Source organism: Bacillus sp. YC2 (genome assembly GCF_019891195.1).
Lineage (GTDB): Bacteria > Bacillota > Bacilli > Bacillales > Bacillaceae > Bacillus.
Map to the genome: position 1 here is coordinate 57,672 of NZ_JAHXDO010000004.1, position 115,343 is coordinate 173,014.

Genomic DNA, 115,343 nt, shown 5'->3' on the forward strand with positions numbered 1-115,343 from the left:
GACAAAAGCAGAATTTGAGAGCGTCATCGATCATATTAAGACATACAGCGGATGACTTTTGTGTAAGACATGTTCCCCATGTCTTTTTTTTCTGACGTGAGAAGGGAGGCAAAGCGAACATACGTTAACTTTTCTTAAGACTTTGGCTGTTTTTATGGTACAATGAAAAGCAGTCAAAGAGGTGAATAGGTGTGATTGAATTCGTGAAGGGGACGATTGATTACGTATCTCCCCAGTACATTGTGATTGAAAACGGCGGAATCGGCTATCAGATCTTCACACCGAATCCGTTTATCTATAAGGTAAGCAATCAAGAAACCATTTTTACGTACCATCATATTAAAGAAGACGCCTTTTCCCTGTACGGTTTTTCAACGCGTGAAGAAAAAGCGCTTTTCACAAAGCTGTTAAACGTCACCGGCATCGGGCCGAAAGGGGCGCTTGCGATACTCGGTTCGGGTGATCCGGGGGCGGTCATTGAAGCGATTGAACAGGAAGATGAAGCCTTTTTGGTGAAGTTTCCCGGCGTCGGCAAAAAAACGGCCCGGCAGATCATTCTGGATTTAAAAGGGAAGCTTGCCGATGTAGTGCCTGAAATGATCGACAACTTGTTCAATCATGAAGAACGCATTGAAAAACAAGAGGCTGAGACGGCGCTCGACGAGGCGCTTGAAGCGCTCAGGGTTCTCGGTTATGCCGAGAAAGAGATTAAGAAAGTGCTTCCTCACTTAAAAGAGGAAACGGCGCTTTCCACAGATCAATATGTGAAAAAAGCATTGCAAAAACTATTAAAGTAAGGTGATGTTCATGGATGAACGGCTCGTTTCAAGTGAAGCAGACAGCCATGAATCAATAATAGAGCAAAGCCTCAGGCCGCAAAGGCTCGCGCAATACATCGGCCAGCAGAAGGTAAAAGAAAATTTGCGCGTGTTTATCGATGCGGCAAAAATGAGGCAGGAAACGCTTGATCATGTTCTTTTATACGGGCCGCCCGGGCTCGGGAAAACAACGCTTGCATCCATTGTGGCCAATGAGATGGGCGTAGAGATGCGGACCACGTCAGGGCCTGCGATTGAAAGACCCGGCGATTTAGCTGCGATTTTGACGGCGCTTGAGCCGGGTGATGTACTGTTTATAGATGAAATTCACAGACTGAACCGCTCAATCGAAGAAGTGCTGTATCCTGCGATGGAGGATTTCTGCCTCGATATCGTTATTGGAAAAGGCCCTTCCGCCAGATCCGTCCGTCTCGATCTTCCGCCTTTTACGCTGGTAGGCGCAACGACGAGGGTCGGTCTTTTAACGGCGCCGCTCAGAGATCGGTTCGGGGTGCTGTCGCGTCTTGAATATTATACGCAGGAAGAGCTGACAGATATCGTTTCGAGAACGGCAGAGGTATTTGAAGTGGATATAGAAAAAGCGCCTGCTTTAGAAATTGCCAGGCGCTCAAGGGGAACGCCGCGGGTCGCAAACCGGCTCCTCAGAAGGGTCAGAGATTTTGCCCAAGTGTTAGGCGACAGCCGCATTACAGAAGAAATTGCTCACGATGCGCTTGAGCGTCTTCAAGTTGACGCGCTCGGCCTTGACCATATTGACCACAAGCTTTTAATGGGTATGATTGAAAAATTCAACGGAGGTCCTGTAGGGCTTGACACGATTTCCGCGACAATCGGCGAAGAACCGCATACAATAGAGGACGTATACGAACCGTACCTTCTGCAAATCGGATTTCTTCAAAGAACGCCGAGAGGGCGGATCGTGACGCGGGCTGTGTATGAGCATTTTCGGTTGGAGGCGCCCCGCTATGACTGAATTTCCTAAAATTCTCATGGTTCTTGGTGCTGTTTTGCTTATTGCCGGAGCAGTCTGGCATTTTGTCGGAAGGATGCCCGGAGATATTTTCGTCAAAAAAGGAAACGTAACATTTTTCTTTCCCGTTGTTACTTGTATTATAATCAGTGTGATATTATCAATCTTACTCAATCTTTTCAGCAGAATGAAATAACAAAAGACAGAATAAAGGTGAAATGATGAAAGTCGATTTATTTGATTTTGAACTGCCTGATCACTTAATTGCCCAAGTGCCGCTGAAACAGCGTGACGCTTCACGGCTGATGGTGCTTGATAAACATACGGGAGGGCTTACGGACAGTTCATTTAAAGAGATTGTCAGCTTTTTTAAAAAAGGGGATTGTCTCGTATTGAACAATACCCGTGTTCTGCCTGCCAGATTATTCGGCACAAAAGAAGATACGGGGGCGAAAGTGGAGCTCCTTTTGTTAAAACAGGAAGAAAACGACAGATGGGAAACGCTTGTAAAGCCGGCGAAACGTGTGAAAAAAGGCACGGTTCTGACGTTTGGCGACGGCCGGCTGAAAGCGATTTGCACAGAAGAGCTTGATCACGGCGGCAGAAAAGTGGAGTTCCGTTACGACGGAATTTTCTATGAAGTGCTTGAATCGCTCGGTGAAATGCCGCTGCCGCCATATATAAAAGAGCAGCTTGACGACAAAGAACGTTACCAAACCGTTTTCTCAAAGGAAATCGGTTCTGCCGCCGCGCCGACAGCCGGGCTTCATTTTACGGAAGAAATCCTGGACGAGCTGAAGCAAAAAGGCGTACGGATAGAATTTATCACTCTTCACGTCGGGCTGGGGACATTCCGTCCGGTCAGCGCGGATGAAGTGGAAGAACACAATATGCATGCGGAATTTTATGAGATGACGGAAGAAACCGCCGCCTCTTTAAATGAGGTCAGAAAAGCGGGCGGCCGCATTGTGTCAGTCGGAACGACATCTACGCGTACGCTTGAAACCATTGCCGGCGACAATGACGGCATGTTTACCGCTTCAAGCGGCTGGACTTCCATTTTCATTTATCCCGGCTACGAGTTTAAAGCGATAGACGGCATGATCACAAATTTTCACCTGCCGAAATCGTCGCTGATTATGCTTGTTTCTGCGCTTGCCGGCAGAGATCATGTTCTTCATGCATACCGCCACGCGGTAGAAGAGGAATATCGTTTCTTCAGCTTTGGCGACGCCATGCTGATTATCTAATTTGAATGACAGGAGGCCTCATATCAAGTGGCTGAACAACCTATACGTTATGAATTTATAAAGGAATGCAAACAGACGGGAGCGCGTCTGGGCAGAGTGCATACGCCCCATGGCTCCTTTGAGACACCGGTATTTATGCCTGTAGGAACGCTTGCAACGGTGAAGACAATGTCTCCTGACGAGCTGAAATCAATGGATGCGGGTATTATTTTAAGCAACACCTACCATTTATGGCTCCGTCCCGGACATGAGATCGTCAAAGAAGCGGGCGGACTTCATCAGTTCATGAACTGGGACCGCGCTATTTTAACGGATTCCGGCGGTTTTCAGGTTTTTTCATTAAGTAAGTTCCGCAACATCGAAGAAGAAGGCGTTCATTTCCGCAATCACTTAAACGGAGATAAGCTGTTTTTATCTCCGGAGAAAGCGATGGAAATTCAAAATGCGCTCGGCTCTGATATTATGATGGCGTTTGACGAATGCCCGCCGTATCCCGCAGAGTATGATTATATGAAACGGTCTGTGGAGCGGACAAGCCGCTGGGCGGAACGCTGTCTGAAGGCTCACGGACGCTCAGATGAGCAGGGCCTCTTCGGTATCGTCCAAGGCGGAGAGTATGAAGATTTACGGACACAAAGCGCGAAAGACTTGATTTCCCTTGATTTTCCGGGCTATGCTATAGGCGGATTGTCTGTCGGCGAACCGAAGCATGTCATGAACCGGGTTCTTGAGTTTACGACGCCGCTTTTGCCGAAGGACAAGCCGAGATACCTAATGGGCGTCGGTTCGCCGGATGCCTTAATTGACGGGGCGATCCGCGGAGTCGATATGTTTGACTGCGTGCTGCCGACACGTATTGCCCGAAACGGCACGGTGTTTACTAATGAAGGCCGGCTGAATATGAAAAATGCTAAATATGAGCGGGATTTCCGTCCGATTGATGAAGAGTGCAGCTGCCATACATGCAAAAATTACTCACGCGCTTACATCAGACATTTGATCCGCTGCAATGAAACGTTTGGAATTCGATTAACAACTTACCATAACCTTCATTTTCTGTTACACTTAATGGAGCAGGTAAGACAGGCTATTCATGAGGATCGTCTGGGTGATTTCCGAGAAGAGTTCTTTGAGCGTTACGGCTATAACAAGCCAAATGCGAAAAGCTTCTAAATAAAACATACTTTTCGAAAGGAGGGACACATATGGGTACATTAGGTACAATCGTTCCTATTATCTTAATGTTTGCGGTTCTTTATTTCTTACTGATCCGTCCGCAGCAAAAGCAGCAAAAGGCTGTGCGCCAGATGCAGGAAGAGCTGAAAAAAGGAGATTCAGTGGTGACAATCGGAGGATTGCACGGCACTGTTGAATCAATTGATGAAAGCAAGGTCGTCATCAAAACAGGTGAAAACACTCGTTTAACGTTTGACCGCCGCGCGATCAGAGAAGCTTCTGCTGAGTAACAGCGAAGCTTATACATAATAAAAAAGAGCGGGGCTTCCGCTCTTTTTTTATGCTGATCTGCTTCCTTTTAAATTCACCCCGAAAATTCCGCCCAGCATACTGACTCCTAAAAATCCGAGATGAAACAGCAGCTGTCCTGAAGTAAACGTTTTTCCGAATCCTAAATACTGAAACAGCAAAATGATTAAGGAAAAACAAACCGCGGTTATCGCCCCGATCATCCAGCCTTTCTCTTTTGCTTTTCCGCCTGAAATAAATCCGCCTGCAAATAAAGAAAGAAATGAAAGGGAGGTGATCAGCCAGCTGAAAGAAGACTCTTCCAGTGATGTGACGGTCAGTAAAAGCGAAATGGCCAAACTCGTAAGAAGCATGGCTGCAAAAATAGCGACTAAGCCGTGTAAAATGCCTTTTCCCACTTGTTTTGTTTCTTCCATCCTTATCTCCTCTCCGCCCAGCGGACTGATGTTTGAAAAGCGCCATCAGCCAGGCCCGGGCTCGTCTTTTTCTAAATGTATTCTCTGAATGTTCGAATTAGACGTAAAAGCATCACGTTCGGCGCATTTCTTACATAAATCAGAGAGGTTGGCACAAGCTATGACCGTTGGAGGTGCGATATGGAAGATATTTTCATTATTACGATTCGTACGGTTGTGCTGTATTTTATCATTCTCGTGATTTTCAGGCTGATGGGTAAGCGGGAAATCGGAGAGCTGAGCATTTTGGATCTTGTCGTTTCCATTATGATTGCCGAAATTGCCGTTTTGGCGATTGAAGATGTAAAGGATCACCTCTTGCATACAATTGTGCCGATTGTCATTTTAATGATTATTCAAGTAAGTCTTGCTTATATTTCGCTCAAAAGCCAAAAAATACGGCAGCTTCTTGACGGCAAGCCGACGATTATCATTAAGCAGGGAAAAATTGACGAACGGGCGATGAGATCGCAGCGCTACAACTTTGACGATTTACTCATGCAGCTGAGAGAAAATAATATCGAAAGAATATCCGACGTGTCATACGCCGTTTTGGAATCGTCAGGAAAACTTTCTATCGTCAAAAAGAAAAACAATAAGCATAAACAGCTCGAAACACCGCTTATTGTCGACGGGATTATTCAAAACGAGCATTTAGACAGAATCGGAAAAGATAAACAATGGCTCGAAAAAAATTTGGCGAAAAGAGGATGCAGCGATCCTTCTGAGATTGCATTCTGCACGTTTACAGACGGTGTTTTTTTTATTGACATAAAGGACGAAAAAGGGGAGTCTTAAACCGGGTTCAGCGCGTCACAAGCCGGCCGATGACAGGAATCCGGCCCAGCTCCTCCCTTTTAATCAGACGGAATAAAAGCAGCAGCACGATATATAAAAGAACGGTCATGGCGATCCAGCCTGCTAGATTAACCGCTTCAGACCCTGAAAAGCGGACAGCTTGCTTTAAGAAACTGCTCACATACCCGCATATAAAAATCACGGCAAAGCACAGCGCATATTCTTTAATTTTAATGCTGATCGGCAGCACTTTGCTCACGGTGGCAGCATGCAAAAGGGTGACAAGCACCATCCCTGTTACAATCGCTAGCGCCGCGCCCATAATGCCGAGCGAAGGCCTGGTAGCCAGGACAAAAATAAGTGCGGTTTTGACAACGGCGCCGATAAAACTGTTCATCATGGCGGCTCCTGCTAAATTGAGCGCCTGCAGCACAGCTTGAAGGGGCCCCTGAAAATAATAAAGCAGAAAAAACGGCGCCATGACTTTAATAAACACCGCCGCACCTGTTGATCCATACATGACGGACATCAGCTCATCGGCAAAGGAGAACAAAATGACTACTGAAATTCCCCCGCTTAAAAGACAGAGCCGCATCGCCTGTTCCAGCCGATATTCGACAACCTGCAACTTTTTTTGCTCCATCCCTTCACTGATCGCAGGAACTAACGCAGTTGACAGAGAATAGGTAATAAAGCTGGGCAAGGTTAAAAGTGTCATGGCAAATCCGGTCAGCTCCCCATACTGACTGGTTGCCGCAGCGGTGGCCACCCCTGCAATCGCCAAGCTCTGCGCAACGACAATCGGTTCGAAAAACCATGACAAGTTTCCGATAAAACGGCTTCCGGTCGTCGGCAGCGATACGCTCATAAGCTGCATAAAGGTTTCTTTTCCGTTTGCAATGGACTGGAAAAAATGTTTCCTGATTTTGATTGTCTTTTTATACTTGAAACAAATGAATAGATATATAAGAGAGGCAAGCTCTCCGATGACAGAAGAAATCATGGCTCCGGCTGCGGCATATTCAATTCCGTACGGCAGGAAAATGGCGGTGCAGACTGCAACGAGAGAAATGCGCACGACTTGCTCAAGCACTTGAGAAAGCGCCAGCGGATTCATGTTCTGCCTTCCTTGAAAATAACCCCGCAGCACACTGGAGATGGCGATAATCGGCACGACCGGTGTAATCGCCAGCAGCGGGTATACCGTCCGTTTATCTGTCAGCATCGTTTCTGCCATAACGGGTGCAAAACATAAAAACAGCGGCGTGAAAATGAGGCTCAATATCCCGGTGATGGTAAGAGACATGACTAAAATATTTTTGGTTTTCTGCTGGTCTCCCCGGGCGCTGGCTTCAGCGACAAGTTTGCTGATGGCGACCGGGAGGCCGAATTGGGTCAAAGTGGTGGCCAAGAAAAAGGTGGGAGCAGCCATCATGTACAGGCCGACCCCTTCTTCACCGATAAACCGGGCGATAACCACCCGGTTGACAAAGCCGAGCATTCTTGTAATCATCCCAGCTGCGATGAGAATAAGAGTGCCCCTTAAAAAAGTCTGTTTTGCCATTTTCAAACCCCTGCCTTCTCAAACTACCTGGAATCATATACAATAAAGATATGCGCCAATGTCGTCCAAGCATGACAAGTCTTCATGAAAAATGAAAAAAGGAGCGTGCGTTCAGTGGATAAACATCCCGCCGAAATGTATAAAGATCATTTACGGCCTTTTTTGTACAGTAAGCTTGAAGAGTTCAAAATCCTCGGCTACGATGATGTTGAGCACGAAAGTTTATGGTCATACTTAATACATAAAAAATGGAAAAAGAATGCTGAGCTGCCGCTGTATGAATTGGCCGGCGGTATTTTATCAGTGAAAATTGGCGATTTTATGAACTATGCAACCGTAGAAGCATTTAAGACGTCTAATTGGCTGGAAAGCGAAGAGGGCCAGGAAGCTTTGGACGAATTACTGAGATAGTGATTTGATGGCATAGGTTTAAGGAGGAAATACATAATGAAAAAAGGACGCTTGATTGCGTTTTTCCTGATTGTATTAGTAATCGGCACGGGATTGGGGTATTTTACAAAACCGGCTGCAAACAATATTACATTAGGATTGGATTTGCGCGGCGGGTTTGAAGTTCTGTACGATGTGCAGCCCGTCAAAAAAGGCGATAAAATAACAAAAGATGTGCTCGTCAGCACGGTGGAGGCATTAAACCGCCGGGCCAACGTTCTCGGCGTCAGTGAGCCGAACATTCAAATCGAAGGGAATAACCGCATACGCGTTCAGCTTGCGGGTGTGACCAACCAGAACAGGGCGCGCGAAATCCTGTCAACGGAAGCGCAGCTCTCTTTCAGGGATACAAACGATAAGGAGCTTCTGAACGGTTCAGACCTTGTGGAAAACGGCGCGAAACAAACATTCAATCCTACGACGAACGAGCCGATCGTCAGCGTTAAGCTGAAGGATGCGGACAAGTTCGGAGAAGTGACGAAAAAAGTCATGAAAATGGCGCCTAATAACCAACTTGTCATCTGGCTGGATTACAATAAAGGCGATTCATTTAAAAAAGAAGTCGGCAAAAAGCATCCGAAATATGTATCCGCTCCGAATGTGAGCCAGGAATTAAATACAAAGGATGTTACGATTGAAGGCCAATTCACCGTTCAAAAAGCAAAGGACTTGGCGAATATTTTAAATGCCGGCGCGCTGCCGGTTAAACTGACTGAAAAATATTCAACGTCAGTAGGTGCGCAATTCGGACAGCAGGCATTACATGACACAGTAGAAGCAGGAATCATCGGAATTGCACTCGTTTTCTTATTTATGCTGTTTTTCTACCGGCTGCCCGGACTCATTGCGGTCATTACCCTTTCTGTATATGTGTATATCACGCTCCAAGTCTTTGACTGGATGCAGGCTGTGCTGACGCTGCCTGGTATCGCGGCGCTTATTTTAGGTGTCGGGATGGCGGTTGACGCCAACATCATTACTTATGAACGGATTAAAGAAGAGCTGAAACTCGGCAAATCCGTCCGATCGGCTTTCCGTTCCGGGAACAGACGGTCATTTGCCACGATTTTTGATGCGAATATCACAACAATCATCGCAGCGGTCGTGCTCTTCATATTCGGGACAAGCTCTGTAAAAGGGTTTGCCACGATGCTGATCCTGTCGATTTTGACAAGCTTCATTACGGCTGTCTTCCTTTCAAGATTTCTGCTGTCCCTTCTCGTGGAAAGCAGATGGCTCGACCGGAAAAAAGGCTGGTTCGGCGTTAATAAAAAACACATTATGGACATTCAAAAAACGGACGAAAACACAGAACCGCATACGGCGTTCCAAAAATGGGACTTCACGAGCAAACGAAAATACTTCTTTATTTTCTCAAGTGCCGTTACTGTTGCGGGAATAATCGTCTTACTGATCTTTAAGCTCAATCTGGGAATCGATTTTGCAAGCGGCGCACGGATTGATGTACAAAGCAATCATTCCTTAACGGCGCAGCAGGTTGAACATGATTTTGACTCCCTTGGCATGAAACCGGAAAACGTAGTGCTGTCGGGGAAAGAGAATCATGTCGCCGCGGCCCGGTTTGTCGGTGAGCCTTCAAAAGAAAAAATTGCTGAAATCAAAACGTACTTCAAAGATAAATACGGGTCGGAACCGAATGTCAGCACGGTATCGCCGACGGTAGGAAAAGAATTGGCCCGCAACGCCTTATACGCGGTGGCAATTGCATCTATCGGCATCATTATTTACGTGTCGTTCCGATTTGAGTACAGAATGGCTATCGCGGCAATCGTATCACTGCTGTATGACGCTTTCTTTATTGTTGCGTTTTTCAGCGTCACAAGGCTTGAAGTTGATGTTACCTTTATTGCCGCGGTTCTCACCATTATCGGTTACTCGATAAATGATACGATTGTTACATTTGACAGGGTTCGCGAGCATATGAAAAAGCGCAAGCCGAAATCATTTGCCGAATTGAAACACATCGTGAATTTGAGCTTGCAGCAAACCTTTACCCGTTCGATCAATACGGTCTTGACCGTTGTGATTGTTGTCGTGGTACTGCTCATTTTAGGCTCATCGTCCATTACAAACTTCTCTATCGCATTATTAATCGGTTTGTTAACGGGCGTTTACTCCTCTCTTTACATTGCCGCACAGCTTTGGCTTGTATGGAAAGGAAAAGAGTTTGCGAAGAAAAAATCAATCGAAGAATAACGGCAAGCAGGCTGTCTTTAGAAGGCAGCCTGTTTTTACGTTCATTGAACTTGAAACCGGCATTTGCTATAATGACATACGCTTACATAGTCAATCACTATTGTAAAAACATGTAGGAGGGTTCTTATGAAGGTTCGTGAGTCGGAGCTTCCGGGCATCGGTCAGAAGGTCGAAATCATTACGAAAAATCAAGATAAAATCAGTATTATACTTCATAATGACGGCAGAAGAGAGCTCTATTACTTCGATGAGAACGATCATGAGGAATGTACGGCCTCTATTGAATTTAATGACGAAGAGGCAAGGCAGATTTCTGCGATATTAGGCGGAATGACGTATAAACCGAAAGCGCTGGAATCTGTGGAAGTTGCGCTCGATGATCTGATTATTGAATGGTTTAAAACGGAGCCTCAAGCGCCGGCTGTCCGCCGCACCATCGGAGAATTGGATATAAAGAAGCATTACAATGTCCAAATCATTGCCATCGTGAAGAAAAATCAGCAAAAGCAGCTGAGCCCCGGCTTTGATACATTGATTGAAGAGGGAGATACTTTGGTGATATCCGGTGAAAGAAGCGGATTGAAAAAGCTGATTCGCGAACAGTTTACTGCTCAGGAAAACTGACGTCTTATTGCAGGTTTACCAGCAGGAAGATAAGGGAACAACATGTAGAAATCAACAGTCTGGAGGCTGACGTATGAATAAACAATGGACAATTATATTTGCTCTGATATTTACCTTAATCGTCGCCATTTTTGCCGTCATTAACGTAAGGGCGGTAGAGGTTGATTATCTGTTCGGAACTTCTGAATGGCCGCTTATTTTAGTCATTTTAGGCTCCGTTTTAATGGGGGCGCTCATCGTCTTTTCCGTCGGGATTTTTCAAATTATGAAACTGAAACGTGAAATTAAAATGCTGCGGAAAGAAAACCAATCCGCTCCGGAATTGACGGCTGAAACAAACGAAAAAAAACCTGCGGCGCAGCCGGAAGAAATGCTGAAAGAGAAAAAAGGATTAGAATAACATTTGAAACCCCTCAGTCCGCTCTAGTATAATAGGGTGGTTGAGGGGTGAATTTATGTTAGCGTCAAAAATGCGCTGGGAGATCCAGCAGCCAGATCAGGATAAGGTCAAATCACTCACAGAACAATTGGACATAACACCTCTTGTGGCGTCTCTGCTTGTGAAGAGAGGTTTTGACACTGCAGAAAGCGCAAGGCTGTTTTTACATACAAAGGATGCAGACTTTTATGATCCGTTTGAATTGAAAGGAATGCAGGAAGCGGTTGATCGGATTAAGCTGGCGGTTTCACGCGGTGAGCCGATTATGATTTATGGAGATTACGATGCCGATGGGGTCACAAGCACATCAGTGATGCTGAAAACGCTCCGTCAGCTTTCGGCCAATGTTGATTTCTATATTCCGGATCGTTTTACAGAAGGTTACGGGCCGAATGAACATGCCTTCCGCTCCATAAAAGAGCGGGGATTTTCGCTTATTATCACGGTTGATACGGGCATTGCCGCCGTTCACGAAGCGGAGGTCGCGAAAGAGCTGGGCTTAGACGTCATTATCACCGACCACCATGAGCCGGGCCCGGCGCTTCCTGACGTTTATGCGATTGTCCACCCGAAGCAGCCCGGATGCAGCTACCCGTTTAAAGAATTGGCGGGCGTCGGTGTGGCGTTTAAGCTTGCCCATGCACTCACGGGCTCTTTGCCGGAAGCTCTCCTTGATTTAGCAGCTATCGGCACGATCGCAGATCTGGTGCCGCTTCATGATGAAAACAGATTAATCGCTTCGCTCGGAATAGAAAGGCTTCGGACAACAAACCGTCCGGGCTTGCAGGCTTTAATTAAGCTGTCCGGCGGAGATATCGGACAAGCAGATGAGGAAACGATCGGTTTTCAGGTCGCGCCGAGGCTTAATGCCGTCGGAAGACTTGAACAGGCAGATCCCGCCGTTCATCTGCTGATGACTGAAGACCCTTTTGAGGCGGAGGAACTGGCGGCAAATATCGACCAGCTGAATAAAGAGCGGCAGAAGATGGTGAAAACCATGACGGAAGAGGCCGTTGAAATGGTTCAGCAGCAAAGCGGGAGCCTGTCGGCGATTGTTGTGGCAAAAGCCGGCTGGAATCCGGGGGTTGTCGGTATCGTCGCTTCCAAGCTTGCAGAGCGTTTTTACAGGCCTGCGGTTGTTCTGGGCATTGATGAAGAACAAGGGATTGCAAAAGGCTCTGCGCGGAGCATCAGGGGCTTTAATCTTTTTTCAAGCCTTTCAAACTGCAGAGATATTCTTCCCCATTTCGGCGGACATCCGATGGCTGCAGGGATGACGCTGAAGGCCGAAGATGTGCCTGATTTAAGGGACAGGCTTAATCAAATGGCTGAAGAAACGCTTACGGAAGAGGATTTTATCCCCGTTCAAGATGTTGATCTTGTTTGCGGTGTTGAAGACATTACCGTCGAGAGCATAACCGAAATGAATATGCTGTCGCCGTTTGGAATGCTAAACCCGAAACCGCATGTGATGGTGGAAAATGCGGTGCTGGAAGATGTCCGTCTGATCGGAGCGAATAAAAACCACGTAAAAATGACGGTAAAAAATGATTCCGCCATGCTTGATTGCGTCGGCTTTAACAAAGGCGAGCTTGAAGCGGGGCTTGTGCCCGGATCAAATATTTCCATCGTCGGTGAAATGTCCATTAATGAATGGAACAACAGAAAGAAACCACAGCTTATGATTAAAGATGCTGCGGTTTTGGAATGGCAGCTTTTTGATGTTAGAGGCAAGCGGACATGGGAAGAAACGGTCACTGCGCTTCCGAAGGAAAAAAGAGTGCTGATCAGTTTTAACGGGAAAACGAATCAGCAGCTCCGGACAGAAGAGCTGCGCGGTGAGCTGTATGAAATCAAATCGGAGGCTGAGGCAAAAGCGCTTCAGCTTGACGGAAAATATGCCGTTTTTCTGGATGTGCCGCCATCAGCGGACTGGCTGAAAAGCTTGCTTAACGGAAAGAAACCGGAACGGATTTATTTTATTTTTATCAATCATGAAGAACATTTCCTGTCTTCATTTCCGTCGCGAAATGATTTCAAGTGGTTTTATGCGTTTCTCTTGAAAAGAGGCACTTTTGACTTGCAGAAGCATGTTTCAGATCTTGCAAGACACAGAGGTTGGTCAATTGACACAATCAATTTCATGACAAAGGTGTTTTTTGATCTAGGTTTTGTTAAAATAGAAGATGGTGTGCTGTCTGTAGTGAGCGGCGCGAAAAAACGCGATCTGGAAGACTCGCAAACCTACCAGGTAAAACAGCAGCTGATGGAATTAGACCAGAAGCTGAATTATTCCGCGGCCAAAGAGCTGAAGGAATGGCTGAATAAGCTGATGAATCAAGATTCAGAGGCTTATGAAAGTACGAGGAGGACATAGAACAGATGGATCTTAAAAAATACGTAACAATTGTGCCCGATTATCCGAAAGAGGGCGTGCAATTTAAAGATATTACGACATTGATGGACAAAGGCGACGTCTATCGATATGCGACTGACCAAATTGTTGAATATGCAAAAGAAAAAGAAATTGATATAGTTGTCGGACCGGAAGCACGGGGCTTTATTATCGGCTGTCCTGTCGCATATGCGCTCGGAGTCGGCTTTGCGCCTGTCCGTAAAGAAGGAAAACTTCCGCGTGAAGTCATTAAAGTCGATTACGGCTTGGAGTACGGAAAAGACGTGCTGACCATTCATAAAGACGCCATTTTGCCCGGCCAGCGCGTGCTGATTACCGATGACTTATTAGCAACAGGCGGCACAATCGAGGCGACGATTAAGCTTGTTGAAGAGCTTGGCGGCGTCGTTGCGGGAATCGCGTTTTTAATTGAGCTTTCTTATCTTGACGGCAGAGACAAGCTTGACGATTACGATATTTTAACGTTAATGAAATATTAACCGCATAATGGAAAAAAGCACTCATGACCGGGTGCTTTTTTCCTATTATTTCATCATCCTGACAGAATCTTTAGGTGTTTTGAACTTCTGCCCTTTACATCTCTCGTTTTTTTCTTGATAATAAACTAATACAGTTTACATTTAAAAAAGGTGATTCCATGGCGAACGAACAAGTATTGACTGCCGAGCAAGTAATAGATAAAGCGCGCACCTATCTGCCGGAGGAGCAGATTGCGTTTGTTGAGAAAGCTTACCTGTATGCACAAGACGCGCATCGCGAACAGTATCGCAAATCAGGTGAGCCGTACATCATCCATCCGATTCAAGTGGCGGGTATTCTCGTTGATCTTGAAATGGACCCATCCACAATTGCGGGCGGATTTTTGCATGATGTGGTGGAGGATACGGATGTCACTCTCGATGACCTGAAGGAAGCATTCTCAGAAGAAGTGGCGATGCTTGTGGACGGTGTAACGAAGCTCGGTAAAATTAAGTATAAATCTCAAGAAGAACAGCAGGCGGAAAATCACCGCAAAATGTTTGTCGCTATGGCTCAGGATATAAGAGTCATATTGATCAAGCTGGCGGATCGCCTTCATAATATGCGGACGTTAAAGCATCTTCCGCAGGAAAAACAGCGGAGAATTTCAAATGAAACACTTGAAATCTTTGCTCCTTTGGCACACCGCCTCGGGATTTCTAAAATCAAATGGGAGCTTGAGGATACCGCTCTCCGTTATTTGAATCCTCAGCAATATTACAGAATCGTAAACCTCATGAAGAAAAAGCGCGCGGAACGCGAACTTTATGTGGATGAGGTTGTCAATGAAGTAAAAAAACGTGTTGAAGAAGTCAATATCAAAGCTGACTTCTCAGGCCGCCCGAAGCATATTTACAGTATTTATCGCAAGATGGCGCTGCAAAACAAACAATTCAATGAAATATATGATCTGCTCGCCGTCCGTATTCTTGTCGGAAGCATTAAAGACTGCTACGCGGTGCTCGGCATAATTCACACTTGCTGGAAGCCGATGCCGGGCAGATTTAAAGATTATATTGCGATGCCTAAGCCAAACATGTATCAATCCCTTCACACGACTGTGATAGGTCCTAAAGGCGACCCGCTGGAAGTCCAGATCAGAACATTTGAGATGCATGAAATCGCTGAATACGGGGTTGCGGCTCACTGGGCATATAAAGAAGGCAAGGCGGCAAACGAAGAAGCGACTTTTGAGAAAAAGCTTTCCTGGTTCCGTGAAATATTGGAATTCCAAAACGAATCAACCGATGCGGAAGAATTTATGGAATCATTAAAAATTGATTTGTTTTCTGACATGGTATACGTGTTTACGCCAAAAGGCGATGTCATAGAGCTTCCGTCAGGCTCTGTTCCGATCGACTTTTCCTACAGAATTCACTCGGAAATCGGCAATAAAACGATCGGAGCGAAAGTCAACGGGAAAATGGTGACGCTTGATCATAAGCTGAGAACGGGAGACATTGTCGAGATTTTGACTTCCAAGCATTCGTACGGGCCGAGCCAAGACTGGGTCAAACTCGCCCAGACATCGCAGGCGAAACATAAAATCCGCCAGTTCTTTAAAAAACAGCGCCGTGAAGAAAACGTCGAAAAGGGCCGTGAGCTGGTCGAAAAAGAAATCAAAAACCTTGATTTTGAAGTGAAGGATGTTTTAACGCTCGAAAATCTTCAAAAGGTTGCCGATAAGTTCAATTTCTCAAATGAAGAGGATATGTATGCCGCGGTCGGTTATAACGGCATCACTGCTTTGCAGGTGGCCAACAGGCTCACCGAAAAAGAACGGAAACTGCGTGACCAGGAAGAGCAGGAAAAAATCGTTCAAGAGGTTACTGCCGAGCCTAAACAGTATCCGCAAGGGAGAAAGCGGGAAGCGGGTGTCCGCGTAAAAGGCATCGACAACCTTCTCGTCCGTTTGTCAAAATGCTGCAACCCGGTGCCTGGAGACCATATTGTCGGCTTTATTACAAAAGGCCGCGGTGTATCCGTTCACCGTGACGACTGTCCGAACGTGAAAACCAATGAAGCGCAGGAGCGTCTGATTCCGGTCGAATGGGAGCATGAATCACAGGTTCAAAAGCGCAAGGAATATAATGTTGAAATCGAGATTTTAGGCTATGACCGCCGCGGGCTGTTAAACGAGGTGCTTCAAGCCGTAAATGAAACGAAAACAAATATATCATCTGTTTCCGGCAAATCCGACCGCAATAAAGTGGCAACGATTCATATGGCGATTTTTATTCAAAACATCAATCATCTGCACAAAGTGGTCGAGCGGATCAAGCAGATCAGAGACATTTATTCAGTACGCCGGGTAATGAATTAAAAGGAGCTTACAATGAGATTAGTTGTTCAGCGCGTAACAGAAGCAAGCGTGACAGTTGACGGTGCCGAAGTCGGCCGGATCGGTCCCGGCATTATGGCGCTTGTCGGTGTCACTCATGAAGATACAGCGGAAGATGCCGCTTATTTAGCCGAAAAAATTGTTAATCTGCGGATTTTTGACGATGAAAGCGGGAAGATGAATTTATCGCTTTTAGACATAGGCGGAGAGCTTTTATCAGTCTCACAGTTTACGCTTTACGGTGAAACGAAAAAAGGGCGCCGCCCGAATTTTATGGATGCGGCCAAACCGGATCAGGCGCTGCACCTTTATGAGAAATGGAACGACTTTCTTCGTGAAAAAGGGATCAAAGTCGAAACCGGAACATTCGGAGCCATGATGGATGTTCAGCTGACAAACTCAGGACCGGTCACATTGATTATGGATTCTAAACAATAAAAAAGCTGCCAAACGGCAGCTTTTTTTGTTACTGAAAATAATGTTCCAATCCGCTTTCGATTCCGTCGGTCACCTTTTCCTGATATGAGCCGCTATGTAAAATCGTTTCCTCTTGCGGATGGCTGAGATAGCCGAGCTCATACAGCATGGCAGGCCGCTTGTTTTCTCTCAGCACGTAATAGTCTCCGAATAATACGCCGCGGTCAGGAATAGACGAGCGCTTAACCACTTCGGAGTGAACGTCTGAGGCAAGCTCACGATCCTTTGACGGACTGTAATAATAAGCAGTGCTGCCCCGGGTTGACGTATCAGCATAGCTGTCATAGTGAATGCTGATGAAGGCATCTGCATTCCGGTAATGAGAAGTTGAAACACGTGACTGCAGGCTGATAAACGTATCGTCCTGCCTTGTGACATACACATTTGCACCGGCAGCCCTCAATTTGCCTGCTAAAAGCTTAGCGGTTTTAATCGTTAAGTTTTTTTCGAATTGTCCCGAGTAGCCGATCGTTCCGCTGTCTTTTCCGCCGTGTCCGGGGTCAACGACAATCGTTTTGTTTTTGAGTGATCCGTTTCCGCCTGAGGTTTTAGGAGCCGGTGCTTCGCCGGATTCCTCCCCGGTTTTTGACGTTTGGACGACCCAGTTGGCCACATAAGCCGATTGGCCGTTTTCAAGCCGGACTTCATACCATTTGCCGCTTGAGCCGATAATAGGGTAGGATGCGCCCTTATTGGCCCGTTCCACGATGGAAGCAGAGGTCGAAGCCGCGCTTCTTAAATTCGTCCCGCCGTAAACGATATACGCTTTTTTCGCGGAGCTTGAGCTGTCAGAGCCGCCCGAGCCGGAAGCGCTGTCTGATGAATCAGACTCCCTTAGGATGTAGTGGCTCGCCGCCCAGCCCTTTTGCCCGTTTGCTTCAATATTCACCCAGCCGTGGTCTTCGCTCAAAATCGCTACCTTTGTTCCGCGGGATAATTTTGTGATAATTGCTGAACCATGTGACGCTGCGCTTCTGACATTCAACGAGGAAACGCCGACCGTCCCGCTCTTTGAGCCGCGCTGGGATGAATTCTCTTTCGTCTCCCGTCCGCCGCTTTCCGCTGTGACGTAATCGGAAGAAACCCATCCTGCCGTACCTTGATAAGAAATTTTCACCCATCCGGTGTCTTTATCAAGCACGGACGCATGTGCGCCTTGCGGAAGCTTGCCGATGACTTCATACGAAGTCCCGGGCCCTTTTCTGATACGGAGGTCAGGGTCAGTGGAAGTGACTGTTCCGCTTTGTGCGGACGCACTGCTTGTCCCCCCGGTTGTTTTTGATATCAGCCAGGAGACGACCCATCCGGTTTTACCGGAGCTCAGCTGAACCTGCACCCAGTCACCCTCTTCTTTGAGGATCGGATATCTTTCTCCTTTTTTCACTTCAGCTATAATTCCATAGCTCAGGCCGGGACCGCCTCTGACATTGATCTTGTCTGTTGCGATGACGGCTTCTCCTTCTGCGGCAATAACGGTATGAAATGACGGGAGAAGTGCTGTGATGATGACGCTGCATAAAATAAGAGCAAGAGCTTTCTTATTCATGGCTGTCCTCCTTTCTGAACTAACTAAAATATATTCTTGTATAATATCGTAATTTCCTTGTTGAATGTTAAATAAAAATAAAATGATTTGTTTATACTAGTCGTAAATACAGCGAAAAGGTGTGCAAATCATGAAATATCAACCAAAAATGGGTCGCGCGCTACATGATACAGAAGCAAATCTGCACTTCAGTGAACAGGCCGAGGCGGGACAGACCGGCTATCTTGAAGAGACGTCTTCAGAGTTCGGGCTCTTATCGAAAGAAGCCGTCTCAAGGAGAAACAGACGGAATAAAACTTGACAGAGAAGTGCAATCCCATTATTATAATAGAAATTGATGTACATATGAAATTATAACGATTTGAACCGATAATGGAGAAGAGTAGGTCAGAATGCATGGAGAAGAGAGGAACCGTCCCGGGCTGAAAGCGGATCCGCACTGCATCTTTCTCGAAACAACACTCCGGAGGTTTCCTGCTGAACGCTTTTGCATGATGATGCATCGGTCATTAGGCAGCGGACGTGAACCTGCGTTAAGGGCCAGAGCGGGGATGCTGAGGCATTCCAACTAGGGTGGCACCACGGGTATAACTCTCGTCCCTACTATACATGTATAGTAGGGGCGGGAGTTTTTTGATTTCCTGTTTTTAAGAAAGACAATGAAGGAGGCCTGTAAAATGGCATATCACATTCCAAGAGGCACACAGGATATACTGCCGGGTGAATCAGACAGATGGCAGTTCGTTGAACAAATTATGAGAGACACGTGCCGTACTTATCAATATAAAGAAATCCGCACGCCGATTTTTGAGCATACGGAACTGTTCGCCAGAGGCGTCGGTGAATCTACAGACATCGTGCAAAAAGAAATGTATACCTTTGAAGACCGAAAAGGCAGAAGCTTGACGCTTCGCCCTGAAGGCACGGCTGCTGCGGTGCGCGCGTTTAACGAAAATAAATTATTCGCGAATCCGGTTCAGCCGACGAAACTTTACTATGTCGGGCCGATGTTCCGTTATGAACGCCCGCAGACGGGACGCTTCCGTCAATTCTATCAATTCGGGATTGAAGCCATCGGTTCTAAAGATCCGGCCGTAGACGCAGAAGTAATCGCGCTTGCGATGAGCATTTACCGAAAAGCCGGCTTGAAAAATGTCAAGCTCGTGCTGAACAGCCTCGGTGATCAAAACAGCCGTCAGGCCTACCGTGAAGCGCTCGTCAAACATTTTGAACCGCGCATCGGTGAATTTTGTTCAGACTGCCAGTCACGACTGCACACGAATCCGCTCAGAATTCTCGATTGCAAAAAAGACAGAGATCATGAGCTTATGAAAACGGCACCGTCTATTCTTGATTATTTAAATGATGAATCGGCAGCTTATTTTCAAAAGGTGCAGCAATATATAACAGCGCTCGGCATTCCGTTTGAGATCGATCCGAACCTTGTCAGAGGGCTTGATTACTACAATCACACTGCGTTTGAAATCATGAGCAATGCAGAAGGGTTTGGGGCCATTACAACACTTGCCGGCGGCGGCCGCTATGACGGGCTTGTTGAGCAGATCGGCGGACCGGAAGCGCCGGGTATCGGTTTTGCGATGAGCATTGAGCGCCTTCTGGCAGCGATTGACGCCGAGAAAACGGAGCTTCCTGTCAATCAGGGAATTGACTGCTACATCGTCACACTTGGAGAAAAAGCGAAGGATCATTCCGTTTCTCTCGTGTACAAACTGAGAGAAGCCGGCATTTCAAGCGAAATTGATTATGAAAACAAAAAAATGAAGGGCCAATTCAAAACAGCTGACCGCCTGGGCGCGCGTTTTATAGCGATTTTAGGGGAAGACGAACTTGCCCAAAACAAAATCAATCTGAAAAATGCGGATACCGGAGAACAGCGTGAAGTGGTTTTAGATGAGCTGATACAAGTGTTAAAGGCAGATCAAAAGTAGTGAAGGAGAGGAACGCTATGTTTGGAAGAACATTTTATTGTGGCGATATCACTGAAAAATCGATTGGCGAATCCGTCAAACTGAAAGGATGGGTGCAGAAACGGCGTGATCTCGGCGGTTTGATCTTTATTGATTTGCGTGACCGTTCGGGCATTGTGCAAGTGGTATTTAATCCTGACGTATCAGCGGAAGCCCTTGCCGTTGCGGAAGGTATCAGAAATGAATACGTGCTTGATATCGAAGGAACGGTTGTTGCCCGTGAAGAAGGCACAGTGAATCAAAACTTGAAAACAGGCAAAATCGAAATTAAGGCTGAATCGGTAACGGTGCTGAGCGCGGCAAAAACACCGCCGTTTGCGATCAGTGATCAGGCGGATGGCGTTTCAGAGGACGTCCGTTTGAAATACCGCTATTTGGATTTGCGCCGTCCGGCCATGTTCCAGACACTGCAAATGCGCCATCAGGTAACAAAGGCGATCCGCCATTTCTTGGATGAAAACGGATTTCTTGATATTGAAACACCGATTTTAACGAAAAGCTCACCGGAAGGCGCCCGTGATTACTTAGTGCCGAGCCGGGTGCATGAAGGAGAGTTTTACGCCCTTCCGCAATCACCGCAAATTTTTAAGCAGCTGCTGATGGTTTCAGGTTTTGAGCGTTATTATCAAGTGGCCCGCTGCTTCCGTGACGAAGACCTGCGTGCCGACCGTCAGCCTGAATTTACGCAAATCGATATCGAAATGTCCTTCATGAGCCAAGAAGACATCATGGCTCTCGCGGAAGAAATGATGGCGAAGGTCATGCTTGAAACGAAGGGCGTCGAGGTGTCACTTCCGCTTCCGCGTATGACGTACGATAAAGCCATGAACAGTTACGGTTCCGATAAACCGGATACACGCTTCGGCATGCTGCTGACGGATGTATCCGACATTGTGAAGGATACCGAATTTAAAGTGTTCTCATCAGCCGTTGCAAACGGCGGCGTTGTCAAAGCCATCAATGTCAAAGGCGCAGCCGGCGACTATTCCAGAAAAGATATCGATGCGCTCGGCGTATTTGCCGGAAACTACGGCGCCAAAGGCCTTGCATGGGTAAAAGTTGAAGCTGAAGGCGTTAAAGGCCCAATTGCGAAATTCTTTGATGAAGAGAAGCAGGCGAAGCTGATTGAAGCGCTTGACGCTTCTGAAGGCGATTTGCTGCTGTTTGGCGCTGACAAGTTTGAGATTGTCGCCCAATCGCTTGGCGCACTTCGATTGAAGCTCGGAAAAGAGCGCGGCTTGATCGACGAAAGCCTCTTCAACTTCTTATGGGTTGTTGATTGGCCGCTATTAGAGCATGACGCGGAAGAAGGCCGTTTTTATGCGGCGCACCATCCGTTTACAATGCCTGTGCGTGAAGATCTTGAACTGATTGAAACAGCGCCTGAGGACATGAAAGCGCAAGCCTATGACCTTGTCTTAAACGGCTACGAACTCGGCGGCGGCTCGATCCGTATTTTCGAAAAGGATATTCAAGAAAAAATGTTTGCGCTCCTCGGCTTCACAAAAGAACAAGCGGTTGAGGAATTCGGGTATCTTCTCGAAGCATTTGAATACGGCGCTCCTCCGCACGGCGGAATTGCCCTTGGCTTGGACCGTTTGGTTATGCTTCTTGCGGGCCGCACGAATTTAAGAGATACAATCGCCTTCCCGAAAACGGCAAGCGCGAGCTGCCTGCTGACAGAAGCGCCGGGAGAAGTGAGCGACGCCCAGCTTGATGAACTTCACCTTTCTGTCAAAAGTAAAGTGAAAAATTAAGATGAGCAGTTTGTTTCTTGAAAATCAAAATCTGCTGTGATATGATTTTGACAAGTTAAATAAAGTCCTGATGTGTTAGTTGTATACCTAGTTTTGACCGAACATTTTTTTGATTTGGGAGCCCGCATTTTTAAATGGCGTACATGCCTCTTTTCATTCGGTAAAGAGGACTTACAAGATTTAAAAAAGGGCACCCACCTGCTGAGAGCGGGTTCAAAACGAAGGAAAGCTGCAACGGCACAATTGGGACTTTATTTTTTATGTCCTGAAACAGCGGCTTCTTTAAGCCGTGATTCTATAAAACCAGAATGTGGAGTGAGGTTCTTGTTACACCAGTTTTCCCGTAATGAGTTAGCGATTGGAAAAGAAGGGCTGGATACGTTAAAAAACAGCACAGTGGCCGTTCTCGGCGTCGGCGGAGTCGGTTCATTTGCAGCCGAAGCTTTGGCGAGATCAGGGGTGGGGCGCATCTTGCTTGTCGATAAAGATGACGTTGACATTACAAACGTAAACCGTCAAATACACGCGCTCTTGTCAACGGTGGGTCAGCCGAAGACGGATTTAATGAAAGCGCGGATTGCCGATATAAACCCCGATTGTGATGTCATTGCTTTAAAAATGTTTTATACGGAAGAGACGTATGAGCAATTTTTTGACTATCCTCTCGATTATGTCATTGATGCGTCAGATACCATTCATTATAAAATCCATTTAATGAAAGAATGCCTCAAGCGGGACATTCCGTTAATCTCCAGCATGGGAGCGGCAAACAAGACAGACCCGACACGCTTTCAAATCGCTGATATTTCCAAAACGCATACTGATCCGATTGCCAAAGTCGTCCGGACAAGGCTTCGCAAAGAAGGAATTAAAAAAGGCGTACAGGTCATTTTTTCTGATGAAAGTCCGATCGTCATTCGGGAAGAGGTCAGAAAAGAAGTGGGGAATGATGAAGCGAAAATCCGCAAAGCGCAAATGCCGCCGTCTTCCAACGCTTTCGTTCCATCGGTGGCCGGCCTGATTATGGGCGGGCATGTCGTGATGGAACTCTTAAAGGATATTGAAATCAAACGAGTAAAAGATAAATAAAAAGAAAAACAGCCTTAGTCCTTAGTGAGTAAGGCTGTTTTTTATCTAAATAAATCCGCCGTTCACCCGAATCGTCTGGCCTGTCACCCATTCGGATTACAACGGCTTCCGCTTGCTCAGAATGGTTTGCGTAGTTTACTGCGACTTTTATGCCTAACCTGGCGAGCTGTTCGGCTATGACTTTTCCAATGCCTCTTGAAGCACCCGTGATAATGGCCGTATGTTCTTTTCCTCCCTTTTTTAAGAAACCTTCACTGATCAGCTTCAATACTTGCTCAAAATCTTCCCGTCATAAGCATGGGCGGGATGATGAAAACGCGCCGTCGCAAAAAAAAAGAGCAGGCAAGGTCATCAGCGATAGACTGGAACGTATCATTTTCCATTCCTTTTTGGATTATGCCTCTGATTTGCCGATGATCGTTTTGACGTGCCGGCTGATGAGACCGGAAGAGCGGGCTGTCACCTCGGCATACATGTCAAACATTTCCGAATCTTGTTTTGCGTACGTTTGTTTCAGTGAAATGAGCTTAAGCACGTACACAGCATATCAGGTGATTCATTTTCTGAATCTGTTCACAGACTTTGAAGAGGGGCTGAAACCTGTTCTTTAAGCCAGCGCTCCGTTACGGCTTCTTTTAATGCCGTTTTGCTGGGGTAGTACCTGTAGATTGTTCCGTGGCTTACGTTCAGCGGCGTTTAATATTTCTCTTTTGTTTACCTTTTCATTCATGAAAATACCGCCTCCTGATAGGACAACAAATGACAGATTTTAATTTTGTTATTTGATTTTTGTATAAAAAAGACAAGAACACATCGTTGTGTCCTTGCCTGATTATTTTTTCTGTTTCATTAATTTTTCATATACCTGCTTTATAGCGGCTTCGAATTTTCCCGTTTGTTTCGGCTTATAATATTGTTTGTTTTTTAGCGGGTCGGGCAAGTATTGCTGCTCTACCCAGCCGTTCTCAAAGTTGTGCGGATATTCATAGCCGATTCCGCGTCCGAGCTCTTCCGCCCCTTTATAGTGCGCATCCTTTAAATGCTTCGGCACGTCTCCGATTTTTCCCGACCGGATATCCTTGATCGCTTCATCAACTGCTAAAATGGCGGAGTTGGATTTTGGAGAAAGGCACAGCTCAATGACCGCGTTAGCCAGCGGTATTCTCGCTTCAGGAAAGCCGATCCGCTCTGCGGTCTGAATGGCGCTCAGCACCCTCGCCCCAGCCTGCGGGCTTGCAAGTCCGACATCTTCATAGGCGATGACAAGAAGCCGCCGTGATATGCTTTCGAGGTCTCCCGCTTCAATAAGACGGGCCAAATAGTGAAGGGCCGCGTTTGCGTCAGAGCCGCGAATCGATTTCTGGAACGCGGATAAGACGTCATAATGCGCATCTCCGTCTTTATCATGGGAAAAGCTTTTTTTCTGAAGGCATTCTTCCGCGGTTTCAAGCGTTATGCGGATGGTGCCGCCTTCGGACTTTTTCGTTGATAACACGGCGAGCTCAAGCGCGTTTAAGGCTGAACGGACGTCTCCGCCGCAGCCGCCGGCGAAATGATCCATCGCTTCGTCATCGACGGCAACGCGGTAAGAACCGAGTCCCCGGTGTTCATCTGTCAGCGCTCTTGTCAGCGCCTGTTTGATTAAATCAGGCGTTAAAGGTTCAAGCTCAAATATTTGCGTCCGGCTTCTGATGGCCGGGTTAATGGCATGGTAGGGATTGGCTGTCGTTGCGCCGATTAAGATAATCATGCCGTTTTCTAAATAAGGCAGCAGAAAATCCTGTTTTCCCTTATCAAGCCTGTGAACTTCATCAAGTATTAAGATGACCTGCCCGGACATTTTCGCTTCCTGAACGACAATCTCCATGTCTTTTTTATTATGAATTACGGCATTCAGTGTCCGGAATGCAATGCTTGTCGAGCCTGCGATGGCCGTGGCTATCGAAGTCTTGCCGATTCCCGGAGGGCCGTACAGGATCATGGATGATAAATGCTTGGCACGCACCATTCTGCCGATGATTTTATCTTCTTTGACCAAATGCTCTTGGCCGATAATATCTTCAATTTTGGTAGGACGCATTCGATACGCCAATGGCTTCATGATCATCTCTCCTTACATATACAGGGTAACGGAAAAATAACGATTAGAAAAGGGGGTTATCTCAGTCCGCGTGAGCCAATGAAAATTAGGATAAGTTATGTTATAATAACAGTTGGTCTATAAGATACTAAACAGATTATTCATATCCATTTACTCGTATAAATTAACAATTGAATTGACTGGGGTGTTCATAATGAAAATATCGACAAAGGGAAGATACGGGCTCACCATTATGATTGAATTGGCGAAAAAACACGGAGACGGTCCGACTTCGCTCAAAACCATTGCCCAAACAAACAGCCTTTCGGAGCATTACTTAGAACAGCTTGTATCGCCGCTCAGAAACGCCGGACTCGTAAAAAGCATCAGGGGCGCTTACGGCGGTTACGTTCTCGGCGGCCAGCCTGAAGAGATAACGGCCGGAGACATTATCAGAGTGCTGGAAGGACCGATCAGTCCGGTGGAAGTGCTTGAGGATGAAGAGCCTGCCAAACGGGAATTGTGGATCCGCATCCGAGACGCAGTAAAAGAAGTGCTGGACAGCACGACGTTAGAAGACCTTGCGAGCTACACAGACGGCGAGCAGGAAGCTTACATGTTCTATATTTAAATCAGAGGTGTAAAAACAATGGAACGGATTTATTTAGATCATGCCGCGACATCTCCAATGGATGAGCGTGTGCTGGAAAAAATGAAACCGCACTTCTTCGGCAGTTTCGGCAATCCGTCAAGCATTCATTCCTTCGGGAGAGAATCACGCAAATGGGTAGACGAAGCGAGAGCGGATATCGCACGGGAAATCGGCGCGAAAGAACAGGAAATCATTTTTACAAGCGGCGGCACGGAAGCTGATAATTTAGCCATCCTCGGAACCGCGGCGGCACGGAAAGACAAAGGAAAGCATATCATTACGACGGCTATTGAGCATCATGCCGTTTTGCATGCTTGCGAAAAGCTGGAAGAAGACGGGTTTGAGGTGACATACCTGATCCCGGGCCCTTCAGGACGGATCTGTGCTAATCAGGTGAAAGAAGCGCTTCGTGATGATACAATCCTTGTTACCGTCATGTATGGCAATAACGAAGTCGGAACGGTTCAGCCGATTGACGAAATCGGAGAGCTGTTAAGCGGGCATCAAGCCTATTTTCACACAGATGCCGTTCAGGCGTTCGGTTATCTGCCGATTGACGTGAATAAAAGCCGAATTGACTTGCTGTCTGTTTCCGGTCATAAGCTAAACGGACCAAAAGGGACAGGCTTTTTATATGTAAATCAAGAGGTGAAGCTGTCACCGATGCTTCTTGGCGGGGAGCAGGAAAGAAAGCGGCGCGCGGGTACGGAGAATGTACCGGGCATCGCCGGGTTAAAGGAAGCGGTCGTTCTTTCAAACCGTGAGCGGGAAGAAAAAACCGAGCTGTTTAAGGATTTTAAGAACATCATTATCAGCACGCTGGAAAAAGCCGGCGTCAAGGCGGAGGTGAACGGAGATGCCGAGAACAGCCTGCCTCACATTTTAAATCTTTATTTTCCGGGTGTGCCGGTGGAAGCGCTGCTGGTCAATCTTGACATGGAAGGCGTTGCCGTATCAAGCGGGTCTGCGTGTACCGCGGGATCCGTTCTTCCGTCCCACGTGCTTACGGGCATGTTCGGAAGCGAGAGCGACAGGCTGACCTCGTCAATCCGCCTCAGCTTCGGCCTCGGCAATACGGCGGAACAAATCGAAACAGCCGCCGAAAAGCTTGCCGCCGTTGTCAAACGGCTTGCTTAAAAGAGCGGACTTACGTTTTTAATGGAGTGAATGCAAATGGAAAAACGGCCGGAGGATACTAGAGTCGTTGTCGGAATGTCAGGCGGCGTCGACTCTTCCGTGGCAGCCCTTTTGTTAAAAGAGCAGGGCTACGATGTAATCGGGATATTTATGAAAAACTGGGACGATACGGATGAGAACGGATTTTGCACGGCGACGGAAGATTACGAAGATGTCATCCGTGTCTGCAACCAAATCGGGATTCCGTATTATGCCGTCAATTTTGAAAAACAATATTGGGAAAAGGTGTTTCAATATTTCCTGGATGAATATAAAGCCGGAAGAACCCCAAATCCGGATGTCATGTGCAACAAAGAAATTAAGTTTAAGGCTTTCTTAGAGCATGCTTTATCACTCGGCGCGGATTATCTCGCCACAGGCCATTATGCGCGGGTTGACAGAAGCGGGGATTCAGTACGCATGCTCCGCGGGCTTGATGAGAATAAAGATCAAACCTACTTTTTAAATCAGCTCAGCCAAGAGCAGCTCAGTAAAGTGATGTTCCCGATCGGTGATCTGCAAAAGAGCCGCGTCCGGGAAATCGCCAAAGAAGCAGAGCTTGCGACGGCAGCGAAAAAAGACAGCACGGGCATCTGCTTTATCGGTGAACGCAACTTCAAAACGTTTCTCAGCCAATATCTCCCTGCTCAGCCGGGCGATATGATGACGATGGACGGAGAAGTGAAGGGGCGCCATGACGGCCTGATGTATTATACGATCGGCCAGCGGCACGGCCTCGGAATCGGCGGAAGCGGCGAGCCGTGGTTTGCGGTCGGAAAAGATCTTGAAAAAAATATTCTATACGTTGATCAAGGGTTCCATAATCCGCTTTTGTATTCTGATAAGATTACAGCGACAAATGTCAGCTGGACGCGTCCCGGCATAATGGACGGAAGTGAAATAAGCTGCACGGCGAAATTCCGCTACCGTCAGGAAGATCACAAAGTTACCGTGAAAATGACGGGCGCAGATGAAGCGGAAATCGTGTTTGACGGGCAGGTTCGCGCCGTGACGCCGGGACAAGCCGTCGTCTTTTATGACGGTGAAGAGTGCCTTGGCGGCGGAACGATTGACGATGTCTATAAAGACGGAACGAAACTTTGGTACGTATAACACATGTCAAAAACCTCAACTCGCATGTTGGGGTTTTTTAGCGAAAGGAAGATGAGGAATGGATTATAATAAAATCGGGATTGACGCCATGCAGGAAGGCGATTACGAAAAAGCGGCCCAAGCCTTTACAAAGGCTATCGAAGAAAATGCCCAAGATGCGGTGCCGTACATTAACTTTGCGAACTTGCTTTCCTCTGTAAATGAATTGGAACGGGCGCTTAAATTTTATGACAAAGCGCTTGAACTGGACAGCTCAGCGGCAGCGGCATATTATGGATCGGGAAATGTATATGTTATGAAAGAATCTTATCCGGAAGCGAAGGATATGTTTGAAAAAGCACTTCGTTCAGGTATGGAAAACGGCGACTTGTTTTATATGCTCGGCACCGTTCTCGTTAAATTAGAGCAGCCGAAGCTTGCGCTGCCTTATTTGCAGCGTGCCGTTGAACTGAATGAAAATGACACGGAGGCCCGTTTCCAATTTGGAATGTGTCTGGCAAATGAAGAAATGCTTGATGAAGCGCTGGCGCAATTCAATGCAGTAATTGAGCAGGACCCAGATCACGCAGATGCGTTTTATAATGCGGGTGTCGCCTATGCGTATAAAGAAAATCGTGAAAAGGCGCTTCAGATGCTTGAACGCACGCTTGAAATACAGCCGGATCATATGCTTGCGCTTCATGCGAAACAGCTTATCGCCCAATCATAATCGAGAAGGAGGGAAGGCTCGTGGATCAGCTGAAAATGGAAGAAGAGCCGTTTGTAAAAGGCACCATTCATACTGTCATTTATCATAATGACACCAACCTGTACACGGTGCTGAAAGTAAAAGTCGCCGAAACGTCTGAAGCGATTGAAGACAAGGTCGTCTCCGTAACGGGCTACTTCCCTCTGCTGCAAGAAGAAGAGACTTACACGTTTTACGGAAAAACGGCGACGCATCCTAAGTTCGGCCTGCAATTTCAGGCAGAGCATTTTAAAAAAGAAATTCCGACCACAAAAGAAGGCATCATCCACTATTTATCAAGTGATCTGTTTGAGGGCATCGGTAAAAAAACGGCAGAAGAAATCGTTAAAAAGCTGGGAGACGGCGCACTGAATAAAATTCTGGCCGATGCTTCCGTTCTTTATGATGTCCCGAAAATGTCAAAAAAGAAAGCGGATAAGCTTGCAGGCGAGCTTCAGCGCCATCAGGGCTTGGAGCAGATTATGATTTCTCTGAACCAATACGGCTTCGGGCCGCAGCTGTCCATGAAAATTTATCAGGCTTACGAAACAGAGACGCTTGAAAAAATTCAGGAAAATCCCTATCAGCTTGTGAAGGATGTGGAAGGCATCGGCTTTGTAAAAGCGGATGAGCTGGGCGGGAAAATGGGGCTGTCCGGAAACCACCCTGAGCGGATTAAAGCGGCTATTTTATACACCATTGAATCGACGTGCCTTTCAGAGGGGCATACGTACATAGAAACAAAACAGCTTATCATCAACACACAAACGCTTTTAAATCAATCTTCCGACGGCGGGCGCGTGTCGGAAATGGACGCGGCCGACGGTATTATCGCTCTGGGGGAGCATAAAGATATCGTGATAGAAGATGAACGCTGTTATTTTCCGTCCTTGTTTTACGCGGAGCAGAACGTAGCGAAGCGCGTGCTTGATATTGCGGGCCAAACTGAGTACGCTGATCAATTTCCCGAATCAGAATTTTTGCTGGCACTCGGTGAATTGGAAGAGCGCATGAAAGTTCAATACGCCCCAAGCCAAAAGGATGCGATTCAAAAGGCGCTCTCATCACCGATGCTGCTGCTGACCGGAGGACCCGGCACCGGAAAAACAACCGTAATCAGAGGAATTGTCGAATTATACAGCGAACTGCACGGTGTGTCGCTCGATCCGGCAGATTATAAAAAAGACGAAGCATTTCCGGTGCTGCTTGCCGCCCCGACAGGAAGAGCCGCAAAACGGATGAGCGAATCTACGGGTCTGCCGGCTGTCACGATTCACAGGCTGCTCGGCTGGAACGGGGCTGAAGGCTTTACCTATAATGAAGATCAGCCGATTGAGGGAAAACTGCTTATTATAGATGAAGCGAGTATGCTCGATATTTGGCTGGCGAACCATCTGTTTAAGGCGCTCCCCAAGCACATTCAGCTGATTATCGTCGGTGATGAAGACCAGCTTCCGTCTGTAGGGCCGGGCCAAGTGTTAAGAGATCTGTTGGCCTCTGAGGTGCTGCCGACGGTCCGCCTGACCGACATTTACCGACAGGCTGAAGGATCATCCATCGTTGAGCTCGCCCATGATATGAAAAAAGGAATGCTGCCTAAGGGACTGACGGCGCCGACAAAGGATCGCTCGTTTATCCGCTGCAATTCCTCGCAAATTAAAGAGGTTGTTGATAAGGTCGTCTCAAACGCGTTAAAGAAGGGATATACATCAAAGGATATCCAAGTGCTTGCGCCGATGTACAGGGGAAAAGCCGGAATTAACGAGCTCAACATACTTCTTCAAGACATTATGAATCCGCCGAAAGAAAAAAGGCGTGAACTGAAATTCGGAGATGTTGTCTACAGGACGGGAGATAAAATATTGCAGCTTGTCAATCAGCCGGAAAACAATGTGTTTAACGGTGACATCGGCGAAATCGTGTCCATCTTTTATGCCAAAGAAAATACGGAAAAAGAAGACATGGCGGTCGTGTCGTTTGACGGCAATGAAATCACTTTTACGAAAAAAGATTTCAGCCAATTTACCCACGCCTATTGCTGTTCAATTCATAAGTCTCAAGGAAGCGAATTTCCGATTGTTGTCCTTCCGGTAGTCAAAGGCTATTACCGGATGCTCAGGAGAAATCTGCTATATACAGCCATTACAAGGGCGAAAAAATTTCTGATTCTTTGCGGAGAGGAAGAAGCGCTTGAGTGGGGCGTCAAAAATAATGATGCAACCGTCAGGCAAACGTCGCTCAAAAACAGGCTGGCTCAGCAGACGGAAGAGATGGATGAAGAGCTGGCGGCATTGCAAAAAGAGCTGCCGTTCAGTGTATATGATGCAAATATCGGAATGGAAGGCATTACGCCGTTTGATTTTATGAAAGAAGAAGCGTGAACAAACCCGGCATGAATATGTGCCGGGTTTTTATTGTGGAAGTCATTTCAAAGTATGGCGCCCGGCTTCTTGGCAAAACCTATACGTGTTCAACAAAAGGTGGTTGATCACACTTTGAGAACATGCCATGCAGCTGAAGGACGCACTGTATATGCCGAACGCACTAGCCGTAATCTCGGGATGATTTCGGATGTGTGTTTCTCTCTTGACGGAAAGTTTCTCGGTTTTGTTCTTGAACAGAAACGCCTGTTTCATCACCGCCATCTGTTTTTGCAGGCCTCTGATATAAGTGATATGAACCAGCAAGCCGTTTCTGCCGTTACAGACCGCCTGCTGCCTTTGCCGAAGAGCTGTTTCACCTTTGAACAGATTAAGATGCAGCCGGTGAAATCGCCTGAGGGTGAAATGATGGGGCTTATGGAAGATGTATACTTTTGTATGGACAAGGGCATAATCGTAGCATATGAACTCTCGGACGGCTTCTTTTCAGATCTGGCAGGCAAACGCCAAGTGCGGCGTGCAGCTGATACGCTTATCGAAATAGGGAAAGACGGCATCGTCCTGAACGGATAAGAGGTGTAGTCTGTGCTTATATGTCCAAACTGCAAAAGTAAAGATATCGGCAAAATCGGCGTAAATCAATATTATTGCTGGGGCTGTTTCATTGAACTGACGGTGGCAAAGGGCAAAATTGCGACACATCAAGTAGAGGAAGACGGCACGTTAAGCAGTCTTGATGATTTGTTTTCTGAAGATGAACGCAGTATCAATTTTTAGTTTTGAAAGGAGATACGCGCGATGGGTAAAACAATGACCTCTTTATTGGCTTTAGGAGCGGGAGCCATTATGTACCGCATGGCCTCTCAGTCAGATATGATGAACAAAAAAGGCATGAAACGGATGAGACGACGTGTCATGAAAATGTTTTAATGTGAAAAAGGATACTTCTTTCAGGAGTATCCTTTTTACATCTGTCTGGCTTCAAGCCGTCTGGCTGCAAGTGAAAGGCTGTAATTGACCGCAAAGTACATAAAGGCCGCCAGCAGAAATATCGGGAAGAAATAACCGCCGTCTGCGCTTTGTCCGTTTAATATCTGTGCATTATGAACCAATTCGGGAAGAGCGATGACGACCGCGAGAGACGTATCCTTTAACAAAGAGATAAATTGGCTTACAATCGGCGGGACCATGCGGCGGAGCGCCTGCGGCATCACGACGAGAAAGAGCGTTTGCGTATAGGTGAGGCCTGAAGAGCGAGCCGCTTCAATCTGTCCTTTATCAACGGATTGTAAACCGCTTCTGATAATTTCTGACAGCATGGCCGATTCGAATATGGTCAGAGCGGTGATGGCAGCCGCTGTAATCTCCAGTTTCATCCCGATTTCCGGCAGGGCAAAAAACGTGAAGAAAATGATTAATAACAGCGGCAGATTTCGGATTGTTTCAACGGCTGCCGCAATAACGCGGGAGACAATCGGAATTTTCGCATAGCGCAAAGTGCCGGCGACAAGCCCGAAAATAAAACTGAGTATAATTGAAATAAAAGCAACATAAAGCGTAATCAAAAATCCGTTCCATAAAAACAGCAGATGGTCCGGCGTATAGGCGCCGATGAAGTCCACGGCTCTCACTCTCCTTCGTTAATAACTTTTTCCGAGGCGTTTTTCTAAATAATGAACACCGAGGCTGAGCGGTATCGTTAAAATTAAATAAAAGAGCGCTGCAAAGATGTACACATCAAATACAACGAGCGTGCTGGAGGAAACGAGATCCGCCTGATACATTAAATCCAATCCCGCCACCACCCCGAGTATAGAGGAGTTCTTTACAAGATTTAAAAACTGATTTCCGAGCGGCGGAATAACGATTTTAATCGCCTGAGGAAGGATGATGTATCTCATCGCCTGGCCGTATGTAAAGCCTGAGGATCTGGCCGCTTCCATTTGTCCTTTGGCGACGGTCTGAATCCCGGCCCTGATTGCTTCTGCGATAAAAGCGGACGTATATATGGTCAGCGCGATCGTTCCCGCCTGGAAGCCGTCAAGCCGCAGCCCGGCGTTCGGCAGGCCGAAATAGAAAACAAACGTAATTAAGAGGAGGGGAATATTTCGGATGAATTCCACATACGCTGTTCCGATCCATTGAAATGGCTTAAAAGCCGTCATTCTCATAACGGCAATCAAAACGCCCAGCAAAAAACTGCCGGCGAGTGCGATCAGGCTTGCGAGCAGCGTGTGGAAAAAACCGTCCAGATACATATCGAAGTTATCGGCTAAAATAGAAATGTTCACGCTTTTTCACTCCTTATAAAATGGGATGAGCACATCTGCTCATCCCGCGGATGGTTCTATTTTGCTGGGTCTTCTTTTATCCATTTTTTATAGATGTCGTCATATCTTCCGTCAGACTTCATTTTTTTCAAAGAGGCGTTGATCTCCTTTACGAGGCCGGATTGGCCTTTTTTTACGGCGATTCCGTACGGCTCATCGGTAAAAGTGCCGCCTGTCAGCTGGTAGTTTTTATTTTCATCAGCCATGCCGTATAAAATGGCGTTATCGGTTGTAAGGGCGTCTCCCTGTCCAGATTTAAGCGCAGTGAAAGCTTCCGCGTAATTTTCAAATTCAAGCACTGTCGCATCAGGCGCTTTTTCCCTGATATTTTGTGAGGAAGTTGAGCCTTTTACCGCCAAAACCTTAGAGCCTTTACTGAGGTCAGCGGTGCTTTTCATCTTGCTTCCTTTTTTGACGAGCAGGGATTGGCCGGCTTTAAAATAGACATCTGAGAAATCAACTTCTTTTTTGCGTTCATCCGTTATCGTCATTGTTGCAGCAATGGCATCGATATCGCCGTTTTGCAGCATCGGTATCCTCGTTTTGGATGTGACTTCTTTAAACTCTGCTTTCTTCTCATCACCTAAAATATCCTTGGCGATTTGTTTGGCGATATCAATGTCGAAACCTTCAATATCTCCGGAGCTTGGGTTTTTCAGGCCGAATAATCTGGTGTCGGTTTTGACGCCGAAGACGATTTTGTCATTGTCTTTAATAGCGGCCAATGTATCTTTTTTGCTCCCCTTTGAATCTCCGCCCGTTTCCTTGCCTCCGCAAGCGGCTAACATGAAGACGGCCAAAAGTGAGATCAAGCCGAAAGATAACCATTTTTTTGCACGTGACATTAAAGTTCCCCCGTTTCTTTATCAGTGATTTAATATACGGCTTAAGAATAAACGCGCTCTCTCCTCGCGAGGGCTGGCGTAAAACTCAGCGGGTGCAGCTTCTTCTAAGATTGACCCGCCGTCGATAAATACGATCCGGTCGGCGACTTCTTTGGCAAATCCCATTTCATGAGTGACGACAACCATTGTCATGCCTTCTTTTGCGAGAGTTTTCATCACATCCAGCACCTCTCCGATCATTTCGGGATCGAGGGCGGACGTCGGTTCATCAAACAGCATGACTTCAGGCTTCATCGCAAGTCCTCTGGCGATGGCCACGCGCTGCTGCTGCCCGCCTGAAAGCTGTGATGGATAAGCGTCCGCTTTGTCCGGAATGCCGACTTTCTTCAAATAATATAAGGCAGTTTCTTTTGCTTCCTCTATTGATTGGTTCAGCACTTTCATCGGTGCAAGCATAATATTTTGCAATACGGTTTTATGCGGATACAAATGAAAATGCTGAAACACCATGCCGATATTGCGGCGGACTTTATTAATATCCGTTTTTTTGTCGTGGATGGCTGTGCCGTTTACCGTCAAGGTGCCTTCGTCAATCGTTTCCAGCTGGTTAATGCAGCGGAGAAGCGTGCTTTTTCCTGAGCCGGAAGGGCCGATGACAACCACTACTTCTCCCTTTTGGATGTGTAAATGAATGTTCTTCAGTACATGAAAATCTCCGTAGTGCTTATTTACATCCTGAAATGAGATCATCGCAATCCTCCTAAACAAAAATTTCAGACAAGTTGTGTCATATTTACTATCTTTATATGTTGATAATATTAACGTTACAGTGTATTATTCAGATTTTTTTTGATTTACGGCATATTTTTTGTAATTTCTGATAATTCATTCGATCAAGAGGTCTGCGTCATTAGGCTGACATTTACGAAGCGGGAATAATTCCTGCTTTCTGTCAAAAGATAAAGCAAGAGGTGAAACACAATGCTTCAAAAACCGCTGCAGCTCTTAATGTGGGTGGCAATATGTCTGCTCGTATTGTTAACAGTGTATGTCTTTTGTATGCTCGATATGTTATGGTCGCCCTTATGGCTTGTTATAAAATCTCTCTTTATTCCTATATTCATTGCAGTATTTATCGCTTATCTGCTGCTTCCGATTACTGAATGGCTTCACAAAAAAGGAATGCCTAGAACTTTAAGCCTGCTTTTGATTTATTGTCTGTTTTTCGGCGGGATCGGCTGGAGCGTTTATAAAGGGGTGCCCGTATTAATTGAACAGCTGACGGATTTGTCCGCGAGCATCCCGGACCTTGCTGAAAACTACAACAGCATGCTGCGGCATTTGCATAATCATACGGATCATTGGCCGGACGGCATGCATCACCGGATGGACAAAATGATTCAGCAGACGGAAGATTTTCTCGCCGGGACGATTGAAAGCACCGTCAGAAGCATTCGTTTTGTGCTTGATTATATTCTGATTGCGGCGACGATTCCTTTTCTCGTTTTTTATATGGTCAAAGACATTAACTTAATGAAAAAGACAGTCTGGTATTTGACCCCGAAGTCGTGGAGAAAAAGGGGCAGTGAGTTTTTGCGGGATGTCGATGATTCTCTCGGCGACTATATCCGCGGCCAGCTGCTCGTTTGTTTTTTGCTCGGACTTTTGGCCGGCGGTTCTTTTTGGCTGTTCGGTCTTCCTTATCCGCTCATTTTAGGCCTCATTATCGGAATTACTAACGTGATTCCGTATTTCGGCCCGTTTATCGGTGCGGTTCCAGCGCTGCTCCTTTCGCTGGCGCTGTCGGTTAAGGCTGTGATCGTCGTCATTGTCACCATCTTTATTCTGCAGTTTATAGAAGGCAATATCTTAAGCCCGCTCATTGTCGGCCGAAGCCTCAAAATGCATCCCGTCGTTATTATGCTTGCGCTTTTGGCAGGGGGAGAACTTGCGGGCATTCCCGGCATGATTCTCGCCGTCCCGGCAACAGCTGTGTTAAAGGTGATGGCCATTCACTTTTTGCGGATAAGGACGGAACATTGACATTCGGGCCTTGCTTGTCTATAATTTCGAGTAGAATACATACGAATCTCGAGTGACGGATACGAGTACGCCGAAGCCCTGTTTAAGAGAGAAGCTCCAATATGCTGAAAGGAGCTTTAACAGAAGAGCGGCAGAAGCTAATCCTGAGTGCAGTTAAAGGCTGCCGCAGTCCTGCGTTACGGGATGAAAGGTGACGGGCCGGCTGAGCCTGTAATCAGGGTGGTACCGCGAGACAGCTCTCGTCCCTGTGTGAACGCATAGTTTGCATAGGGAGAGGGCTTTTTTGCTGTCGCAAAAGAGAATTTCGGGTAGTGATAAGGAGGAATTTCGATGAAACACTTAACATCTGCTGAAGTGCGTCAAATGTTTTTAGATTTCTTTAAAGAAAAAGGCCATGCCGTAGAGCCGAGCGCCTCATTGGTGCCGCATGAAGATCCGTCTTTATTGTGGATCAACAGCGGCGTTGCGACGCTGAAAAAATACTTTGACGGCCGTGTCGTGCCGGAAAATCCAAGAATCGTAAACGCGCAAAAATCAATCCGCACAAATGACATTGAAAATGTGGGGAAAACAGCGCGCCACCATACATTTTTTGAAATGCTCGGAAACTTTTCCATCGGGGATTACTTTAAAGAAGAAGCCATTACTTGGGCGTGGGAGTTTTTAACGAGCGAGAAATGGATCGGTTTTGACCAAGAGCTTTTATCCGTTACGGTGCACCCGGAGGATGAAGAAGCATATGACCTGTGGGCCAAAAAAATCGGCGTTCCCGAAGAAAGAATCATCCGTTTGGAAGGGAATTTCTGGGATATCGGCGAGGGCCCGAGCGGACCGAATACAGAGATTTTCTATGACCGCGGCGAAAAATACGGCAATGATCCATCTGATCCCGAGTTGTATCCGGGCGGGGAAAATGACCGTTATCTTGAAGTGTGGAACTTAGTGTTCTCTGAGTTTAACCACAATCCGGACGGCACGTATACGCCGCTTCCGAAGAAAAATATTGATACGGGCATGGGGCTTGAACGGATGGTTTCTGTCATCCAAGACGTTCCGACCAACTTTGACACCGATTTGTTTATGCCGATTATAAAAGCAACAGAACGTATCTCTGAAGAAACATACGGCAAGGACGATGTGAAGGACACGGCTTTTAAAGTCATTGCCGACCATATCAGAACAGTAGCCTTTGCGGTAAGCGACGGGGCGCTTCCTTCAAATGAAGGGCGCGGCTATGTACTGAGACGACTTTTGCGCCGCGCTGTGCGATACGCGAAAACAATCGGCATCAACCGTCCGTTTATGTATGAGCTTGTTCCGACTGTGGCAGACATTATGGCGGTCTTCTATCCGGAAGTAAAAGAAAAACAAGACTTTATCGCAAAAGTCATTAAAACGGAGGAAGAACGCTTCCATGAAACGCTGAATGAAGGGCTTGCCATTTTATCCGACGTCATGAAAAAAGAAAAAGAAAGCGGCAGCGGGATCATCTCAGGAAAAGATGTGTTCAAACTGTACGATACGTACGGCTTCCCGGTCGAATTGACGGAGGAATACGCAGAAGACGAACAAATGAAGGTTGACCACAAAGGCTTTGAAGAAGAAATGAACAAACAGCGCGAGCGCGCCAGAAACGCTCGTCAAGATGTCGGCAGCATGCAGGTGCAGGGCGGCGCATTGCGTGATATTACCGCAGAAAGCACATTTGTCGGATACGATCGTACAAAGGCTGAGGCCAAAGTAATTGAGCTTCTTCAGGACGGACAATTAATCGAAGAGGCGCATGAAGGGGATACGGTTCAGATTCTTCTTGATGAAACTCCTTTTTATGCCGAAAGCGGCGGACAAATAGGCGATAAGGGCGTGCTGAGAAGCGGGCAGGCCGTCGTGAAAATTAAAGACGTCAAAAAAGCGCCGAACGGCCAGCACGTGCACGAAGGCAAAGTGGAAAGCGGAACTGTTCAAAAAGGCATCAGCGTTACGGCGGATGTTGAGGATCAAATGAGAAGCGGTGTTGTAAAAAACCATACGGCAACCCACCTGCTTCATCAGGCGCTCAAAGACGTCCTCGGCACACACGTCAACCAAGCGGGTTCACTCGTAACGGAAAACCGGCTTCGCTTTGACTTCTCCCACTTCGGCCAAGTGACAAAAGAAGAACTTGAACGCATTGAAGTGATTGTGAACGAAAAAATCTGGGCAAGCATTCCTGTAGCGATTGATCTTAAACCGATCAGTGAAGCAAAGGAAATGGGCGCAATGGCTCTGTTCGGCGAGAAATATGGTGATATCGTACGCGTCGTTCAAGTCGGGGATTACAGCCTCGAACTTTGCGGCGGCTGCCATGTTAATAATACGGCTGAAATCGGCTTGTTTAAAATCGTATCTGAATCAGGAATCGGCGCCGGCACACGAAGAATCGAAGCCGTAACCGGAAAAGGCGCTTATCAGGAAATGAACAGCCAGCTTGACCTGCTTCATCAGGCAGCAGATGAATTAAAGGCAAACGTAAAAGACGTGCCGAAACGCATTCAATCTCTTCAAGCAGAGCTGAAAGAAGCGCAAAGAGAAAATGAATCACTCTTAAGCAAGCTCGGCAATGTGGAAGCGGGCGCCATTTTGTCTAAAGTAAAAGACATCGGCGGTGTGAAAGTGCTTGCTGAAAAAGTAAACGCCAAAGATATGAACCACCTGCGTACAATGGTGGATGAATTGAAGGCAAAACTCGGTTCTGCGGTTATTATCCTGGGAGCGGTGCAAAATGATAAGGTCAATCTTTCAGCAGGGGTAACAAAAGATCTGATCGAAAAAGGGCTTCATGCCGGCAAGATGGTCAAACAAGCAGCAGAAGTTTGCGGCGGAGGCGGCGGAGGCCGTCCGGACATGGCGCAGGCCGGCGGAAAGCAGCCTGAGAAATTGGAAGAGGCCCTCACTTCTGCAGAAGATTGGATAAAATCCGTTTTATAATCCTTTCAACTAGTGTAGAATGATGATAAGATGAGGACCTCAGGCTGAACTTTGCCTGCGAATTTGGGAAAGAGGTGCAAAGCGGTGAGCTCGTTTGATAAAACGATGAAATTTAATTTCTCCGATGATTCTGCTGAAACAAACGTCCAAGAAGTGCTGATTACGGTATATGACGCGCTTCAGGAAAAGGGGTACAATCCTATCAACCAGATTGTCGGATACTTGCTGTCAGGAGATCCTGCATACATTCCTAGGCATCGCGACGCCCGGAACTTAATTCGTAAATTGGAACGCGACGAATTAATTGAGGAATTGGTAAAATCCTATCTAGAACAGCATAAAGAGGCGTAAACAAACTCATGAGAATACTGGGACTTGATTTGGGAACAAAAACACTCGGCGTTGCTTTGAGCGATGAGATGGGCTGGACGGCCCAGGGCATCGAGACGATAAAAATAAACGAAGCGGAAGGAGAATACGGGCTTGCCCGTTTATCCGAGCTGATAAAGGACTATACTGTAGATAAAATCGTGCTCGGCTTTCCGAAAAACATGAACGGAACGATCGGCCCGAGAGGCGAAGCCAGCCAAACATTTGCGAAACTGCTTGAAACAACGTACAATGTTCCTGTTGTGCTGTGGGACGAGCGTCTGACGACGATGGCGGCTGAAAAAATGCTGATCGCGGCTGACGTCAGCAGGCAAAAACGAAAAAAAGTCATTGATAAAATGGCGGCTGTCATGATTCTTCAAGGATATTTGGACAGCCTAAACTAAAGCCAGAGGTGAAAAACAATGGAACACGGCGAAAAACACATTACGATTGTCGATGATCAAGGAAACGAACAGCTTTGTGAAGTGCTGTTTACATTTGAAAACGACGAATTTAACAAATCTTACGTACTTTACTATCCGATTGATGCTCAGGATGATGAAGAGATCGAAATTCACGCTTCAAGCTTCGAGCCGAATGAAAACGGAGAAGACGGCGAACTGATGCCGATCGAAACTGATGAAGAGTGGGAAATGATCGAAGAAACGCTGAATACGTTTTTAGCGGATGAAGACGAAGAATAAGCCGAAAGTAAAAGCCGGAGCCGATAAGTGCTCCGGCTTTTTTTGTTTGTAATAAATTGCCGAATGCACCCGAATCATGTAGTATAGGAGCTGTTGGGAGGAAAAAACTTGTATGAATATCAATCAGCCTAAAAATTCAGTTCTGCAAAAAAACAAAAAAATGACTATAATACTGTCCTCCGTGATTGCTGTTCTCATCATCATCGGCGGTGCTTTTTTCTATGGAAAATCATTGCTTGCGCCAGTTGAAAAAGGCAGTAAAACGACAGTAAATATTAACATTCCGAGCGGATCTTCGGTATCAGCTATAGCGGCTGTCCTTGAGGATCAGCATGTTATCAAAAGCAAGATGGCGTTTCAGCTTTATGTAAAATATAAAGGGGCTTCCGGATTTCAGGCCGGTTACTACCACCTGAACAAAGGCATGGACGCGGATGCAATTATCAAAAAACTGACCGCAGGCTCAACGGGCTATGCGTTCCAAATCACCGTTCCGGAGGGAAAACAGCTCACCCAAATAGCCGACGCGATCGCAAAGGAAACGTCATTTTCAAAACAACAGATCATGGCTAAGCTTGATGACGAAACCTTCATAGCCAAATTGAAAAAACAATTTCCCGATACGATAACGGACGCACTTTCCAATAAGAAGCTGAAGCACCCGCTCGAAGGCTATCTGTATCCGGCTACATACCCGTTTAACGATCCGGATACATCCCTTGACGCGATTCTGACGGCTATGGTTCAGGAGACAAATACCCGCGTCGAAACGTACAAATCGGTGCTTGCGAAAAAGAAACTTTCCGTGCATAACGCACTTACGATGGCATCGCTCATTGAAGAAGAAGCAACGGCGAAAGCCGACCGCCATAAAATCGCAAGCGTATTTTACAACAGGCTTAAAGAAAAGATGCCGCTTCAAACCGACCCGACTGTTTTATATGCGGCGGGCAAACATAAAAGCCGTGTCTATTATAAAGATCTGAAAATCGATTCTCCGTACAACACGTACAAACATAAGGGCCTGCCGCCGGGGCCGATTGCCAATGCCGGCGATTCTTCATGGGAAGCAGCGCTTAACCCGGACAAAACCGACTTCCTCTATTTCTTGGCAAAATCAAACGGTGAAGTTGTTTTTACGAAAACTTTAAAAGAACATAATAAGGCGAAGGAAAAGTATATTTCCAAAAAAGACAGCGAATAAAGGAGAGCAAAAGCTCTCCTTTTATTCCATTCTAAAAGGTTTTATGATAAAATATATCGGGTTGTTTACTTATAGAAAGAAGTGTCTTAGAGAGTGTCCCCGCGGATTCGATTGGGGCGCTCCTTTTTAGAACGGAGGCTGTTTGCCGTGAATGATCGGTATGAACAAATAAATGAGTATATAAACGCATTGCTGAAGCCTCGGCCTGATAAAGTGAAAAAGCTTGAAGCCTATGCAAAAGAACATCATGTTCCGATTATGGAAGAAGCGGGCATCGAGGTGCTGCTTCAAATGCTGTCTATTCAACAGGCGAAAAATATTTTAGAAATCGGTACGGCAATCGGATATTCCGCGATTCGTATGGCATCAGAGCTGCCGGAAGCGGACATTTACACGATTGAACGTGATGAAAAACGTTATGAAGAAGCTGTGAACAATATAAAAGACTTTGAACTGGATGCTCGGATTCACGTACTATACGGGGATGCGCTGGAGCTTTCGGAGTCTGTACGTGTCACGGCTCCTTATGATGCGATTTTTATCGACGCGGCCAAAGGCCAATATACGAACTTTTTTGAGCTCTATGAACCGATGCTTGCGCCGGACGGGGTTATTTTTACAGATAACGTGCTGTTTAAAGGGCTGGTGGCGGAGGACCATTCACAAATTGAGCCGAAAAGAAGACGGAAGCTCGTCGAAAAAATCGATCGATATAACCATTGGCTGATGAACCGTCCTGACTATCAAACGGTCATACTGCCGATCGGAGACGGTATTGCCATTAGTAAAAAGAAGAGGTGACGATCATGAAAAAACCTGAGCTTTTGGTAACGCCGACAGCGGTGCAGGATATCCTGCCGCTTATAAAAGCAGGCGCAACGGCGCTGTTAGTCGGGGAACAAAGATACGGCCTGAGACTGGCCGGGGAATTTTCAAGAGAAGATATTAAAGAAGCTGCAGCCATTGCCCATAAAGAGGGCGTGAAAGTGTATGCGGCTGTGAACGCCATTTTTCATAATGAAAAAGTGGACGGGCTTAACGGCTACCTTGCCTTTCTGCAAGAAGCCGGCGTCGATGCGGCAGTATTCGGAGATCCGGCCGTTTTAATGGCGGCGCGGGAAGCAGCTCCTGACCTCAAGCTCCACTGGAGCACCGAAACAACGGGAACAAACTATTACTCCTGCAACTATTGGGGGCGCAAAGGCGCAGCCCGCGCGGTGCTGGCAAAGGAATTAAATATGGACAGCATCGTTGAGATTAAAGAAAATGCCGAAGTGGAAATTGAAGTTCAAGTCCACGGCATGACCTGCATGTTTCAGTCAAAACGTTCATTAGTCGGCCATTATTTCGAATACCAAGGCAAGATCATGGACATTGAACAGAAGAAAAAAGAAGCGGGCATGTTTCTGCATGACAAAGAACGGGGCAATAAATATCCGATTTTTGAGGATGAAAACGGCACGCATATCATGAGCCCGAACGATGTGTGCATCATAGACGAATTAGAGGATCTGATTGACGCAGGCGTAGATTCATTTAAAATCGACGGCGTCCTGAAGTCTCCGGAATACTTAGTTGAAGTGACCCGCATGTACAGGGAAGCGATTGATTTATGCGCTGACAGCCGGGAAGCATACGAAGATCAAAAAGAGAGCTGGATAGAGCGGATTGAAAGCATTCAGCCTGTGAACAGAAAGATAGACACAGGATTTTTCTTTAAAGAAACGGTCTATTAAAAAGGAGGGTGTAACGGATGACTGCACAAAATCAAACCATTTCCAAAGTCGTAAACGGAAAACGCGTCATTACGAAAAAACCTGAACTCCTTGCTCCGGCAGGAAACCTGGAAAAATTAAAAATCGCCGTCCACTACGGGGCGGATGCGGTTTTTATCGGAGGACAGGAATATGGACTGCGTTCCAATGCTGATAACTTCTCTATAGAAGAAATTGCAGAGGGCGTAGAATTTGCCAAAAAATACGGGGCGAAAATATACGTGACAACAAACATTTTTGCCCATAATGAAAATATGGACGGTCTTGAGGAATACTTAAAAGCGTTAGGAGACGCGAAGGTGGCCGGGATCATCGTCGCTGATCCGCTGATCATTGAAACATGCCGGAGAGTGGCGCCGGACGTAGAAATCCATCTCAGCACGCAGCAGTCTCTTTCAAACTGGAAAGCGGTCCAGTTCTGGAAAGAAGAAGGCCTTGACCGCGTGGTGCTGGCCCGTGAAACGAGCGGACTGGAAATCAAAGAGATGAAAGAGAAAGTGGATATAGAAATCGAAACCTTTATCCACGGTGCAATGTGTATCGCCTATTCAGGCCGCTGTGTACTGAGCAATCACATGACGGCGCGTGATTCCAACCGCGGCGGCTGCTGCCAGTCGTGCCGCTGGGACTATGATCTGTATCAGACAGACGGAGCAAACGCGATCGCACTGTACGACGACGGAGACGCGCCGTTTGCAATGAGCCCGAAAGATTTAAAATTGATTGAATCCATTCCGCAAATGATCGAGATGGGCATCGACAGCCTGAAGATTGAAGGCCGGATGAAATCTATCCATTATGTCGCAACGGTTGTCAGCGTCTATCGCAAAGTCATTGACGCATACTGCGCCGATCCTGAGAACTTTACCATCCAAAAAGAATGGCTTGAAGAACTGGATAAGTGCGCAAACAGAGATACAGCGCCCGCTTTCTTTGAAGGCACACCGGGCTTTGAGGAGCAGATGTTTGGAGAGCACGGTAAGAAAACAACATTTGATTTTGCCGGCCTTGTGCTCGCATATAACGAAGAAACTCAAATGGTGACGCTCCAGCAGCGCAATTTCTTTAAACAAGGTGACGAAGTGGAATTTTTCGGACCGGAAATCGAGAATTTCACATACACCATCGGCACTATTTGGGACGAAGACGGAAACGAGCTTGATGCTGCCCGCCATCCCCTGCAAATCGTTACTTTTAAAGTAGACAAAAAGATTTATCCGAGCAACATGATGAGAAAGGGGAAGTAATTACTAATGGGTAAGAGTCCTGTAGTTATAGGCATCGCGGGAGGTTCCGGATCAGGAAAAACAAGCGTCACCCGTTCCATTTACGAACAGTTTAAAGGGCACTCGATTTTAATGATCCAGCAAGACCTTTATTATAAAGACCAAAGCCATCTTCCTTTTGAAGAAAGGCTGAACACAAACTACGATCACCCGCTCGCATTTGATAATGACTATTTAATCGAGCATATTCAGGAGCTTTTGAATTACCGGCCGATTGAAAAACCGATCTACGACTATAAAATTCATACGCGCTCTGAGGAAACCGTTCCGGTTGAGCCGAAGGATGTCATTATTTTAGAAGGCATTCTCGTTTTAGAAGATAAGAGACTTCGCGACTTAATGGATATTAAGCTGTATGTCGATACTGACGCCGATCTTCGTATCATCAGACGGATTATGAGAGATATTAACGAAAGAGGCCGCTCAATTGATTCAGTCATCGAACAATATGTGTCCGTCGTCAGACCGATGCACAATCAGTTCGTAGAGCCGACAAAACGCTATGCGGATATCATTATTCCGGAGGGCGGCCAAAATCACGTCGCGATCGATCTGATGGTCACGAAGATTCAAACGATCCTTGAACAAAATGCAATTTTGTAATACCATAGCATAGACATAAATAACTCAGACCATATTATGTATAGGCTGGAAGGGAATGCGACAGTTCCCTTCTTTCCCTGTTTATAAACCGAAATATTTGCAGAAAACGCACCATTCAGTTTAAGATAAACAGTACCTATATGGGAGAGAAGAACGAGGACTGCCCTGTGTTCTCATTCTTGATTTTTTCGTTTATGCTCTCATACATAATCAAACGTTATTGTTGAGGGACAACCACCAAGGAGTGAAGGAACATGGCACAAGAAAAAGTTTTTCCGATGACTGAAGAAGGAAAACAAAAACTTGAACAAGAATTAGAGCAATTGAAAACGGTTAAACGTAAAGAAGTAGTGGAACGCATTAAAATCGCAAGAAGCTTCGGAGATCTTTCCGAGAACTCTGAGTACGATTCTGCAAAAGAAGAACAGGCATTTGTGGAAGGGCGTATCACAACGCTGGAAAACATGATCCGCAATGCGAAGATCATTGAAGACGACGGCGGTTCAAATGTAGTCGGCTTAGGAAAAACAGTCTCATTCATTGAATTGCCTGACGGTGAAGAAGAATCTTACACCATCGTCGGAAGCGCTGAAGCTGACCCGTTTGAAGGAAAAATTTCAAACGACTCGCCAATCGCGAAAAGCCTGCTCGGCAAAAAAGTGGACGATGAAGTCACAGTACAGACGCCGGGCGGAGAAATGCTCGTGAAAATTGTGAAAATTTCATAAGATCCGTTTAACAATGAAACACCTCGTCCAAAATGTGGATGAGGTGTTTTTATGATCGTATCGAAAAGGCTGAAGACAGCCGTCATTTGTTTTCTGCTGGTGTTTTTCTTTCTGCTCGCCAGGCTTGCTGAAATCCAGCTGTTCTTTACTGAATCTTTTTCAAAATCAAATATTAATCTGCTTCAAGAGAGCGTCAAGCAGCGGACTGAAGAGGTGTTGATTTCTGACGGCAGAGGGTCTTTTCTTGACCGGACCGGTACAGAGCTGACCGGAAAAAAACAGCCGGCCGTCGTCTTGTTTCCGTTTCTCGTCACACAGGATTGGCCGATTAAACGGGTCTCGGCCATTCTCGGAATGAAGCAGGAAGATCTTAAGCAAATGCTCACTGAAGCGAAAAAACCGGTGATCTTAAACGGCAAAAAAATAAAGCATCTGTCAAAACAATCTGTCTCAAATATCAATTCTTTGAAATATCCCGGCATTTACGGCGTATATATGAAAGACAGCAAAGAAACCAACATAGCCGCACACCTTTTAGGCACGACAAATCAGGACCCGGAGCTTCTCAAAAAGAAATATCCCGGACGAAAAGAACTGCCGATAACGGCGAAAATCGGGACAAGCGGGATGGAACGGACATTTGATGAATTTTTACTGGCGGATCATGACACAAAGCTTTTGTATCATGTGGACGGAAGGGGAAACCCTTTGTTCGGAATGGACGTCAAATATACGGCTGAAGCAAACGCATTTTATCCGCTGCAAGTAAAAACCACCATTGACCGGAACATTCAAAAAGCAATGGAAGATGTATTAAAAGACCGCGGTTTAAAAAAGGGGGGAGCAGTCCTCTTAGATATTGAAAAAAGCAGTGTTCTCGGAATGGTATCAAAGCCTGACGCCGATGTATCAAAGCAGCAGACATTGCAAAATTACATGCTGACGCCGATTTATCCGGGTTCTGTATTTAAAACGGTTATCGCGGCAGCGGCAATCGAACGAAATGCGGTGAAGCCGAGCAGCACCTTTAATTGCAGCCTCAATCTGTACGGAGAGCCCGGGGACGATAAAGGCACACTCAATTTTGGCGAAAGTTTTGCCCAAAGCTGCAATTATACGTTCACAAGCCTTGCGGAAGAAATGATCAAAAAGGACAAGTCTGTGATTGAGAACATGGCGGAAAAGCTCGGTCTCACACAGCGGGCGGGCTGGGAAGGCAAGCTGTATCGCGAAGACGATTTCCGGCAATTATACAATGAAAAAAGCGGCGTCATTTGGGGAGACCAAAAGGATAAAACCGTGAAAAAAGCCGTTGCACAGACAGCCATCGGGCAAAAAAACGTGAAAGTAACACCCCTTGAGATCGCCAATATGATGGCGACGATCGCACGGGGCGGCGAGAAAAAACAAGTCAAGATCGCAGACAAGATTGAATACAAAAACGGCACGACGATGGCTGCATTCAAAGAACAGACGTTAAAGGGCAAGAACATTGACAAGTACACGGCGCAGCAGCTCCAAAAGGCGCTCAGGGAAGTCGTCGCATCACCAAAAGGAACGGGCAGAAGATTTCAGGATCTGCCTTACGCTGTAGCGGGGAAATCGGGCACGGCCCAGACGGGTATGTTCACGGAGGATAAAAAAACGCTTTACCACAAGTGGTTTGCCGGATATTTTCCTGCCGACAAGCCGAAATACGCTCTCGTCGTCCTGCACATGGACACGCCGGGGGATAAGGCTCTGACAAATACAGTGTTTTATGATATTGTTAAAAAGGTACATCAAAATGAAATAAATCAGACATAGAACAACGGCTCAGCCCGTGGTAAAATATATGCTGAGCAAGAGGGATAAAGGAGTGCAGAATGATTGAGCAATAAACAATCTCGTTTTGAAAACCGTGATAAGCGCAGGAAGGCAAACTTGGTGCTTAACATTTTAATCGCTATCGTATCTATTCTTATTGTCGTTGTTGCAGTCAGCCTCTTCATCAACAGCCCGTCAAGCGACGTGAGCGAAAAAGCGGACACAAGCCAAAAGCAGGAATCTCCGGCTTCAGGCAAAACGCAGCAAAAATCGGATGAAGACATAAAAGACAGTAAAAAAGATACCTCATCAGACGATGACAAAAAAGATAAAGCGGATAAATCTGACTCAGCTTCAGATTCCGACAGCAAAAAAGACGATTCATCTAAAAGTGATGCTGACAAAAGCAAAAAGGACTCAGAATCAAGCGATCCGTTTAAAGGAGCTACTGTAACAGAAGGCGGTTCATCAAGCAATGTTGAAAAAACCATTGTCAATTCCAAATGGAAACCCGTCGGTACAAAACAGACCGGCGAACATGCGGCGACGTACGATTCAAGCTCTGAAGACTGGTCAGAAATGCTTGATGCCATGGGTTACGCAACTGGTGTGTCAAAGGATAACATGACCGTGCTGTGGCTTGGAAACAACGGAAGCCCGCAGGATGCGAAGGGCAGAATTTTGGACAAAACGAACGGAAAAAAATACCAGGTTACCATTACTTGGGAAGACAAAAAAGGCTGGAAGCCGACAAAAGTAGAAACATTAAAATAACACAAAAAAGCAGCTGATCCGATTCAGCTGCTTTTTGATTTGACTGTCACACATCAGCGGAAAAATGCACCGCCGCGCTGTATATGATTCTGCCGTCAACAGCCGTCATCTGATGGGAAACAGAACGGACACGAAGCATAATCGCCTGGTTGTTTTCAATTTGGACGTTAATCTTCTTTTCCAGCTCCTGTAAAGAAGAAGCTTCAAAAAATTCTACTTTATCTTTTATTAAATCTAATTGAAAATTCATCGCAAAAAGACCCTCCCGATTTCTTAACGATCATATGAAAGTATAAGCCTTTTTGCCGTATTTGCGCAATCATCCCAAAGTATTTTAGTACCCTTCTTTTCCTTTTTGTGATAGGATAGGAACTGTTCCATCATTAAACCATAGTATACTCATAGGAATTATAAAATATGGAGTGTGAAAATATATGGGCCGTGAATTTATTCCTTTATTTGAAGATTGGGCAGCGACTTATGATGCAACTGTGCAAGGGGCTGACAAACAATATGCGGAGGTGTTCAGAGGGTATGAAAATATCCTTGATACCATCGTCAGCCTTTCCGGATCAAATGTCTTAGAATTCGGACCGGGCACGGGCAATTTAACAGCAAAATTAGTCAATGCGAACAAAAAAGTGTTTGGTGTAGAACCGTCTTCGTCCATGAGGAAATTGGCAGCTGACAAGCTTTCTGATAAAGCTGTGTTCAGTGACGGAGATTTTCTCGAGTTTCCCGATCCGCCTTTTCAAATAGATACCATCGTCAGCTCGTATGCATTTCATCATTTAACTGATGAAGAAAAGCAAACGGCTGTAAAGCAGTATGGCACAATCCTTCAGAAGCATGATAAAATAGTGTTTGCCGATACCGTCTTTGAGGATGCTGAAGCATATGTTCAAGCAATAGCAAAAGCCAGCCGAAACGGCTATCATCAATTGGCGAACGATTTAAAGACGGAACATTATCCGACACTCGGGACGATGAAAACCATCTTTTCAGCCGAGGGATTTACTGCGCGATTTACGCAGCAAAATGACTTTGTCTGGATAATGGAGGCGATAAAACGGTAAATTGAAGGGATTGTGTATAAATGAAGTTGGCAGTCATCGGAGCAATGGAAGAGGAAGTTACCATTTTAAGAAGCAAATTGAAAGACGCGAAACAGGAAACGATCGCTCACTGCGAATTTACGACGGGCACCTATGAAGGCGTTGAAGTGATCCTTTTAAAATCAGGCATCGGAAAAGTAAACGCGGCGATCAGCACGGCGCTGCTGCTTGACCGTTTCAAACCTGATTATGTGATTAACACAGGCTCAGCGGGCGGTTTCCATCATACCTTAAATGTAGGAGACGTTGTCATCTCTACAGATGTCCGCCATCATGATGTGGATGTGACGGCGTTTGACTATGAATACGGACAGGTGCCGGGTCTTCCTGCCGCGTATAAAGCTGATGAAAAGCTGATCAGCATCACCGAGGAAGCGGTTTCTGAACTGAACGGAATTCAAGTGGCAAAAGGCACGATCGCTACAGGTGATTCCTTTATGAACGATCCGAAACGGGTTGAAGATGTACGCGCCAAGTTTACGGATTTGTATGCGGTGGAAATGGAAGCGGCCGCTGTCGCCCAAGTGTGCCACCAATTCAAAACTCCTTTTGTTGTCATTAGAGCTTTATCTGACATTGCCGGAAAAGAATCTGATGTTTCATTTGATAAATTTTTAGAACAGGCAGCCGTTCATTCAACAGAGCTTGTCCTGAATGTAATCAAACGTATTCACTAAGCGGGGGACTCGAGTTCTCCTCCGCTTTTTAGGAGGAGGACATATATTGAACGTGATAACAGATGTCACAGAGCTCATCGGAAATACGCCGCTGCTCCGGCTGAATCATTTTGATGTTCCTGAGGGAACAGCGGTATATGCTAAGCTTGAGATGATGAATCCGGGCGGAAGCATTAAAGACAGACTGGGTGAGATGCTGATTGAAGATGCCCTCCAATCAGGCAAATTAAAATCAGGCGGCGTCATTATTGAAGCGACTGCCGGCAACACCGGGATCGGACTCGCTCTCAGCGCCAGAAAGCATCAGCTTCGCGCTATCTTTTGTGTTCCGGAGCATTTCAGCAGAGAAAAACAGCAAATCATGGAAGCGCTCGGAGCGGAGATTGTGCATACGCCCCGGGAAGACGGGATGCAGGGAGCAATCAAAAAAGCACTGCAGCTGGAGAAGGAGATCAATAATTCTTATGCCGTTTTGCAATTTAAAAACCGAGTAAATCCATTGACTTACTATAAGACGTTAGGGCCTGAAATATGGGAGGCGCTCAGCGGCAATATTCATGCCTTTGTCGCCGGCGCGGGTTCCGGCGGCACCTTTGCCGGCACTGCGGCCTATTTAAAAGAAAAAAACCCCGGCATTAAAACGGTTATCGTTGAACCTGAAGGCTCCATCCTCAACGGCGGAGAGCCTTATGCCCATAAAACAGAAGGCATCGGGATGGAGTTTATTCCTGATTATATGGATCGAAGCCATTTTGATGCCATTTATACGGTAGAGGATGAGAAGGCGTTTTCACTAGTGAGAGAAGCGGCCGAAAAAGAAGGTCTTCTAATCGGAAGCTCATCAGGCGCCGCCCTCTATGCAGCCTTGCAGGAAGCGAAAAGAGCGCCCCGCGGGGCAAATATCGTCACGGTTTTTCCTGACGGCAGTGATCGTTATATAAGCAAAAACATTTTCCAAGGAGGTCAGTAAGATGAAGAAAAGAACATTGATGGTACACGGAGGAATTACGGGAGATGAAAAAACAGGCGCGGTTTCCGTACCGATTTATCAGGTAAGCACGTACCAGCAGCCGAAAGCGGGCGAGCATACAGGCTATGAATATTCCCGAACAGCCAATCCGACGAGAACTGCTCTTGAAAGCTTAATCACAGAACTTGAAGGCGGCGAGGCAGGATATGCGTTCAGCTCAGGCATGGCAGCGATTACAGCTGTTATGATGCTCTTTGACAGCGGCGACCATGTCATATTGACCGATGATGTATACGGCGGCACATACCGTGTTATGACAGGTGTACTGAACCGTTTCGGCATTGAAGCGGACTTTGTTGATACAAGCAGCAAAGAGGAAGTTAAAAAAGCCATTCGCCCGAATACGAAAGCGATTTATATTGAAACACCGACAAATCCGCTTTTGAAAGTGACCGACCTCAAGCTGATGTCTGATATCGCAAAAGAAGCGGGTGTGCTTCTCGTTGTCGATAATACGTTTTATACGCCGTACTTCCAGCAGCCGCTCAGTTTCGGCGCTGATATCGTGCTGCACAGCGCGACAAAATATCTCGGCGGCCACAGCGATGTCGTCGGCGGCTTAGTTGTAACAGCTGATAAAGAGCTTGGCGAAAAGCTTCATTATGTTCAAAACTCAACAGGCGGCGTTTTAGGGCCGCAGGATTCTTGGCTCCTTATGAGAGGCATCAAAACGCTGGGACTCAGAATGGACGCCATCAATCACAGCGCCGGAAAAATTGCCGAGCTGCTTGAACAGCATGATGCCGTTCAGACGTTATACTACCCGGGTTCACCCAATCACCGCGGGTATGAGCTGACAAAGGCGCAAAGCACCGGCTTTGGCGGTATGATTTCCTTTGATATCGGCAGCAGCGAGCGGGTAGATGCATTTCTGGAAAAGCTGAACCTGTTTACGATTGCAGAAAGTCTAGGAGCGGTCGAAAGTTTAATCTCTGTGCCGTCCAGAATGACGCACGCTTCAATTCCGCGTGACCGCCGTCTTGCACTTGGCATCACTGACGGACTTGTCCGAATTTCCGTCGGTATTGAAGATACGGAGGATTTAGCAGCGGATGTGAAGCAGGCGCTTGATTCGCTCGCATAATGATTGGATAGATTTACATTCTCTGTCGGCTGCCAGCTTATATTATAATGTTTTTATACTATGAAACTGGCAGGTGACGTTATATGGAGAAGAAAAGACTGAAATCGTTAAAAGAAGATTTTAAGCATTACGCGTTTATTCTGCTTGCGGTCAGCACCTTCATTTATATCGGCGCGGTTCTTCCCGGACAAGGGCTGACGGTGAGCCAGAAAATGCTGATGTTTTTAACTGATTGTGTATTTTTAGCGGGCGCTTATTTTTGCGTTGACCGTTCACTTATATATAAAAAGAGGCTGGAAAAAGCCGATGAATAAAAAATAAGCCATTGTCCTTTGACAATGGCTTATTTTGATTCTTACTCGGATGATTTTTCGCGTAATTCTTTTCCCATCCCTTTTAAAAATTGAAGACCGAAGCCGAGTGCGCGGTTAATATCGGGATCACCGACCGCTTTCATCAGCTCAAACATGCTGACTTTACGGTCCTCCTTCAAAAAGCTTTGCGCCTGATCCGTACCGGCCATCACGCTTTCTAAAAGTTTGCCCATAAATTCGGGATCTGCTTTTGATAAAGCGCCTCCTGCGGCCATCATGGTATTCAGGAGATTTGTGACAGGTTCACGGGAAATCTGCCCGAGCGCGATTTTGGCAATTTCCTCTTTCGCCTGCAGCATATGGTTTGCGGCATCGAAAATGCCCAAGCCATTCAGCTCTCCCATAATCGCCATCGTTTTGGTGACGGCTTCTTCGTTTTCTGCGAGAAGAGCTTTCAGCTCTTCCAGTTTTTCAGCTTTCAGCTGTTCTTCCGTTTTTGTTTCCTTTTGTATCGTAGTAATAGGACTCGCCATAACTTGTTTCCTCCTTTCCTTAATCGGTTAAATGAACATACCCCGGACGATTCCATTTTCGCTCCGCTTCAACGCCGTTTTGCGGATGGCGTTTTTTGTTCCTCGGATTTGTTTTCGGCAGCGGCGGAGTGTCGCAGGAGCCGAGCACTTCCATGCGGACCTTTGTCTGCTTGTAGGCAGGCGTATGCGTGCGTGAATCATATGCAGGCCCTGTCAGGAAGTTAATCGCCGAATCTTTATCCGTTGAGTTCATCGGCAGGTACAACTCATTTGCACGGACACGGTCTGTCACAAGCGCATTTAATTTAACCGCGCCAAAAGGAGAGACGAGTCGGATCAGCGTTCCGTCGCAAATCCCGCGTTCAGCCGCCAGCTCCGGTGACACTTCAACGAATACGTCCGGCACTTTAGACTGGATGCCTTTTGATTTGTTCGTCATGTTTCCTTCGTGGAAATGCTCAAGCATCCGGCCGTTGTTAATATGAAGGTCATATTCCTCAGGGAATACGGCAGGCTCCACCCAGTCGTTCAGCGCAAAACGGGCTTTTTTGTCAGGGAAGTTAAAGCCGTTTTCATAAAGAAGCGGAGTGCTTTCTCCGGTAAAGCTTCCCCATAAGAAACTGTTCCAGCCTTCAAGAACGTCATAGCTTGCTTTTCCAAACAGCGGAGAAAGGCTTGCCATTTCTGAGAAAATGTCGCTTGGATGAGTGTAATTCCAGTCAGCCCCCAAACGATTGGCGACCTCTTGAATAATCCACCAATCTGGTTTTGCGTCTCCGAGCGTCGGAAGCGCCTGATACAATCTTTGTACACGGCGTTCTGTATTGGTAAATGTTCCGTCTTTTTCAAGAGAAGGAACGGCAGGTAAGATTACATCCGCGTATTGCGCAGTTCTGGAAAGGAAAATATCCTGCACGACAAAGAAATCAAGGCTTGATAAGATATCATGGACATGGTTGGCGTTTGAATCCACCAGCGCCATGTCTTCACCGACAAGGTACATGGCTTTCATTTTGCCTTCTTCAATGGCATGAAGCATTTCGATATTATCGAGACCCGGTTTGCCGTCAATGTCAACACCGTAGGCCTCTTCGAATTTCGCGCGTGCTTCATCATCGGTAATATGCTGATATCCCGGAAGCCAGCCCGGCAATGTTCCCATATCGCAAGCACCTTGAACGTTGTTATGGCCCCGAAGCGGATACGCGCCCGCACCCGGACGGCGGTAGTTTCCGGTCGCAAGCAGCAGGTTGGAAATCGCCGCAGATGTGTCGGAACCGCCTGTATTTTGGGTAACGCCCATACCCCACAGGACACATGTGCCGTCAGCATCACGAATCATCTCGGCAATGCTGATAATGGTTTCTTTAGAAAGCCCTGTGATGCTTTCCGCATAGTCTAATGTATATTTTTTCAGCGTTTCTTTATAATCTTCAAAGTAGTTGACGTTTTCATCAATAAACGCTTGGTCATGCCAGCCCTGATCGATCATATATTTCGTTACCGCCATAAGCCAGACCTGGTCAGTCCCTTGTTTCGGACTGATAAAGATATCAGACCGTTCTGCCATTTCATTTCTGCGCAGATCGGCAACAATTAATTTTTGGCCGTGCAGTTTATGGGCGCGTTTTACGCGCGTGGCAAGAACCGGATGTCCTTCAGCCGGATTGGCGCCGACAATGATTACAAGCCCGGCTTTTGCAATATCTTTGATCGTGCCTGCGTCTCCGCCCATACCGACGGTGCGGAATAAACCGTCCGTTGCCGGAGACTGGCAGTAGCGGGAGCAGTTATCCACGTTGTTTGTTTCAAATACCTGACGCGCCAACTTTTGAATCACGTAGTTATCTTCATTCGTTATTTTAGAGGAAGAAATGAAACCGACAGAACCTTTGCCGTGCTCCGTTTTGATAGCTCCCAGTTTTTCAGCGACAAGGTCAAGCGCTTCTGCCCATGAAGACTCAACAAATGTTCCGTTTTTCCGGATAAGCGGTTTTGTAATCCGTTCTTCTGAATTCACGAAGTCCCAGCCGAATTTCCCTTTTACACAAGTTGAAATGGCATTAACCGGCGCGTCGGAAACGGGCTGGATTTTAAGAATGTCGCGGCCTTTCGTCCATACTTCAAATGAACATCCGACTCCGCAGAACGTGCAGACCGTTTTTGTTTTTTTCGTCCGTGTATCGCGCATAGCGGCTTCCACTTCTGAAACGGCGAAGATGCTCGTGTAGTCAGGCTCCACATTTTTAACTAAATCAATCATCGGCTCCATGACATCTTGTTTTATGCCTGTCATAAATCCGGCTTGCCCAAGCATTGATTTTTCCATCAGCGCATTACAAGGGCAGACGGTGACACACTGGCCGCAGCTGACGCAGGACGATTCATTAATCGCGACGCCTTCATCCCAAATGACACGCGGACGGTCGCGCTCCCAATCAATTGAAAGGGTTTCGTTCACCTGCAAGTTTTGGCATACTTCAACACATTGGCCGCAGGCGATACATTGGTTCGGATCATAGCGGTAAAACGGGTGAGACATATCCACTGCACACTTCGAATCATCCTTCGGCGTATACGGGTATTTTTGATGTTCAATGCCCATCATTTCCGCCGTATTATGCAGCGTGCAGTTTCCGTTGTTGTTATCGCAGACCGTACAGTAAAGCAAGTGGTTTTCAAGCAGGCGGTCCATTGCTTCTGTCTGCGCCTCTTTCACTCTGCCTGCCGTGAGCGAAATAGACATTCCGTTTTCGGCAATTGTAGAACAGGAGCGCTGTAATTTTCCATTCACTTCAACAATACAGGTATCACATGTTTGAATCGGATCTACTTCCGGTACATGGCATATTTGCGGAATGTCAATGCCGTTTTGATTCAAAATATCTAAAATTTTAGACCCCTCTGGTGCTTTGTACTCAGTGCCATCAATATTGACACGGATAGACTGAACGTCTGTCACTTCCAATTCCCCTCCATTTTTAAACTCGAAAAAAGCCATGCACATATACACCGGCCTCTTGTCCAGAGGTCAGTATAAACACGCATGGCGGAATAGTTCACTAGCAAGCCTTACTAACAGACCAATCCAATTTGTATAAAACGATAGATTCATAACACGTTTCCTATTACAAATCCATCAACACTGCTTTTATTATAAGATGATATTTATTATAATACAATACGAAAGGAAAACTTTAACCAGGTGAAATGTCACAAGGGGAACCGGGAATGTCTTTCATAGGCTTGAATCGGAGGGGGACAATATGTCTAAAAAAATTCATGAGTTTAACGATATCATCCGCAAATTGCGCAAAGAATTATTCGGAAAAGGTCCGGAACGCATTCATACCGTTTTTGTGGAGAACATGGCGGTGTCAACGCTTTACGGCAATCTAAGCGCAAGTGAGCAGTTTATCGCCCGCACGCCAGAGGGGAGAGAAATGGTTCATGCAGCGCGGACGAGTCTAATTCAGGAGCTGTATTCACAAAAAACGCCAGAGGGCTTGGAAGAGCTCATCGGCGCAAAGCTCGTTCATCTGTTTTCAGACATCAAGATCGAAGAGAATATTGCGGTGTCTGTATTTGTATTTGACCGAACAATTGAAGAGCACAGAGAAGAAATCAAAAGCTGAAAAAATTCAATTGACACGAAATTGTCACATTTGATATGATATGACTGCTAGCAGTGGTACAAGGACGAATTCATGGAATGTGTGCATGGTCTGTATATATTCTATATCGCATATTTTAATTCTGCTTGATATTGTTGTATGGGTATGCATACAAGTTAGGCAGCATTCAAACCCCGTTTCTGACGGGCTATTTGAATGCTGTCTTTTTTATTGAGTTCCTTTTGAAAACTGCCGGATGAATTGATAATGGAGGGGTTTAATGATGGCTTTTCGTAAACCGAACGAAATAGCGGAGCTTGCGGTCGAAGCAGGGGCGAAAAAAGTAAATTCGCCGCTTTCTTCGCTGCTTGTATTAGGATTTTTAGGAGGGGCATTTATCGCCTTCGGTTATTTGCTTGATATTCGCGTAATCGCTGACCTTCCGAAAGAATGGGGCAGTCTGTCAAGCTTAATCGGCGCGGCCGTATTCCCGGTCGGATTGGTGCTCGTCATTCTTGCCGGAGCCGAATTGATTACGGGAAATATGATGTTGGTGGCCATGGCGCTGTTTTCTAAAAGAATTTCAGCCGGAGCGCTCGTCAAAAACTGGATCATCATTACGTTAATGAATCTCGTCGGGGCGCTGTTTGTCGCTTACTTTTTCGGCCATGTCGTCGGATTAACAGAAACAGGTCCTTATTTGGAGAAAACGATTGCGGTCGCACAAGGAAAACTGGATATGCCGTTTGGAAAAGTGCTTGTTTCGGCTGTCGGCTGTAACTGGCTTGTCTGCCTTGCCGTATGGCTTTCTTTCGGCGCGGAAGACGGAGCGGGGAAAATCGCGGGCATTTGGTTCCCGATCATGGCGTTTGTTGCGATTGGTTTCCAGCACGTTGTCGCCAACATGTTTATCATTCCCGCCGCCATTTTTGCAGGCTCTTTTACATGGGGCGGGCTAATCGGCAATCTGATCCCGGCTTTTATCGGAAACGTCATCGGCGGCGCGGTGTTTGTAGGCCTTATTTATTTTATAGCTTATTCGAAAAAAGACCGCGAAAAACAAGGGATCAAAAAAGCTTCCTGACATAAGAAAGCTGACGGATATCAAGGACAATTGAAGTGGAAATCCAGCACATTTTCAGTCCAAATCTTGAAAAAAATGTTTACAAAATGGTATTTGGTGGATATACTTACAAAGGAAGAAAAAAGCAAAGGGAGGTTGGATCAAATGTCTTCGTTAAACAGCAAGCCGAACCTAAATTCGAATCGATTCAGCCTGTGGAAGAGTTCGTGTCCTTCCTTAACCTCTGCCCATTCTGCACGTTAATTTGGAGTATCAGGACATTCGCAGCTCCCCGCAGGTTAAAGAAGCGACAGTCTTCTTTTGTCTGCGGATTCAGTCTGCCCGCAGCACATGTTGACTTTGCTGCGGGTTATTTTCGCTTGTGCGGACAATGAAAGGGGGTGAGCGATGATGACCATTAACCTTTTCTTTTTAACACTAACCATTTCAAAACGTTTTAAAAGCGCTGAAGAGTATGAACGAGAACAGCAAGTCGAGGAGTTCTATAATGAAGCGAAAGAACGCCAGCTGAAACACTTTTATATGAACTAAACAGGCCGCAAGAGACAAAACGGAGGAGAAGGAGGAGATGACAATGTTCAGAATTGAGCTGTTGATTCATTATACAATGGAGAAGGACCAGGTTTAGCTTGAATTCTGATGTCACTGAGCAGCCGGCCTGCATACGATGGTAAAGTAAGAAAAATAGGTAAGCAGGTGATGGCATGCAGGACGACCAGAACAGACTTCCATCCATCGGACACGGGTATGCGTCAATGCCCCACTCTTTTAAACATGGCTATGGCAACCCGTATCGCCGGCAAAGAATGGCGGCGATTTCCTGGAAAAGAGGATATATATCACCTTATTATTGGTACTAGAGCAGACGGAAAACCTACGTTTTCCGTCTTTTTTTTATGAAAACTAATGTAAATTTCAAATAAATCGAAACGTTTATCAAAAGAAACGCGTCTAATTAGTACCTCATACTAATACGAGGTGATTATTATCTTTAAATACTAAAATGACAGGAAAAGAAAAGCGGGTGTTATACAATGTTGCAACACACATCTTCAGCATTAAAAAGAATGCGCGCGAAATACTTGGCAAAATCAGAACCAGCACAAACAGTCATTCAGCAAATTATGATGGATATACAGGAACATGACCGCATTCTGGAAATTGGAACCGGAAACGGAAAAGTGTTTAAAAAAATAATCGGACAGCTTGAAAAAGGCAGTTTAAAAAGCATAGAATCTTCGAAAAGAAAACTGCGAAAAACGGCACGCTCAAACCGTTCCGCCATAAAGGCCGGAACGGGAGATATTCAGCCGGGGCGCCCTGAAAGCATCCCATTTGATGACCGCAGTTTTCATAAAGTATTTTCTTTACATACTGCTGAAACGGTCAGTGATTACCAGCTTGCATTAAAAGAAGTGTACCGTGTGCTCCAAATCGACGGTTGCTTGTACATTGTCCTTCAGCCATCTGAAATAAGTGAAAAAGACGTAATTCAGCTGCTGCGCGATCAATATTTCAGAGAGATTTCAGTTGTCAGCAGAGATTCATTCCATTTTATTACTGCCATTAAATAGAATCATTTCTCGGGAAATAAAAAGAGCTGCATAAGTCATTGCAGCTCTTTTTCATAAATTGGGCATATTTTCTTATTTTCGATTTTTTCAGATATATTTTATATTAAAAAAGGTTTTTTTCTTATACAATGATTATCAGATGACCTTATGTTATATATTTTTGAACAAACGGAATGAATATTCATTCCTGTTTGAAAGGAGGGTTGTAATGACATCTTCAAACAAGGTTGATCTCATTATGAAAGCATCACTCACTCTGTTCACTGAAAGAGGCTTTGACGCGACGACGATTCCGATGATTGCCGCTCAGGCCGATGTCGGAACTGGAACGATCTACCGTTACTTCGACAGTAAAGAAACGCTTGTGAATGTTCTCTATCAGGAAAGCGTTCAGCGTTTTACTGAAAAATTCAAAACGGATTTTTCAAAAATATCTGTAAGAGAAGGGTTTCAGCATCTTTTTTATTGTCTCATTGATTTTACGAAGGAAAGTGAGTATGCGCTATTTTTCCTTGAAACGAATAAGGATGCTTACTTTTTAAATGAAACGAGTCATAAGCTCCTTGATGAATTAACAAAGATGCTGGACGAATATTTTCAGCGCGGCAAGTCTGAGGGAGTGCTTCGCAATTTGCCGTCAGATGTGCTGATAGCGATCGTGCTCGGCGCTTATCTCAAACTCTATCAGCTGGTCCGAACGGGCAGCGTTGAGGTGACAAAGCCATTTCTGAAAGAATTAGAGCAGTGCTGCTGGGACGCTATCAGGAATCATTAACGAATCGCCGAAGGGAAGGAAGAACAATATGACACAATTGAACGCTATACCTCAGCCGAAAACGTACGGACCACTTAAAAACCTCCCACATATAGAAAAAGAGAAACTGGCGCAATCGCTTTGGAAAATCGCCGAAGAATACGGTCCGATTTTCCGTTTTGAATTTCCAAGCTCTGCTGCGGTGTTCGTCTCAGGACATGAACTGGCAGCTGAAGTGTGTGATGAATCAAGATTTGACAAAAACCTCGGCAAAGCATTGCTGAAAGTACGGGAATTTGCCGGTGACGGATTATTTACAAGCTGGTCAAACGAGAAGAACTGGCAGAAAGCGCATCGGATTTTATTGCCGAGCTTCAGCCAAAAAGCAATGAAAGGCTATCATTCTATGATGCTGGATATTGCAATGCAGCTCGTGCAAAAATGGAGCAGACTGAATCCGAAAGAAGAGATTGATGTCGCTGAAGATATGACGCGCCTGACTTTAGATACAATCGGGCTGTGTGGATTTCATTTTCGTTTTAACAGCTTTTACCGCGACACACAGCATCCTTTCATTATAAGCATGCTTCGCGCGCTGCAAGAGGCGATGCGCCAATCGCAAAGACACAGCCTGCAAGATAAGCTGATGGTCAAAACAAGACACCAATTCCAGCAAGATATCGAAGTGATGAATTCGCTTGTTGATAAGATCATAGCCGAGCGGAGGGAAAACCCGGATGAGAACCTGACTGACCTCTTGTCATTGATGCTTGATGCCAAAGACCCGGTAACGGGCGAAACGCTGGATGATGAAAATATCCGCTATCAAATTATTACGTTTTTGATCGCAGGGCATGAAACCACAAGCGGGCTGCTTTCCTTTGCGATCTGCTGTCTGCTGAAAAACAAAGATAAATTGGAAAAAGCCAGTCAGGAGGCCGCACAGGTATTAACGGGAGACCTCCCTGATTATAAGCAGATCCAGCAGTTAAAATATATCCGCATGGTGTTAAACGAGACATTGAGGCTTTATCCTACGGCTCCGGCCTTTTCACTATATGCGAAGGAAGATACGGTTCTTGGCGGGAAATATCCGATTGAGAAAGGGCAGCCGGTGACGATTTTAACGCCGCAATTACATCGTGATAAAAGCGCGTGGGGAGAAGATGCAGAATTGTTCCGTCCGGAGCGTTTCAGCGATCCCGCTGCGATTCCGAATCACGCCTATAAGCCATTCGGAAACGGAAAGCGTGCATGCATCGGGATGCAGTTTGCCCTGCATGAAGCGACAATGGTGCTCGGACTCGTCTTAAAGCACTTTGAGCTGATTGATCACAAACATTATGAGCTATCCATTAAAGAAGCCTTAACGATTAAGCCTGGCGACTTTACCATTCGGGTGAAAAAGAAGGACGTCCCGTTTCAGCCTGTACCAGAGAAACAAGCCGAGACGAGCGAAACCAAAGAGGTCCCGAAAGATATACCGGCTCACGGAACTCCGCTTCTCGTACTTTACGGATCAAATTTAGGCACTGCGGAAGGAATCGCGGAAGAATTCGCAGATATCGGTCGAAGCAAAGGTTTTGCAACCGAAACGGCTCCGCTTGATGATTATATCGGAAAGCTGCCTTCTGAAGGGGCGGTTGTCATTGTAACGGCTTCATATAACGGAGCTCCGCCTGATAATGCAGCAGGATTTGTGAAGTGGATGGAAACGCTTGAAGATCATGATTTGGATGGCGTTTCATATGCCGTCTTCGGCTGCGGGAACCGCAACTGGGCGAGCACATACCAGCGGATTCCCCGCCTTATAGACAAAACGCTTGAGTTAAAAGGGGCAAAACGTCTCACATCTATCGGTGAAGGAGACGGAGCGGACGATTTTGAGAGCAGTCAGGAAGCATGGGAGAACTTGTTTTGGCAAGACATCATCAAGGCTTTTGATTTGGAAAATGTCATTGAACAGCAAAATAGATCATCATTATCAATTGAGTTTGTGAATGAAGCGATTGAAACGCCGCTTGCCAAAACGTATGACGCGTTTGAAGCGAAAGTCATAAAAAATAAAGAGCTTCATACAGGGAACAGTACGCGGTCTGTCCGGCACATTGAACTGCTGCTTCCTGAAACGGAAGTGTATCAAGAAGGGGACCATCTCGGTGTGCTGCCGAAAAACAGTGATGAACTCATAAACCGAGTGATACGCCGTTTCGGTCTGGACCCGCATCAGCTCTTTAAAATCAGCGGGCGTCATGTTCCTCATCTGCCGATGGACCGCCCCGTCAATGCCTCAGAGCTGCTGGCGTCACATGTGGAATTGCAGGAACCGGCAACAAGAGCGCAGCTTCGTGAGCTTGCGGCATACACGGTTTGCCCGCCGCACCAGAAGGAATTGGAACATCTTCATTCTGACGGTACGGCATACAAAGAAAACGTGCTGAAAAAACGAATTACGATGCTGGACCTTTTAGAAAATTATCCGGCATGTGACATGCCGTTTGAACGGTTTTTAGAACTTCTTCCGTCATTGAAAGCGCGCTATTATTCCATTTCCAGTTCACCAAAGGCCGGCAGTGAGAAGGTGAGTATAACGGTCGGCGTCGTGACGGCTCCGTCTTGGAGCGGCCGGGGAGAATACCGGGGCGTCGCTTCGAATTATTTAGCCGGATTACAGGAGGGAGATCGTGCAGTCTGCTTCATCCGTTCTCCGCAATCCGGGTTTGAATTGCCTGAAAATACAGTGGCTCCTCTTATTATGGTGGGAGCGGGCACGGGAATCGCGCCATTCAGAGGATTCATCCAAGCGCGCGCTGCCGAAAAAGCGGCGGGAAAAAGCCTTGGCGAAGCTCATTTATACTTCGGCTGCCGGCACCCTGAAGAGGACGATCTTTATAAGGATGAATTGTTTCAAGCTGAGCAATCAGGGCTTGTCACGGTGCACCGGGCATATTCACGCTTAGATCAGAATTGTAAAGTATATGTACAGGATATGCTGCATACCCATGCTTCACAAATCATTGCGCTTCTCGATGAAGGAGCCCATCTATATATATGCGGAGACGGAAGCAAAATGGCTCCGGCTGTGGAAAACGTATTGCTGCGTGCATATGAAAGTGTACAAGACACCGATAGAAATGCTTCGCTGAAGTGGCTTGAGAAGTTGCAGACGGAAGGAAGATATGCGAAAGATGTTTGGGCGGGTGTGTAAAGGAGAAAGACATCACATCTGACTGACATCATACAATGAAGAAAGCCGGCACGATATTTGAAATCTACTGAATCAAAAGGAATAGTTATAGGGAGTATCGTGCCGGCCTTATTCTTATTATCGGACCAAAGGCTCAAAAACTTTAACGTTTTTGTTTATTTAAATGAAAACAGCCCCGTTCGTTTTTTTGAAACCCGGCCAAAAATAAAATCGGATAAGAAAGCAAAAGCATAACCGAGATAAATGCAATAATGCCGAGCCACTGAAAATGCGTCCAAAAGAACCCGCCAAATGACCCCGCGACGCTTGAACCGATATAATAGAAAAGCAAGTATAAAGAAGAGGCTTGCGCGCGATGATCACCGGCGGCGCGGCCGACCCAGGAGCTTGCAATGGAATGCGCCCCGAAGAAACCGAATGTAAAGACAGCAATCCCTGCGATTTTAAGCGCCAGCTGAGGCAAAAGGGTGATGACTGCGCCGGCCAGCATAACGAAAATGGCAATCTTAATCATCTTGGAACTGCCGAACAGATCCGCTTTTTTCCCCATATAAACAGAACTGAAGGTCCCCGCGAGATATACAACGAAAATAAAGCCAATCAAGGTTTGTGACAAATGATAAGGAGCCGCCATTAATTGAAAACCGATATAATTATATAAGGTGACAAAACTCCCCATTAATATAAACCCTAACGAAATTAACAAAAGAAGCCGTTTGTGATGAAAGACCGCCCCGTATTCCTTGAGGGCCGTTTTCAAGCTCACACCCCGTTTTTCAGAATGGCGCGGAGCGGGAAGGAAGCGCCAAAATAAAAAGCTTAACACGATAGAAAGAATGCCGATGATGCCAAGCGCCTGCCGCCAGCCGAATAAATCTGTCAGAAGCCCCGTTAAGAGCCTGCCGCTCATTCCCCCGATGCTTGTGCCGCTGATATACAGGCCCATCATTTTCCCAAGGCCTTTAGGATCGAACTCCTCGCCTACATACGTCATGGCGACAGCCGGAACGCCTGCCAAGAAAATGCCGAGCAGCCCTCTCATCGCCAAAAGCGCCGGAAAAGCCGGACTGAAGGCTGTTAACAGACCGAGAATAGACGTGGCAGATAATGAGAGGACCATTAATCTTTTTCTTCCGAACCTGTCAGATAATGAAGCTGCGGCTAATAACGAAAATGCCAATACTGCTGTAGAGATGGATAAGGTTAAGCTGGCAGCCGCCGCAGAAATGTGAAATTCCTCAGAAAACAAAGGCAAAAGCGGCTGTGTTGTGTAAAGCGTGGCAAATGTCACAAAGCCGCTGATAAACAGCGCCAAGCTGGCCTGCCTGTAGGCCTTTGTATGAGGCTGAATAAACGTCATGAATGTCCCTCTTTTCTTGCTGATGGTTATATATGTATCGTACGCTTTTCGTTACGATGTGTCTAATTTATAATAACTATTATATTAATGCGTTTGAGTTATAAGGAAGGGGAGGAAGTTTCTGATAAAAGCAAAACAAGCCCGGCGCACTTTAAATGAGGGCATTGTACAAGCCAAAAAAATATGAGTCTGGAACATGGCGAAATATCCGTATCAGTTCTCCACACGCTCGGTTTGCGCATAATGCGCCAGCCGATTGCCGAGTTTAAAAAGCAGTATCCGAATGTAACCTCTATCAAGGAGCAAATGAAACGCTTCGCAAAATGGCGGAAACGGGGGCTGCGGATATCTGCCTCAGCTCGCCGCCGCTGCCCGGCGACTTTTGCAATGGACGGTGCTTTGAGAAAGAGCCTCTTTACGTGGTGCTTCCTGAGACGCACCCGCTTGCTGCGGAAAAACGCATTAAAATGAAGGAGATGCAGGACGAGGATTTTGTCGGATTTAATCGGGATACGGGCTGAAGTATTTGTTTGATCTGATGTGCCGGGTTTTGAATATTCACCCGCATCTCGCATTTGAAGGTAAGGAAGTTGCAACCATATTAGGGCTGACCGCCGCAGTTTTTTAGGAGCTGCAGTGCTGACGAAAACCGCGGAGCAACAATATTTTTCGTTCGTTTTTCTTCCGGGCCGATTATAAATGCGAACGCACAATTGCCTTGGCCCAGTTGAAAAACCAAGCTCTTTCTCTCCGGCTGCGGAACGTTTTAAGCAGTTTGCGGCGGAGTATTACAAAAAGCGTACTGAACAGTCATTCCTTCAAAATGGAAGTGACGATATGTTTTGAATCCCATTGTCCTTTCGAAAAGAAGGTAATCGGATACTTGCGGGGAAATAGAAGCTGATGAATCTCGTCGGCCGGCATTCCTTTCTCATGCAATTGCCGGACTTGATCAGTCACTTCATACAGATTATTCAGTTTTTTCCGAAGTTTATCCTTCCCGTCTTCAATATATCCGGCATGACAGCAAAACATTTCCTTGAAGTCAAATGTGAGAATGTATTCTATAGATTTGATCATCTGCGGAATGGATTCAGTTTCCATCACCACTTTTGTTTTTCTGCTTACGTATAAATCACCGGAAAAAAGCTGCCCTGTTGAACGGTTCAAAAAAGCGGTATGATCTCTTGAGTGGCCGGGGGTGAAGATTGTCTCCCAAGAGTAACGGCGTGATGAAAATGTTTCTGGGCATTCCTGTGCGTAAAAAGGCTGCCTCGTTCCCCAAAAGAGCTTTCTGTATAAAGGGTATTTTCCTGATTCCGCTGCTTCAGACACAGACAGCTGGTTCAAATAAACCGGGATATTCCGCTGTTTTTGCAGCCAGGCACAACCGCCTGTATGATCCTCATGGATATGTGTGCAATATAGTCCGTCAAATGATTGTGTATGAAAAAATTGTTGAAACAGCGGCGCTAATGATTGCGCGCCTGAATCAATCAGAATGCCATCCATTACATAACTGTACACATTAAGTTTCACTGACAGAAACTGTATCGATCCGTTAGCAAAATGAATGTCCTTGACGTTCCCCGTATCCATCTTTTTTCGAAACAGCAAAGCGAACCCTCCTTCTTGAGTGAACAATCATTCACTTCCTGTTGTAACATGTTTCTTTGTGAAAATCCAGCATATGATGACAATCAATCGTAAACAGAGAGGCCAGAGATCGGCCTCCGGCTCTTCTCCTATAGATACCGGTCTCAAAGGAGATCAGAATGATATCTTCACTGAATCCTTGATTGGATTTCATTTGGTTATATTCATAGCATGCTTATTGAAAGAGGCAGGTTAGTAGAAGTGGGGATAGCGCTGATGTTACTATTTTTATATTAGCTGGAAGGATATAAATAAATTCAGGAATATTTGATAGCGGGGGAAGAGCATGGCGAAAAAAACGGAAAAAACAAATGCTGTCCGTATCATTGAACAGCAAAAAATCTCCTATGAGTTGTTAGGTTACAAAACAGAAAGCGGGCAGCCGCCAGACGGCATCTCTGTTTCAGAAAAAATCGGCTATTCTGCCGAGTATGTATATAAAACATTGGTTGCAACAGCAGGAACAGATCGTTATTACGTCTTTGTTGTACCCGTTGCCAAGGAATTAGATCTAAAAAAGGCAGCTAAGGTAATAGGTGAGAAGAAAATAGAAATGGTTGCAATGAAAGAACTTCTGGGGCTGACTGGCTATGTACGCGGCGGCTGCTCACCGATCGGCATGAAAAAAAGGTTCCCGACTTATATAGATGCATCCTCCGAAACGCTGGATTTTATCATTGTCAGTGCCGGAAAAATCGGAATGCAGCTAAAAGTAGCGCCAAAAGATTTAGCCAAAGTATGCCGAGCGAAATTTATTGAAGTTGTGTAATACGAATTAAATTGCTTGTTAAATGAACGGAAACCGAATCTTCGAGAAACAGAGTGAAAAAAAGATATGAAAACTTGAATGAAGGATTGAGAACTGTACAAAAAACGCTTTTTTCCGGAAGCTCCGGTAAAAAGCGAAACATTTGAAGCATTTATTTTACTTTATAATGTAAACGGTTGCGTGGGTGATATATATTTACAATATCATTAAGTGGAAACTAACAGGAAGGATAGAAAAGACAGATGAAATACATAAATACAAGACAAAAAGAGATTTTGTATCTGTTGTTATCTGAACCTGATGACTATTTAGTTGTGCAAGATTTCGCAGACAGGGTAAAGTGTTCTGAAAAAACGATCAGGAATGATTTGAAAACGATCGAGGATTATCTACATGAACATTCTCATGCTCACCTCATTCGCAAACCGGGGCTAGGCATCTTTTTAAATATAGAAGAACAGGAAAGGACTTGGTTAAGCCGGCAATTATATACTGAACATTTTATTTCCAGGCAGCAGACTGATGAAGAAAGAATCCTGCAAATAGCTTATGACTTATTAATGAATCCAAAGCATGTGTCCGCAAAAGAAATTGCCGCTCAGCATTTTGTTAATAGAGCTTCCATTAAAAAGGATTTATGTAAGGTTGAAGAGTGGCTGAAGCGATTTGACCTCACACTGGTTTCTAAGCAGCGGCTTGGATTAAAAATTGAAGGAAACGAAAAAAATAAAAGAAAAGCACTGGCAAGAATAGCGGATTTAGCTGATAATACGGAGTTTACAAGCCAATTTATTAAAAGCAAGTTCTTAAGTCATGAATCAGACTTTGTGACGAAAGAAATCAAATTATTACAGAAAAAGCATTCTATCTATTTCACAGATGAAACGTTTGAGAGTTTACTGCTGCATACATTGTTAATGATCCGCCGAATCAAAATGAAGCAGCCGATCTCGATTTCCCCAAGACAACTGGCCGCAGTAAAAAAGAAGAAAGAATATCAATGGACACTAGCTTGTTTAAAACGGCTTGAACCGGTATTTGCAATCCGCTTTCCTGAAGAAGAAGCCGTATATTTAACTCTGCATATATTGGGCGGAAAAGTTCGTTATCCATTACAAAAAGAAGAGAAAAATGATCTTGAAAATTCTGAGCTTCCCAAAGTTGTAAGGCATTTAATCAATCGTGTTTCAGAGCTGAAAATGATGAATTTCCATAAAGATCAGGATTTAATCAACGGATTGAACATTCATCTTAATACGGTGTTAAAGCGGCTGAGCTACGATCTTTCTGTATCAAACCCCATGCTCAATGACATCAAAAAAATGTACCCTTATTTGTTTCATATTATCATCGACGTTCTGGAAGACATCAATCAAACGTTCGATCTTTATATCCCTGAGGAAGAGGCGGCATACTTGACCCTGCATTTTCAGGCAGCGATCGAACGGCTGCATCGCAACAGTGAGAAACATAAAAAAGCGATCATCGTCTGTCATATGGGCATTGGAATGTCACAATTGCTGCGAACGAAAATTGAACGAAAATTTCATCAAATTGCTGTATTGGCCTGTATCGCAAAAGCAGATTTAGCGGAATTTACAAAAAAGCATGAGGATATAGATCTTGTCGTTTCTACGATAGTGCTGGAGAAGATAACGATTCCCCATATTGTTGTATCACCGCTTTTGGAGCCTTCTGATGAGAAGAAATTGAGTATATTTATGCATCAGCTTGATGAATCACACCGCCAAAAACAAAAAACATTTAAGATGCTGAACGATACGACTCCTTTTCTGGTTTTTTTGCAGCAAGAGGCAGAGCACCGCTACAAGGTCATTGAACAACTCTCGACAGCTTTGTATGAGAAAGGCTATGTTGAAAAGGAGTATGCCGTTCATGCGGTTATGAGAGAAAAAATGTCTTCGACAAATATTGGGGCAGGTATTGCCATTCCTCATGCAAACTCTAAATATATTAAACAATCAGCAATTGCAATTGCCACACTAAAAGAGCCGCTTGATTGGGGGACTGAAAAAGTATCCCTCGTTTTTATGCTGGCTGTCAAACATGAGGATCAAAACATGACAAGGCAGCTGTTTAGTGAACTTTCATACCTTAGCGAGCAGCCGGCCTTCGTCCAGAAGCTGACGAAAGAAACAAACGTCATGACATTCTTATCTTATTTGAATTATTAAAAGCAGGGATTGATTCCCTGCTTTTTTTGTTTATAGGGAAAAATGCCTTTATTTCCGGAACCTATGGTAAAAAAAAGCGATTATAACGGCGTGATTTCGGTATACAGTTGAGACAAGCTCTTGTTATTCACACTTTAAAGGAGGATTTGTGTATGAAACTGTTAGCGATTACATCCTGTCCGAACGGAATCGCCCATACATATATGGCAGCCGAAAACCTGCAAAAAGCTGCAGACAGAGTAGGCGTTGACATCAAAGTTGAGACCCAGGGAGGGATCGGGGTAGAAAATAAGCTGACTGAAGAAGAGATTCGGGAAGCGGACGCAATCATTATTGCTGCAGACCGCTCAGTAAACAAAGACCGGTTTTTAGGCAAGAAACTGCTGTCGGTCGGGGTTCAGGACGGCATCCGCAAACCGGAAGAATTGATTCAAAAAGCACTCAGCGGGGATATACCGGTCTATCGGTCAGCTTCAAAATCGGAATCCAACAATCAACATGAAAAGAAACAAAATCCTATTTACCGTCATTTAATGAACGGCGTTTCTTTTATGGTTCCTTTCATCGTTGTCGGCGGACTATTGATAGCGGTTGCATTGACGCTTGGAGGCGAGAAAACACCTAAAGGCTTACTCATTCCGGATGCTTCTTTTTGGAAAACGATTGAACAGATCGGCAGTGCTTCATTTTCATTTATGATTCCGATTTTAGCCGGCTATATCGCATATAGCATCGCCGATAAACCGGGACTTGTCCCAGGGATGATCGGCGGATATATTGCAGCGACTGGAAGTTTTTATGACAGCGCAAGCGGCGCGGGATTCCTCGGGGGAATGATTGCCGGGTTTTTGGCCGGATATGCTGCACTTTGGATAAAAAAATTAAAAGTCCCAAAAGCAATCCAGCCGATTATGCCGATTATCATTATTCCGGTGTTTGCATCACTGATAGTAGGTTTAGCGTTTGTGTTTTTGATCGGCGCACCTGTGGCTCAAATTTTCACATCTTTAACGGTATGGCTGGCGGGGATGAAAGGGTCAAGCTCGATCCTGCTGGCATTGATTTTAGGCGCAATGATCTCATTTGATATGGGCGGTCCCGTAAACAAGGTGGCATTTCTGTTTGGATCGGCAATGATTGGAGAAGGAAATTATGAAATTATGGGACCAATTGCCGTCTCCATTTGTATACCGCCGATTGGCCTCGGGATTGCGACATTTTTAGGGAAAAGAAAATTCGCTGCGTCAGAAAGAGAAATGGGAAAAGCCTCATTTACAATGGGACTCTTCGGTATCACTGAAGGCGCCATTCCATTCGCGGCGCAGGACCCTCTGCGTGTCATTCCAAGTATTATGGCGGGTTCTATGACTGGTTCGGTAATAGCCATGACTGGCCATGTGGGCGACAGAGTAGCACACGGCGGACCTATAGTTGCTGTGCTTGGAGCGGTTGATCATGTATTGATGTTTTTTATTGCCGTGATTGCAGGATCTCTTGTCACCGCTCTGTTTGTCAATGTACTAAAAAAAGAAATTGCGGATGCGCCCCCCGTCCACAGCGAAGCTGCATCACCTGCCGTTTCAAGTGAAGCGGCAGCAGCAAAAGAAATACAGCAGCCCATTCAAGCTGAAAGCCGAAAAGCCGAGATGACGGAAATCAAAAAACTGACCGACATTATCAGTGCAGAGCTGATTGAACCGCATTTATCCGGCGAAACCAGGGATGACATTATCAATGAACTGATTCAAAAATTGTCCCGTAAAGGTATGCTCCTTTCAGAGAGCGGATTTAAACAAGCGATCTTGAATCGTGAAGAGCAGGGAACGACAGCGATTGGAATGAATATCGCAATTCCGCACGGGAAGTCTGAGGCCGTCAGGAAGCCGAGTGTTGCGTTTGGAATAAAACGATCAGGCGTTGATTGGAACAGTCTGGATGGATCAGATGCAAAATTAATCTTTATGATTGCCGTACCGAAAGAGAGCGGCGGGAATCAGCATCTGAAGATCTTGCAGATGTTATCTCGAAAACTAATGGATGACAGCTACAGGAAGCGGCTGCTCTCCGTGCAAACAAAAGAAGAGGCATACGAGCTGCTGGATGAAATCATATAAATCGGGGGGATTTTTGTGACAACAACTGCACCTTTATTTTTCAAGCCTGTTTTCAAAGAAAGGATTTGGGGCGGCACCGGCTTAACTGCTTTTGACTATAAAATTCCGTCAGAACGAACGGGGGAGTGCTGGGCATTTGCCGCTCATAAAAATGGACAAAGCGTTGTTCAAAACGGAATGTACAAAGGGCTTACACTCAGTGAATTATGGGAACATCACAGACATTTATTCGGACATCTTGAAGGGGACCGTTTCCCTCTTCTCACAAAAATTCTAGATGCAGATCAGGACTTATCCGTTCAGGTGCATCCGAACGATGAGTTTGCTAAAACACATGAGAACGGGGAGCTTGGAAAAACCGAATGCTGGTACATCATTGATTGCGAAAAAGATGCAGAGATCATTTATGGCCACAACGCAAAAACAAAGGAAGAACTGCTCTCGATGATCGAGCTTGGAGAATGGGATGAGCTCCTGCGCCGCGTAAAGGTAAAGCCGGGGGATTTCTTCTATGTGCCAAGCGGTACCGTTCATGCGATTGGGAAAGGTATTCTCGTTTTAGAGACGCAGCAAAATTCAGATACAACCTACAGATTATATGATTATGAGCGAAAAGATGCAGACGGCAAGCAACGTGAACTCCATCTGGAAAAGAGTATAGAAGTGATAGATGTTCCATCAGCCCCGGATCGGCAAACTGTTCAATATGAACAAACAGATGATTTGCTCACGGCCGCATTGGTTGAATGCCCTTATTTTTCAGTGAGAAAGTGGGATTTATCAGGATCAGCAAGCGTAAAGCAGCAAAAACCCTTCCTTCTTGTCAGTGTGATTAAAGGAGAAGGCACGATTTTCACCGGCGAGCATGAAAATCACTTTAAAAAAGGAGATCATATGCTGCTGCCTTGCGGAATTGAACAATTCAAACTCTCGGGTCACGCAAAGTGTATAGTGTCTAATTTGTGATATTTTTAAACCCTTCTCAAATCTGAGCAGGGTTTTTTAATAATAAAACGTATTTGAATAGGTATTGATTTCTTAGTTCGTACGGAGCGGATGTTCGTCATTTGCTGCTGCGCGGACATTTGTTATGCAGTGAGACTTTTAAAAAATAACAGAGTGGTTCTATTCAGTCATAATAGGGGAGAAGGGAAAAGAAAACCGTATGGCCTTTTGCAGGAATTTCCGCTAATAGTAACATATCAGTTTTATAAGAAACATAGTGTTATATTTGTGTGACAAATCACTTTTTCTGTGATTCAAAACAAAACGTCGCTGACTTATTTACGGGTATTATCAACTGCAGATATAATTCGTTCGTACGTATCTTTATCTTTTGCGAAAAGGGATCAACAGAAGCTGTAGTTATTCAAAAACTTATTTGAGCCCTTGTCATTAAACGTTTTACAGTGAAACAGGATAACAAATCAAATCATTTGAACGAATAGACAGTGAAGCTAACAGGAATTGCAATGACGATTAATATTAATCCAAAATCGGTAAAGTATTGAATGATGGAATTTCATAAGGGCATTTATCAATGTTTCCGCTGTGAAATATGGAGTGGCAATGGATCATGCGCTAGAAAGCGTTAAAAAGGCTGCGGCGCATATTACGCGTCTCAAATATGAAAAACCTTTTGTCTAAAATCAGACGGGACATTCAAGTCATTTCTAATTGCGGAGGTGTTGAGAGATGATTAAATTAGTTATTACGGATTTAGATGGCACGTTCTTAAATAAACAAGGCGATTTTGATAGAGCATTATTTGAAAAGACAAAAAGATCCATGCAAGAACAACATGTTGCTTTTGCCCTTTGCACCGGAAAGCAGTGTGAACGGGTGGAAGCTTTGTTCGGAGAAGATGCGAAGGATTTTTGGATTTTAGGAGACAGTGTCACACGTATTAAAAAGAATGGCAAATGTGTATATGAATCTTTGATTAACAATGAATCAGGGCTGTCTATTATTAAAGCATTAGAAAAGATCAGCCGCGAGCACAGCATTATTGCTTGCACAAAAGAAGGCGCGATGGTAAACGAGAACTTGTCTGAAAGTGAAATGAAATATGTAAATGCCTCCTATGCGAACGTAACCAAAATATCCGATTTCAGAGAGATAAAAGACGATTTTGTAAAGATTACGGTTCATGATCCGCACGCAAACTGTGCAGAAACGAGAGAGAAGTTACATGAATTCTTTCATCACTTTTATATCGTAGCATCAGAAGATACGTGGATTGACATTTCAAATATCGGGATACATAAAGGAACAACAGTACAAGAACTGCAGCGATTATTAGGGGTTACCCCCGATGAAACAATGGCGTTTGGAGACGGCCGCAATTATTTAGAATTGATGGAATCTGCCTCTTACAGTTTTGCGGTAAAGAACGCAATTGATGAAATAAAAGATGCGGCGCACTTTGTTATCAAATCAAATGAGGAAAGCAGTGTGATGCACACGATCATGAAAATATTAGATTTACAGAAATAATAAACATGGTGAAAAATGCTCTGCGGCCGACTACTCTAAAGTCACATCGCAGAAATCGTCTTACGAGCAAAAGGACTCAATATAGCTGGACAGTTTACCACTCAGATGACATGGAGAAAACGGACGCCTGACCGACTTCTTTGTCAAAAATATTGGATAGGGAAAGGTGATTAAACGTCGTTAATAAAGTTCCCGCCGAGGGTAACGTGAAGCGGTATGACGGCGATCATAGTATTGAAAAGCCGGGGATGAATTATGTGAAATGCCGAAATTGATGTCATAGTCATATCGTAAAAACATTAAAGGATAAAAAGGATGAAAGCGAGAGGTACTATTGATTTCTTAAAAATAAGGAATAACCGTGTCGGATTCACTAATATACAATTTGAAACGAAAAAAGCAAGCTAACCATAGCCTGCTTTTTTCTATGATAACTCCGATCATCACTTCCCCTTCGATTTCTTCCGCTTCTCCTTCTCTGCCCGGTAAAACTCATGAAACATCTTCATCAGCGCCCGCTTCTCAATACGCGAGACATAACTCCGTGAAATGCCCAGCTCCTTGGCAATTTCTCTCTGTGTTTTCTCTTTCTTCAAATCAAGCCCGAAGCGGCCGACGATGACTTCTTTCTCACGATCGTCTAAAATGTCGATATATTTTTTGACCTTTTCAAGCTCCATGTTGAGCTGAATGGTGTCGATCACATCTTCACTTTCTGACTTGAGAACATCGATCAGGCTTATTTCATTCCCTTCTTTATCTTGGCCGATGGGGTCATGAAGGGAGACGTCTTTTTTTGTTTTTTTCAGGGCGCGCAGATGCATTAAAATCTCATTATTCATTACAAAAGGGGGGGGCATAAATTTCCCGTGATCGTTTGATTAAATAAATGTCCATTCAGCTTCCTGTAATAAATGTTCAAACGTTTCTTGGCAAACGAAGGGGATACTGCTTGTATGTACGGAAGATTAATATGATGAAACATGAAAGTTGGAATGCAAAAGTGATATGTAAAATAATTCGACTGCCATTCCAAATAATCAGTCCAGGTTGCTGGCATTGTTTTTTATCGCCTTCATGTCTATATATATGGCAAAATTCATGAGCGAAATCATGCCATTGTTCGCTCCGGCTTTTTCGGCTGTCCAAGCATATATTATAAATCCCGCTGTGTTTTAGTGCGAAGCTTGTAACAGGTTTAAAGAAAGCCTGATATCTAATGACTCGGCAATCCGTTCAAAATTAATTTGTTCAGGTTCTGTAATATCAATCTTCTTGTATAAATTCTCAATCCAATCCTCTAAATGACTGTTTGTATACCTCAAGATGAAAAACCTCCTTAAAGACGACAAATCTCCAAATTGAGTTCGTTAAATATTATAGAGAAGACATAACTTTTTTCGTGGGGAAAACGTCCAAAAGATGCAGAGGTATCCAAATGAAATGGATTGTTAAACTGAGTTTTCTTGTTGGAGGGGTTTAATATTAATAAAAAATTATTAAAAAGGTTAATGATAGTGTCAATTTTATTCATCTGTTATGTTGTATTTTTACATCCAGAAATTATACTTGAAGAGCAATGTCCTAATAAGCCTTATAGTTTAACAATCGTAAAGCATGGGACAGGTATATTCGATAAGAAAATTGTTTTAATATATTACAAGATCAACGGAAAAACAGTAGCTGTTGGAAATTTGGTGTTTTTTGAGAATTTCGGCAGAGATATAGATGTTACTTGGGATACGAATACGGATGATGGAACTTGGTGGATAGATAAAAGCGTACATTTAATCATGACTTATGCTAATAATTTTAAGGGGGATTTAGACAAGAAAGATATTGATTTTGATTATGGTACTGTCCAATAATAATGAATGAGTTTATTTAAATATGAATTTACACTAACAGGACCGCCACTTGCGGTTCTGTTGTGTTATACACTGCTCTAAATTGCTATAGGAGCAGTTTTTCTTCTCTTCTACAAATACCATGATTCCCGGGATGATCATAAGTATATATGGTATTAAATGGAACGTATGAATTATCAGAGGGGAGGTGGAATGCGGTAAATCAGCAATTGAAAAAGAACTAAAGGCCTTGGTGGTAAGACGAGGAGTTCTTCAAGTAGCTCTTCAGGATCAACTTATACAGTCAAAAAAGGGGATACACTTTCCAAAATTGCAAAAGCTGAAGGGGTAAGCGTGGCAAACCTTCAGAGCTGGAATAACATTAAAGACCCGAATAAAATCACATTTGGCCAAAAGTTAAAGCTCACAGGCTCAGGCACTTCAAGCACTAATCCAAGCAGCAAAAAAACGTCATATGCGCTGCCTTCTGGCATCTATAAAGTCACAAGCCCTATGCGAAGAGGGGATGATGTAAGGCAGGTTCAAAAAGCTCTTGCTGCTCTTTATTTCTACCCGGACAAAGGTGCGAAGAATAACGGTATTGACGGTGTGTATGGATCAAAAACAGCAAACGCAGTCAAACGATACCAATCTGATGCATGGCTTTCTGCTGACGGAATTTATGGACCTAAAACTAGAGCAAAAATTGAAGCATTATTGAAGTGAAAAAGAGCCCATCTCGAAAGGGCTCTCCACATATTTAATAAATATGAGTTTTTTTATGTTATAAATTGCTGTTTCGAGATTTTTGCCTTAGCTTTTCGTTCTCATCTTCTTAATAAACAAGAGGCAAGTTGATTCTATTCAAGTTTGCCCATTAACTCTGTAAATGAATCACATACAGGACTTAAAGCTCTCTCAGGATTTTCAATTGCCATTTCATGATCCCAAAATACAATAGAAGGACTATTGAGTCCTTTTCTAAAATCGTAGCAGATTTCATTGCCAAACACATCATCTGCAATTGGTATTATTTTATCTGGCATTCTTCCGTCTTGATGACGATTAGAAACATTAACTATATATGACTCACTTTCTTTATGGAAGCTATGTAAGTATCCGAATGCGATTCCTTCCCTATCTTCAAGATCAAAAGTTTCAGGAGAGGGGGTAGCGCCAGAATAGATTTTGACATATTCTAAATAATCTTTCGGGAACTTTACTTGTAACGTGTTTTCTACTTCAATAATTTCCTCGTTACTAACAGGATGCTCTCCGAAATCCCATTCAACCATATGGTATCTCCGCCTCGATATGTAAATGAATAGGACTATGAAAATGCATAAAATAAAAAAGCTTGTAGAAAAAACATCGTTTTCTCTACAAGCTGAACCCTCCTTTATGTAAGAAGGGTTTTAATTTATTCAACCTTTAAATATATCTGGAATTTTATCTCGCCATATTAATAGCAATTCTCTAAATTGATCGGTTTCAATTGAGTTTTCATAGGGTTCTTCTATCCTAAAAGAGTTTTCAACAATTGTCACATCTTTTTTGATGAGAACACTTGTAGCATTTAACTCAATCTCAAAATCTTCATATATCCCTTCTGAAACCTTATCGATGTAATCTATATACTCATTGGCTTGTTCTTCTGTAGCGATGTTTTCAATAAAATCAGAGAAAATACTGATTTCTTCTGGCAATACTATTCCTAAATCACCAAATGGATCTTCTTTAAATTTGTATGAATATTTCATATGTTATTTCACCTTCATGATTATTTTTTATATAACGGATATGCAGTTGCTATTGTTCCATCCTTATTTAAATACATTTCTATTTTAATACCTGACGCAGAGATGCCCCTGAATTTATTTGAACCGATTTGCTTTTTAGTTTGGTAAGCTTCATCAATAGCTTTTAATACATCTGAACGGTTCCACTCTCTAGGAAAGAAACTAGAATCAGCTATTTTTTTAACACCGTCAACCTCAACCTTTGCCATATAAACTCCGTTTTTATCAGGTTTTTTTTCCGTGCCTTGAATAATCTTTCCGCCCATCATACTTTCATGGTGATAACCAACTGCTTTTCCGCGTTTATTTATTTCTCCATGGTAGATGTGCTTCATTGTATCTGTTGTATACTTACCATTACCTGAATTGAAATTAGAAGTCACGGATTTAGTTAAAATACTCTCTTTTTGATCTTCAATAATTCTTTTTAACAAAGGAGTATTTTTTGCATTATACGTATTGTCAATATCTTGAGCTATTCCTACAAGTGCAGGTTCATATTTCTTTTTAAATAAGGGATTAATAAAGTCGTTTCCTTTTAAAAGCCCTTTATTGACATGAGCAGCAGCTGTTCCCCCTTCAACCACTTTACCTACTTTAGAAAGCTTGGTAGTGGTTTGCACTGCGGCACCCGCACCTTTTGGACCAACGATATTTCCTATCGCATAACTGATATAATGCCCTTTTTCATATGCATCGCCATTTACCATTTTATCATTCCATGAGTCAACAAGGTTTGTCCAGATGATTTTTGAATAAGAGGGGACGCTTAATACTGTTGTAATAGTTTTTGTAAGTTTTAATTCGGTAGGAAGCTGTGAATATTCCCAGGCGCCCACAACCAAGTCTTTGACGCCATATATCGTATCGTCGATCGTATCGTTAAGTCCATCATTAACTCCATCGATGAAATCAATTGCTGTCTTACCGGCATTGATCACACTTTCACCGGCGGCCATCAGCTGTTTTGCTTGTTCAAGCTGCACCACATATTGGAGCTGTTCTGGGGTGAGATTCTCATACCCAACCTTCTTGGCAATTTCCAAGTACTCATCCGGATCCGCTACTCCGTCAGCTAGCTTTTTCTTTAAATCTTTAATTTCCCGTTCTTTTTCTTCCTTCTTCTTAATCGTCAAATAAGTTTCCGTACGCTTCTCAATATCGCCTTTTTTCTTATGTATGTCGCTTTCCCGGTACGCCTTGGCGTTATAGTGAAGTGGCGTTGCATTTTTCCCTTTGCCTGTGGCGTTTTGGAGCTGTTGAAAATCTGCTTGAATGAACTGTTCGTTCGCTTCGGTTTCTGCATATTCTTTCGTTAGATCGTGATCGAGCTTTCCGAGCTTATGTAGGGTCTCGTCCCGTTTCTTGTCTGCTGAATCCAGATGTTGATCGACATCCTCTGTAGAAAAAACATCAAGATGAACGATATCGCTGATTTCATTAATGATGTCCTTGATTTCATTCCGCTGCTCTTGCATGATTGCTTTTGATTTATTCTTCGCATGAATCAACTCATGTTCTAAAAATGACTCTTCCACAAACGAATTGGTTAATCCGGCATCAGCTACTTTTCCTGAGATACTGTTAAGAAAAGCAATCTTCATATCTATTAGATCAAGCCAACTGTCAGCAACACCTGCATGGTCTTGGAAAAAGGTTTTGATGTTGTCGGCACCTTTACCTGAGAACTCGCTGTCATCTAAATCAGTCATGCCTTGATATGCCTTCTTAAGATTCAAAAATTGTTCCCTAATCTGATCGTATTCTTTTGCCCGCTTTTCCGCTGCTGAAATTAACGAGGATGCTTCAAATACCTTCATATCTGTCTCCTTTCCAACTTATTCTCATCTAAATTTTACCACATTATATTACATGTAAGGAGCTTCTTCCAATACCCGCATGGTGTACCAAGTACTCACCCTGCTTATTCATCTAGAATGGATCGAGATCATGACAACTGCATGCTGAGGCGAAAATCCTCCTGTTTAGGGAGCAACAGGAGTGCACCAGCTGCTACGGCTTCCGCGGATCATTTTAAGAACCATCCTTTTTTATTTTCTCTAATTCTTCTATAATATATTGTAGTAACAAATTCAGCTTGATCATCATCTTTCTCCTTCCATTCTTTCCACACTCGTTGGGCCCTTCCTTAATAAGCGCGCCCTCCCCATTTTCTTTTTTTATCTATTTTCTTTACCTTGCAGATCTATCAACCACTGTTTTTTCTTCCTTTACCATCGTTTAAACAATCAGCACTTGGGCCTGGCTGGTTACAAGTATCGGAAATGACAATTCTTGTATGATCCCAGGTTATTAATGAACTCTCTTCAAAGGGTGTTATAATAAAACTAAAATTACAATAGATAAACTAACCATGAAATAGGGAATGAATGAAATGTTAAATGACACTAAAATACTTATCATTGAAGATGATGAAGCAATAGCTGATTTACTTTCATACGGACTTTCACAAGAAGGTTTTCAAACGTGTACCTCAAATACCGGGGCTTTAGGGATGAAAAAATTAGATCAATTCAAACCCGACCTGCTCCTGCTTGATTGGATGTTGCCGGATCTCAGCGGATTGGATATCTGTAAAATAGTGACTCATCGATATAATATCCCTATACTTATGATTACTGCAAAGTCGGATGTCACAGATAAAGTACTTGGGTTGGAATTTGGGGCTGATGATTATATTACAAAGCCTTTTGATTTGCGCGAAGTTACCGCTAGAATTCGAACGATACTTAGGCGCCTTGAACAAGCTGACCTCGTAAATAATCAAGAAACGGCTAACGAAAATCTTATTCAGTTTAAAAATATTGTGATCATCCCAGATGAAAGAATAGTAAAAAAAGACGGGAACATTGTTGATTTGACTCCTAAAGAATTTGATCTGCTTAAGACCTTGATTGACCATCCGCGGAAAATATTCACACGTTCTGAGCTGTTGGAATTCATCTGGGGATATGACTTTGCCGGGGATACACGTACGGTAGACACTCATATACAAAGGCTCCGCAAGAAACTGAGCGCAAGCGGCTTGATTAAAACAGTGTTTGGCATAGGATATAAATTTGAGAAGCAGGAGGAATAGAGAGTGTTACACACCATTAAGGGTAAATTCATTATTGGTTTTTTTCTGATTTTCTCTCTTTCTTTCCTTGTACTCAACCAAACGGTCAAGAGCGTGATTTGGTCAAGCAATGAAAAGATTGTGACGTCAGATTTAATAGACTTGAAAAAAAACAGTATTGTGTATATCAACCAGGCATTTTTAATCAATCATTATAAAAACAACGAACTTTACTTCGGTGATATGGCCGATGAAATAGTGGAAAGTCTAACTCATTCAACTGGAAACAATATAGGTGTTTATACCGTGAATGGCACTTTATTGTCTTCTTCTAATAAAACCGTTTTTTCACAAGGTACTGATGAGGATCTTAAAAAAGCGATTAACGGCAAGAATGCTTACCATATCACTCATGACCAAAATAAAGCAGAAGTGTTTTTCTCTTTTCCGGTTGTCATTGACGGTACAAAAGTCGGTATTTTACGCATTTCCAAAAATTTTAATTTGCTTTACAAACAAAGCGGAGAGATTTTAAATATTATTTTTTATATCGCTCTTGCTATATTTGTTGCAGCGTTCCTATTCTCTTATATCCTCTCTAGACATATCACGATTCCAATCGTTAAACTGACAGAGGCGACTTCAAAAGTCAAACAGGGAAAATTGGATGTAGATATCCACTTTCATAGAAAAGATGAAATTGGCCAGCTTACTATTAATTTTAATGATATGATTACCAGAATTAGAGATCAAATCTCAACGATTGAAAAAGATAGGGACAGTTTAAGAAAACTTAACGAACAGGAAAAACGCTTTTTTGACAATATGACTCATGAGTTAAAAACACCTTTGACTTCCATACAAGGATATGCTGAAATCATAAAACAAAGAGGCGCATCAGATCAGAAGTTTTTTAATAAAGGAATGAATCATATTGTGGAAGAAAGCCGGCGGCTGCACAATTTGGTCATAAAACTCCTTGAGGTATCCCGAGAAACATCTGAAGATCAATTTAATAGGATAGATGCAGGATCGATTTTAAAAGATGTATGTGAATCTATGAAATTTCGGGCAGAGCGATATAAAAAGAGCATCAGGTTTGAAATTGAAGAAGACCTCTATGTGTATGGTCAAATGAATAGACTGCGCCAGCTTTTTATAAACCTTCTGGACAATGCGATCAAATACAGTTTATCGAATTCGGAAATCACTATTACGGCAAAAGTTGTTGGAGATCAGGTTCTTTTCATATTCAAGAATCCAAGTGATCCATATGAAGATAACCAATACACAAAAGTGATGGAGCCTTTTTATTCAATTAACCGAAAGGCTGCGGAAGAGGGAAGTCTAGGCTTGGGATTAAGTATAGTTAAAACAATTGCAGAGGAGCATGGGGGAACAATCAAGATGTTCTATAAAAATAATAATACAATTATAAGTATCGAATTAGCTTATATGAAGGTTGAGAAATAATCATGAAGACCAAACAACTTATCATATGGTTAGGGCTAATATTAATTTTCGTCATTTTTGCGGCCAGTTATAATGTGAGAAAGCAATCTGAAACCATTATCATTCCAAACAAGGAAGAGAATCAGATTGAGGTTCAGAAGTCCGGCTCCTTTCATGTTAAGAAAATATATCGTCTCCCCAAGGTTGACCAGTTGCTTGGATGGTCTACGTCAAACACTGTGGTTGGTTATTTCAAAGGGAATGACACAACTGAACGTTTAGCATCGCATCCTATTCAGCGCCTTTCTTTCCCCTTTGAAAAACCTGAAACTCTTCAGACCATTGAAAGCAACACTGCTGACATAAAAATGTCTCCCGATGGGAAAAACGCTGTCGGATTAACGATTTCAACGGATAGGATCACCTTAAATCTAATGTCATTGACGAACAGAAACAAAAAGAAAATAGCTAGCTTTTCTTCTAACAAGGGTGCCTATGTACAAGATATTTCATGGTCAAATAACGGTAAAGATATTTGTTATCTTGTCACTGATCCTGCGAAAAATGGAAAGACCGGGGTCAATGTGTACAATACGGATTCTGGAACTCTCAAAACATATCCATTGAATGATTTTGATGAAAAAGAGTCCCTTATTGCAGCATCAATTTCAGATGACAGATGTCATTTACTGCTTACAATGTTACATGGGCAACAAAAACGCATTATAACAGGCACCATAACCAATGATGGGATCATGATTAAGAACAAACGTCAAACTAGTTATAACGAACCTGTTTGGTTAAACAATTACCAATTTTTATTTTTAGGTACCGGAGGAACGTTGTGCAAATACGATTTAAGAAACAGTGAGCTCTCTGTTCTGCTTGAAAATGTGGATGTTTTCAAAATATCAAATGATGGAAAAAGAATTGCCTACTCTTTATATGGCAAAGACAACACTTATGCAGGAAGACTGCAAGGAAAAAACATCCTGAATGCAGAACCAATATACCACGGTACCAGTCCGTCAGAAATGTATTGGAGTCCCGATGGCAAAAACCTGCTCATTAATGATAAAGACCTGTATTTCTCTTCGGAAAACTCATCATATATCATAGCATTTAAATAATTGTGATTGAGAGCCTGAAAAACCCGATTTCTGAGAAATCGGGTTTTTTTATTATCTGATTACATTTCATTATATTTCCTGCACGCAAAAAAATTGCAGTTCGTAAGTATCTTTTTTTGTGACATTTTGTTTACAAGTTGATCAAACTTTTGCGATACCCTCAATTTATATTAATAAAAGATTCATTTCTATCAAAGCTTGTCCATTGACTTTTTGTCTATGTGACTAGTTAAAGAAACTATTGCAAATGAGGAGTTGGAAGAATGCCGAATTCACCCAAAAGCAAACATAAATTGCGAATGGAACGATTATTAGGAGTAGGTTTTTGTGTATTTCTTATACTTTGTATAACTTTAGTATGCCTTTCTTGGAATGCCATGGCTGGTCCAAAGCTAGAATCATTAAAAGAAAGGAAAGCCTCTTCTGGGGAAATACACAATGAGAAGAACAAAAATGCAGCAGAGAAAAAGGAAGTACAAAAAACATCACCTGAAATCGGAAAGGTTGTCTATTTAACATTTGATGATGGACCAAACCCAGCTGCTTCAGAGAAAATCATGGATTTGCTCGATAAATACAATGCAAAAGGGACGTTCTTTATGTTAAAGCCTAACATCGAGCAAAATACTGATATTGTGAGAAAAATGGTAAAAAACGGTCACTCTGTCGGGTCTCACGGTGTGACGCATCAAGTATCCGAAATCTATAAATCCCCTGAGAGTTTTGAAAGGGAAATGAACGATACGCTTAACTTTATCAAAGAAACAACCAAAACTAAAACACATTTGATAAGAGCACCCTACGGATCAAAACCTTACATTACTGGCCCATTTAGAGAGGTAGTGAAGCGTGACCGGTTTGATCTCTGGGATTGGACAGTTGATTCAGAAGACTGGAAGTACACTCATGGAGAAATGGTAAAGAACACAATCCAACAAGTAAATAACCTAGTAGGGAAAGAACCTCTTGTTGTGTTAATGCATGAAAAACCAACTACCGCAGCTTATTTGGAAGAATTATTAAAGTATTTCCAAGATAACGGCTACGAAATGAAAGCAATTAATGATTCAATAAAACCGGTTCAATTCAGATTCAACTGAATTTCGCAAGATAAGGGATAATAAAGAACTGTTAAATTTTGTTTATAAAGAGACGATATAAGGATACTTGATACAGTGTATCAATACTTACATTTTTAAACTCTTCATTATGAAAGGAATTATGGATGAAAATCGGAAGAAGGAAACTGAAAATGCAAAATATTATACTGTTTATTCTAGCCCTATTGTTAACGGTTGGCGGACTGACTTACTACACTATTTATCGTACTGTAGCAAAATCAGTCAGCCACATGTATGAGCCTCTAAATAGGGATTCCAAGTTAGAAAATGTTGCTAATAAACATGATCCCATATCATTGCTCCTGCTGGGCGTAGATGAGCGCCCAGGTGATAAGGGACGCACTGATTCCATGATTGTATTGACTGTTAATCCAAAAACAAAAAAATCAACAATGGTAAGTATTCCGCGTGATACCAGGGTATTTATGCAATCGAAGCATACTAATATCAAAATAAACGCGGCATATACTTATGAAGGAATTGAAGGCTCCGTAAAAACTGTCGAACAATTTTTAAAGATTCCAATTCATTACTATATCAAAGTAAACATGGAGGGGTTTAAAGATATTGTGGATGCTATTGGCGGGATAACAGTGGATAATGAATTTCCTTTCACCCTTGAAGGTGTGCATATACCAAAAGGGAAACAGCACATTGATGGAAAGGTTGCCCTTAAATATGCACGAATGAGAAAAGAAGATCCACGCGGGGACTTGGGCCGTCAGCAGCGGCAGCGTGAAATCATTAACCAAATTATTCATGAAGGTACAAAATTAAATTCATTAAAAAACTATCAAGGAATTTTAGCTGCATTAGAAGACAATATTCAAACTAACTTAACAATGGATAAAATGATTGATATCCAAAATTCCTATAAAGAAGCCGTTAAAAATACTAAACAACTAGAAATAAAAGGCGAAGATAAAAGAATAGATAACTTATGGTATCATGTTGTAACTGATGAAACGAGAAACCAACTATCAAAAAAACTTCGAAAGCAATTAAATTTAAAATCTTAAAAATACCGAGATTATAGTTATAATACCCTCACAAAAGAGCAGCTGTTTTAAGCTGCTCTTTCAATATTTCAAGTCAGGGCAACTTTGAACTAAATGTATTTAAACCAGTGATTATCTATAACTTCCCTCAACCCGTGCAGTTACTGAGTGATGGAATAAAATCTTTCCATGATCATTGTGCATTGAACCTAATACAAAAACCATTAAAGAAAATCTTTCCGGATCTTTGATGCTTGTCACACATTGAATCCTTATTCGGATATGAAAATTCCGCAAAAATTGCTAAGTTTGCTCATAAAGAAGGCTTGACGTTAAAAGAGGCTGCTGTACAACTTGAATTATTAATGAAAGAACAATTTGATGAGATGGTTAAACCAGAAAATATGGTGAAACCAAATATTTAAATCTTTAATGATGCCAAGGTTTTGCAAACCTTGGTGCTTTTTTATAATCTTTTGCTTTCTGGCTATTCTAATAGACGTGGCAACAATGATATGTCATGTACTTTCTGGCGGAGAAAAACTACTCCATTTTTACTCTTCAATATGAATAAATCATTATAAAACCTCATAATCAAAATAAACAAAGGTTGATATATAAAGGTCTTGTACCAGAAAACACGAATTCACTTTATTGAGGGCCTAGTGGGTGTAGCAAAACCGATGGTTTAAAACTATTGGTTTTTTATCTGTTTTCATACTCATTGAAAATCACCTCATTAGGACAAACAGTTATTACATAGCATTACCCAAGGGGTGATGCATTTTATGAAGGTGAAAATCATCGAGGGACCGCAAGCCGACAAATGCATTAACGATTGCTATCATTATTTAATAAAACTGTATAGGAAGGAGATCCAGGGTGATAGCAATATATGTAAGGGTATCGACCGAGGAACAAGCGATCAGGGGATCGAGCATCGACAGCCAGATTGAGGCTTGTATAAAGAAAGCAGGGACTAAGGATGTGCTGAAGTATGCCGATGAAGGATTTTCTGGGGAGCTTTTAGAACGTCCGGCTTTGAACCGCTTGAGGGAGGATGCGAGCAAAGGACTTATAAGTCAAGTCATTTGTTACGATCCTGACCGTCTTTCTCGGAAATTAATGAATCAGCTTATCATTGATGACGAGTTGCGAAAGCGAAATATACCATTGATTTTTGTTAATGGAGAGTACGCTAATTCTCCAGAAGGTCAATTGTTTTTTTCAATGCGTGGAGCAATCTCCGAATTTGAAAAAGCCAAAATCAAAGAACGAACATCAAGCGGCCGACTGCAAAAAATGAAAAAAGGCATGATCATTAAAGATCCCAAGATAAATGGCTATAAATTTATTAAAGAGAAACGAACCCTCGAGATAATTGAAGAAGAAGCAAAAATTATTCGAATGATTTTCAACTACTTTACAGATCATAAAAGCCCTTTTTTCGGTAAAGTAAATGGCATCGCTCGTCACTTGTCCGAAATGGGGGTTAAAACAAAAAAAGGTGCAAAAGTGTGGCACAGACAAGTTGTCCGGCAGATATTAATGAATTCTTCTTATAAGGGAGAACATAAGCAGCATAAATATGACACTGAGGGTTCCTATGTTTCAAAACAAGCGGGCAACAAATCTATAATTAAAATAAGGCCTCAAGAGGAGCAAATCACTGTGGTAATTCCAGCAATTGTTCCAGCTGAACAATGGGACTATGCCCAAGAACTCTTAGGACAGAGCAAAAGAAAACATATTAGTATGAGTCAGCACAATTATTTGTTATCGGGTTTGGTGAGATGCGGGAAATGCGGAAACACGATGACAGGTAAAAAAAGAAAATCACACGGCAAAGACTACTATGTGTATACTTGTCGTAAAAATTATTCGGGGGTTAAAGATCGAGGCTGCGGAAAAGAAATGTCTGAAAATAAATTAAACAGGCATGTATGGAGTGAGATCTTTAATTTTATCACCAATCCGGAAAAGTATTCTGCTTTTAAAGAGATTGAACAATCAAATCACCTGCCTGATGAATTAGAACTTATTCAAAAAGAGATAGAGAAAACAAAAAAAGGCCGCAAGCGTCTTTTAACGCTAATCAGCCTAAGCGATGACGATGATTTAGATATTGATGAAATTAAAGCACAGATTATTGAACTGCAAAAAAAGCAAAACAAGCTTACTGAAAAGTGTAACGAAATTCAATCAAAAATGAAAGTTTTGGATGATACAAGCTCAAGTGAAAATGCTCTAAAAAGAGCTATCGACTATTTTCAATCAATCGGTGCAGATAACTTAACTCTTGAAGATAAAAAAACAATTGTTAACTTTATAGTTAAAGAGGTCGTCGTTATTGATTCTGAAACAATTCATATAACCACTTTCTAAATGCATTTGTGTATTTTTAGAATATAAGACCAATATAGCACACCAACAATGTGCTTTCACAGGTTAGATTTAAGTGGGTTCCCCTCTAAACCCCAGTTTATAACAATCTTAATAGGAAGGGGGCGTAGACAAAAACATTACGCCTCCCATGTATTATGATACCAACGTTTAAATATTGTTCAGTTGTTAAACAAAATTAATTTTTGCAGTTTTTTAATTTCTAATAAGACTTAGCTTACAAAACTTGATGGAAATTAAAACTGATTGTAAATGATAACGAACCATTTAATTCGTTTAATAATTATATTGATTGGACTTAGGATGCATAGTTTCTTCAATCCCCTTTGTCAGAACATTTCTTTTAACAGCTCTATAAATTCTTTGGAAACTTGGTATTTCAACCAATCCTAATTTCCCATTTACTGTTTTGCTTTTACAAGTATTTATAATGTTTTCACTGCTCAAATTAAAAGGGAACTGATCATACCGATAAAACCCTTTTTCCTCTAACAATTTCATTCTTTTTTTTAAGGCGTTTAAAATAGTTGAAACAAGCCACTTATCTAAATTTCTCATTTGTTCTTCATCATCTATTAAGGGATAAAAGCTCATTAACCCTTTAAAGTTTAGTTTTTTATAGGAACCATTCAAATAATTTTTTAAAATGTTTTCACTGAGTTTACCATAAAGGTATCTTCTTATTTGCATTATAGCAGTGACAAAATGAGAATCTTCATTATTACTTGGTATCATTACATCTTTTAGTACCTCTTGATTTAAAGGCTGAATTAAATTTTTATATAAAAGATAACTTATATGCTTTTTAATTTTTTGTACAGATGCAGAGTTAATACTTATATTATCTCCAGATAGTTCATAACCTAAAAAATTCACCGAACTTTTGCACTGAGAGAATTCAGACGGCATTCCTTTTTTGGATAATAAACTGATTCCTTCTGATTTTTCGAAATTTATTTCAACCTCAGCATTTCTAGAAAAGTCTTGCATTATCTCAAATGATTTGCAAATTTTAGTGTAACTTTCTGACCATATGACAGTATCGTCTGCGTACCTTGCGAATCTTAATCCTCTTGTTTCTAATTTTTTGTCAAGACGCCAGCAGACAAGGTTTGCTAAAAATAAAGAAAGTGATGTTCCTTGGGGGATACCTCCATTGGGAAAATGATCGAGAAAGGATTTAATTATTTCTTTTTCAAAATCGCTTATTAGAAAGCCGTTTTGGTCAAATTGTTTATAGATATATTCATGTTTTATAGATCCGAAGAAATCTCGAAAATCAAACTCAGCTATAAACATTCTTGGATTAGATTTTATATCTAATGCAATATCTTGTATTGCGTAATGTACATTCCTATCGTTTCTATAAGCATATGAAAATGAGCTAAATCGATGTTTATTTTTGCTTAGTAAACGGCTATAAAAATAATAAGATATTGCTTCATCAGGAATCTCAAAAACATGGATTGATCTAGTTTTTGAACTATTTTTTTTTCTTACTTTTTTTAAAAATGGTTTATGGGGTTTGTAGGACCCATTTATTATTTTCTTAAAAATTGATTTGGCAATCTTATCTTTATGTTTTAGTACATAGAATGGATTATGTTTTTTGTTATGTTTCCACTCTTCAGGAATTTTGATAGTCTTTTTATTAGGGGTAGATATACGTCTTTTATCACGCTGATAAACTAACTCTAAATTATTATGATAATTGTGATATTCTTGTGCTTTTCTTTCAGCGATTTGTGTTATGTTAGCCTTAATCTCTTCTAAAAGCATTTATTTCGCCTCCTAAACAAAAAGTCTTGTTCTAAATAGAACAAGACTTTCCACGAATACTATAATTAAAAGTAAGTCTTCACTTAGAACTTGGTACGAAGAATACCTTGTTCTTCTATAGGTAAAGCATATAGCACCCGTTCGTCACCTTATGACATAAATTAACTATAAAACGTAATGGTGGAAATGTAAAGAGATTTTCAAAAAAATCAGTAATTATTTATTCATCACGAACAACCAAATTCAGTTTTAAAAAGAGATATGCACCCCCCTTTTGTAATTACAACCTCATTCTCAATACATCGTGCGGCATATGTGGCAAGCTTCGTGCCTTTTCCGGCTGAATAGCTTTCAATCCCTTTGATCAGCCCGATTGTTCCGATGGAGATCAGATCTTCCGCGTCTTCTCCCGTGTTTTCGAATTTTTTTACAATATGAGCCACTAACCGAAGATTATGTTCGATCAGCATGTTGCGGGCGTGCTCATCTCCTTGAGCCATCAGCTCTAAGTATTTTTTTTCCTCACTGTTCGAGAGCGGTTGTGGAAAGGCATTATTTTTCACGTATGATACTAAAAACACGAGTTCTTTCACAATAAACCCGATCGCTGCAAAAACACCTGTCACCATCCTCACCTCCACAAAGTTATGTAGGCAAAAGCCTATATGTAACTGTATGTGGCGGTAAGGCTGTCTGTGTCTGTACAGGGAAATTAATCAAAGGGACATTACTGGATGCTTTTTTTCTTTGATCTGCTTGATTTTTACGGTTTGACACGATATATTGTTAAAAAATAGAAAGTAAGGAACTCAAGTGAAAACAGCCAAAAAGCGTTGAAGAGAAGAGTAGACAAATATCATTCATGGCAGAGAGCTCCGGGAGCTGGAAAGGAGTATGAATGGATTTGTTGAAGCAAGCCTCTTAGCTTCGCATCGGAATCGGGAGTTGAGGATGATGCGGCAGTTACTCCTGTTATCGAGTAAGCTTCTTTACCCGGAAAAGTTATGGTGCCCGGCATCGTAACGAATTGAGGTGGCATAGCGGGCTTTTACCCCGTCCTCAAGACTTTATTGTCTTGGGGGCGGGGTTTTTTAATTTATAAAGGAGGGGTTTTAGATGAAGGGCATCAAGTCTTGGGGTTACCCGGTTCTTTTATTGGGCGGGATCGGTGTATCAAACATCGGGGAATGGATTTATTTTTTATCTCTTAATCTGATTGTCTTAAAAGAAACGGGATCGGCATTTGCGGTGTCTGTCCTCTATTTAATAAGGCCCGCGGCTGTTTTGATGACAAATGTATGGGCCGGCAGCTTAATCGACCGGTTTAATAAACGGAATATCATGTGTACGCTTGATTTTTTCAGGGCTGCGTTAATTATGGTCCTGCCGTTGATGCTGAGTGTAGGGTCTGTCTACTCTGTTTATTGTATTGTGTTTCTCATCAATATGGCCAATGCGATGTTTCGTCCGTCTTCGATGGCGTATGTGACTTTACTGATTCCTGCTGACAGAAGAAAACGATTCAACTCTTTGCGGGCTTTGCTGGAATCAGGGGCTTTTCTTCTCGGACCGGCTGCAGCCGGGCTGCTTTTTATCGCCGGTACACCGATTTTTGCGATTTGGGTGAATGCGGCAGCTTTAAGCCTGTCCGGTATCATCACGATGATGCTGCCGAATCTCGAAAAGGATGTCCATGTACAGGCCCGTCAAAAGAAGCTTTCTTTGGCGGTATATAAAGAAGATTGGCGGCTTGTGTACCGTTTCAGCCGCACTGCAAGAAATGTCATGATTATTTATTTTTTATTCAGTCTGGTTATGACAGTGATGATGTCAGCTCTTGATTCGCTTGAAGCGGCGTTTGCGAAAGATGTTCTTCAGCTCACAGATGCAGATTACGGATTTCTTAACAGTGTTGCGGGAGCTGGCATTATTGCAGGGGCGCTTGTGAATGTGATCTTCATCAAAAAATTGCCGACTTTTTTATTAATGGGAAGCGGCGCCTTGCTCGTCTCTGTGGGGTATATGATTTATGCCTTTTCCGAATTCTTTTGGACGGCAGCTCTCGCCTTCTTTCTGCTTGCTTTTTTTCTCTCCTTTGCGAATACAGGATTTTTGACGTTTTACCAAAAGCATATCCCGGTTGACATCATGGGGAGGGTCGGAAGTCTTTATTCATTATTTGAAGCCGTCTTCCTTATACTGATAACGGGATTATTCGGAGTTTTGGCGATAGGGGTCCCTATTCAGCGCATTGTCATGGCAGGCGCCGCCGTTATGCTGCTTCTGGCTGTCGTTCTTTGCTCATTCTTATTCATTTTCGCAAAAAGGAGGGTTTCTGGTGTATTTTCAGCGGATCAATCTAAACAAACATGAAGAGACAGCGGTTTCCTTGGATTCCTTTATAGCAAGCTTTGGAACGGCTGACGGCTTTAACAGGGAAGAATATCTCAGCTGGCTGTCCGGACAGATCAAACGTTTTCCTGACGGTTTTGTGATGGCTTATTATCAGCAGCAGCCGATTGGACAGCTCGAGCTGTCGATCAAAACATATCAACATAAAGAAATCGGTTATGTACATCTTTATTATATCATCCCGCAGGAAAGGGGCAGGGGATATGGGGAAAAGCTGGACGCTTATGCACAGGATTTCTTTCGAACGTACGGTGTGACGGAATACCACCTCAGAGTTTCACCAAGCAATAGACGGGCCCTGGCATTTTACAGAAAGAAAAATATGCAGGCGCTCGGTTTGGAGCCGGACGGGAAGGTTATCAGAATGAGAGGCGAAGTACAGCAGAAATAACGTATATGAAAGGGCGGTTTGTCCTTTCATATACAATCTTCATTTTTTCGATGCTTTTAAAAGGTGAGGAAACTTTTTATAAATGATCACCATTAATACAAGCATGTATGCTCCGTAAATCCCGAAAGACAGCAGTTTATTGCTTGTGAAAGAAGCACCTGCGACGGTCACAATAATAATGTTGGGGATTTTGCCAATCAGTGAGGCAGAAAAAAAGACCGCCCATCTGATTTTACTTAATCCGCAGACGGTATTCATGGCCAGCGACGGGATGACCGGAATGAGCCGGCCTAAAAGAACTGCCGTAAACGCGTGCTGGTGAAAGGAATCTTCATAATGCGAAACGGCCGGGTAAGCCATCAGCTTCTTCCTCGCCCAATCTCTGAATCCGTACCGAACGAGAAAAAACAATGCCATCGTACCGAACATCGCACCTGACAGCGTAATCCATACCCCATTCACAATGCCGAAAACCGCCCCGTTTAAAGCAGCGATAATCGCAAACGGAACAATCGGAAAAAATACGTCAGCCGCGACCAAAAGCATGCTAAGCAATATGGCGTACATACCGCCTGCCTTAATCAAATCGAGCCAAACGTCTTTTTGCATAAAGCCGATGATGATCACAGCAATAATGACTCCAAGGCTGAGTCCCTTCTTTATCATATATATGTTCACCTCTTTGATTAGTATACAGCACAAATCTTTCTCCTTCTATTAAAATAGGCTGTCCATCAAGCGCGCCTCTGCATTCTTTATCAGCTAAGGGATAAAAATGGTATCCATTATAAAAACGGACCGAAAACAGTAGCTAAGCTGAAAGCGGTGCTGTCATAATCAATGTCATCTGCTTCTGCATCAGGGGATGTACATATTTTATGCGCAGAATGATTTTTAAAAAAGGGGACACGTTAACAGTAGTGTTTACTGGAGGTGTAAACGTTGAGATGCTTTCATTTGATCATTTTCATATGCGTTCTCACAAGTTTCACTGCTGTTTCTGCCGATGCAAAGTCATTAAAAAGAAGTGACATGGAGAAAACGGGAAACGTGTACTGGGACGTAAGGTCTGAAAAAAAGAAGCTATCCTTAACATTTGATGACGGCCCGCATCCGGTTTATACGGAGGCTGTTTTAGACGTGCTGAAAAAACATAACGTCAAAGCAACCTTTTTTTGTATCGGGAGCCATATTGACAGATACCCCGTGACTGCAAAGCGTATTGTGGCGGAAGGTCATGAAATCGGTAACCATACGATGAATCATGTCTATTTTCATCGTTTAAAACGCAAGGCTATTTTAAAAGAGCTTCACGGCTCTGCACAGCAGATCAGAGCGCTTCAGCCAGAAGGGGACAAGTTATTTCGTCCGCCTGGAGGTTCGCTGAATCATACCGCATTTAAAAGCATCTTAAAAGAAGGCTATCACATCGTCATGTGGTCGTGGAACCAAGACCCGATGGATTGGTCAAGACCGGGCAAGGGGAAAATTGTCAGGCATATTGTTTCAAATGCGCGGGATGGCGACATTATCCTTCTTCATGACGGCGGAGGAAACCGGCGACAAACAGTTGAAGCCCTTAAAGAAATCATTCCGCAGCTGAAAAAGCAAGGATATACTTTTGTAAAAGTCTCAGACTTAATCGGCCCGGACTTTGACCCGTTTGACATTCATTAAAAAGAGCGCCGCGTTGAAAGCCGGGAAAGAGATGTGTACCATAGAAAGGTAAGGTTTGGGGGGAGAGAAAATGAAATATGCTGTACTTTTTATTGCGATGATTTTTCTATTGTCGGGGTGTGCCGGAGACAGAGAGAAGAATGTTGTAGCGTTCGGCGACAGCAATACGCGCGGCTCCAACTGGGATTATCGTGATTATCCAAAGGCGCAGCAATGGGTAAACATATTAAAAACGGCAGAACGCGGCCATCTGTCTATTGTCAATGCCGGCATAGGAGGCCAGACGACGGAGGATGCGCGCTTACGTTTTCAAAGCGATGTGCTTGACCGAAAGCCTGAATATTTATTTATCATGTTCGGAACAAATGATGCGGGAATATTGACCAAAAATAAACCGAGAGTCTCAAAAAAACGGTTTGAAGAAAATCTGACTTATTTTATAAACGAAAGCAGAAAGCACGGCATAAAGCCGATTTTAATGACGTGTATTCCTGTTATAGAAGGAAACGGAACGCATCATCTTTTCTACTATTCAAGATATAAAGCTTCAGCCTTTAAAGCGAAAGGCGGCGCTAGAAAATGGCACAACTCCTATAACGGCATCACGAGGCAGGTTGCCAAAAACTTAAAGGTGCCTTTGATAGATAATTGGGAGCACTTTATACGCGCTGACGGCGGCAAAGATACAGACGATACGCTGATCCAATCAGGGCTGATAGATCCTTCAGGAAATCATATGACGCCAAAAGGCGCGAGAATTGTGTATGAAGGCATAAAAAATGGGCGGGTTTTGGAACGCTGATTCCGGCAGCTGCCTAAACCGTTTTGTTTCTGCTTCATAGGCTGTATTAAAACATGAACTGGGGGCGATTGCTATGAACTGCGGTTTTCCTCCGCCGTATCCTGTATGTCCGCCTCCGCGGGTGAATGCGGGTTACGGATACGCATTTTTTGTTGTGCTGCTCGTCGTTCTTCTCGTATTGGGCGGCCGATATTGGTTCGCCGTATAACAGCAGTCCTTTTAAACACCTCTATTTTAGGGGTGTTTTTTGTTGAAAGTGGTAGTAATGCGCATAACCGAAGTGATATAATATCAGTCATCTGAGTAAAAAAAGGAAAGCGCCCGGGTCATTTTTCTGTTAAGAAGAAACGGAAATGATATGCCCGAGCGATCTTCTTTTGATTTCATTTTCAATTAACTCGATAAATTCACGGCTCAAATTCATTTCATTGGCTTTGAAATAAGATTCTATTAGTAACTCATCAGAAAGCTTTCTCATGCCGGATACCCAATTAATGGGGGTGGCACCTCCTTATCAGTTGGAATAAATCATCATGCGTAAGCATATGATGGCAGGTTGCGTTCCATTCATGTTGAGGTTATCTTTAATCTACCATGAATTACAAATAAGAACAATCGTTCTGTTATCCACACTCATAAGTGGATAACTTGTTAGTATCTTGTTTATAATTTGTATAAATCCGGATGGAATAAGAGTGGATAATGTGTGTAATTTTATCCACAACTGGTGAAGAAACCCAATTTTTGTCGAAATTTTTTTGCTCAGGCCGACTTTGTTTTTAAGTTCGACCGGTTTCGACATATTTATGATAGAAAGAAAAGGGAAGGGTGCGGGTTTTGTTAAAAAAGTTTTTTTTACCTGACGAATTTGTGAAAAATATTTTTCATATCACACCGGAAAAGCTCAAGGAACGCAATGTGAAAGGAATTATTACAGACCTTGACAACACGCTCGTTGAGTGGGACAGGCCGAGTGCGACTCCGCGTTTAATAGAGTGGTTTGAAGAAATGAAGGAGCACGGCATTAAAGTAACGATCGTCTCCAATAATAATGAACGAAGAGTTAAATTATTCTCGGAGCCGCTCGGCATTCCGTTTATCTATAAGGCGAGAAAACCAATGGGACGCGCCTTTAAGAGAGCCGTCCGCAGCATGGAGCTGAAAAAAGAGGACTGTGTCGTGATCGGCGATCAGCTGCTTACGGATGTGCTTGGCGGAAACAGACACGGCTACCATACCATTTTGGTCGTGCCTGTCGCTTCCTCCGACGGAGTTGTGACACGCTTTAACCGCCAAATTGAACGGAGAATATTGAGTTCTTTAAAACGCAAAGGGCACATTCAGTGGGAGGATTAGGAATGGAAAAGGTTGTTTGCATCGGCTGCGGAGTAACGATCCAAACCGAGGATAAAAACGGTCTTGGCTATGCGCCTCAGGCATCGCTTGCAAAAGAGAGTGTGATCTGCCAGCGCTGCTTCAGACTGAAAAATTACAATGAAATTCAAGATGTTTCATTAACGGATGATGATTTTTTAAATATTTTGCACAGCATCGGCGAGACCGACTCGCTGATTGTGAAAGTCGTTGATATATTTGATTTTAACGGAAGCTGGATCAACGGGCTGAGTCGTTTTGTCGGCGGTAATCCGATCCTTTTAGTCGGGAATAAAGCGGATATCCTGCCGAAATCTCTTAAACGGGAACGGCTCGTTCAATGGATGAAACGCGAAGCGAAGGAATACGGATTAAAGCCGCTTGATGTATTTTTGGTCAGCGCTTCCCGCGGACAAGGAATAAAAGAAGTGATCGACGCCATTGAATATTACCGCGAAGGCCGGGATGTTTATGTGGTGGGATGCACAAATGTCGGTAAATCAACGTTTATCAACCGGATTATTAAAGAAGTATCAGGGGAAGAGAATATTATCACCACCTCTCAATTCCCGGGCACAACGCTCGATGCGATTGAAATCCCGCTTGATGACGGATCAGCGCTTTATGACACGCCGGGAATCATCAACCATCACCAAATGGCGCATTACGTGGACAAGCGTGACTTGAAGGTGCTTACGCCTAAAAAAGAATTAAAGCCGCGCACATTCCAGCTGAATGATAAACAAACGCTTTACTTTGGCGGTCTCGCCCGGTTTGATTATGTATCAGGCGATAGATCGGCGTTTGTCTGCTATATGCCGAATGAATTGATGATTCACAGAACAAAACTTGAAAATGCTGATGCTTTATACGAAAAGCATGCCGGGGAATTGCTTACACCGCCCGGAAAAGATGATCTGGACGAATTTCCGAAGCTTACAGCCCATACGTTTACAATCAAGGAAGGGAAAACGGATATCGTTTTTTCCGGTTTGGGCTGGGTGACGGTTCAGGATGCAGATAAAAAAATCACAGCATACGCTCCGAAAGGCGTTCACGTATTTGTCCGCCGTTCATTAATATAGAGAGAAGGGGAGAGGGAGCATGAAACAATTGTACGGAGTTATCGGAAATCCGATCGGGCATTCGATGTCACCCGATATTCATAACGCGGCTTTAAAAGATAAGGATATTGACGGGCAGTATTTTGCGTTTCAGGTGGAACCTCATGACCTCAAGGACGCCGTTAACGGCATAAGGGCGCTCGGCATCAGCGGTATTAATGTGACAGTTCCGCATAAGGTGGCCATTATGGAGCATCTGGATGATATCCATGAAAGTGCAAAAGTACTCGGAGCCGTCAACACCGTCAAAAGAGAAGGAGACAGGCTCATCGGGTATAATACTGACGGGGAAGGATTTTTTAAGTCCTTAGTAAAGGTATTGGACAAACCCCTATCAGAGCTTTCCATCTTAATGATAGGAGCGGGGGGAGCGGCGAGAGCCATCTTCACGACGATCGTCCGCGCTGAGCCGAAACAGTTTGACGTATGCAACCGCACCCCGGAAAAAGCAAGCCGGCTGATCGAGGCAGCTCCCTCTTTTCAAAATAAACATGCACTTACATTACAGGAAGCTGAAAAGCAGCTTGAACAATATGATGTCATCATTCATACCACATCTGTCGGCATGTATCCGAAAACAGACGACGCACCGCTCTCACTGGAACGCGCCAAAAAAAGCGCGATCGTTTGTGATATCGTCTACAACCCGATTCAAACCGCATTTTTAAAAGAAGCCGAGAAAAAGGGCTTAACGACTCTGGACGGAGTCGGCATGTTTGTTGAACAGGCGGCGCTGTCTTTTCAGCTATGGACGGGACAAGAGCCTGACAGCGGGTTAATGAGAGCAATTGTTGAAGGAAAACTAGGAGGAACACAATGTTAACAGGAAAACAAAAACGTTTATTGCGCTCAAAAGCGCACCATTTAACGCCTATTTTTCAAGTAGGAAAAGGCGGAGTCAACGAAAACATGGTGAAACAGATTGCTGAAGCACTGGAAGCAAGAGAACTGATTAAAGTCAGTGTGCTTCAAAATTGCGAAGAGGATAAAAACGATGTCGCTGAAGCGCTTGTCAAAGGCTGCCGCTCACATTTAGTGCAGACGATCGGCAACACGATCGTGCTGTATAAAGAATCCAAGGAAAATAAACAAATCGAGCTTCCGTAAGGTGGTTGACATGAAGAAAATCGGAATATTCGGGGGTACATTTGATCCCCCGCATAACGGTCATCTCCTGATGGCAAACGAAGTGCTGTATCAGACGGGACTCGATGAGATTTGGTTTATGCCGAACCAAATTCCCCCGCATAAGCAGAATGAAGACTTCACAGACAGCTTTCACCGGGTAGAGATGCTGAAGCTTGCGATCGGCTCTAATCCGGATTTTAAGCTTGAGCTGGCCGAAATGGAACGGGAAGGTCCTTCATACACCTTTGATACGATCCGCTTACTGAAGGAGCGGCGGCCGGACGATAAACTCTTCTTTATTATCGGGGCGGATATGATTGAATTTCTGCCTAAATGGTATAAACTAGATGAACTGCTCACACTCATTCAATTTATCGGAGTGAGGCGTCCGGGCTTTCATATCGAGACTCCGTATCCGCTGCTATTTGCCGACGTTCCGGAATTTAACGTTTCGTCCACGATGCTGAGAGAACGTCTGAAAGCCAAAAAGCCGACGCAATACTTAATGCCTGATAAAGTGAAGCAGTATATAGAGGAGAATGGTTTATATGAATCGTGAGGAAGCACTTGCCTGCGTCAAAGAGCAGCTGACCGAGCATCGGTACATCCACACAATCGGCGTTACAGATACGGCTGTTATCCTTGCCGGCCGCTTCGGAGCTGATCCTGAAAAAGCGGAAATGGCTGCTATTTTTCATGATTATGCGAAATTTCGTCCAAAAGAGGAAATGAAGCAAATTATCGTGAGAGAAAAAATGCCGGCAGATCTGTTAGAGTATAACTCTGAGCTCTGGCATGCACCTGTAGGCGCCTATTTGGCTGAAAAAGAAGCCGGTGTTACCGATCCGGACATTTTAGATGCAATCCGTTATCATACGTCAGGGCGTCCCGGCATGACCCTTTTGGACAAAGTCATTTACGTTGCTGATTATATTGAACCCGGCCGTAAATTTCCCGGGGTTGATGATGTGCGCAAACTGGCGGAAACCGATTTAAACCAAGCGCTGATACAAGCGATGAAAAATACAATGATATTTCTGATGAAAAAAAACCAGCCGGTCTTTCCGGAGACGTTTGCAACTTACAACTGGCTGGTGTCTCAAAATTGACAGGAGGAATATGGGAATGAATCAAGCTTCCGTATTAAAAATCGCAGCAAAGGCCTGCGACGATAAGCGTGCAGAGGATATTTTAGCATTGGACATGGAAGGAATTTCTCTCGTTGCGGATTATTTTTTAATCTGCCACGGAAATTCTGATAAGCAGGTTCAAGCGATTGCACGCGAAATTAAAGATCAAGCAGAAGAAAGCGGCATCGATGTGAAAAAGATGGAAGGGTTTGATGAAGCCCGCTGGGTATTAGTTGATCTCGGCGATGTTATCGTCCATGTATTCCATAAAGACGAAAGAAGCTATTACAATCTGGAAAAGCTGTGGGGCGACGCGCCGCTTGCAGAACTTGAGCTTGGATTCAATTCATGATTTACCAAGGCTTCGCCGGCGTCTATGACGAATTAATGTCCCATGCGCCGTACGATGACTGGGCAAGCTGGATTGAAGCCGCTCTTCCTGAAAAGGGACGGGTGCTTGATCTTGCCTGCGGAACGGGAGAAATTTCAATCAGGCTTTCCGAAAAAGGCTATGAAGTCACGGGGATTGATTTAAGCGAAGATATGCTGAGCTGTGCGCAGCAGAAAAAAACGGGAAAGCAGCCGATTCTTTTTCTTCAGCAGGATATGAGAGAGCTTTCCGGCTTTCAAGAGCAGTTTGACGCTGTAGTCATCTGCTGTGATTCCTTAAATTACTTAAAAACGAAAAATGATGTCAAAAGCACCTTTAAAAGCGTTTTTCAAGTGTTGAAGGAAGGCGGCTTGCTTCTGTTTGATGTCCATTCCCCGTTTAAAATGACGGAGCTTTTTCCGAACAGCACCCATGCTGATCAGGATGAGCAAATCAGCTACATCTGGCAAAGCTTTGCCGGAGAGGAAGAGCTTTCTGTCATTCATGATATGTCCTTTTTTGTATGGAACGGACATGCCTATGAGCGCTATGATGAGACGCATGAGCAAAAAACCTTTTATATAGAAGAATATCAACAAATGCTTGCAGACACCGGATTTGAACTGAAGAGGGTCACGGCTGATTTTACGGATAACCCTCCTTCAGCTGAGTCTGAGCGTCTATTCTTTACGGCAGGCAAATCAAAAACCATCGTTTAAACAGAACGATGGTTTTTAAAATTCCATTTTCGCGATTGGCGGTATCTCTGCTTTCTATGGCATACTGATTCACACGTGAAATTGCTTTTCCACTAAAGAAATATCCTCTTCATATTTTGCATGTGTATTCTGAAAAACACGGTGGAACATATCCTGCACACCGCTCTCGAGCGCTTTCAGCCCTTCTCCGGTGACGCCGCCTTTTACGCAGACCTTTTCCTGTAAAGCCGGAAGGGTGTAAAGCTCAGTCTCCAGCAGTTTTCCGAGGCCGACAAGCATTTCCTTCGACATGATTACGGCTTCCTGTTTTGAAATCGATGTTTCCTCGACGGCCGCGTTAATAAAACGCTGGATAAGGTAACTCATAAAAGCAGGCCCGCAGCTGACGATATCAGAGGCCGCTCTCGTAATGCCGCTCTCGATTTCCACAGGCTTTGAAATGTGAGACATCAGAGAATGAATTTGCGATTTTGCCGCGTCGCTGCAGCTTTTGCCGAACGTAACAAGCGATACCCCGGCCAAGGCCCGATTCGTAATGCTCGGTATGACACGGGCTGTCTGGCACGGAACCGTGTGTTCAATCTGCTCTGTCTGAATGGGGCTTGTAATGGAGATTAAAATATGATCTTCTCTTAAATGCGGTGTGAGCTTTTTAAGCAAAGGATAGATATCCAGCGGTTTCACGCAGATGAAGATCATTTCATTTTCTCTTACCAGCCGTTCCTGGTCTTCAGTGACATGAAGGCCGGTGAAGCGTTCCTTTATCTTTAACGCTTTATCAATCGTTCTGTTTGTAATGGTGATTTGTGAGGGATCGGCAGCGCTTGATTCAATAAACGATTCGATCAGGATTGTACCCATATTTCCGGTGCCGATAAAGCCTATCTTCAAGATTCTCCCCTCCTTTTCCCTTAATCCTTTAAACCTTATGCAGGGAGGCAAAACAATATGACGAAAGCGATTGTTGCAGAGTGGATGCGGCGGCATATGAAAATACTGGCCGCCTGTGCCATGGTATTGCTGATCATTGTCTGTTTTTTGATATTCCGTCCGGAAAAAGAAGAACCGGTAAAACAGCCGTCCGTTTTCGAGCAGAGTGACTCTGCGTCCGCTCAGCGTAAAAAGGATACTGAAACAGAAACGATCATGATCGACATTAAAGGCGCTGTCCGAAAGCCCGGTGTATATGAAATGAAGCCGAAAGACAGAGTGACGCAAGCCATTGAAAAAGCGGGCGGTATGAATGAAAAGGCAGATGAAAAAAATATTAATTTAGCAGAGCAGCTGCAGGACGGCACGATCATTTACATCCCGAGTGAAGGGGAAGAGGAGAGCGGGCCGAAAATAGCAGCGGGTACTAAGGAGGATGCACCAGTGAACATAAACACGGCGTCTCTTGACGAACTTCAAACCATCTCCGGCGTCGGCCAGAAAAAAGCAGAAGCGATTATCGCGTACCGTGAAGAAAACGGCCGGTTTCAGGCTGCTGAAGACATTATGAATGTATCAGGGATCGGAGAAAAATCATTTGAAAGAATAAAAGCTTCCATTACGGTAAAGTGAATTGACGATCTTGATAAAATCTATGTAAACTTAGGACAGGCAACACGACTTTTGGAGGGAACACTTGTGGAACGAATCTCATGGAATCAATATTTTATGGCTCAAAGCCATTTACTGGCGCTTAGAAGCACATGTCCGAGACTGTCCGTCGGCGCTACTGTTGTCAGAGACAAGCGGATGATTGCGGGCGGATACAACGGCTCAATTGCCGGCGGCGTCCATTGTGCTGATGAAGGATGCCTGCTGATTGATAATCATTGCCAAAGAACGATACATGCAGAAATGAATGCCATATTACAATGCTCTAAGTTCGGCGTTCCTACGGAAGGAGCCGAGATTTATGTGACGCATTATCCGTGTATTCAGTGCTGTAAATCAATCATTCAGGCAGGAATAAAAACGGTCTATTTTGCCGAAGATTACAAAACCCAGCCTTACGCCAGAGAACTATTTGCCCAGGCAGGCGTAAAAGTAGAGCAGGTTGAACTGGATGAAATGATCATTGACCTGAAAAATCGCGAAAAATTGTCTTTCGTAGCCCGTCTTATTCAGCAATTATCGGATGCGGGACTTAAAGAGGATGAATTAAAAAAAATTCATGAACAGGCAAATGAGCTGTTCACAAGCTACGTATAAGTATGAAATACAAGCGGCTTATTTTGCCCCTGGCGGCGGTTTCTGCGACTGCAGGAATTGCCGCCGCCATTTTCTCCTCTGTCATTTTCTTTTTTCTCCTATTTCTGCTTTTTGTCATTGTAAAGACAAAGCAGCGCATATTGCCCATCGTCTGCCTCTTCTCTTTTTGCCTTTATTTCTTTCTTTATACCGCGGCGGATTCAGCAAATGTATCTGCATATCAGACCGGGAATTATACGGAACATGCGGCCATACTGGATATTCCGAAAATAGACGGAGACAGACTGTCAGCCGTTATCCGTACACGTGACAAAGAGAAATGGGCGGCCTCTTACAAAATTCAGTCTTTTGAAGAAAAACGAAAAATAGCGCAGCTGGAACCGGGCATGAGCTGCACATTCACAGGTTCTTTAGAAGAGCCTAAACATGCGACGGTTCCCGGCGGATTTGATTACAAAGAGTACCTTTACCGCCAGCATATTCACTGGCTTTTCTCCGTCTCCTCCATTCAAAATTGCACAAAGTCTGAAAAACCGTCATTTAAACTGCTGCATATCAGGAAGTATTTTATTTCTGTGATTCGGGGTCATGTCCCTGAATCATCTGCCGGGATCGCAGAGGCGCTGACTGTAGGTGAAAGGTTTTTGGTGGAAGACGATGTACTCGGCGCCTATCAAAAGCTGGGGATCGTCCATTTGATGGCGATTTCCGGGATGCATGTCGGTCTTATTGCGGCGGGATTATTTTATGTGCTGATCAGAATCGGGATCACGAGAGAAAAGGCCGGTGTTTTGCTGCTGCTTTTTTTGCCGGTTTACACGGTGTTAACCGGTGCCGCGCCATCTGTTTTGCGTGCATCACTTATGTTAGGTTTTTATGTCGCGGGAAATCTATTTAAGCGACGGATTCATTCTTCTGCAGCAATATCCCTGTCTTATTTACTGCTTCTTCTGTTCAACCCCTATTTGCTTTGGGAAATCGGATTTCAGCTTTCCTTCGCAGTGAGCGCCGCTTTAATTTTGTCATCCTCCATTTTAAAGAACGCCCGGGAAAAAAAGCTTGTCCAGCTTGCAATGGCTTCATTTGTTGCAGAGCTTACTTCACTGCCGTTTCTTCTCTATTATTTTCAGCAGATTTCACTCGTCAGCTTTCCGATGAATATGATCGCGGTGCCTTTTTATACGCTGTTTGTCATTCCCTGTTCTGTCATTGGCTTTCTCGTGCTCTTAGTATCAAGGTCCGCAGGCGAGTTTGTGTTTTACTGGTTTGATCGTGTAATGGTATGGGCGCACAGGCTGATTACATCTGCTGCGTCAATTGATTCGTCTACAATCGTTGTGGCGAAACCAAGCCTGCTGTCTCTTATATTGCTGGCGATTTCCATTTTTACTATTTTCACAGTGATTGAAAAACACGGTATTCTCAGAGTTCGGAAATCCGCTCTTTTCTTCTGTGCCGTTTTTGTTTATATAGCAATTCGTCCTTATCTCAGTCCTGAGGGGGAAGCGGATATGCTTGATATCGGACAGGGTGACAGTCTGTTTATGAGCGCGCCGCACCGGAGGGGAACCATAATGATTGATACAGGGGGAATGCTTTCTTATTCTGACGAAGCGTGGAAAGAAAAACGCCATCCTTATTCTATCGGAGAAAAAGTGTTGATTCCGTTCTTAAACGGAAAAGGAGTGAAAAAGCTAGATGCTTTAATCTTGACCCACGCGGATCAGGACCATATCGGCGAAGCGGGGATTTTAATCAAAAAGCATAGAGTAAAGCGTTTAATAGTGCCTGTAGGATTTGTGAAAGAGCCGAAGGACAATGACATTTTGCAAATGGCTAAAGAAGAAAACATCAGCATTACCGAGGCTAAGCGCGGCGATACCATCACAGCGGGTGATTTGCGGTTTGAGGTGCTGTCTCCTGAATGGCCGGATGCAAGGAGCAAAAACGATTCATCACTTGTGCTTTGGACGGTATTAGGCGGGGTAAGCTGGCTTTTGACGGGGGATTTAGAAATGAATGGCGAGCAGGAAGTGCTTGATGCTTTTCCGAGTCTGAAAGCCGATATACTGAAGGCAGGGCACCATGGCAGCAAAAGCTCCACCGGCGAAGCTTTTTTGAAACAGCTAAAACCGAAAACGGCTCTCATTTCAGCCGGAAAACATAATCGCTACCATCATCCGAATCAGGAGGTGCTTGACCGGTTAAAGGCATATTCCGTCAATGTGCTGCGAACCGATATCAGCGGAACGATTCAATACAGATTCAAAAGCGGATTTGGAACCTTTTCTGTCTTTCCTCCATATGATATAGAAGAAATGCGGGCGCCGAACGAAAAAAGACTGCCGATTGACAGCAGCCCGGAAAGCGGCTAAGAGCCGATAAGGTGGATGGCTGTTGCCATCACGAACAAAAAGGCGAAAAATCCGAAGGACACGACAAAACCGACAGCTGAGTCTACAGCATCATTTCGTTTGCTTTGAACGTTTTTTTCAAAATCATTCAATTTCATCCCTCCTGACTTCCCTTAGTATACTGGAATTGTTTTGAAAAATCTAGAAGTGATGGTAACGTTTTCTGTTCTTGTGATTATCGCCTTTTTACAAGCAGACCCGGGGGCTTGTGAATCAGGCGTTTATTATAAATGAGGGAGCTGTTCTTTTTCAGCTTCCTCTTTACTATTTGCCGAACTCAATTTAGGATAGAAGAGGATCAAGAAAGAGAGGAAGTCATACGATCATGGTATTTGATGTCTGGAAAGCCCTGAAAAAAGGGGATGTCCGCTCCGTTTATTGTTTGTACGGAAAAGAAACTTATCTGCTCCAAGAGACCGTCAGCCGGATCAGACAAGCTGTCGTTGATGAGGAGACAAAAGATTTTAACCTGTCTGTTTTTGATCTTGAAGAGGACCCGCTTGACCATGCCATTACCGATGCCGAAACCTTCCCGTTTATGGGTGAGAAGCGGCTGGTTATTGTTAAAAATCCGTCCTTTTTAACAGGAGAAAAAAAGAAAGAAAAAATAGAGCATAATACAAGCGCTTTGGAGGCTTACATAAAAGAACCCGCGCCTTACACCGTTTTTGTCATCGTGGCCCCGTATGAGAAGCTGGATGAGCGGAAAAAGCTGACAAAGGCTCTGAAACAGCAGGCCTTTATGATGGAGGCCAAGGAGCTGAACGCAAAGGAAACGACTGATTTTACAATCGATTTGGCGCAAACCGAAAATAAAACGATTGGAACAGACGCTGCCGAGCATTTGGTGCTGCTCGTAAACGGGCACCTGTCATCCATCTATCAGGAAATCCAAAAGCTCTCCGCCTACACCGGTGACAGACCGGAAATCACGCTTGAGGATGTCCGGGAACTTGTCGCGAGGAGTTTGGAGCAGAATATTTTTGAACTGATCAATAAAATCGTGAACAGGAAGCGGACGGAAAGCTTGCAGATCTTTTATGATCTTTTAAAGCAAAACGAAGAGCCGATCAAAATTATGGCGCTGATCGCAAGCCAGTTCCGCCTTATTTTGCAGACGAAATACTTTGCCGGGCAGGGATACGGGCAAAAGCAGATCGCCTCCAATTTAAAAGTCCATCCATTCCGCGTGAAGCTGGCAATGGATCAGGCGAGGCTTTTTTCCGAAGAAGAGCTGCGCCGCATCATGGAGAAACTCGCCGTAATGGATTATGAAATGAAAACGGGGAAAAAGGACAAGCAGCTGCTGCTCGAACTCTTTCTCTTACAGCTTCTTCAGGCAAATGAAAAAAACGATCCCCGTTAAAAGGGATCGTTTTTGTATTATGCAGAAAGTCCGTTCACTTGTTTCGCAAGTCTTGATTTGTATCGAGCTGCGGCATTTTTGTGTACAAGACCTGTTTTCACTGCTTTATCAATACGTTTCGCTGCTTCAGAAAGAGCAGTTTTCGCTTTATCCGCTTCGTTGTTAGCAACAGAAGCTTCTACTTGTTTGATTGCAGTACGCATAGCAGATTTGATTGTCGCGTTATGAGCGCGGCGTTCGTTATTCGTTTTTGTACGTTTAATCGCTGATTTAATGTTTGGCATGTGTTTCACCTCCTAAGATACAACCTGTAGCACAGTGTCTTAAGGTTAAATCTTCTTCACAATAGAACAAATTGTATTCTATCAAACAGAACTTTAGATTGCAATATAAATGTAAAGTATTTTTCATTGAAGGGCTGAATTCGCATGATTCGTTTTACAAATGGCAACACTATGTATCACGATGATTGAAGGAGGTCTTCCCCGTGAAAAACAGTGAACTGGATGTCAATCAATTTCTTATACGGACGGATTTAGCGGTAGAAACAAAACAGGCGCTTAAAGACGGACAAGCTGACCAGCAGAAAGAAATAAAAGGTTTTATTGAGAAAGAACGCGACAGCGGCGGTATTAAAATCAGAACAGTTGATATTACGAAAGAAGGCGCCGAAATATCGGGAAAAAAACAAGGGCGTTATGTCACGATTGAAGCGCAGGGCGTAAGAGAGCACGATTCAGAAATGCAGGAGAAAGTAACCGAGGTGTTTGCCGAGGAATTTTCCGCTTATCTGAACAGCTTAAAAATTCCCAAGGAGGCGAGCTGTCTGATCGTCGGGCTCGGAAACTGGAATGTAACGCCTGATGCGCTTGGTCCTCTTGTTACGGAAAACCTGCTGGTGACGAGGCATTTGTTCAAGCTTCAGCCGGAGAATGTGCAGGAGGGATACAGGCCTGTCAGCGCCCTTGCGCCGGGTGTGATGGGCTTAACAGGCATCGAAACGAGCGATATTATCCAAGGCGTGATAAAAGAGTCAAAACCGGATTTTGTCATTGCCGTTGACGCTTTGGCGGCGAGGGCTGTTGAAAGGGTGAACACCACCATCCAATTTTCAGATACCGGCATTCATCCGGGGTCGGGCGTAGGCAATAAGAGAAAAGAATTAAGCAAGGAAACACTCGGTATTCCCGTCATTGCAATCGGTGTCCCGACTGTCGTTGATGCAGTCACGATCGCAAGCGACACAGTGGATTATATATTAAAGCACTTTGGCAGAGAAATGAAAGACGACAGTCCGTCAAGATCTCTTGTGCCGGCCGGGATGAACTTCGGCAAAAAGAAAGTACTCACCGATGAAGATCTTCCGGATGAAAAAGAACGCCAATCCTTCCTCGGCATCGTCGGCACGCTGGAAGAAAACGAAAAGCGCCAGCTTATTCATGAGGTGCTTTCTCCGCTCGGGCACAATCTGATGGTAACGCCAAAGGAAATCGACACCTTTATTGATGATATGGCGAACGTGCTGGCCAACGGGTTAAACACGGCGCTTCACGGAAAAGTGTCACAAGACAACAAAGGCTCTTACAATCACTAAATGGTTCTACTTCCTCTAGCTTGTTCATAGAGTAATTACTAGACAAGCGCTGGAGGGATTCGAACAATGAGAAAAAAACGCAGAAACCGTCAAATTGTCGTTACAGTAAACGGTGGAAATGCGCTCAAAGGTATGTTTCTATTTATCGCAAGCCTCATCGTCATTTTCGTATTATCCGGTGTGCTGACGTCCCTGCGCCCCGAATTGAGGCTTTCTTCCGATTCTCTTCACGGAATTGCCGGAGAACTGCCGGGTGACGCGTTTGCACACCTTCTCGGAATGGAAAATCATTATTTTGCGTCAGAGCTTCCGGAAAAAGATACCTCGTTTCACCTGTCACGGCTTTCCTTGAAGCTGGCGACAAGCATTAATTTGGAAGACCCGCGCAGCTTTTTGGGCCGGGAGCTGCCGGGCTTTGCCCAATTTGATACGGAAATCCTTTTGGCGGGCCAGGGGACAGATTATACAAACATGCCGGCTGAATCCCCGCCCCCGTCAAAGGTAATGGAAAAAGAAAAAGAAGTAAATCTCGCAGAAATCGAAAACAAAACACAAAAAGAGGAAAAAGAACCGCCGAAACATTCAACAGGCAATCGAAAAGTCGTTTTTATTTATCACACCCACAACACGGAATCCTATCTCCCGCTGTTAAAAGGCGAAACAAATCCGGATAATGCCCGCCATTCAAAAGCGAATGTCACACTCGTCGGAGGTATGTTCGGCAAGGCGCTTGAGGCAGAAGGTGTCGGAGCGACCGTAGATAAAACCGACATTCAGGCACAGCTGAATAAAGATGGTTTAAATTATGCGCGAAGCTACGATGAATCAAGACCCGTCGTGAAAAGCGCGCTCGCGAAAAACAAAAACCTGCAATATACGATAGATATCCATAGAGACTCCCGGCGGAAGAAAAATACGACAACCGAAATTAAAGGAAAGAGCTATGCCAGAGTCGCTATCGTCGTCGGCAAAAAAAGCGCTAATTTTGAAGAAAACTATAAACTCGCAAGTGAGCTTCATAAGCTGATGGAGAAAAAATATCCGGGTTTAAGCGTCGGTGTTTTATCCAAAGGTTCTCCCGGCGATAATGGAGTGTACAACCAGGATTTAAACGACAGGTCGCTTCTTCTGGAGTTCGGTGGCGTCGATAACAACCTTGATGAGCTGAGGCGCGCGGCGGATGCCATGGCGGATGTATTCAGCGAATTGTATTGGAATGCTGAAAAAGTCAGCTCGCAATCAGGGGATAAGAAAAAACAATAAGAAATCAGGTGATTCACATGATCCGCTTTACCGGCAAATGCCTGCTGATTGTCACCGTCATGTTTTTAGGCGTTTTGTTTGGTATGCAGCAGGCAAACAACGGAATGCTTGATATGAAGGGCTATAAGGACCCTTCTTTAAAAGGGGCATTTACTTTGACTGACGGAGAGCATCAGGAAAAAGAAGCTTCCATTCTCGGACAAACCGTTACGGCAAAGGACTTGGAAGAAAAACAAAAACAGCTGGAACAGGCTGAAACCTTTAACTTATTTTCAAAAGCCGGAGAAGCTCTTTCAAATACCGTGACAGACTCGGCGCAGGCCATGTATGATTGGGTTTTGAAGCTGAACCGGTAGCACCAGCGAAGAGAAAAGCGTACTTCTCCTTATGAGGAAGCTTTTCTCTTTCTTGTTTTAATTGAATGTTTACAATCCTATTGATATAATCTAAGCTAGTGTATTTTGCGTTTAATAGTAGGAGTGATAGATTGTGACAGATAAAGAAAAGCGTTTAGAGAGGCAGTCAAGAATTCGGAATTTCTCCATCATCGCCCATATTGACCACGGCAAATCGACCTTGGCGGATCGGATTTTAGAAAAAACATCGGCGATCACTCAGCGGGAAATGAAAGAACAATTGCTTGATTCAATGGACCTTGAACGCGAACGGGGAATTACCATTAAATTAAATTCCGTTCAGCTGAAATACAAAGCAAAGGACGGAGAAGAATATATATTCCATCTGATCGACACGCCCGGACACGTCGACTTTACTTATGAAGTATCGCGAAGCCTTGCCGCCTGTGAAGGTGCGATACTCGTTGTAGATGCGGCACAGGGGATTGAGGCGCAAACATTGGCGAACGTCTACCTGGCGCTTGATAATGACCTTGAGATTCTTCCTGTCATTAATAAAATCGATCTTCCGAGCGCAGAGCCTGAACGTGTGCGTCAAGAGGTGGAGGACGTTATCGGCCTTGACGCTTCAGATGCGGTCCTCGCTTCAGCGAAAGCAGGCATTGGAATAGAGGATATTTTAGAGCAGATCGTTGAAAAGGTGCCAGCTCCTTCAGGCGACCCTGAAGCACCGCTTAAAGCGCTCATTTTTGACTCGCTTTACGATGCGTACCGCGGGGTCGTCGCTTATATCAGAGTCGTAGAAGGAACGGTAAAACCGGGCCAGAAAATTAAAATGATGGCGACCGGAAAAGAGTTTGAAGTGATCGAGGTCGGCGTTTTCACACCGAAAGCGCAGCCGGCTGACGAACTGACTGTCGGCGACGTAGGCTACCTGACAGCAGCGATAAAAAATGTCGGCGACACCCGTGTCGGTGATACGATCACAAGTGCGGTCAAACCTGCGGCAGAAGCGCTGCCGGGCTATCGCAAACTCAATCCGATGGTGTATTGCGGGCTTTATCCGATTGACACCGCAAAATATAATGATTTGCGTGAGGCGTTGGAAAAGCTTGAACTGAACGATTCATCACTTCAATATGAGGCCGAGACGTCTCAAGCGCTCGGTTTCGGTTTCCGCTGCGGCTTTTTAGGAATGCTGCATATGGAAATCATTCAAGAGCGGATTGAACGTGAATTTAAAATTGATCTCATTACAACCGCACCGAGTGTTATTTATGACGTCTACATGACAGACGGCGAAAAAATCGTGGTGGATAACCCGTCAAATATGCCTGACCCGCAAAAGATAGAACGGGTCGAAGAACCTTATGTCAAGGCGACTATGATGGTGCCGAATGATTTTGTCGGCGCGGTTATGGAGCTTTGCCAGGGGAAACGCGGCAACTTTATTGATATGCAGTACTTAGACGCCAACCGGGTCAGCATTGTATACGATATGCCTTTAGCGGAAATCGTTTATGAGTTTTTCGATCAGCTGAAATCAAGCACGAAAGGGTATGCCTCTTTTGATTATGAACTGATCGGCTACAAGCCTTCGAAGCTTGTCAAAATGGACATTATGCTGAATACGGAAAAAATTGATGCGCTGTCATTTATCGTGCATCGTGATTACGCGTACGAGCGCGGGAAAGTCATCGTTGAGAAGCTGAAGGAATTGATTCCGCGCCAGCAATTCGAAGTTCCCGTGCAGGCAGCGATCGGACAGAAAATCGTGGCGCGCTCAACCATTAAAGCCATGCGAAAAAACGTACTGGCTAAATGCTACGGAGGAGACATATCGCGGAAACGGAAGCTTCTTGAAAAACAAAAAGAAGGAAAACGCCGGATGAAGCAGGTCGGCTCAGTTGAAGTGCCGCAGGAAGCGTTTATGGCTGTCCTTAAAATGGATGACAGCCCAAAAAAATAACAAAAGCCGCCGCAGTCCAGCACTGCGGTTTCTTTCTGTAATGAAGAAGGTGTACCGAGTGAAATCAGCTTATATTCATATTCCGTTTTGTGAGCATATCTGCCACTACTGCGATTTTAATAAATATTTTATTCAAAGCCAGCCCGTCGATGAGTACTTAAACTCACTCGAGAAGGAAATGATAAATACAATAGAGCGGACGGGACGCCCGAACTTACGCACCATTTTTATTGGCGGAGGCACTCCGACATCCCTGTCTCCGGCCCAGCTGGAAAAACTGATGGAGTCCATTCATCGCGTCCTCGGTCCTTCGTCAGGCCTTATCGAGTTTGCGGCTGAAGCGAACCCGGATGACCTTTCCGCCGAAAAATTAAAGATTCTTAAAAGCGCGGGTGTCAATCGGCTGAGCTTCGGCGTCCAAACGTTTGAAGACGAGCTTTTACAAAAGATCGGCAGGGTGCACAAACAAAAGGATGTTTTTGCTTCCTTTGAAAGGGCGAGGGCGCTCGGTTTTGATAATATCAGCCTGGATTTAATGTTCGGCCTGCCGAACCAGACATTGGCCGACCTTGACAATTCCATCAAAACGGCATTGTCGCTTGACGCTGAGCACTATTCTGTTTATTCGCTCATAGTAGAGCCGAAAACGGTGTTTTATAATTTAATGCAAAAAGGCCGCCTGCATCTGCCGGCCCAAGAGCAGGAAGCCGAAATGTATGAAACGGTGATAAGGCAGATGAACGAAGCCGGTATCCGCCAATATGAAATCAGCAACTTTGCAAAGCCCGGATACGAATCACAGCATAATTTGACGTATTGGAGCAATGAAGATTATTTCGGCTTCGGCGCTGGGGCGCATGGATATATAAACGGCATCCGTACCGTCAACGCCGGCCCTGTGAAACATTACATGCAGCTGATCGAAGAAAAAGGACTGCCTTACCGGGACACACATGAGGTGACGAAAGAAGAGCAAATCGAGGAGGAAATGTTTCTCGGCCTCAGAAAAATGTCAGGCGTGAAGAAGAAAGCATTCCGGGAAAAATTCGGACGCTCTGTAGATGAACTATTCCCTGATGTCCTGAAAGACCTTGCCGAAAAAGGGCTGATCCGGGACACGGAAGAGTCTGTCACATTAACGCATGAGGGCAAATTATTAGGAAATGAGGTTTTTGGCGCTTTTTTGGGTGAGTTATAATTGACATTTTTCTTTTGGTTTGTTACTTTTGTTATAGAATTAGCACTCGCTGACTTAGAGTGCTAACAGGGGTGATGATGATGTTAACAAATCGTCAGCTGTTGATCCTGCAAGTGATTATTAATGATTTTATACAATCAGCACAGCCTGTAGGATCAAGAACTCTTTCAAAAAAAGACGAAATTACATTCAGCTCTGCAACGATTAGAAACGAGATGGCTGACTTGGAGGAATTGGGCTTTATTGAAAAAACCCACTCTTCTTCAGGACGGGTTCCGTCAGAAAAAGGGTACAGATATTATGTCGATCATCTGCTGTCACCCGTCAAGCTGACAAAAACCGACCTAGATTTAATCCACTCGATATTTAAAGAAAAAATCTTCGAGCTGGAAAAAACCGTTCAAAAATCAGCGCAGATCCTGTCCGAACTGACAAACTATACATCCATTGTTCTCGGGCCCACGCTGAGCGAAAATTATCTTAAACAGATTCAAATCGTTCCGATCCAGCCGGATAAAGCGGTTGCCATCCTTGTTACGAATACGGGGCATGTCGAAAACCGCACCATCAGTTTCCCGGCAAAAATGGATCTGTCTGATATTGAAAAACTGGTCAATATATTGAATGAACGATTAGCCGGCGTTCCGATGGATGAGCTGAATGAACGCATTTTTAAAGAGGTTGTCATGTATTTAAGGCAGCACATTGCCAACTATGACAGCATTCTCGAGGCGCTGCGTTCCTCATTTCATCCAGCCGGCCATGTCGAGAAACTGTTTTTCGGCGGAAAAATCAATATGCTGAATCAGCCGGAGTTTCACGATATTGAAAGAGTCCGATCACTTCTGTCTTTAATTGAAAAAGAGCAGGATGTTCTGAAGCTGTTTCAATCGTCAAAAGCGGGCATTTCGATTAAAATCGGGAAAGAAAACGACTACCAGGAAATGGAGAACTGCAGCTTAATTACGGCCACATATACCGTTGATACGAAGCAAATCGGATCAATTGCCATTATCGGACCGACGCGCATGAACTATTCCAGAGTCGTCAGCCTGCTTCAGCACGTGACTTCGGACTTGTCAAAAGCATTGACAAATTTGTATGATGAATAAGGGAATTTTGGCAATGATTTTCAGGAATCCTTTTACATCTTTTGAGGGAGGTGAACACAATGTCAGAAGAAAAACAAACCGCAGAACAGGTTGAAACAGAAGAACAAGAAGAAATGGCAGAACAAGCCGCATCTGAAGAACAGCATGATGAAACGGCTGCTGAAGACGAAGTCCTTCAACAACAAATCGATGAATTGCAAGGTTTGCTTGATGAAAAGGAAAATAAACTTTTGCGTGTTCAAGCAGACTTTGAAAATTATAAACGACGCAACCGCCTTGAAATGGAGGCTGCACAGAAATACCGTTCTCAAAACATCGTGACGGAAATTCTTCCGGCCCTCGACAATTTTGAGCGGGCTTTACAGGTAGACGCCGAAAGCGAGCAGACAAAAAGTTTGCTGCAAGGTATGGAAATGGTCCGCCGCCAGCTGATGGAGGCGCTGAAGAAAGAAGGCGTTGAAGCCATCGAAGCTGTCGGTCAGGAATTTGATCCGAACCTTCACCAAGCCGTAATGCAGGTGGAAGATGAAAACTTCGGCAGCAATATTGTTGTTGAAGAAATGCAAAAAGGCTACAAACTGAAGGATCGCGTTATCCGCCCTTCAATGGTAAAAGTGAATCAATAATTACATAGCAGGAGGTAATTCAAAGTGAGTAAAGTAATCGGAATTGACTTGGGTACGACAAACTCATGCGTGGCAGTGCTTGAAGGCGGCGAGCCTACAGTCATCGCAAACGCTGAAGGAAACCGCACAACTCCGTCAGTCGTT

At 44.2% G+C, this 115,343-nt stretch carries 114 protein-coding genes, 1 other RNA gene, 10 pseudogenes and 2 other annotated features (2 of these 127 cut by a window edge); of the genes and pseudogenes, 97 read left to right on the forward strand and 28 right to left on the reverse strand.

Translation table 11 applies throughout. The annotated features are described in order from the left end of the window. The 7 genes from KY305_RS08560 to yajC form a co-directional block, all read left to right on the forward strand. A protein-coding gene (locus tag KY305_RS08560) for an intercompartmental signaling factor BofC (RefSeq protein ID WP_223062180.1) crosses the window boundary here: on the forward strand, positions 1–55 show its 3' end. It extends 440 nt beyond the left edge of the window; 55 of the gene's 495 nt are visible here — the last part of the coding sequence; the start codon falls outside the window, past its left edge; the stop codon is at positions 53–55. Positions 56–191: 136 nt separating this feature from the next. Beyond that, positions 192–797 (forward strand): Holliday junction branch migration protein RuvA, encoded by a 606-nt coding sequence (gene ruvA, locus KY305_RS08565; protein ID WP_214798136.1) that lies wholly within the window; start codon positions 192–194, stop codon positions 795–797. A 10-nt stretch (positions 798–807) separates the two neighbouring features. Beyond that, the gene (gene ruvB / locus KY305_RS08570) at positions 808–1,812 is read left to right on the forward strand and encodes a Holliday junction branch migration DNA helicase RuvB (protein ID WP_223062181.1); all 1,005 of its coding nucleotides are present in this window, start codon (positions 808–810) and stop codon (positions 1,810–1,812) included. Continuing rightward, a complete protein-coding gene (locus tag KY305_RS08575) occupies positions 1,805–2,005 on the forward strand; it encodes a DUF2905 domain-containing protein (RefSeq protein WP_223062182.1) in 201 nt (66 codons plus the stop codon). The genes ruvB and KY305_RS08575 overlap by 8 nt, the downstream gene beginning before the upstream one ends. 25 nt (positions 2,006–2,030) lie before the next feature. Then, a complete protein-coding gene (gene queA, locus KY305_RS08580) occupies positions 2,031–3,059 on the forward strand; it encodes a tRNA preQ1(34) S-adenosylmethionine ribosyltransferase-isomerase QueA (protein ID WP_223062353.1) in 1,029 nt (342 codons plus the stop codon). Positions 3,060–3,086: 27 nt separating this feature from the next. Then, the gene (gene tgt / locus KY305_RS08585) at positions 3,087–4,232 is read left to right on the forward strand and encodes a tRNA guanosine(34) transglycosylase Tgt (RefSeq protein WP_223062183.1); all 1,146 of its coding nucleotides are present in this window, start codon (positions 3,087–3,089) and stop codon (positions 4,230–4,232) included. A 32-nt stretch (positions 4,233–4,264) separates the two neighbouring features. Then, complete coding sequence (gene yajC / locus KY305_RS08590; protein ID WP_214798146.1) at positions 4,265–4,525, forward strand: preprotein translocase subunit YajC; 261 nt, start codon at positions 4,265–4,267, stop codon at positions 4,523–4,525. A gap of 48 nt (positions 4,526–4,573) precedes the next feature. On the opposite strand, the gene KY305_RS08595 is transcribed toward yajC, so the two are convergent. After that, positions 4,574–4,960, reverse strand: coding sequence for a TIGR04086 family membrane protein (locus tag KY305_RS08595; RefSeq protein ID WP_223062184.1), 387 nt, complete (start codon positions 4,958–4,960; stop codon positions 4,574–4,576). Positions 4,961–5,140: 180 nt separating this feature from the next. Here KY305_RS08595 and KY305_RS08600 point away from each other — a divergent pair, with 180 nt between their 5' ends. Next, complete coding sequence (locus tag KY305_RS08600) at positions 5,141–5,797, forward strand: DUF421 domain-containing protein (RefSeq protein ID WP_223062185.1); 657 nt, start codon at positions 5,141–5,143, stop codon at positions 5,795–5,797. 7 nt (positions 5,798–5,804) lie between these two features. Here the strand turns inward: KY305_RS08600 and spoVB are convergent, their stop codons facing one another. Next, a complete protein-coding gene (gene spoVB, locus KY305_RS08605; protein ID WP_223062186.1) occupies positions 5,805–7,361 on the reverse strand; it encodes a stage V sporulation protein B in 1,557 nt (518 codons plus the stop codon). A 114-nt stretch (positions 7,362–7,475) separates the two neighbouring features. On the opposite strand from spoVB, the gene KY305_RS08610 reads away from it, so the two are divergent. From KY305_RS08610 to dtd, 8 genes are all read left to right on the forward strand, one after another. After that, positions 7,476–7,772: a post-transcriptional regulator gene (locus tag KY305_RS08610; RefSeq protein WP_214798155.1), complete on the forward strand. Its 297-nt coding sequence runs from the start codon at positions 7,476–7,478 to the stop codon at positions 7,770–7,772. Positions 7,773–7,808: 36 nt separating this feature from the next. Then, entirely contained in the window at positions 7,809–10,028 is a 2,220-nt protein-coding gene (gene secDF, locus KY305_RS08615; RefSeq protein WP_223062187.1) for a protein translocase subunit SecDF, read from the forward strand. Positions 10,029–10,154: 126 nt separating this feature from the next. Beyond that, the gene (locus KY305_RS08620) at positions 10,155–10,652 is read left to right on the forward strand and encodes a cation:proton antiporter regulatory subunit (RefSeq protein WP_223062188.1); all 498 of its coding nucleotides are present in this window, start codon (positions 10,155–10,157) and stop codon (positions 10,650–10,652) included. A gap of 73 nt (positions 10,653–10,725) precedes the next feature. Then, on the forward strand, positions 10,726–11,052 hold the full coding sequence (locus tag KY305_RS08625; protein WP_223062189.1) for a LapA family protein: 327 nt from the start codon (positions 10,726–10,728) through the stop codon (positions 11,050–11,052). 55 nt (positions 11,053–11,107) lie between these two features. Continuing rightward, positions 11,108–13,468 carry a single-stranded-DNA-specific exonuclease RecJ gene (recJ, locus tag KY305_RS08630; RefSeq protein ID WP_223062190.1) on the forward strand — a complete coding sequence of 787 codons (2,361 nt, stop codon included), beginning with the start codon at positions 11,108–11,110 and terminating at the stop codon, positions 13,466–13,468. A 5-nt stretch (positions 13,469–13,473) separates the two neighbouring features. Continuing rightward, entirely contained in the window at positions 13,474–13,986 is a 513-nt protein-coding gene (locus KY305_RS08635) for an adenine phosphoribosyltransferase (protein WP_223062191.1), read from the forward strand. Positions 13,987–14,144: 158 nt separating this feature from the next. Beyond that, positions 14,145–16,349: a GTP diphosphokinase gene (relA, locus tag KY305_RS08640; protein WP_223062192.1), complete on the forward strand. Its 2,205-nt coding sequence runs from the start codon at positions 14,145–14,147 to the stop codon at positions 16,347–16,349. A 12-nt stretch (positions 16,350–16,361) separates the two neighbouring features. Then, complete coding sequence (gene dtd / locus KY305_RS08645) at positions 16,362–16,805, forward strand: D-aminoacyl-tRNA deacylase (RefSeq protein WP_223062193.1); 444 nt, start codon at positions 16,362–16,364, stop codon at positions 16,803–16,805. A 28-nt stretch (positions 16,806–16,833) separates the two neighbouring features. Here dtd and KY305_RS08650 read toward each other — a convergent pair whose 3' ends face one another. Beyond that, a complete protein-coding gene (locus KY305_RS08650; protein WP_223062194.1) occupies positions 16,834–18,390 on the reverse strand; it encodes an N-acetylmuramoyl-L-alanine amidase family protein in 1,557 nt (518 codons plus the stop codon). Positions 18,391–18,520: 130 nt separating this feature from the next. Here KY305_RS08650 and KY305_RS08655 point away from each other — a divergent pair, with 130 nt between their 5' ends. The 5 genes from KY305_RS08655 (at position 18,521) to KY305_RS08675 (ending at position 23,224) form a co-directional block, all read left to right on the forward strand. Next, entirely contained in the window at positions 18,521–18,691 is a 171-nt protein-coding gene (locus KY305_RS08655; RefSeq protein WP_223062195.1) for a YrzK family protein, read from the forward strand. A gap of 59 nt (positions 18,692–18,750) precedes the next feature. Further along, positions 18,751–18,995: a binding site (T-box leader), on the forward strand. Positions 18,996–19,067: 72 nt separating this feature from the next. Continuing rightward, positions 19,068–20,339 carry a histidine--tRNA ligase gene (hisS, locus tag KY305_RS08660; protein WP_223062196.1) on the forward strand — a complete coding sequence of 424 codons (1,272 nt, stop codon included), beginning with the start codon at positions 19,068–19,070 and terminating at the stop codon, positions 20,337–20,339. Between the two features lie 17 nt (positions 20,340–20,356). After that, positions 20,357–22,135: an aspartate--tRNA ligase gene (aspS, locus tag KY305_RS08665; RefSeq protein WP_223062197.1), complete on the forward strand. Its 1,779-nt coding sequence runs from the start codon at positions 20,357–20,359 to the stop codon at positions 22,133–22,135. Positions 22,136–22,196: 61 nt separating this feature from the next. After that, positions 22,197–22,389, forward strand: a non-coding RNA gene (gene ssrS, locus KY305_RS08670) — 6S RNA. 70 nt (positions 22,390–22,459) lie between these two features. Next, a complete protein-coding gene (locus tag KY305_RS08675; protein WP_214798176.1) occupies positions 22,460–23,224 on the forward strand; it encodes a tRNA threonylcarbamoyladenosine dehydratase in 765 nt (254 codons plus the stop codon). Positions 23,225–23,312: 88 nt separating this feature from the next. Here KY305_RS08675 and KY305_RS19955 read toward each other — a convergent pair. From KY305_RS19955 to KY305_RS08695, 4 genes and pseudogenes are all read right to left on the reverse strand, one after another. Continuing rightward, a pseudogene (locus KY305_RS19955) lies at positions 23,313–23,483 on the reverse strand (SDR family NAD(P)-dependent oxidoreductase); the annotation flags it as partial. A gap of 135 nt (positions 23,484–23,618) precedes the next feature. Beyond that, positions 23,619–23,759 carry a hypothetical protein gene (locus KY305_RS08685; RefSeq protein WP_223062198.1) on the reverse strand — a complete coding sequence of 47 codons (141 nt, stop codon included), beginning with the start codon at positions 23,757–23,759 and terminating at the stop codon, positions 23,619–23,621. Positions 23,760–23,831: 72 nt separating this feature from the next. Next, positions 23,832–23,954, reverse strand: coding sequence for a hypothetical protein (locus tag KY305_RS08690; RefSeq protein ID WP_262417659.1), 123 nt, complete (start codon positions 23,952–23,954; stop codon positions 23,832–23,834). Between the two features lie 102 nt (positions 23,955–24,056). Continuing rightward, on the reverse strand, positions 24,057–25,325 hold the full coding sequence (locus KY305_RS08695) for a replication-associated recombination protein A (protein WP_223062199.1): 1,269 nt from the start codon (positions 25,323–25,325) through the stop codon (positions 24,057–24,059). Between the two features lie 193 nt (positions 25,326–25,518). Here KY305_RS08695 and cymR point away from each other — a divergent pair, with 193 nt between their 5' ends. From cymR to KY305_RS08735, 8 genes are all read left to right on the forward strand, one after another. Continuing rightward, the gene (cymR, locus tag KY305_RS08700; protein ID WP_223062200.1) at positions 25,519–25,935 is read left to right on the forward strand and encodes a cysteine metabolism transcriptional regulator CymR; all 417 of its coding nucleotides are present in this window, start codon (positions 25,519–25,521) and stop codon (positions 25,933–25,935) included. A gap of 18 nt (positions 25,936–25,953) precedes the next feature. Continuing rightward, on the forward strand, positions 25,954–27,093 hold the full coding sequence (locus KY305_RS08705; protein ID WP_223062201.1) for a cysteine desulfurase family protein: 1,140 nt from the start codon (positions 25,954–25,956) through the stop codon (positions 27,091–27,093). A gap of 36 nt (positions 27,094–27,129) precedes the next feature. Beyond that, the gene (gene mnmA / locus KY305_RS08710) at positions 27,130–28,245 is read left to right on the forward strand and encodes a tRNA 2-thiouridine(34) synthase MnmA (RefSeq protein ID WP_223062202.1); all 1,116 of its coding nucleotides are present in this window, start codon (positions 27,130–27,132) and stop codon (positions 28,243–28,245) included. 88 nt (positions 28,246–28,333) lie between these two features. Beyond that, positions 28,334–28,954 carry a tetratricopeptide repeat protein gene (locus KY305_RS08715; RefSeq protein WP_223062356.1) on the forward strand — a complete coding sequence of 207 codons (621 nt, stop codon included), beginning with the start codon at positions 28,334–28,336 and terminating at the stop codon, positions 28,952–28,954. Positions 28,955–28,989: 35 nt separating this feature from the next. After that, complete coding sequence (recD2, locus tag KY305_RS08720) at positions 28,990–31,353, forward strand: SF1B family DNA helicase RecD2 (RefSeq protein ID WP_223062357.1); 2,364 nt, start codon at positions 28,990–28,992, stop codon at positions 31,351–31,353. Positions 31,354–31,467: 114 nt separating this feature from the next. After that, positions 31,468–31,926, forward strand: coding sequence for a PRC-barrel domain-containing protein (locus KY305_RS08725; RefSeq protein WP_223062203.1), 459 nt, complete (start codon positions 31,468–31,470; stop codon positions 31,924–31,926). Between the two features lie 12 nt (positions 31,927–31,938). After that, the gene (locus KY305_RS08730) at positions 31,939–32,130 is read left to right on the forward strand and encodes a hypothetical protein (RefSeq protein ID WP_003225893.1); all 192 of its coding nucleotides are present in this window, start codon (positions 31,939–31,941) and stop codon (positions 32,128–32,130) included. Between the two features lie 21 nt (positions 32,131–32,151). Then, positions 32,152–32,283: a YrzQ family protein gene (locus KY305_RS08735; protein ID WP_064485278.1), complete on the forward strand. Its 132-nt coding sequence runs from the start codon at positions 32,152–32,154 to the stop codon at positions 32,281–32,283. Positions 32,284–32,318: 35 nt separating this feature from the next. On the opposite strand, the gene KY305_RS08740 is transcribed toward KY305_RS08735, so the two are convergent. From KY305_RS08740 to KY305_RS08755, 4 genes are read right to left on the reverse strand one after another with little or no spacing between them, the layout of a single operon-like run. Further along, positions 32,319–32,975 (reverse strand): amino acid ABC transporter permease, encoded by a 657-nt coding sequence (locus KY305_RS08740; protein WP_223062204.1) that lies wholly within the window; start codon positions 32,973–32,975, stop codon positions 32,319–32,321. Between the two features lie 18 nt (positions 32,976–32,993). Then, positions 32,994–33,644, reverse strand: a complete 651-nt coding sequence (locus KY305_RS08745; protein ID WP_223062205.1) for an amino acid ABC transporter permease — start codon at positions 33,642–33,644, stop codon at positions 32,994–32,996. Between the two features lie 56 nt (positions 33,645–33,700). Next, positions 33,701–34,528 carry a transporter substrate-binding domain-containing protein gene (locus KY305_RS08750; RefSeq protein WP_223062206.1) on the reverse strand — a complete coding sequence of 276 codons (828 nt, stop codon included), beginning with the start codon at positions 34,526–34,528 and terminating at the stop codon, positions 33,701–33,703. 21 nt (positions 34,529–34,549) lie between these two features. Further along, the gene (locus KY305_RS08755) at positions 34,550–35,278 is read right to left on the reverse strand and encodes an amino acid ABC transporter ATP-binding protein (protein WP_223062207.1); all 729 of its coding nucleotides are present in this window, start codon (positions 35,276–35,278) and stop codon (positions 34,550–34,552) included. A gap of 231 nt (positions 35,279–35,509) precedes the next feature. Between KY305_RS08755 and KY305_RS08760 the strand changes: the two genes are divergently transcribed. From KY305_RS08760 to KY305_RS08820, 13 genes are all read left to right on the forward strand, one after another. Beyond that, positions 35,510–36,571 carry an AI-2E family transporter gene (locus KY305_RS08760; protein ID WP_223062208.1) on the forward strand — a complete coding sequence of 354 codons (1,062 nt, stop codon included), beginning with the start codon at positions 35,510–35,512 and terminating at the stop codon, positions 36,569–36,571. A 330-nt stretch (positions 36,572–36,901) separates the two neighbouring features. Further along, a complete protein-coding gene (gene alaS / locus KY305_RS08765; protein ID WP_223062209.1) occupies positions 36,902–39,538 on the forward strand; it encodes an alanine--tRNA ligase in 2,637 nt (878 codons plus the stop codon). A gap of 84 nt (positions 39,539–39,622) precedes the next feature. Further along, positions 39,623–39,889 (forward strand): IreB family regulatory phosphoprotein, encoded by a 267-nt coding sequence (locus KY305_RS08770; RefSeq protein ID WP_214798205.1) that lies wholly within the window; start codon positions 39,623–39,625, stop codon positions 39,887–39,889. 8 nt (positions 39,890–39,897) lie between these two features. After that, positions 39,898–40,314, forward strand: coding sequence for a Holliday junction resolvase RuvX (gene ruvX / locus KY305_RS08775; RefSeq protein ID WP_214798207.1), 417 nt, complete (start codon positions 39,898–39,900; stop codon positions 40,312–40,314). 18 nt (positions 40,315–40,332) lie between these two features. Then, positions 40,333–40,614 (forward strand): DUF1292 domain-containing protein, encoded by a 282-nt coding sequence (locus KY305_RS08780; RefSeq protein ID WP_214798209.1) that lies wholly within the window; start codon positions 40,333–40,335, stop codon positions 40,612–40,614. Between the two features lie 112 nt (positions 40,615–40,726). Then, positions 40,727–41,818, forward strand: coding sequence for an endolytic transglycosylase MltG (mltG, locus tag KY305_RS08785; RefSeq protein ID WP_223062210.1), 1,092 nt, complete (start codon positions 40,727–40,729; stop codon positions 41,816–41,818). A 147-nt stretch (positions 41,819–41,965) separates the two neighbouring features. Further along, positions 41,966–42,619, forward strand: a complete 654-nt coding sequence (locus KY305_RS08790) for an O-methyltransferase (protein WP_223062211.1) — start codon at positions 41,966–41,968, stop codon at positions 42,617–42,619. A 5-nt stretch (positions 42,620–42,624) separates the two neighbouring features. Continuing rightward, positions 42,625–43,554, forward strand: coding sequence for a peptidase U32 family protein (locus KY305_RS08795; RefSeq protein ID WP_223062212.1), 930 nt, complete (start codon positions 42,625–42,627; stop codon positions 43,552–43,554). 17 nt (positions 43,555–43,571) lie between these two features. Beyond that, positions 43,572–44,840, forward strand: coding sequence for a peptidase U32 family protein (locus KY305_RS08800; protein WP_223062213.1), 1,269 nt, complete (start codon positions 43,572–43,574; stop codon positions 44,838–44,840). A gap of 6 nt (positions 44,841–44,846) precedes the next feature. Continuing rightward, positions 44,847–45,482: a uridine kinase gene (udk, locus tag KY305_RS08805; protein ID WP_061522883.1), complete on the forward strand. Its 636-nt coding sequence runs from the start codon at positions 44,847–44,849 to the stop codon at positions 45,480–45,482. Positions 45,483–45,736: 254 nt separating this feature from the next. Beyond that, positions 45,737–46,210, forward strand: coding sequence for a transcription elongation factor GreA (gene greA / locus KY305_RS08810; RefSeq protein ID WP_223062214.1), 474 nt, complete (start codon positions 45,737–45,739; stop codon positions 46,208–46,210). Between the two features lie 51 nt (positions 46,211–46,261). Further along, the gene (locus tag KY305_RS08815; protein WP_223062215.1) at positions 46,262–48,016 is read left to right on the forward strand and encodes a peptidoglycan D,D-transpeptidase FtsI family protein; all 1,755 of its coding nucleotides are present in this window, start codon (positions 46,262–46,264) and stop codon (positions 48,014–48,016) included. A gap of 63 nt (positions 48,017–48,079) precedes the next feature. Next, on the forward strand, positions 48,080–48,790 hold the full coding sequence (locus KY305_RS08820; RefSeq protein ID WP_214798223.1) for a YrrS family protein: 711 nt from the start codon (positions 48,080–48,082) through the stop codon (positions 48,788–48,790). Between the two features lie 46 nt (positions 48,791–48,836). Here KY305_RS08820 and KY305_RS08825 read toward each other — a convergent pair whose 3' ends face one another. After that, positions 48,837–49,040, reverse strand: coding sequence for a YrzA family protein (locus tag KY305_RS08825; protein WP_223062216.1), 204 nt, complete (start codon positions 49,038–49,040; stop codon positions 48,837–48,839). 184 nt (positions 49,041–49,224) lie between these two features. Between KY305_RS08825 and KY305_RS08830 the strand changes: the two genes are divergently transcribed. From KY305_RS08830 to KY305_RS08850, 5 genes are all read left to right on the forward strand, one after another. Beyond that, complete coding sequence (locus tag KY305_RS08830; protein WP_223062217.1) at positions 49,225–49,866, forward strand: class I SAM-dependent methyltransferase; 642 nt, start codon at positions 49,225–49,227, stop codon at positions 49,864–49,866. A gap of 20 nt (positions 49,867–49,886) precedes the next feature. Then, a complete protein-coding gene (mtnN, locus tag KY305_RS08835) occupies positions 49,887–50,582 on the forward strand; it encodes a 5'-methylthioadenosine/S-adenosylhomocysteine nucleosidase (protein WP_223062218.1) in 696 nt (231 codons plus the stop codon). Positions 50,583–50,628: 46 nt separating this feature from the next. Continuing rightward, positions 50,629–51,552 carry an O-acetylserine dependent cystathionine beta-synthase gene (locus KY305_RS08840; RefSeq protein ID WP_223062219.1) on the forward strand — a complete coding sequence of 308 codons (924 nt, stop codon included), beginning with the start codon at positions 50,629–50,631 and terminating at the stop codon, positions 51,550–51,552. A 1-nt stretch (position 51,553) separates the two neighbouring features. After that, on the forward strand, positions 51,554–52,696 hold the full coding sequence (locus KY305_RS08845) for a bifunctional cystathionine gamma-lyase/homocysteine desulfhydrase (protein WP_223062220.1): 1,143 nt from the start codon (positions 51,554–51,556) through the stop codon (positions 52,694–52,696). Positions 52,697–52,779: 83 nt separating this feature from the next. Next, on the forward strand, positions 52,780–53,010 hold the full coding sequence (locus KY305_RS08850) for a YrhC family protein (protein WP_061522874.1): 231 nt from the start codon (positions 52,780–52,782) through the stop codon (positions 53,008–53,010). 41 nt (positions 53,011–53,051) lie between these two features. On the opposite strand, the gene KY305_RS08855 is transcribed toward KY305_RS08850, so the two are convergent. Together KY305_RS08855 and fdhF are read right to left on the reverse strand one after the other, a co-directional pair. Beyond that, positions 53,052–53,543: a helical membrane plugin domain-containing protein gene (locus KY305_RS08855; RefSeq protein WP_223062221.1), complete on the reverse strand. Its 492-nt coding sequence runs from the start codon at positions 53,541–53,543 to the stop codon at positions 53,052–53,054. Positions 53,544–53,562: 19 nt separating this feature from the next. Beyond that, complete coding sequence (gene fdhF / locus KY305_RS08860; RefSeq protein WP_223062358.1) at positions 53,563–56,505, reverse strand: formate dehydrogenase subunit alpha; 2,943 nt, start codon at positions 56,503–56,505, stop codon at positions 53,563–53,565. A 304-nt stretch (positions 56,506–56,809) separates the two neighbouring features. Here fdhF and KY305_RS08865 point away from each other — a divergent pair, with 304 nt between their 5' ends. The 7 genes from KY305_RS08865 to KY305_RS08895 all read left to right on the forward strand — a co-directional run bounded on the left by KY305_RS08865 (position 56,810) and on the right by KY305_RS08895 (position 63,777). Continuing rightward, positions 56,810–57,178: a Na-translocating system protein MpsC family protein gene (locus KY305_RS08865; RefSeq protein WP_214798237.1), complete on the forward strand. Its 369-nt coding sequence runs from the start codon at positions 56,810–56,812 to the stop codon at positions 57,176–57,178. A gap of 262 nt (positions 57,179–57,440) precedes the next feature. After that, entirely contained in the window at positions 57,441–58,241 is an 801-nt protein-coding gene (locus KY305_RS08870) for a formate/nitrite transporter family protein (RefSeq protein WP_223062359.1), read from the forward strand. A 390-nt stretch (positions 58,242–58,631) separates the two neighbouring features. Beyond that, the gene (locus tag KY305_RS08875; protein ID WP_003152787.1) at positions 58,632–58,772 is read left to right on the forward strand and encodes a YrzI family small protein; all 141 of its coding nucleotides are present in this window, start codon (positions 58,632–58,634) and stop codon (positions 58,770–58,772) included. A gap of 173 nt (positions 58,773–58,945) precedes the next feature. Continuing rightward, positions 58,946–59,101, forward strand: a complete 156-nt coding sequence (locus tag KY305_RS08880; protein WP_223062222.1) for a hypothetical protein — start codon at positions 58,946–58,948, stop codon at positions 59,099–59,101. 174 nt (positions 59,102–59,275) lie between these two features. After that, the gene (locus KY305_RS08885; protein WP_223062223.1) at positions 59,276–59,815 is read left to right on the forward strand and encodes a class I SAM-dependent methyltransferase; all 540 of its coding nucleotides are present in this window, start codon (positions 59,276–59,278) and stop codon (positions 59,813–59,815) included. Between the two features lie 208 nt (positions 59,816–60,023). Further along, positions 60,024–60,590, forward strand: a complete 567-nt coding sequence (gene fatR / locus KY305_RS08890) for a transcriptional regulator FatR (RefSeq protein ID WP_223062224.1) — start codon at positions 60,024–60,026, stop codon at positions 60,588–60,590. A gap of 28 nt (positions 60,591–60,618) precedes the next feature. Next, on the forward strand, positions 60,619–63,777 hold the full coding sequence (locus tag KY305_RS08895; protein ID WP_223062225.1) for a bifunctional cytochrome P450/NADPH--P450 reductase: 3,159 nt from the start codon (positions 60,619–60,621) through the stop codon (positions 63,775–63,777). A gap of 142 nt (positions 63,778–63,919) precedes the next feature. Here KY305_RS08895 and KY305_RS08900 read toward each other — a convergent pair whose 3' ends face one another. After that, a complete protein-coding gene (locus KY305_RS08900; protein ID WP_223062226.1) occupies positions 63,920–65,137 on the reverse strand; it encodes an MFS transporter in 1,218 nt (405 codons plus the stop codon). Between the two features lie 103 nt (positions 65,138–65,240). Between KY305_RS08900 and KY305_RS20245 the strand changes: the two are divergent. Continuing rightward, positions 65,241–65,983: pseudogene (locus KY305_RS20245) on the forward strand (LysR substrate-binding domain-containing protein); the annotation flags it as partial. Here the strand turns inward: KY305_RS20245 and KY305_RS08910 are convergent. Next, complete coding sequence (locus tag KY305_RS08910; RefSeq protein WP_223062227.1) at positions 65,948–66,754, reverse strand: MBL fold metallo-hydrolase; 807 nt, start codon at positions 66,752–66,754, stop codon at positions 65,948–65,950. The pseudogene KY305_RS20245 and the gene KY305_RS08910 sit on opposite strands and share 36 nt — an antisense overlap. Before the next feature lie 325 nt (positions 66,755–67,079). Here KY305_RS08910 and ybaK point away from each other — a divergent pair, with 325 nt between their 5' ends. The 5 genes from ybaK (at position 67,080) to KY305_RS08935 (ending at position 74,367) form a co-directional block, all read left to right on the forward strand. Continuing rightward, positions 67,080–67,562 (forward strand): Cys-tRNA(Pro) deacylase, encoded by a 483-nt coding sequence (gene ybaK, locus KY305_RS08915; RefSeq protein WP_223062228.1) that lies wholly within the window; start codon positions 67,080–67,082, stop codon positions 67,560–67,562. Between the two features lie 242 nt (positions 67,563–67,804). Further along, the gene (gene manR / locus KY305_RS08920) at positions 67,805–69,757 is read left to right on the forward strand and encodes a mannose transport/utilization transcriptional regulator ManR (protein WP_223062229.1); all 1,953 of its coding nucleotides are present in this window, start codon (positions 67,805–67,807) and stop codon (positions 69,755–69,757) included. 152 nt (positions 69,758–69,909) lie between these two features. Continuing rightward, complete coding sequence (locus KY305_RS08925) at positions 69,910–71,871, forward strand: fructose-specific PTS transporter subunit EIIC (RefSeq protein ID WP_223062230.1); 1,962 nt, start codon at positions 69,910–69,912, stop codon at positions 71,869–71,871. 15 nt (positions 71,872–71,886) lie between these two features. Further along, on the forward strand, positions 71,887–72,837 hold the full coding sequence (gene manA, locus KY305_RS08930; protein WP_223062231.1) for a mannose-6-phosphate isomerase, class I: 951 nt from the start codon (positions 71,887–71,889) through the stop codon (positions 72,835–72,837). A 729-nt stretch (positions 72,838–73,566) separates the two neighbouring features. Continuing rightward, entirely contained in the window at positions 73,567–74,367 is an 801-nt protein-coding gene (locus KY305_RS08935) for an HAD-IIB family hydrolase (protein ID WP_223062232.1), read from the forward strand. A gap of 443 nt (positions 74,368–74,810) precedes the next feature. Here the strand turns inward: KY305_RS08935 and KY305_RS08940 are convergent. Further along, positions 74,811–75,209 (reverse strand): annotated as a pseudogene (locus KY305_RS08940) (sigma-70 family RNA polymerase sigma factor); the annotation flags it as partial. After that, positions 75,209–75,692, reverse strand: a pseudogene (locus KY305_RS08945) (ImmA/IrrE family metallo-endopeptidase). The pseudogenes KY305_RS08945 and KY305_RS08940, both read right to left, overlap by 1 nt. Positions 75,693–75,878: 186 nt before the next feature. Between KY305_RS08945 and KY305_RS08950 the strand changes: the two are divergent. Together KY305_RS08950 and KY305_RS19965 are read left to right on the forward strand one after the other, a co-directional pair. Next, positions 75,879–76,235, forward strand: a complete 357-nt coding sequence (locus tag KY305_RS08950) for a hypothetical protein (protein ID WP_262417677.1) — start codon at positions 75,879–75,881, stop codon at positions 76,233–76,235. 173 nt (positions 76,236–76,408) lie between these two features. Further along, a pseudogene (locus KY305_RS19965) lies at positions 76,409–76,940 on the forward strand (PGRP and LysM peptidoglycan-binding domain-containing protein); the annotation flags it as partial. Between the two features lie 134 nt (positions 76,941–77,074). On the opposite strand, the gene KY305_RS08965 reads toward KY305_RS19965, so the two are convergent. From KY305_RS08965 to KY305_RS08975, 3 genes are all read right to left on the reverse strand, one after another. Then, on the reverse strand, positions 77,075–77,509 hold the full coding sequence (locus tag KY305_RS08965) for an SMI1/KNR4 family protein (RefSeq protein ID WP_223062234.1): 435 nt from the start codon (positions 77,507–77,509) through the stop codon (positions 77,075–77,077). 129 nt (positions 77,510–77,638) lie between these two features. Then, entirely contained in the window at positions 77,639–77,974 is a 336-nt protein-coding gene (locus KY305_RS08970; protein ID WP_223062235.1) for a tRNA-Val4, read from the reverse strand. 20 nt (positions 77,975–77,994) lie between these two features. Beyond that, positions 77,995–79,833, reverse strand: a complete 1,839-nt coding sequence (locus tag KY305_RS08975) for a T7SS effector LXG polymorphic toxin (RefSeq protein ID WP_223062236.1) — start codon at positions 79,831–79,833, stop codon at positions 77,995–77,997. A gap of 41 nt (positions 79,834–79,874) precedes the next feature. On the opposite strand from KY305_RS08975, the pseudogene KY305_RS20335 reads away from it, so the two are divergent. The 9 genes and pseudogenes from KY305_RS20335 to KY305_RS09010 form a co-directional block, all read left to right on the forward strand. Continuing rightward, a pseudogene (locus tag KY305_RS20335) lies at positions 79,875–79,971 on the forward strand (excalibur calcium-binding domain-containing protein); the annotation flags it as partial. Between the two features lie 428 nt (positions 79,972–80,399). Next, positions 80,400–81,113 carry a response regulator transcription factor gene (locus KY305_RS08980; protein WP_223062237.1) on the forward strand — a complete coding sequence of 238 codons (714 nt, stop codon included), beginning with the start codon at positions 80,400–80,402 and terminating at the stop codon, positions 81,111–81,113. A 3-nt stretch (positions 81,114–81,116) separates the two neighbouring features. Beyond that, entirely contained in the window at positions 81,117–82,565 is a 1,449-nt protein-coding gene (locus KY305_RS08985; protein ID WP_223062238.1) for a sensor histidine kinase, read from the forward strand. Between the two features lie 2 nt (positions 82,566–82,567). Then, on the forward strand, positions 82,568–83,674 hold the full coding sequence (locus KY305_RS08990; protein ID WP_262417664.1) for a WD40 repeat domain-containing protein: 1,107 nt from the start codon (positions 82,568–82,570) through the stop codon (positions 83,672–83,674). A 263-nt stretch (positions 83,675–83,937) separates the two neighbouring features. Further along, positions 83,938–84,774: a polysaccharide deacetylase family protein gene (locus tag KY305_RS08995; protein ID WP_223062239.1), complete on the forward strand. Its 837-nt coding sequence runs from the start codon at positions 83,938–83,940 to the stop codon at positions 84,772–84,774. A gap of 125 nt (positions 84,775–84,899) precedes the next feature. After that, the gene (locus KY305_RS09000; RefSeq protein ID WP_262417665.1) at positions 84,900–85,814 is read left to right on the forward strand and encodes an LCP family glycopolymer transferase; all 915 of its coding nucleotides are present in this window, start codon (positions 84,900–84,902) and stop codon (positions 85,812–85,814) included. A gap of 68 nt (positions 85,815–85,882) precedes the next feature. Continuing rightward, positions 85,883–86,218: pseudogene (locus KY305_RS09005) on the forward strand (class II fumarate hydratase); the annotation flags it as partial. A gap of 363 nt (positions 86,219–86,581) precedes the next feature. Next, positions 86,582–86,760, forward strand: a pseudogene (locus tag KY305_RS20250) (hypothetical protein). Then, complete coding sequence (locus KY305_RS09010; protein WP_316252441.1) at positions 86,718–88,178, forward strand: recombinase family protein; 1,461 nt, start codon at positions 86,718–86,720, stop codon at positions 88,176–88,178. Before KY305_RS20250 ends, KY305_RS09010 begins: the two are co-directional and overlap by 43 nt. A gap of 294 nt (positions 88,179–88,472) precedes the next feature. Here KY305_RS09010 and KY305_RS09015 read toward each other — a convergent pair whose 3' ends face one another. Both KY305_RS09015 and KY305_RS09020 read right to left on the reverse strand, forming a co-directional pair. Continuing rightward, complete coding sequence (locus KY305_RS09015; protein WP_223062241.1) at positions 88,473–89,975, reverse strand: reverse transcriptase domain-containing protein; 1,503 nt, start codon at positions 89,973–89,975, stop codon at positions 88,473–88,475. 278 nt (positions 89,976–90,253) lie between these two features. Continuing rightward, positions 90,254–90,604: pseudogene (locus KY305_RS09020) on the reverse strand (sigma-70 family RNA polymerase sigma factor); the annotation flags it as partial. A gap of 195 nt (positions 90,605–90,799) precedes the next feature. Beyond that, positions 90,800–91,039, forward strand: a binding site (T-box leader). A 52-nt stretch (positions 91,040–91,091) separates the two neighbouring features. On the opposite strand from KY305_RS09020, the gene KY305_RS09025 reads away from it, so the two are divergent. Both KY305_RS09025 and KY305_RS09030 read left to right on the forward strand, forming a co-directional pair. Next, positions 91,092–92,348 carry an MFS transporter gene (locus KY305_RS09025; RefSeq protein WP_223062243.1) on the forward strand — a complete coding sequence of 419 codons (1,257 nt, stop codon included), beginning with the start codon at positions 91,092–91,094 and terminating at the stop codon, positions 92,346–92,348. Further along, the gene (locus KY305_RS09030; protein WP_223062244.1) at positions 92,314–92,778 is read left to right on the forward strand and encodes a GNAT family N-acetyltransferase; all 465 of its coding nucleotides are present in this window, start codon (positions 92,314–92,316) and stop codon (positions 92,776–92,778) included. The genes KY305_RS09025 and KY305_RS09030 overlap by 35 nt, the downstream gene beginning before the upstream one ends. A gap of 39 nt (positions 92,779–92,817) precedes the next feature. Here the strand turns inward: KY305_RS09030 and KY305_RS09035 are convergent, their stop codons facing one another. Beyond that, on the reverse strand, positions 92,818–93,444 hold the full coding sequence (locus tag KY305_RS09035; protein WP_223062245.1) for a TVP38/TMEM64 family protein: 627 nt from the start codon (positions 93,442–93,444) through the stop codon (positions 92,818–92,820). Positions 93,445–93,720: 276 nt separating this feature from the next. On the opposite strand from KY305_RS09035, the gene KY305_RS09040 reads away from it, so the two are divergent. From KY305_RS09040 to KY305_RS19970, 3 genes are all read left to right on the forward strand, one after another. Then, on the forward strand, positions 93,721–94,455 hold the full coding sequence (locus KY305_RS09040; protein ID WP_223062246.1) for a polysaccharide deacetylase family protein: 735 nt from the start codon (positions 93,721–93,723) through the stop codon (positions 94,453–94,455). 97 nt (positions 94,456–94,552) lie between these two features. Then, positions 94,553–95,257 (forward strand): SGNH/GDSL hydrolase family protein, encoded by a 705-nt coding sequence (locus KY305_RS09045; protein WP_396021517.1) that lies wholly within the window; start codon positions 94,553–94,555, stop codon positions 95,255–95,257. Between the two features lie 73 nt (positions 95,258–95,330). Beyond that, on the forward strand, positions 95,331–95,465 hold the full coding sequence (locus KY305_RS19970; protein ID WP_262417666.1) for a hypothetical protein: 135 nt from the start codon (positions 95,331–95,333) through the stop codon (positions 95,463–95,465). Between the two features lie 129 nt (positions 95,466–95,594). Here the strand turns inward: KY305_RS19970 and sda are convergent, their stop codons facing one another. Next, complete coding sequence (sda, locus tag KY305_RS09050) at positions 95,595–95,735, reverse strand: sporulation histidine kinase inhibitor Sda (RefSeq protein ID WP_003152850.1); 141 nt, start codon at positions 95,733–95,735, stop codon at positions 95,595–95,597. Between the two features lie 359 nt (positions 95,736–96,094). On the opposite strand from sda, the gene KY305_RS09055 reads away from it, so the two are divergent. From KY305_RS09055 to KY305_RS09090, 8 genes are read left to right on the forward strand one after another with little or no spacing between them, the layout of a single operon-like run. Beyond that, complete coding sequence (locus tag KY305_RS09055; RefSeq protein WP_061521878.1) at positions 96,095–96,613, forward strand: YqeG family HAD IIIA-type phosphatase; 519 nt, start codon at positions 96,095–96,097, stop codon at positions 96,611–96,613. Between the two features lie 2 nt (positions 96,614–96,615). Further along, positions 96,616–97,716, forward strand: coding sequence for a ribosome biogenesis GTPase YqeH (gene yqeH, locus KY305_RS09060; protein ID WP_223062248.1), 1,101 nt, complete (start codon positions 96,616–96,618; stop codon positions 97,714–97,716). A gap of 19 nt (positions 97,717–97,735) precedes the next feature. Further along, positions 97,736–98,578 carry a shikimate dehydrogenase gene (aroE, locus tag KY305_RS09065; protein ID WP_223062249.1) on the forward strand — a complete coding sequence of 281 codons (843 nt, stop codon included), beginning with the start codon at positions 97,736–97,738 and terminating at the stop codon, positions 98,576–98,578. Beyond that, positions 98,572–98,862, forward strand: coding sequence for a ribosome assembly RNA-binding protein YhbY (gene yhbY, locus KY305_RS09070; protein WP_214798293.1), 291 nt, complete (start codon positions 98,572–98,574; stop codon positions 98,860–98,862). Before aroE ends, yhbY begins: the two co-directional genes overlap by 7 nt. 10 nt (positions 98,863–98,872) lie before the next feature. Continuing rightward, complete coding sequence (locus tag KY305_RS09075; protein WP_223062250.1) at positions 98,873–99,442, forward strand: nicotinate-nucleotide adenylyltransferase; 570 nt, start codon at positions 98,873–98,875, stop codon at positions 99,440–99,442. Beyond that, complete coding sequence (yqeK, locus tag KY305_RS09080) at positions 99,432–99,992, forward strand: bis(5'-nucleosyl)-tetraphosphatase (symmetrical) YqeK (RefSeq protein ID WP_223062251.1); 561 nt, start codon at positions 99,432–99,434, stop codon at positions 99,990–99,992. Before KY305_RS09075 ends, yqeK begins: the two co-directional genes overlap by 11 nt. A 16-nt stretch (positions 99,993–100,008) precedes the next feature. Next, a complete protein-coding gene (rsfS, locus tag KY305_RS09085) occupies positions 100,009–100,365 on the forward strand; it encodes a ribosome silencing factor (RefSeq protein WP_223062252.1) in 357 nt (118 codons plus the stop codon). After that, positions 100,362–101,102 carry a class I SAM-dependent DNA methyltransferase gene (locus KY305_RS09090; protein WP_223062253.1) on the forward strand — a complete coding sequence of 247 codons (741 nt, stop codon included), beginning with the start codon at positions 100,362–100,364 and terminating at the stop codon, positions 101,100–101,102. Before rsfS ends, KY305_RS09090 begins: the two co-directional genes overlap by 4 nt. Before the next feature lie 69 nt (positions 101,103–101,171). Here the strand turns inward: KY305_RS09090 and comER are convergent, their stop codons facing one another. After that, on the reverse strand, positions 101,172–101,993 hold the full coding sequence (gene comER, locus KY305_RS09095) for a late competence protein ComER (RefSeq protein WP_223062254.1): 822 nt from the start codon (positions 101,991–101,993) through the stop codon (positions 101,172–101,174). A gap of 57 nt (positions 101,994–102,050) precedes the next feature. On the opposite strand from comER, the gene KY305_RS09100 reads away from it, so the two are divergent. From KY305_RS09100 to KY305_RS09110, 3 genes are all read left to right on the forward strand, one after another. After that, positions 102,051–102,665, forward strand: coding sequence for a helix-hairpin-helix domain-containing protein (locus tag KY305_RS09100; protein ID WP_223062255.1), 615 nt, complete (start codon positions 102,051–102,053; stop codon positions 102,663–102,665). Positions 102,666–102,731: 66 nt separating this feature from the next. Continuing rightward, positions 102,732–103,301, forward strand: coding sequence for a ComE operon protein 2 (locus tag KY305_RS09105; RefSeq protein ID WP_223062256.1), 570 nt, complete (start codon positions 102,732–102,734; stop codon positions 103,299–103,301). A 2-nt stretch (positions 103,302–103,303) separates the two neighbouring features. Then, positions 103,304–105,676 (forward strand): DNA internalization-related competence protein ComEC/Rec2, encoded by a 2,373-nt coding sequence (locus KY305_RS09110; protein ID WP_223062257.1) that lies wholly within the window; start codon positions 103,304–103,306, stop codon positions 105,674–105,676. Here the strand turns inward: KY305_RS09110 and KY305_RS09115 are convergent. Then, positions 105,673–105,807 carry a YqzM family protein gene (locus KY305_RS09115; protein ID WP_003152870.1) on the reverse strand — a complete coding sequence of 45 codons (135 nt, stop codon included), beginning with the start codon at positions 105,805–105,807 and terminating at the stop codon, positions 105,673–105,675. The two genes, KY305_RS09110 and KY305_RS09115, sit on opposite strands and share 4 nt — an antisense overlap. 40 nt (positions 105,808–105,847) lie before the next feature. Here KY305_RS09115 and KY305_RS09120 point away from each other — a divergent pair. Together KY305_RS09120 and holA are read left to right on the forward strand one after the other, a co-directional pair. Further along, positions 105,848–106,001, forward strand: a pseudogene (locus KY305_RS09120) (hypothetical protein). Between the two features lie 39 nt (positions 106,002–106,040). Further along, complete coding sequence (gene holA / locus KY305_RS09125) at positions 106,041–107,081, forward strand: DNA polymerase III subunit delta (RefSeq protein ID WP_223062258.1); 1,041 nt, start codon at positions 106,041–106,043, stop codon at positions 107,079–107,081. Positions 107,082–107,098: 17 nt separating this feature from the next. Here holA and rpsT read toward each other — a convergent pair whose 3' ends face one another. Next, the gene (gene rpsT, locus KY305_RS09130; protein ID WP_003152876.1) at positions 107,099–107,365 is read right to left on the reverse strand and encodes a 30S ribosomal protein S20; all 267 of its coding nucleotides are present in this window, start codon (positions 107,363–107,365) and stop codon (positions 107,099–107,101) included. Positions 107,366–107,568: 203 nt separating this feature from the next. On the opposite strand from rpsT, the gene gpr reads away from it, so the two are divergent. From gpr to dnaK, 8 genes are all read left to right on the forward strand, one after another. Beyond that, positions 107,569–108,675: a GPR endopeptidase gene (gpr, locus tag KY305_RS09135; protein WP_223062259.1), complete on the forward strand. Its 1,107-nt coding sequence runs from the start codon at positions 107,569–107,571 to the stop codon at positions 108,673–108,675. A 66-nt stretch (positions 108,676–108,741) separates the two neighbouring features. Beyond that, positions 108,742–109,938 carry a stage II sporulation protein P gene (gene spoIIP / locus KY305_RS09140; RefSeq protein WP_223062260.1) on the forward strand — a complete coding sequence of 399 codons (1,197 nt, stop codon included), beginning with the start codon at positions 108,742–108,744 and terminating at the stop codon, positions 109,936–109,938. A 17-nt stretch (positions 109,939–109,955) separates the two neighbouring features. After that, positions 109,956–110,294 carry a YqxA family protein gene (locus KY305_RS09145; protein ID WP_214798316.1) on the forward strand — a complete coding sequence of 113 codons (339 nt, stop codon included), beginning with the start codon at positions 109,956–109,958 and terminating at the stop codon, positions 110,292–110,294. 133 nt (positions 110,295–110,427) lie between these two features. Further along, positions 110,428–112,263 (forward strand): translation elongation factor 4, encoded by a 1,836-nt coding sequence (gene lepA, locus KY305_RS09150; RefSeq protein ID WP_214798318.1) that lies wholly within the window; start codon positions 110,428–110,430, stop codon positions 112,261–112,263. Between the two features lie 58 nt (positions 112,264–112,321). Further along, the gene (gene hemW, locus KY305_RS09155; RefSeq protein ID WP_223062261.1) at positions 112,322–113,461 is read left to right on the forward strand and encodes a radical SAM family heme chaperone HemW; all 1,140 of its coding nucleotides are present in this window, start codon (positions 112,322–112,324) and stop codon (positions 113,459–113,461) included. Between the two features lie 80 nt (positions 113,462–113,541). Continuing rightward, complete coding sequence (gene hrcA / locus KY305_RS09160; protein WP_223062262.1) at positions 113,542–114,573, forward strand: heat-inducible transcriptional repressor HrcA; 1,032 nt, start codon at positions 113,542–113,544, stop codon at positions 114,571–114,573. A 59-nt stretch (positions 114,574–114,632) separates the two neighbouring features. Next, positions 114,633–115,199: a nucleotide exchange factor GrpE gene (gene grpE, locus KY305_RS09165; RefSeq protein ID WP_223062263.1), complete on the forward strand. Its 567-nt coding sequence runs from the start codon at positions 114,633–114,635 to the stop codon at positions 115,197–115,199. A gap of 24 nt (positions 115,200–115,223) precedes the next feature. After that, positions 115,224–115,343: the start of a molecular chaperone DnaK gene (gene dnaK, locus KY305_RS09170; protein WP_223062264.1), read on the forward strand. Its footprint extends 1,719 nt past the window's final position; 120 of the gene's 1,839 nt are visible here — the first part of the coding sequence; it begins with the start codon at positions 115,224–115,226; its stop codon lies beyond the right edge, outside the window.

Excerpts from the sequence above, each read along its gene's own strand:
- ruvB (WP_223062181.1), top strand. The coding sequence starts at position 808 with ATGGATGAACGGCTCGTTTCAAGTGAAGCAGACAGCCATGAATCAATA.
- KY305_RS08575 (WP_223062182.1), top strand. The coding sequence starts at position 1,805 with ATGACTGAATTTCCTAAAATTCTCATGGTTCTTGGTGCTGTTTTGCTT.
- queA (WP_223062353.1), top strand. The coding sequence starts at position 2,031 with ATGAAAGTCGATTTATTTGATTTTGAACTGCCTGATCACTTAATTGCC.
- yajC (WP_214798146.1), top strand. The coding sequence starts at position 4,265 with ATGGGTACATTAGGTACAATCGTTCCTATTATCTTAATGTTTGCGGTT.
- KY305_RS08595 (WP_223062184.1), bottom strand. The coding sequence starts at position 4,960 with ATGGAAGAAACAAAACAAGTGGGAAAAGGCATTTTACACGGCTTAGTC.
- KY305_RS08600 (WP_223062185.1), top strand. The coding sequence starts at position 5,141 with ATGGAAGATATTTTCATTATTACGATTCGTACGGTTGTGCTGTATTTT.
- spoVB (WP_223062186.1), bottom strand. The coding sequence starts at position 7,361 with ATGGCAAAACAGACTTTTTTAAGGGGCACTCTTATTCTCATCGCAGCT.
- secDF (WP_223062187.1), top strand. The coding sequence starts at position 7,809 with ATGAAAAAAGGACGCTTGATTGCGTTTTTCCTGATTGTATTAGTAATC.
- KY305_RS08620 (WP_223062188.1), top strand. The coding sequence starts at position 10,155 with ATGAAGGTTCGTGAGTCGGAGCTTCCGGGCATCGGTCAGAAGGTCGAA.
- KY305_RS08625 (WP_223062189.1), top strand. The coding sequence starts at position 10,726 with ATGAATAAACAATGGACAATTATATTTGCTCTGATATTTACCTTAATC.
- recJ (WP_223062190.1), top strand. The coding sequence starts at position 11,108 with ATGTTAGCGTCAAAAATGCGCTGGGAGATCCAGCAGCCAGATCAGGAT.
- KY305_RS08635 (WP_223062191.1), top strand. The coding sequence starts at position 13,474 with ATGGATCTTAAAAAATACGTAACAATTGTGCCCGATTATCCGAAAGAG.
- relA (WP_223062192.1), top strand. The coding sequence starts at position 14,145 with ATGGCGAACGAACAAGTATTGACTGCCGAGCAAGTAATAGATAAAGCG.
- dtd (WP_223062193.1), top strand. The coding sequence starts at position 16,362 with ATGAGATTAGTTGTTCAGCGCGTAACAGAAGCAAGCGTGACAGTTGAC.
- KY305_RS08650 (WP_223062194.1), bottom strand. The coding sequence starts at position 18,390 with ATGAATAAGAAAGCTCTTGCTCTTATTTTATGCAGCGTCATCATCACA.
- KY305_RS08655 (WP_223062195.1), top strand. The coding sequence starts at position 18,521 with ATGAAATATCAACCAAAAATGGGTCGCGCGCTACATGATACAGAAGCA.
- hisS (WP_223062196.1), top strand. The coding sequence starts at position 19,068 with ATGGCATATCACATTCCAAGAGGCACACAGGATATACTGCCGGGTGAA.
- aspS (WP_223062197.1), top strand. The coding sequence starts at position 20,357 with ATGTTTGGAAGAACATTTTATTGTGGCGATATCACTGAAAAATCGATT.
- KY305_RS08690 (WP_262417659.1), bottom strand. The coding sequence starts at position 23,954 with ATGAATGAAAAGGTAAACAAAAGAGAAATATTAAACGCCGCTGAACGT.
- KY305_RS08695 (WP_223062199.1), bottom strand. The coding sequence starts at position 25,325 with ATGAAGCCATTGGCGTATCGAATGCGTCCTACCAAAATTGAAGATATT.
- cymR (WP_223062200.1), top strand. The coding sequence starts at position 25,519 with ATGAAAATATCGACAAAGGGAAGATACGGGCTCACCATTATGATTGAA.
- KY305_RS08705 (WP_223062201.1), top strand. The coding sequence starts at position 25,954 with ATGGAACGGATTTATTTAGATCATGCCGCGACATCTCCAATGGATGAG.
- mnmA (WP_223062202.1), top strand. The coding sequence starts at position 27,130 with ATGGAAAAACGGCCGGAGGATACTAGAGTCGTTGTCGGAATGTCAGGC.
- KY305_RS08715 (WP_223062356.1), top strand. The coding sequence starts at position 28,334 with ATGCAGGAAGGCGATTACGAAAAAGCGGCCCAAGCCTTTACAAAGGCT.
- recD2 (WP_223062357.1), top strand. The coding sequence starts at position 28,990 with ATGGAAGAAGAGCCGTTTGTAAAAGGCACCATTCATACTGTCATTTAT.
- KY305_RS08735 (WP_064485278.1), top strand. The coding sequence starts at position 32,152 with ATGGGTAAAACAATGACCTCTTTATTGGCTTTAGGAGCGGGAGCCATT.
- KY305_RS08750 (WP_223062206.1), bottom strand. The coding sequence starts at position 34,528 with ATGTCACGTGCAAAAAAATGGTTATCTTTCGGCTTGATCTCACTTTTG.
- KY305_RS08755 (WP_223062207.1), bottom strand. The coding sequence starts at position 35,278 with ATGATCTCATTTCAGGATGTAAATAAGCACTACGGAGATTTTCATGTA.
- KY305_RS08760 (WP_223062208.1), top strand. The coding sequence starts at position 35,510 with ATGCTTCAAAAACCGCTGCAGCTCTTAATGTGGGTGGCAATATGTCTG.
- alaS (WP_223062209.1), top strand. The coding sequence starts at position 36,902 with ATGAAACACTTAACATCTGCTGAAGTGCGTCAAATGTTTTTAGATTTC.
- ruvX (WP_214798207.1), top strand. The coding sequence starts at position 39,898 with ATGAGAATACTGGGACTTGATTTGGGAACAAAAACACTCGGCGTTGCT.
- KY305_RS08780 (WP_214798209.1), top strand. The coding sequence starts at position 40,333 with ATGGAACACGGCGAAAAACACATTACGATTGTCGATGATCAAGGAAAC.
- mltG (WP_223062210.1), top strand. The coding sequence starts at position 40,727 with ATGAATATCAATCAGCCTAAAAATTCAGTTCTGCAAAAAAACAAAAAA.
- KY305_RS08795 (WP_223062212.1), top strand. The coding sequence starts at position 42,625 with ATGAAAAAACCTGAGCTTTTGGTAACGCCGACAGCGGTGCAGGATATC.
- KY305_RS08800 (WP_223062213.1), top strand. The coding sequence starts at position 43,572 with ATGACTGCACAAAATCAAACCATTTCCAAAGTCGTAAACGGAAAACGC.
- udk (WP_061522883.1), top strand. The coding sequence starts at position 44,847 with ATGGGTAAGAGTCCTGTAGTTATAGGCATCGCGGGAGGTTCCGGATCA.
- greA (WP_223062214.1), top strand. The coding sequence starts at position 45,737 with ATGGCACAAGAAAAAGTTTTTCCGATGACTGAAGAAGGAAAACAAAAA.
- KY305_RS08815 (WP_223062215.1), top strand. The coding sequence starts at position 46,262 with ATGATCGTATCGAAAAGGCTGAAGACAGCCGTCATTTGTTTTCTGCTG.
- KY305_RS08825 (WP_223062216.1), bottom strand. The coding sequence starts at position 49,040 with ATGAATTTTCAATTAGATTTAATAAAAGATAAAGTAGAATTTTTTGAA.
- KY305_RS08830 (WP_223062217.1), top strand. The coding sequence starts at position 49,225 with ATGGGCCGTGAATTTATTCCTTTATTTGAAGATTGGGCAGCGACTTAT.
- mtnN (WP_223062218.1), top strand. The coding sequence starts at position 49,887 with ATGAAGTTGGCAGTCATCGGAGCAATGGAAGAGGAAGTTACCATTTTA.
- KY305_RS08845 (WP_223062220.1), top strand. The coding sequence starts at position 51,554 with ATGAAGAAAAGAACATTGATGGTACACGGAGGAATTACGGGAGATGAA.
- KY305_RS08850 (WP_061522874.1), top strand. The coding sequence starts at position 52,780 with ATGGAGAAGAAAAGACTGAAATCGTTAAAAGAAGATTTTAAGCATTAC.
- KY305_RS08855 (WP_223062221.1), bottom strand. The coding sequence starts at position 53,543 with ATGGCGAGTCCTATTACTACGATACAAAAGGAAACAAAAACGGAAGAA.
- KY305_RS08865 (WP_214798237.1), top strand. The coding sequence starts at position 56,810 with ATGTCTAAAAAAATTCATGAGTTTAACGATATCATCCGCAAATTGCGC.
- KY305_RS08870 (WP_223062359.1), top strand. The coding sequence starts at position 57,441 with ATGGCTTTTCGTAAACCGAACGAAATAGCGGAGCTTGCGGTCGAAGCA.
- KY305_RS08875 (WP_003152787.1), top strand. The coding sequence starts at position 58,632 with ATGACCATTAACCTTTTCTTTTTAACACTAACCATTTCAAAACGTTTT.
- KY305_RS08880 (WP_223062222.1), top strand. The coding sequence starts at position 58,946 with ATGCAGGACGACCAGAACAGACTTCCATCCATCGGACACGGGTATGCG.
- KY305_RS08885 (WP_223062223.1), top strand. The coding sequence starts at position 59,276 with ATGTTGCAACACACATCTTCAGCATTAAAAAGAATGCGCGCGAAATAC.
- fatR (WP_223062224.1), top strand. The coding sequence starts at position 60,024 with ATGACATCTTCAAACAAGGTTGATCTCATTATGAAAGCATCACTCACT.
- KY305_RS08895 (WP_223062225.1), top strand. The coding sequence starts at position 60,619 with ATGACACAATTGAACGCTATACCTCAGCCGAAAACGTACGGACCACTT.
- KY305_RS08900 (WP_223062226.1), bottom strand. The coding sequence starts at position 65,137 with ATGACGTTTATTCAGCCTCATACAAAGGCCTACAGGCAGGCCAGCTTG.
- ybaK (WP_223062228.1), top strand. The coding sequence starts at position 67,080 with ATGGCGAAAAAAACGGAAAAAACAAATGCTGTCCGTATCATTGAACAG.
- manR (WP_223062229.1), top strand. The coding sequence starts at position 67,805 with ATGAAATACATAAATACAAGACAAAAAGAGATTTTGTATCTGTTGTTA.
- KY305_RS08925 (WP_223062230.1), top strand. The coding sequence starts at position 69,910 with ATGAAACTGTTAGCGATTACATCCTGTCCGAACGGAATCGCCCATACA.
- KY305_RS08935 (WP_223062232.1), top strand. The coding sequence starts at position 73,567 with ATGATTAAATTAGTTATTACGGATTTAGATGGCACGTTCTTAAATAAA.
- KY305_RS08950 (WP_262417677.1), top strand. The coding sequence starts at position 75,879 with ATGATAGTGTCAATTTTATTCATCTGTTATGTTGTATTTTTACATCCA.
- KY305_RS08965 (WP_223062234.1), bottom strand. The coding sequence starts at position 77,509 with ATGGTTGAATGGGATTTCGGAGAGCATCCTGTTAGTAACGAGGAAATT.
- KY305_RS08970 (WP_223062235.1), bottom strand. The coding sequence starts at position 77,974 with ATGAAATATTCATACAAATTTAAAGAAGATCCATTTGGTGATTTAGGA.
- KY305_RS08975 (WP_223062236.1), bottom strand. The coding sequence starts at position 79,833 with ATGAAGGTATTTGAAGCATCCTCGTTAATTTCAGCAGCGGAAAAGCGG.
- KY305_RS08980 (WP_223062237.1), top strand. The coding sequence starts at position 80,400 with ATGAATGAAATGTTAAATGACACTAAAATACTTATCATTGAAGATGAT.
- KY305_RS08990 (WP_262417664.1), top strand. The coding sequence starts at position 82,568 with ATGAAGACCAAACAACTTATCATATGGTTAGGGCTAATATTAATTTTC.
- KY305_RS08995 (WP_223062239.1), top strand. The coding sequence starts at position 83,938 with ATGCCGAATTCACCCAAAAGCAAACATAAATTGCGAATGGAACGATTA.
- KY305_RS09000 (WP_262417665.1), top strand. The coding sequence starts at position 84,900 with ATGAAAATCGGAAGAAGGAAACTGAAAATGCAAAATATTATACTGTTT.
- KY305_RS09015 (WP_223062241.1), bottom strand. The coding sequence starts at position 89,975 with ATGCTTTTAGAAGAGATTAAGGCTAACATAACACAAATCGCTGAAAGA.
- KY305_RS09025 (WP_223062243.1), top strand. The coding sequence starts at position 91,092 with ATGAAGGGCATCAAGTCTTGGGGTTACCCGGTTCTTTTATTGGGCGGG.
- KY305_RS09035 (WP_223062245.1), bottom strand. The coding sequence starts at position 93,444 with ATGATAAAGAAGGGACTCAGCCTTGGAGTCATTATTGCTGTGATCATC.
- KY305_RS09045 (WP_396021517.1), top strand. The coding sequence starts at position 94,553 with ATGATTTTTCTATTGTCGGGGTGTGCCGGAGACAGAGAGAAGAATGTT.
- KY305_RS19970 (WP_262417666.1), top strand. The coding sequence starts at position 95,331 with ATGAACTGCGGTTTTCCTCCGCCGTATCCTGTATGTCCGCCTCCGCGG.
- sda (WP_003152850.1), bottom strand. The coding sequence starts at position 95,735 with ATGAGAAAGCTTTCTGATGAGTTACTAATAGAATCTTATTTCAAAGCC.
- yqeH (WP_223062248.1), top strand. The coding sequence starts at position 96,616 with ATGGAAAAGGTTGTTTGCATCGGCTGCGGAGTAACGATCCAAACCGAG.
- aroE (WP_223062249.1), top strand. The coding sequence starts at position 97,736 with ATGAAACAATTGTACGGAGTTATCGGAAATCCGATCGGGCATTCGATG.
- yhbY (WP_214798293.1), top strand. The coding sequence starts at position 98,572 with ATGTTAACAGGAAAACAAAAACGTTTATTGCGCTCAAAAGCGCACCAT.
- KY305_RS09075 (WP_223062250.1), top strand. The coding sequence starts at position 98,873 with ATGAAGAAAATCGGAATATTCGGGGGTACATTTGATCCCCCGCATAAC.
- yqeK (WP_223062251.1), top strand. The coding sequence starts at position 99,432 with ATGAATCGTGAGGAAGCACTTGCCTGCGTCAAAGAGCAGCTGACCGAG.
- rsfS (WP_223062252.1), top strand. The coding sequence starts at position 100,009 with ATGAATCAAGCTTCCGTATTAAAAATCGCAGCAAAGGCCTGCGACGAT.
- KY305_RS09090 (WP_223062253.1), top strand. The coding sequence starts at position 100,362 with ATGATTTACCAAGGCTTCGCCGGCGTCTATGACGAATTAATGTCCCAT.
- KY305_RS09100 (WP_223062255.1), top strand. The coding sequence starts at position 102,051 with ATGACGAAAGCGATTGTTGCAGAGTGGATGCGGCGGCATATGAAAATA.
- KY305_RS09110 (WP_223062257.1), top strand. The coding sequence starts at position 103,304 with ATGAAATACAAGCGGCTTATTTTGCCCCTGGCGGCGGTTTCTGCGACT.
- holA (WP_223062258.1), top strand. The coding sequence starts at position 106,041 with ATGGTATTTGATGTCTGGAAAGCCCTGAAAAAAGGGGATGTCCGCTCC.
- rpsT (WP_003152876.1), bottom strand. The coding sequence starts at position 107,365 with ATGCCAAACATTAAATCAGCGATTAAACGTACAAAAACGAATAACGAA.
- spoIIP (WP_223062260.1), top strand. The coding sequence starts at position 108,742 with ATGAGAAAAAAACGCAGAAACCGTCAAATTGTCGTTACAGTAAACGGT.
- KY305_RS09145 (WP_214798316.1), top strand. The coding sequence starts at position 109,956 with ATGATCCGCTTTACCGGCAAATGCCTGCTGATTGTCACCGTCATGTTT.
- hrcA (WP_223062262.1), top strand. The coding sequence starts at position 113,542 with ATGTTAACAAATCGTCAGCTGTTGATCCTGCAAGTGATTATTAATGAT.
- grpE (WP_223062263.1), top strand. The coding sequence starts at position 114,633 with ATGTCAGAAGAAAAACAAACCGCAGAACAGGTTGAAACAGAAGAACAA.